The organism is Allocatelliglobosispora scoriae, from assembly GCF_014204945.1.
In the GTDB taxonomy this organism is placed as follows: Bacteria; Actinomycetota; Actinomycetes; order Mycobacteriales; family Micromonosporaceae; genus Allocatelliglobosispora; species Allocatelliglobosispora scoriae.
The window spans coordinates 2,639,018-2,754,360 of the sequence record NZ_JACHMN010000003.1; the positions used below are offsets into that span (position 1 = coordinate 2,639,018).

Consider the following 115,343-nt stretch of genomic DNA (forward strand, 5'->3'; position numbering starts at 1 on the left):
GCGGCAGCGCGTCGATCAACACGGTCGGCAACGTGCTCAACTTCTTCATCTTCAACCAGGGCTACCACAGCGTGCACCACCGCTACCCCGGCATCCACTGGACGGAGATCCCCGACAAGCTCGACTACATGCTGGGGATCGAGCCGGAGGTGATCGTGCCCTACTGGGTCACCCTGCACTCCGCGTGGCGGATCGTGGCGCCGGACCGGTTCCGCAACGCCCCCTTCGGCACCCGCTGGCAGGCGAGGCTCGAACGCCGCCTCGCCGCGGGATCGGCCCGGTCCCGCAGGCTGCCCTGGTTCGCATGGATCTGATCGACGGGCCCCACGATCCGCCGCTGCCGAGGCGGCTGGAGTTCGACTTCGCCCGGCCGTGCCCGCCGGACTGGATGGCGGGCAGCCTGCCCTACTCCTGCCTGCTCAACGCCTACAGCATCGTCTTCCCGGCGCTGGAGACGATCATGGTGCGCCACGTCGCGCGGGCCGCGCGGCGGGTCCCGGCCGACACCGATCTGGCGGCGGTCCGCGGCTTCCTCCAGCAGGAGGGGTCGCACGCCCGCGAGCACCGCCGGTCGATGGAGTGCATCAGCGCGCAGGGCTTCCGCGTGACCAGGACCCACAACCTCACCCATCTCCTGGTACGCCTGACCGACGCCCTCCTGCACCGGGTTCTGCGCCCGCTGTTCGGACACGGCTTCGCCGTCGCGATCTTCGCCGCCGCCGAGCACTGGACCGCGTCGCTCGCCGAGACATCGCTGCGCCCGAGCCCGTGGCTCGCCTCGGTCGGCCGCCTCGACCAGCCGGAGCCGCCGGGCGACCTGTCGGAGATGGAGGTGCTCTTCCTCTGGCACGTGGCGGAGGAGCTGGAGCACAAGACGGTCGTCGCCGACCTCTTCGACACCCTGGGCGGCTCGCAGCTGTCGCGGGTGGGCGGGTTCCTGCTGGCGACGCCGGTCTTCCTGCTGCTGACCGCGATCGGGTTCGCCTCCATGCTGGCGCAGTCGCCCCGGGTGCTGGGGCCGGTCGAGTGGCGGCGGATCGGGCGCTGGCGCGGCCTGCTGCGCCTGGTCCGGACCGACCTGCAGGAGATCCCCGGTACCTACCGCGCCACGATCAGGTCCTACCTGCGCCGGGGGTTCCATCCGTCCGATCACGACACCGAGGCACTGGTCGGTCTGGCCTTTCTCCGTCTGGCCCAGCTGCGAACGGAGCAGGCGTAGATTCCTCCTCGGGGGCCGGCCGGCATGGTGCGGTCGCCGTCCCGGACCCTGCGCTCATGAGCACGACGACTTATGAAACAGGCCGTAGTGCGGTCTCGTGGATGGAGCGGATTCTGCGCCGGGTGTCGGGGCGCAGTCTGCGGCTGATCAGGCTGCTGGCGCAGGCGATCGTCTCCGGTCGGCTGGGCAGGAGCTGTGGTGCGATCTCGTGTGCGGTGAGTAGTCGTTGCGCTGCGTGTTCGGCGTCATCGAGCTGTAGTTGGACGGCGCACATGTTCAGATGCCACAGCGAGGCGCCGAAGGTGTCGTCAGGGCATGGTCCGGCGAGGTCGTGGGCTCTGGCGAACTGCCCGGTGGCATTGGCGATCTTCATGGCCCACAGGCCGACGTCGGCCACCTGGTCGATGCCGGTGTCGAGCAGGTCAGTGCCGCTGCCGTCCAAGCTCAGGAGTGCCGTGGCGTCGCGAACCTGATCGGAGCCGTCGGAGATGCCGATGTGCGCGTGTACCAAGCCCTCGATCAGATGCAGTGCCGCCGAGCCGCACGCGTCGGAACGGGTTGCCGGTCTGATCTTGGGGACGCTGCTGACGATGGCGTGTGCTGCCGCGAGTTCGCCATCCTCCATGGCGAACACGGCTTGCAGGGCCAGCACGGTGTCGAGGAGCGCGCGGGAGCGGGCGTTCGCCGCGGCCGTCTGCGCGATCTTGACGGCGAGCCACGCTTCGCCGTGGTGGCCGAGCATTCGTAACGACAGCGCGAGGTCGTAGCAGACGTGCGCGGTCTCCTGCGGTAGATCAGTGGGGGACATCCTGCGCAGCAGAGCGGGCGCCAGTGCTGCGGTGCGGGCGAAGTCGCAGCGCATGCGGGCCTCGCGGAGCGCGGTGATCTCAGCGTGCAGGCCGTCCGGGTGCACCGCTGGTCGGCCCGGTGCGGCGAGCGCAACGAGGGCGCGGCGCGCCTCGGTGCCGAGTTGCCTCCGCCATGCCTGATCGGGTAGCTCTGCTGCCAGCAGGCTGACCAGATCGTGGTCCAGCGCTGCGGCGACCAGCGTCAGAGCGGTGATGGTGAAATCGCTGTTGGTGCCGTTCTCGATCCGGGAGATGGTCGAATTGCTGACGTTGGCTGCGCTGGCCAGTCTGCGCTGGCTCCATCCACGTCGCCTACGCAGGTAGGCGACCCTTCGTCCCAGATCAGAGGTCATCGCCGTCACCCGTATTCACCGGGAAACCGTAGTGCGCAGGCTGCCGGAAGCCCCGCAACGACACGGCGGTGACCCGCTGATTCGGCCGTCGCGGAGTGGTAGCGCGCCGTTATCGGAAGCGCCGGTCAGGCAGATTTCTGCGGGTGCGGCGGACGATTTCATGCAGCGCGGTGTCCACGGCGCCGGCTACGGTCTCGCGGCTGCAGACCAGGTAGGCGTCGCGACCGTTGTGGCGCCATACCTCGACGACGACCCCGGATCGTCCGGGGAACAGGTAGGCCTGTCTGATCGCATCGCCGATCGAGATTCCGCCCAGGTCGCCATGCTCCTCCAGGACCAGTCGTGCGTCGCCGAGATCGCCGATCGCCGATCGCGCAGCCTGCAGGAGTGTCTGCGAGTTGATGTCCTGTGACATGTTGACTCCCCGGGGACATGAACACGCTGAACTGGAGATCACATTGTGTTTGCCGCATTTCGGGCGAGGCAAGTTATCGGTGGATGAATGATGGATTCATGTCACGTGCGCGGCTGCGGCAAGGCTGTGAACAGCACACATAGATGATTTCGGGCGGATGGAGTGTTCCGCAGATGCAACAGTGTGCAGTCGGGCGGCGCCGGTCGGAACGCACGGTCAACCTCGCTGTCTGGGCGGAGGAGCACCACGCCTGGGCCCGGAACCTTCTTGCGCAGGGGGTCCGGCCGGCAAGTGCTCTGAGGGGACTGCGCCGGCGCGCACCCGCCGTCGGTGACGGTCCACGGAGTCGACGCTCCAGGTTCCATGGAGAACGTCGCGACGCAGGAGGATGACGCGCATCGGGATGACCCGGGGGACCTGGCGGGACCAGCTCCGGCGGACCGGCCCGCGGCGCAGCAGGCGCACCCCGACGATCGTGTAGAGCCACAGGTAGAGGCTGTCGAAGAAGGGCCGGGTCGGGACCGCGCCGTGGACGGCTGCCATCCGGGACTCGATGTCGCGCATCCACTCCAGCAGGAACGTGACCGAGACGCCCCCGTCGGTGCAGGTGGTCCGGAGCCCGCTGCGGCGGTCGTCGGCCGCGTCCTGGTAGTCGTCCACGACCTGCAGCATCGCGCCGAGGTCGTGCAGCAGCTCCTCGTCGGTGGCGGAGAGCCCGGGGACGACGAGGCTGCACAGCACGACCACGCCCCGGCCGCCCTTGGCGAGGGCGAGATCCCACACCTGCTGGTCGGTGAGGTCCGAACCGGCCTGCTTGAGCGACTCCAGCTGGCTGTCGTGCAGTTCGGTCAGCACCCGGTAGGCGGCGGGGTGTGTGGCGCGGGGCGCCCGCTCGGCGAGGGCCCGGTAGACCGCGGCCAGCAGGTGCTCCACTGTGGTACGGGGCTCGAGGTCGCCACCGGCGAAGAGCGCGCTCAGCCGGGCGCCGACGGTGTCGTCGTCGAACTCGTCCAGCGCGTCGTCATAGAGCCGGGTGAAGACGCCGGCGAGGATCGACACGTCCGGCCGGGGCGGGGAGCCGACGAGCCGGACGTAGTTCTCCATCAGGTAACTGCCCTTGATGCCCCAGGAGAGCAGCTGATCGTGCAGATAGGCCCGGTCGGCCGGGTCGGCGGCCTCGGTGATCATCGGAGTGACGACGGACTCGAAGGCGGCTGTCAGGTCCCGGCAGCGGGCGTTGGAGTAGAACATGACGGGCAGGCATCGCCGGGCGCAGCGGGCGAGCGCGACGACGTGCCCCCAGGAGTGCGACATCTGCGGTCCAGCCTCGTGTCGAGCCGGTGGATGATGGCTGCAATATACCGCTGAAATCTACGCAGGAATGTCAATGTGTCATCCGGTGAAGGGTGGCGGCCGCAGAGCGTTCCGCTCATTTAAATAGAGTTCCACTCTATCTAAATGTGGTAGCGTGCCGATCGAGGTTGCCGATCGGTCGCCGTCAGATTCGAGAGAGTGGGCACATGATGGCTTCCAGGGCAGGCTCCGTGCTGTTGGTCGCGGCGGCATTCATGCTGGGCGCGTGCGGCGACAGTGCCGACAGCGGTTCGCCGGGTGCGCCCAGCGGCCCCGCTACGACGGCTGCCGCGGTCAGCGCCGTCGACGCCGCCAAGCTGTGCGACTTCCTGCGTTCGGAGATTCCGCGGCTGAGCGCGGTCGGATCCGAGGTGGGGAGACTGGCTCAGCTCACCGGGCACCTCTACACGTGGGGCGAGGAGCAGAAGGTCGTGGGCAAGATGGACGTCGAGCAGCTCACCAAGCAATCGTGTCCCGACGTGAGGGCCGCCGTGCTCAAGCTTCTCGGCGAGGACAGCTTCTCGAACGTCTTCTGAGTACGGACGCGCGATGCTCACATGCCGGAAAACGGACCGTCACATGCTGCGGGTATCCTCACTGTAGCCGTTTCGGTCCCAATTGTTGACCACTCGGGGCGCGCTCGTCACAAGCACGCCACAAGCTTCGTAACCGATGATGCGCGCATGACGATGAAATCGACGATGCTCCGTGTATTCGTCGCCGGTCTGGCGGTCCTGACGGCCACCATCGGCGTGACGACCGTCGTTGGCCAGCCGGGCGTCGCCACCCCGTGCCAGCGGTCGGTCGCGATCGACCCGCAGGCGACCGCGGCCGAGGCGGCCGGCACGCTGACCTTCACGGTGCACACCGGATCATGCGCCGCGGCCGGTTCCGTCTCCTACACGGTCACCGACGGCTCCGCGCGGCGGCAGGGAGACTTCCAGCTGGCCGCCGGGGTGCTGCAGTGGGCCGCGGGGGACACCTCCAGCCGCGAGATCCGTGCGGTCATCGTCAACGACAACGTCACCGAGGCCCTGCTGGAAGACTTCACGGTCACTCTCGTCAATCCCAGCTCGACCGTTCGGATCCCGTCCGCCGTCGGTCAGGGCCGCATCTTCGACAACGACACCACGACACGCGGGGTGACCCTCGACAGCCGGCTCTGCCTGCTGGGCGGCGAGCCCACCGTGCGGATGCTCGGCTCCACGCCCCGGCCGCTGGTGTCTCCCACGCCGAAGCCGGTGACTCCGTGCACGATCGAGCCCGGCAACATCATCAACGTGCCGTTCAGCACCAACCTGCCCCGGCCGACCGATCAGACGGTGCTCTTCCAGACCTACGACGGCGACCTGTTCGGCTACCTCGACTACGTGCCGGTGAACAAGGTCGTGACGCTGCCGGCGGGATCGGCGACCGTCTACGTCCCCGTGCAACTGCTGCCGCACGCGTTCACGCAGACCGGCAAGTACTTCCAGATCGGGATCTCGAACTACTCGTCCGGCTTCGTGGTGGCGGGTAGCGGCCGGGTGACCGTCTGGCACTAGGTGAGCAGTGCCATGTTGGCCAGGGTCGCTGATTCCAGACCCCGGTCGTTGATCTCGCGGCAGAGCGCGAGCGCCCGGCTGAAATGGTCCAGGGCGCTCGCGTGGTCGCCTCGGGAGACGTGGATGAGGCCGATGGCGTTGGAGGTGTCGGCCTCGCGCCGCTTCTCGCCGATGCGGTGGCGGATCGCCAGGGCGAGGGCGAAGTGGCGCAGGGCGCCGTCCTCGTCACCCGTGGCCAGGTGGGCTTCGCCGATGTTCTGCAGCACCGCGCCTTCGAGGTGGGCGTTGTCGATCTCGCGCGCCAGCCGCAGCGCTCGCTCCAGGGCGGCGAAGGCGCGGTCGGAGTCGCCCATCTGGATGTAGATGTCGGCGATGTTGTTGAGCGCCAGGGTGATCCCGGGCAGGTGGTTGTCGGCGGTGTGCAGGTCGAGGGCCTGCTGGAACGCGTCGGCGGCGGCCGGGAGCCGGCCGAGTTGGGCGTACGCGTGGGCGATGTTGTTCAGGGCCATGCCCTGTCCTCGCTGGTCCCCGCCGTCGCGCATGAGTTCCAGGGCCTGGGTCAGCTGTTCCAGGGCGCTGTCGTGGTGGTGGGTGACGTTGTGCGCGACGCCCAGTCCGCTGCGCATCAGGCGTTCGGCGACGGGATCGTCCAGGCGCAGCGCCGCAGCGAGGCCCTCGCGGCAGATCTCGGTGTAGTCCGACCAGTAGCCCCGGTGGGTGTAGTAGCTGGCGAGCAGGTAGGTCAGCTGCCACGTGGTCTGGAGCTGGCGGTGCTCGGTGGCGTGCCGGGCGATCGGCAGCAGGTTGGGCCGTTCGGTGTCGAGGAAGGACAGGACCCGGGCGGTGTCGGCGAGGAAGGGCATCTCGGGCGGCGGGGTGTCCCAGGAGAGCTTGACCCGGTCCCGGGCGGGCTCCAGCGCATGGTTGGCCCGGTCCGCCATCGCCAGGTACCAGGTGAGGATCGCGTCCAGGGTCTCGGCCTGCTCGTCCGGTGCGCAGCACTCGATCGCGTAGAGCCGGATCAGATCGTGGAACCGGTACCGTCCGCTCGCCACCTCGGTGACCAGGTGCGCGACGGCGAGCTCGTCGAGCGCGTCCTGAACCGGCTGACCGGCGAGCGCGGCGGCGAGGTGGGCGCTGAAGGTGGGGCCGGGCTGGTTGCCGAGCCGTCGGAACAGGGTCGCGGCGAGCGGGCTCAGCGCCTGGTAGGCGGTGGCGAAGACGGCCCGGACGGTCCGCGCGTCGCCGGGCACGCTCAGCGCGCCCAGCCGGTCCTCGCCGGTCAGGTCGGCGACGAGCTCGGCGAGCAGGCGCTGCGGCCGGGCGGCGAGCTTGGCGGTGGCGATGCGCAGGGCCAGCGGCATTCGCCCGCACAGGTCCACGAGCTGGTCGGCGCAGGACTGCTCGCGGTCGACGCGGGCGTCGCCGAGGACCCGTCGCAGCAGGACCGACGCATCTTCGCGGGTGAGGGTGTCGAGATGGACGGCGGTGACCTCGTGATCGAGCGCGAGCGCCGCGAGCTGGTGACGGCTGGTCACGATCAGCATGCTGTCGGAGTTGGGCGGGACCAGCGGCGCGATCTGCCGCGCGGAGCTGGCGTTGTCGAGCAGGATGAGCATCCGCCGCTCCTGCAGCGCCGACCGGTAGAGGCCGAGGTTGGCCGGTGTCGCCTCGCCGCTGATGCCGAGGGCCCGCAGCAGGTGGGTCAGTGCCTCCTCGGTCGGCATCGCGGTCGCCGGGTCGTGTCCGCGCAGGTCGAGGAAGAGCTGGCCGTCGGGGAAGCGGTCGAGGAACTGGCGCGCCCAGTGCACGGCGAGCGCGGTCTTGCCCATGCCGCCGGGTCCGGAGATCACCCCGACCCGGCAGGTCCCGTCGAACATGCCGCGCAGCACGGACTCCTCCTCGGCGCGGCCGGTGAAGTGGCCGACGCCGGGCGGCAGCTGGGCCGGCCGCGGTGTGCTCGCGGCCGCGGATCCCTCCAGCTCGAGCATGGGGTCGCGGCGCAGCACGGCGACGTTGAGACGTTGCAGCTGCGGGCTCGGCTCCACCCCGAGTTCATCCGAGAGGTGGGTACGCAGCCGCTGGTAGGCCTCGATCGCGCTGGCGTGCCGACCGGACCGGCACAGGGCCAGCATGAGCGTTCCGACCAGGCGTTCCCGGACCGGGTTGGCGGCGAGGAGCCGCTCGATCTCGTCGACGGCGGTCGCGTGCTCGCCGAGGCGCAGCCGGGCGTCCCAGAGGTCGTCGAGCGCACTCAGCCGGGCCTCGGCGAGCCGTTCCACCTCGGCCGCCGCCCAGCCCGACGGCTCGCCGTCCTCGAAGGCGGTGCCGCGCCACAGCGCCAGCGCGTCGAGCAGGCAGGTGACCGCCTCGGCGGCCGCACCCCTGGCCAGCGCCTGCCTGCCCTCGGCCACGCGCTCGTCGAAGCGGGTGATGTCCACATCGGTGGTGGGCAGGTTGAGCAGGTAGCCCGAGTCGCGGGTGACGAGGATGCCGGGCAGCCCGCAGTCGTCGAGGGCCTGGCGGACCCGGGCGATGTGCGAGTAGAGGGACTGGGTGGCGGTCCGGGGCGGATCGTCGCCCCAGAGCGCGTCGATCAGCCGGAGGTGGGAGACCGGGCTGCCGGTACGCAGTCCCAGCAGCCCGATGAGGGTGCGCTGCCTGCTGCCGACGAGGTTGGCCGGTCCGCGCGGGCCGATGACCTCGATCGGGCCGAGCAGGCGTACCGTCTCCGCTCCGGGCGCGGCGAGCTGCCGCCGGTCCTCGTCGATGTGGTCGCGCAGCGTGGCGAGCTTGCCCTGCTCGGCGGGGGTGGCGCCGAGCAGGCGGATCAGGGTGTCGAAGCGGTCCGTCGGGGGCAGCGTCTTGCCGGTGAAGTAGTGCGCGATCATCCCCGCCGACCAGCCGGTCCGGGCGGCGAGGGCACGATAGCTCAGCTCCGCGCCGCCTCGGCGCCGGGCATCGCGCCGCTTGAGCTGGCGCAGCAGCCGAGCCAGGTCGGGCAGCGTCCCCCCTTCCACCACGGCCACCTCCATTGATGTATCAGAGTGTGTCATTGTAGATCGTGCGCAGCGGTGTTCAACCGTGTTCGATTTCGGCCCGCCGTGGCACTCTTTCGGCCCACCATGGTTCCCATGAACAGCAGACTGCTTCGCCGGAGCGAACTCGACTGGGGGTTCGCGGCTCTCGCTGTCGTGACCGCGCTGACGGCTGTCCCGTCTACCCGTCCGATCCTCGGCCCGCGCGCGGGGTCGATGACCTTCCAGGAAGCCGGCCTCATCTGAGGTGGTTGGGGGAGCGGTTGACCGGGAGCGGGGACGGGCTCCCGGTCAACCGCGCGCACGGGCGCTATCGCGGCCCTGACGCGGTGACGGTCAGATGGTGTCGGGGTCGGGCAGGTGGACCGGGTTGATGCGCGGGATCGCCGTGAAGGTCATCGTCGCCAGCGGGCTGAGCAGCGTCTTCAGGCGCTCCGTGCGCTGCTCGCCGAAGTGCGCCCACACCCGTACCGCATCGCGGTCCGTGGCCGCCTCGACCGCGGCGTAGGCGGCAGTCCCGGCCTCCGTCGCGGCCCCGTCGGCGCCCAGCCAGCCGCGCTCGGTCAGGGCGGCGATCGCGGCGTCCCACTCCTCGTCGGTCCAGCCGCGGTAGGACTGGTACTCGGCCCGCGCCTCGGGCTCCGTGCGCCAGACCGCCGACTCCACGCCGCTGAAGCCGTGGGCCACCAGTGCCGCCACGTGCCCGTCGCCGCGGTGCTCGCGGATCGTCGTCGCCACCTGCCACAGCCGGGCCAGCGGGTCGGTGGACCGGGGCAGGGCCATGTTGGCCGCGCCGAGTGCGTGCCCGGCCGGGTCGAGCAGGTCGGCGGCGGCCTCGGCCAGGTCGGCCATCTCGTCCAGGGCGCTCAGGTCCACGTCGGCGAGCAGCCGGGTCAGCGCGGCGGTGGCACCGGCGACCCGGGCGGTCAGCGCCGCCGCGGGGGTGGCCCGCGACCACACGTCGGGCAGGGCGCGCTCCACCATGGCCGGTGCGAAACCATAGGCGGTCGCCACGCCCAGGGGCGCGTCGATCGGTCCGAGCGGCGCCATCCGCCCGCCGAAGTAGCCGCGCCAATAACCCCGAAGACCCGCCTCCGCGTACGCCGAGAGGGCTTCCGGGGTGAAGTAGGTGACCGTGTGAATCGGCTCGAACCGGGCCCACATCTGGCGTGCGACGTGCGGATTCATGCGGCTCCTTCACCCATGCGGGCGCGCCTCGTCGCGTACCCGGGACTCATTGTGCCGTGCGAAGCTACCCGGCGGTAGTACGCGTGCGTCACACCGCGGGTCGCCCGCCCTGACGCCGGGGGAGGAGCCGCCACAGTGGATACCGCGTGCGTTGTAGTCGGGCCTCCACCCCAGGTGCGATGCGGTCCGGCGGCGGTTCCCGGAGGATACGGACACCGGCCGAGGCGCAGGCCTCCGAGACAGATGTGAGCTGAGCTGACATGACCGATGGTCTGCTGCTACCGCCGGGTGGCGGCCGCAGGATCCAGAGCATGACCCTCAAGGCCGGTGCCGAGCGGTCGGCGATCTGGTCCGCGTTCGAGGCCGAGGTCGCCCCGGGCTTCGACGTCGGGGCGCACCTGCACCACGAGGCCGAGGAGATCTTCTACATCCTGGAAGGCGAGCTCGACCTGCTCGCCTTCCATCCCGCCTCCCAGGCCGGCGGCGACTGGCGGACGTGGGAGTCCGAGACCGGCGAAACGGTCCTGCGCGGCGGACCCGGCAGCTTCATGCACGTGCCCGTCGGCTGCCCGCACGCCTTCTTCAACCCGACGACGCGACCGGCGAAGATGCTCTTCCTCGTCTCGCCGTCGGGGCACGAGGCCTATCTGCAGGAGCTCACCGACCTGCTCTCCGCCGACGGGCCGCCCGACCCGGCCGCGATCGTGGAGCTGCGCCGCCGCCACGACATCCACCAGCTCACGTCCCTGAACAACCGCGGCTCGCGCTGACTACCGGGTCGGCTCGGGGTCCTGCCGCACGACGTTGAGGGCGTCGGGCAACTCGTCCACGGCCGGTTCGGTGCCCGGCGGCTCGTGGTCGGGGGTGGGTTCGCCGCCGGGGTGCGCCGACATGTAGCGCACCGCCGTGTTGCCCACGGCGAGCAGGGGTACGGCGACCAGCCCGCCCACGATGCCGGCCGTCACGACTCCGGTGGTGATCGCGAGGATGACGGCGAGCGGGTGCAGCGAGACCGCACGGCCCATGATCAGCGGCTGCAGGACGTGGCCTTCGAGCTGCTGGACGGCGATGACGATGCCCAGGACGATCACGGCGCTGAGCGGGCCCTGCGTGACCAGGGCGACCAGGACCGCGACGACCCCGGACAGGGCGGCGCCGATGACCGGGATGAAGGCGCCCAGGAAGATGAGCGCCGCGAGGGGCAGCGCCAGCGGAATGCCCATGATGAGCAGCCCGACGCCGATGCCGACCGCGTCGATGAACGCGACCAGGACGGTGGCGCGGACGTAGGAGCCGAGGGTGTGCCAGGAGTAGTGCCCGGCGCGGGCGACCGGCAGGCGGGCGTTCATCGGCAGCAGCCGGCACAGGAACTGCCAGATCTGCTCGCCGTCGCGCAGGAAGAAGAACAGCGTGAACAGGACGACGAGGAAGCCGGCCAGGATCTCGGCGAGCGTCGCCGCGGTGGTCAGCGCCCCGGAGGTCAGCGTGTCCTGATTGCTGGTCAGGTCCTTCTGCCAGCGGTCGACCCAGCTGTCGAGCTGTGTTTGCGACAGGTGCAGCGGACCCGAAACCAGCCAGTTCTGGATCTCGGTGATGCCCTGGGAGACCTGCTTGGAGAGGTTGTCGAACTCCCCGACGAAGGTCGAGATGATCAGTCCGAGGCCGCCGAACACGGTGACCAGGCCGGTGACGAGGACCAGTGTCGCGGCGATCGATCTGTTGACACCGCGGCGGCGGAGCATCGCGGCCACGGGAGCGAAGAGGGCTGCCAGCAGGAGGGCGACGACGACCGGGATCACCACCACCCGGAGCACGGCGACGAGCCTCAGCACCAGGTAGGCGGCGCCGACGAGCAGGATGAACCGCCAGGCCCAGGCGGCGGCGAGCCGGACACCTCGGGGGATGCCGTCGTCGACCGTCGGGGCCGCGGCGATGACCGCGACGGGCTCGGTCGATCCCTCGACGAAGGGCGGTGGTGCGGCGCGTTGGGCCGCTTCCAGGCGGCGGCGGAGACGCTCGCGAGCTTGCTGAATGCCATTCACTTCGCCCCCGATACCCGTAACCGGGCCGGATAAACCCTGCTCACGCTTGAGATGAGCGGTGTTGGGCTATTCATATACTTAGTGGTTATAACAATAATTTCATACTAAATGGGCGCCGTGTCGGGTGTCGGTCCCCTGAGCCGTGTGTTCCGCGCTGGATGATGCGGAGGAATCGTCGTCTAGATCACGGGGAACACATGAAGCTACGTCCTACGCACCTGGTCATGCTGGCCGCGATCGTCGCCGGGCTGGCCGCGCCGACGGCTGCGAGCGCGGCGACGGACGGCTACGGGCCGCCCACCCGTCGCGGCCACGCGCCGGTCGCAATCGGCCTGACCAGCACCCAGAGCCTGGTGACCTTCCGCGTCGACGAGCCCGCCAGGACGAGGTCGCTCGGTGCCGTCAGCGGGCTCGTCGGCGACACCCGCATCGTCGGCATCGACTACCGGGTGCAGGACCGCAAGCTCTACGGTGTCGGCGAGCAGGGTGGCATCTACACCTTCATCGGAGCGGCGGCCACCAAGGTCAGCCAGCTCACGGCCGCCCTCAGCGGTCAGTTCTTCGGCGTCGACTTCAACCCTGCCGCCGACCGGCTGCGGATCGTCAGCGACACCGGCCAGAACCTGCGCCACGACGTCACTCTCGGCACCACCATCACCGACGCGCCGCTGACCTACCCGCCGGCCGTCGCCGCGGTCGCCGGGGTGTCCGCCGTCGCCTACACCAACAACGACCTGGACCCGACCACCGGCACCACGCTCTACGACCTGGACACCGTCCTGGACCAGGCAGCCGTCCAGTCGCCCGCCAATGCCGGCCTGCTCGCGCTGACCGGCAAGCTGGGTGTGGACGCGGGCGCCGACGCCGGATTCGACATCCGCTCCACCGTCTATCAGGGCAAGGCCACCGCGGCGACCGGGTACGCCGCGCTCTCCGTCGGCGGCCGGTACCGCCTCTACGCCGTCAACCTGATCACCGGTGCCGCCCGCCGCATCGGCACTTTCCCGACGTCGACCCAGGTGAGCGACATCGCCGTCCAGCTCGGCTAGGTCCGTGGCCGGTGGTGGGGCGCCGCGATCCGGCGGCCCCGCCATCGGCCCGTAAACTCCCCCTCATCACGCGCTTCCGGCCGTCCTGGTGCCGGAAGCGTGTCCACGTGTCGAGGAGGCCACGGTGGTTCACGAGGTCCGCGGGGTTGTCGCCCGCGTCAAGCATGGTCCGGTCAGCCTGGAGACGATCCTGGTGCCCGATCCCGGACCGGGCGAGGCGCTGGTCCAGGTGCAGGCGTGCGGGGTGTGCCACACCGACCTGCACTATCGCGAGGGCGGCATCAACGACGACTTCCCGTTCCTGCTCGGCCACGAGGCCGCCGGGATCGTCGAGGCGGTCGGCGCCGGTGTCACCGAGGTCGCGCCGGGGGATTACGTGATCCTCAACTGGCGCGCCGTCTGCGGCAGTTGCCGGGCCTGCCTGCGCGGCAAGCCGTGGTACTGCTTCGCCACCCACAACGCCCAGCAGAAGATGACCCTCGCCGACGGCACCGCGCTCTCGCCCGCCCTCGGCATCGGCGCCTTCGTCGAGAAGACCCTGGTCGCGGCCGGCCAGTGCACCAAGGTCGACCCGGCTGCGGCGCCCGCGGTCGCGGGACTGCTCGGCTGCGGGGTGATGGCCGGGCTCGGCGCGGTGCTCAACACCGGCGCGGTGACCCGCGGCGACAGCGTCGCGGTCATCGGCTGCGGCGGGGTCGGCAACGCGGCGATCGCCGGAGCCAGGCTGGCGGGTGCGACGACGATCATCGGCGTGGACCTCTCCGACCGCAAGCTCGACTGGGCGCGCCAGTTCGGCGCGACGCACACCGTCAACGCCGGTCAGGCCGATGTGGTCGAGGCGATCCGGGAACTCACCGGCGGCTTCGGCGCGGATGTGGTCGTCGAGGCGGTCGGCCGTCCGGAGACCTACCGGCAGGCCTTCTACGCTCGCGACCTCGCCGGGACCGTGGTGCTGGTGGGCGTACCCACTCCGGAGATGCAGCTGGAGCTCCCGCTGCTGGACGTCTTCGGCCGCGGTGGGTCGCTCAAATCCTCCTGGTACGGCGACTGCCTGCCCTCGCGCGACTTCCCGATGCTGATCTCGCTCTACCTGCAGGGACGGCTCGACCTCGACGCGTTCGTGACGGAGCGGATCGGCCTGGGCGACATCGAGGACGCGTTCGCCAAGATGCAGCGCGGCGAAGTCCTGCGCTCGGTGGTGGAGCTGTGACCGGCGCCCGGATCGAACGGGTCGTCACCTCGGGCACCTTCAGCCTCGACGGCGGCACCTGGGACGTCGACAACAACGTCTGGCTGCTCGGTGACGACGACGAGGTGCTCGTCGTGGACGCCGCCCACGACGCACCGGCGATCGCTGCCGCGATCGGCGGCCGGCGGGTCACCGCGATCGTCTGCACCCACGCGCACAACGACCACATCGACGCCGCACCCGCGCTCGCCGAGCTGACCGGTGCCCCGGTCTTCCTGCACGCCGACGACACCGAGCTGTGGCGCCGGACCCACCCGGACCGCGAGCCCGACCAGCTGATCTCCGACGGCGACCTGTTCCCGGTCGCCGGGGTCGTCGCGCGGGTGCTGCACACGCCGGGCCACGCGCCGGGCGCGGTCTGCCTGCACGTGCCGGAGCTGGCGGCGCTCTTCTCCGGGGACACCCTGTTCCAGGGCGGTCCCGGTGCGACCGGACGGTCGTTCAGCTCCTTCCCGACGATCATCGACTCGATCCGCGACCGGCTGCTGGTGCTCCCGCCCGACACCACCGTCTACACCGGACACGGCGACACGACCGCCATCGGCGCGGAGGCACCGCACCTGGAAGAGTGGCTCGCCCGCGGACACTGAGGCCACGCTGAAGCCCGCCGCTGTGACTCCGGCGGCGGGCTTCGGCGACTCAGCGGTAGTGCGCCTGATCGATGCTGAAGCGGATGAACTCCTCGCTCGCGCACCCGTCCGGGCAGTGCCACCAGCCCGCGCGGCCGGTGACGGGAATGGTGTAGCCGTCGAAATCGCGCTCGGGTCCGTCGAGCACGGCGGTGAAGAGGTGCTCGCCGAAGGCGGTGCCGCCGGGCTGTCCCCAGCGCGGAACGTCCACCCTGGTCAATGTGCCCGTGTCGGCGACGGTGATCGTGAGGCGGCTGGTGCTGCCGTCGACCGTCACGGCCGCGGTCGCCCGGTGGTCGTCGACCGGGCTCCAGACCAGCTCGGCGGCGAGCGCGGCGGCGGGGACGAAGCAGAGTTCGGCGGCGAGCCGCCCCAGGGCGCTGCGGGTGACGTCGGGTCCGGTGGCCCGCATGAAGGGGACGAGTCCGAACAGGTCCCAGCGCATCTCGCCGGTGCTCCGGGTGTAGCGGTCGAATCCCCGGATCGTCACCGGACCGAGGCTGGTCCTGGCGGCCCAGATGAACCCGCTCAGCGGGGCGAGCGCCCAATCGGCCCGGTAACGCCACCACCGGCCGAGCTTGATCTGGCCCTGCTGATGCAGGACCGCCGAGCGGCGCAGCGGGGTTCCGGGCGCGATGGCGTGCGTCAGCCAACGGCGTACGGGTTGCGGCAGCCCCGTCAGCATGCCGGGGTCGAACGCCGGCGGTGCCGGGGTTGCCGCGGTCAGGTCGTCCCACTGGCTGCGAAGCGCCGGATCGACGGTGTCGGGGATCGGGGGTGGGGCGTCGTGGTGGCGGATGCCCTCGTGAGTCGTCATGTCTCCTCCAGGGGTCGCGGCTTACCCCCAGGCTGCTCGCATCGTGCCACGCCGGTGAGTGCCGAACGGCCCGCGATCGCGCGGCGAAGGTCCCGGTTCGGCGGACCCGGCGGCCGTGAGCAAACCGTGACCCGCGACGGGTCGCATTGGTGGCCGTCGAAGCGGCATGCTGATGCCCGTCATCGTCCATCATCGACTATGCGGGGTTCACCGAATGAGCAGCGCCGACGACTTCTCTCTGAGCCTGGCGATCGAGGACCTCCTGCCGACGCTGCTCGGCTTCGTGGGGTTCCTGATGCTCGGCATGCTGCGCAAGCCCCGGGCCGGCATCACCGCCGCGGTCATCATGTTCGTCGCCGGGCTCACCCGCTGCCTGTGGAAGATCATCATCTCGACCGGCGGCCCGGACGTCACCTGGCTGGGCAGCGCCCTGTTCCCGCTGCTCATGACCGGGGCGGCCATGCTGCTGTGGTCGCTGCACGGCGAGATGCCGTGGTGGCCCTACGCCGCCGCGCCGGTCATCGCCACCGGGCTCGCCATCGCGCAGGGCAGCATCCAGCCGATCTTCATCCTCGCCTCGGTCGGGGTCATGGGCGTGAGCGTCACCGGGATCGTCCTGGCGGTGCGGATCCGCGCCTACGGTTCCGCGGTGCTGTTCGTCATCGGCATCCTCGCCGTCGCGGGCCTCGTCCCGCTGCGCAGCCACCCGGACGGCACCACCATCGCGTTCCAGTGGATCGAGCAGACCGTCAACACCATGGCGCAGGGCGCCTTCGCGCTCGCGGCCTTCTTCACGCTGCTCGCCTACCGGTCACCCGAGGCGTCCACCCGGCCGGCCAAAGCGGCGGCCTGAGCGGGGCTCTAGCCCCGGGCCCGGCCCAGCAGGCGGGTGGCGAGCACGGCGGCCTGCGTACGCCGTTCCAGCCCCAGCTTGGACAGGATGCTCGAGACGTAGTTCTTGACGGTCTTGTCGGCGAGGAACATCCGCCCGGCGATCTCGTGGTTGGTCAGCCCTTCCGCGACATATTCGAGGATCCGGCGCTCCTGCTCGGTGAGGAGCTGCAGCTCACTGGGCTGCTCGACGCCGTGGCGGATCCGGTCGAGCACCCGGGCGGTGACGATGGGATCCAGCATGGACTGTCCCGCGGCGACCCGGCGGACGGCGTCGACGAGGTCGGTGCCCCGGATCTGCTTGAGCACGTATCCGGCCGCCCCCGCCATGATCGCGGCGAACAGTGCCTCGTCGTCCTCGTAGGAGGTGAGGATGAGGCCCTGGATCGAGGCGTCCACGGCGCGTACGTCCCGGCAGACATCGATGCCGCTGCCGTCGGGCAGGCGGGCGTCGAGGATCGCGACGTGCGGCTTGAGCGCGGGGATCCGGCGGGTGGCCTCCTGTGCGGAGCCGGACTCGCCGACCACCTCGATGTCGCCGTCCTGCTGGAGCAGGTCGATCAGGCCGCGGCGGACCACCTCGTGGTCGTCGAGCAGGAAAACCCGGATCATGCTCTATTTCTACCCCTCCCACCGCGCGTGGCTCAGGGCCGTTCGGCCCTACACGGCGGGCCCGGCGGCCCGAGCGGCCGGATCGATCTCGATCGTGTGGGCGGCGTCGAGTCTCGGCGTCCGCGGGGGACCGACATGGTCGGGATCGGCGATGCCCAGCCGGAGGACGAGGTGGGCGTAGCCGAGGTCGGCGAGCATCCGGCGCAGCAGCTGCCGGGTGGCGTCGACCTCGATGACCTGGCTGAACGGCAGGACCGCGATGCCGAGCTCGGTCGCCCGCAACCATGCCGCCGACATCGCCTGCCCGGCCCGCAGCCAGTCCCGCGGCTCGTCGGTGTCGCTGAAGAGCACCACATAGGCGGCGTGCTTGTCGTGCTCGCCGCCGATGCGCAGCGTCCCCGGCACGGCGAAGTCCCGCTCCCCGACGTCGGTCTGCGGACGCCGGTCGGGGATCACGTCGGCGGGGACGCCGGTGCCGTCCGGCCGGTCACCGCCGGTCCACCGAGTGGTCTCCGCGACCAGGGCCGGATCCGCGGCGGCGACGTCCTCGGCCCGGGAGACGGCGACGGCGAGCTCGGTGGTCTGGTCCGGGGTGAGCCGGTGCAGGTGCACACCCTGCGCGGCGGCGGCCTGTCGCAGCTGCTCGATCTGGTCGGCGGTGAGCTCTTCCTCGATCGTGGGCCGGCGGTCGGTGTGGCGCATCCCGATGGCCTGGACCAGCCGGACCGCCTCCGGGGTGACCGGTGCTGTGCCGGTGATCGTCACCCGGGCGAGGTGGTCGGGCTCCGCCGGTGTCGGCAGCAGCTCCACCGCGGTCAGCAGTCCCTCGGCGGCCAGCGCGACCTGCGCGTGATGCAGGGCCGCCGCACAGCTGGTCAGCAGCATCCGCCCGTCCGGATCGGTCGCCGGCAGCGACCGCGAGCGGTCCGCGTAGAGGTCGAGCGCGTCGGTCCCGACCCGCCAGCGCCACGGCTGCGTGTTGTGGATCGACGGTGCGTGCCCGGCGGTCTCGGCCGCCTCGGCGAGCGCGGCGGCGAGGGGCCTGCCCGGTGTCGGCGCTGATGTGCTGGTCATGGCTCGAGCCTCTCACTACGCGGCGGTCGGCGCCGCCGAATGTGCCGTTGTCCCATTGGACAGCGGGACGGACCGTGGGCGCAGGAGCAGGACGGCACCCCCGGGCGGGCCCTTCGGCCCCCACCGGGGAGCAGCGTCGCCGCCGCGCGACGGCGAGGACGGGCGCGTAGGATCGCGATCGTGGATGAGCAGCGGAAAGTGACATCCGAGGATGTCTGGAGCGCTCCCGCACTGGGGTTGTCGTCCCTGTCCAGCGTGCGCCTCGACGAGCTGCTGCAGGAGATGCTGGTCCGTGTCGGTGAGGTGATGGCCGGGCGGGAGCGCCTCACCGCCCTGCTGGAGGCGGTCGTCGGCATCGGCACCGACCTCGACCTGCGCAGCACCCTGCACCGCATCGTCGTGGCCGCGTGCCGGCTCGCCGACGCCCGCTACGGCGCCCTCGGCGTCATCGGCCCCGACCAGCAGTTGGTGGAGTTCATCACCGACGGGCTCACCGTCGCCGAGCACGAGGCGATCGGCGACCTGCCGCACGGCGCCGGGGTGCTCGGCCTGCTGATCCGGGAGCCGCACCCGGTCCGCCTCCCCGACATCGGCCGGCACCCCCAGTCGGTCGGGTTCCCGCCGCACCACCCGCCGATGCGCAGCTTCCTCGGCGTACCGATCCGCATCCGCGACCAGGTCTTCGGCAACCTCTACCTGACCGAGAAGCGCGGCGCCGCCGAGTTCACCCCGGAGGACCAGGAGATCATGGTCGCGCTCGCCGCCGCCGCGGGCGTCGCGATCGAGAACGCGCGCCTCTACGCGCTGGTCGCCCGCCGGCAGCGCTGGCTGGAGGCGACCGCCGAGATCACCGGGGTGCTGCTGGGCGAGGTCCGGCGGACCGAATCGCTCGCGCTCGTCGCCCGGCGGGCCCGGGAGGTCGCCGACGCCGCGCAGGTGCTGGTGCTGCTGCGCGACGGCGACGCCGACGAGCTAACCATCGAGGTCTGCGATCCCGCCAACGACGAGCTGATCGGCGCGACGATCTCGGTCGTGGCGACGCCCCTGGCCGACCTGCTCGACCGCCGCCACGTCATCGTGGACGATCTGCGGACGGCGGTCACGTGGCCGATCGACCTCGATGTCGGGTCCGCGCTGCTGGCCCCGCTGGCGGTCGGTGGCACCGTGCTGGGCGTTCTCGTGGTCGCGCAGTCGCCGGGCGGACCCACCTTCGATCCGCAGATCGACGCCGCCCTCCTGGCGACCTTCGCCGACCAGGCCGCCCTCGCGCTGGAGCGGGCGCGGGCCACCGAGGAACGCGAGATGCTCGTCGTGCTCGAGGACCGCGAGCGCATCGCGCGTGACCTGCACGACGTCGTCATCCAGCGGCTCTTCGCGACCGGCCTGCAGCTGCAGACCGCCGCGAGGCTCGCGGCGAAGCCCGAGGTGAGTACGCGGATCAGCAACGCCGTCGACGACCTGGACGCCACCATCCGCGACATCCGGTCGGCGATCTTCGAGCTGCGCAGCCCGGTCGACGCCGACCTGCGGGCCGACATCCGCTCGACGGTCCGCCGCCGCCATGACCCTGGGGTTCCGCGCCGGGCTGCGGCTCGACGGCCCCGTCGACAGCGCCGCCTCCGACGAGGTGCGCCCCGAGCTGCTCGCGGTCCTGCGGGAGGCCCTGTCCAATGTGGCCAAACACGCCCGGGCGCAGCGGGTGGACGTGGCCGTCGCCGTCCGGGAGGGCCGGCTGAGCCTGACGGTGACCGATGACGGGGTCGGGATCGGCGCGGCCGACGAGCGGGGCGGCCTCGCCAACATGCGCCGCCGCGCGACCCGCCTGTCCGGCGACTTCACGGTGACACCGACCGCACCCCACGGCACCACGGTCCGCTGGTCGGTGCCGCTCTAGGACCTAGACCTGCGGCAGGCCCCACGGCTGGATCCGCTTCGCCGTCGGGGAGGTCTGCATGCGGATCTGCTGCGGCTTGGCGGCGATGGGCGGTGCCAGCGTCACCGCCAGCTCGACGTTCACGATGCCGACCGGGTCCGCCGAGGGAGCCTGCGCGATGGTGAGGCCGAGCTCCGTCCCGCTGGTCTTGCCGAGCAGGGCGTAGATCGCGGGCGTGGCTGCGGAGCCGAAGCCGCCGGCACCGGGCGCGCCGGGCTTCACCGCACCGCCGGGCGCCGTGCCGGCAAACGTGGCGAAGCTCGGGTAGTAGGCGTTGGTGACCGGGTCGTACTCGTAGACGACGACGGCGATCGACATGACCGTCCTGGTCAACGGCCGGGCGGCCAGCATCCTCAGCTGCCGCGCGTTCGCCGCCGATACCCGGCCGCGCAGCGCGATGTTCTCGGTCGGCAGCGTCGACCAGTCCACATGCGACAGCACTGCGACCGCCTGGCCGGTCGGGGTGACGGGGGAGCCCGGCGGCCTCGGATCGGTCACCGTGATGTCCGGCGCGATGGTGGAGTCGCCGATCGTCCACCCGACGATGCGCCCGTACGGGCGGTGCGTGGCCGGTGTGGAGTCGTAACCCTGCGCGACGTCCAGATCCCGGGCGTATTCGACCGTCATGGTTCCGCTGCCTCTCCTGTCGTGCCTGCCGGGGCGCTCGACCGAGCACACCGCTGCGATGGTCCGGAGATACAGAGCGGCGCCGACGACGCCGTGATACGGCGAGTCCGAGACACGACAGTCCCGGCCGTCGCCCTGGTGGGCGGGGCCGGGATGGCGTGGCGGCGGTCCTACTTCAGGACGGGGTACCGCTGGACGATCGCGAGGTTGCCCCAGAGCCGGCCGAGGCCGAGGGTGTCACCGGCGTTGACCAGGGCGAGCGCGGCCAGCAGGCCGGCGTAGATCAGGTGGTCGTCCATGAAGAGGTTGTTCTCCGGAGGCAGGACGACCGTCCACATCATGACCGTGAGCAGGCCGCCGGCGACCGCGGCGAACCGCATGCCGATGCCGGTGACGAGGGCGGCGCCGACCCCGAGCAGGGCGAGCATGAACAGCCAGTTGGTGACGGGGTGCCCGGCGATGGCGTGGTAGAAGTCGGTGAACGGGCCCGCGGCGCCGTTCTTCAGGAAGCCCATCGTCGGGTTGCCGCCGTTGATCCAGGCACCCTTGGCGGTGGTCTCGTGGCCGAGGCCGAACACCTTGTCCAGAAAGGCCCACAGGAAGACGAAGCCGAGGCCCAGGCGCAGCCCGGCGAAGACGTACCGGGCGGCCTTCTGCGCCGGGGTCTCGATCGATGTGGTCTCGATCGGTGCGGTGGCCGGGCCTGCGGCGTCGAAGCGGTTCGTGACTCCGTGGGCGGCCGGGCGGTGCGTCGTTGCGGTCATGTCCGTGTCCTTTCCGTGCGTCGTTGTCAGCTCCATTCCACTGCCTGCACCGGTCCGGCAGCAGTGCCGCCGTACCCGACTGCGACGGGACCATCGGCCCCCGCCGTGAGGGCCGGTCGGGCGGCACTGCCGACCACGATCGCCGCAAGTCTTCAAGAGTCGGTCCTAAAGACCGCGTAACCGGCGCGCAGCAGCATCTGCGGCGGCCCGGACGGGCACAGGGTCTCGTCGGCGGCGCCGACGAGCCGGTCACCCGAGAGCTCCTCCTCCGGCGGGGGCCGCCACCGTGTGCCCGCCGACCGACACCCTGGCCGGCAGGTCCGGATCGTGGCGGTCGGAACGCCGCCCGCACCGCGTGGCGCAGGTCGGTGGCGGCGGTGACGGGCGTGGTCATGGTTCTACCGTGACCGGCCGCACCCGTCCTGATCAGGGCCGCAAGGCCCGTCCCTGTCGGGACCCCGCCGGCCGGGACCGGAGGCGGCGCCTGACCGCGCGGGTGAGACGATGGGCGCCCCTGCGGGCGAGGAGAGAACGTGCCGGTCAACCAGCAAGTGGCGGGATATTCGTTTCTCGCGGAGATGTACCAGGACGGCTACTACCCCGATCACGTCGTCGATCTGGGCACGGCGATCCTGGTCCGGATGTGTGACCGCATCGAAGCGGAACAGCCCGCCGATCTGACGGCGCTCTACGCGATCACGCATGCGGCGACCGAGGAGTTCAACGACCTCGAGCAGGTTTTCGACGAGGCGGGCAGCGAGATCGAGACCGTGGCCCGGGACGCGATCGGCATGGACTTCCACTTCGTCGCCACCGCCTACGGGTTCGCCGACGCCGACATCGAGGAGCTGATCGCCACCCGCGAATGGTGACCGGGCGGCGGTGAGCCGTCGGTCAGGGGTATGTGCCGATCAGCTCCCCGCCGGACGCTGCGGTAACGCTGATGGGAAGCCGGCAGCGCACGACCGTGCCCCGGGGCGACGCGGCGGTGATGGCCACCTTGCCGCCGAGTTCCAGGCAGCGCTCGCGGATGCTGGTCAGGCCCATCCCGGGCCGGTAGTCCGGTGCCAGGCCCCGGCCGTCGTCGGTGACCTCGATGTGCAGGTCCCCGTCCCGCCAGACCCGGATCGCGCAGGTCTCGGCCGACGCGTGCCGGACCACGTTGGTGAGCGCCTCCGAGACGATGCGGTAGGCGGCCACCTCCACCGCCGCCGCGATCGGGTCGGCGCCGACCGAGCAGTCCAGGTGCGTGCGGAGGCCGCCGCCGAGCCGGTCGACCAGCTCGCGCAGGGCCGCGCTCAGGCCGAGATGGTCGAGCACGGTGGGGCGCAGTCCGTCGACGAGCTGGCGGATGTCCCCGACCACGGCTCGGTGGACCTGCGCGAGGTCGGCGAGGATGCGCTCGGCCGCCGCCGGGTCGGAGCGGATCAGGGAGCGGCCCAGCTCCAGCCGCATCGATGCCGACGCGAGGGTCGGACCGAGGCCGTCGTGGATCTCGCGGCGCAGCCTGCGGCGCTCCTCCTCCAGCACGGTCACGGTGCCCTCCAGCGTCCGCTGCAGCCGGGCGGCGAGCAGCAGGCCGTGCGCGGTGGTGCTGACCTGGCGGGCGAGCCCGCCGAGCAGGCGCCGGTCGGAGGGGCCGAACGGCTCCCGGTCCGGCCCGGGGTCGAGGACCAGTTGGCCGATCGGTTCGCCGTCGTGGCTGAGCACGAGCCTGGTCGCGGTAGGCCCGGCCACGCCGTGGCTGCTGGAGGGCAGCGCCAGGCCCGGCACCTCGATCGCCGCATGGGTCAGCCGCAGGGCTCGCACCAGGGTCGAGACGAGCTGGTGCAGTGCGGTCTCGGCCGAGTGCGCCGACTCCAGCCGCTGGCCGATCTGCCGCAGCACCTCGTAGGGGTCCTCCCGCTCGCCGTAGACCAGGCGGCTCACCGCCCGCCGCAGGGCTGTCCGGGCGGCGGAGAAGGAGAGGGCGACCATGACGGCGAGCAGCACCGGAGCGAACCCGAGGCGGGTGTCGAACGCCTCGCTCAGCAGCGCGGCGATCCCCAGGTAGACACCGATCAGCGTGATGGTGACCAGCCCGTAGACCAGGGAGCGGCGCAGGATGAGCTGGATGTCCCACAGGCGGTGGCGCAGCACCGCCGCGGCGAGCAGCAGCAGGGCCGGGAGCCACACGATGGTGAGGTACTCCCACGGGATCAGCGGGCGCCCGATGATCTGCTCGGGGAGGCGGCCGAGCAGCAGGTACCCGCCGGCGAGCACGACCAGGCCGTAGCTGACCAGGCGCATGCGCTGGCGGGCTGCGGGGTCGCGGGCCAGTACATAGCTGACGATCACGGCGGCGAGGACGAGGAGCGGGAAGAACTCGGCGGCGGGCACCGACACCCCGAGCAGGGTCCAGGTCCGGCGCAGTCCGTGCGCCGTCGGCAGCGCGTGCGCCACCACCATCGCGTACGCGGCGAACGGCAGCACGTAGGCGAGCGCTGTCAGCCAGGGGCGGCGGCGCAGCACCGGCCAGGTCTGCGGGAAGGAGATGGCGAAGTGCAGCAGGCATGCCCACAGCAGACAGTTGACGACCTCGGCCGCCGTGGAGACCCACAGCCGTCCCGTCGCCACCTCGATCGCCTGGGTGCCGTACATGTGGGAGGCGTACCCGATGAACTGCAGGACGGCGACGAGGTAGAGGGTGACCGCGGCCGGGTCGCGCGGGCGCCGGGCGACGACGAGTGCCGGGAGCAGGACCATGAAGAGGATGTAGGGCAGGGTGTGCGCGTTGCGTTCCGCCAGGGCCGGGAACGGGTAGTCGGTCAGCGTGACCGGCACGTCGAGCCGGACGCCCGCGCGGTCCACCGTGTAGACGACGGTGTCGCCGATGACCGGCCGCGGGTCGGCGAGGGAACCCGAGGCGAGGGGGCGGCCGTCGATGGCGACCACCGTGTCGCCGGCCCGTAGCGGTGTGTCCGCACCGACCGCGACGGTCAGCACCACCCCGTCCGCGCGCCAGGTGCGGGAGTCGGTGTTGATGGAGGTCCCGTCGGACGGGTGCCCGGCCCGCGCCGCCCACAGCCAGCCCAGGGCGAGCAGCGCGAGCAGCGCCGCGAGGACCATCCGCACGATCCAGGCGCGGCCGGATCGGCCGCGCGGCTCGACTACGCCTGTCATCGGTCTCCAAGATGGGGCGGTCCCGGGACGGCTGACCCATTGACGTCGGGACGGCGCCGACCGCATGGTGGTGCAGGTCCCAGCGCCGATCCGGAGGGTACCTTGCCCGATCAAGAAACGGCCGAGCCGTCCTTGGGCGTGCTCGTCGCCGACGACCACCCGATCTTCCTCGCCGGGATGCGGCAGCTGCTGGACGCGTACCCCGGACTGACCTGCGTCGGGGCCGTGACCTCGGGTGTCGAGGCGGTGCGGCTGGCGGTGCAGCGGCGCCCGGACGTGGCCGTGCTCGACCTGGACATGCCGGATCTGTCCGGTGTGGAGGTGGTGCGGGCGATCGGCGAGCAGGCGCCCGGCATCGGGGTGCTGATGCTGACGATGCTCGGCGACGACGAGTCGGTCTTCGCCGCGCTGCGCGCGGGCGCCCGGGGCTACCTGCTCAAGGGCGCGACCCCGGACGAGGTGGTGGCGGCGATCCGGTCCGTCGCGTCCGGCGGGGCCGTCTTCGGACCGAGCATCGCCGCCCGCATCGTCGAGTATTTCGCGGCTCGTCCGGCGGCTGCCGCGCCTGCCCTCGCACTGCCGGAGCTCACCGAGCGGGAACGGGAGATCCTCGCGCACCTGGCCGACGGCGAGTCCAACGCGGCCATCGCCGCCCGTCTCTATCTGAGCCCGAAGACGGTGCGCAACCACCTGTCCAACATCTTCACCAAGCTCCACGTGGCCGACCGTCATGCCGCCGCGCGGCGTGCCCGCGAGGCCGGTCTCGGCCGCCCATAGCCCTGAACGCGTCGTGGCCGCCCGGCGAACCGGACGGCCACGACGGCGGTGGTGGTTACGGGGTGGTCTGCAGCCCCGCGGTCAGGCAGTCGACGTTGTCCGGCTCCCACACGTCGTAGACGACCCGCAGGAAGATCCCGCCGGTGCCGATGTGCCACCAGCCCAGGCTCGCCGCGAGATCGCGCGGCTGACCCGGATTGGTACGCGTGATGGTGAACCCGCGGATGCCGTCGTTGTAGACCGTCGCCGACGGCGGTGCGGGCGTGTTGTGCGCGCCCCCGGTGCCCCGCCAGTAGAGCAGTCCGCTGACCCGGTCGACGCTGCACCCCACGGGCATCGACAGGAACGCGTTGAGGACGGTGTTGCCGCGCGCCCCGTCGAAGATCACGGGCCAGTGCGCGAACCCCGACGCGCTGTAGAGGACCCGGCGGTGGACCGGTCCGAGCGGGGTGCGGCACTGCTCGTCGGTGACGCCCGCCGGCTTGTTGTAGGTTTCGACGAGGTCGACGATGATCCGGCTGTCGCCGTCCTGCCAGGGGATGAAGAGCTCGATCACGGCTTCGCGTGCGGTCGGGTTGCTCGACGCCGCCCGCGACACCACCCTCGCGTCCCACTCCCCGGCGAAGCTGATGCTCAGCCCGGCGGCGATGTTCGACGTCAGGACCTGCCCGGTCGACACGTCCCTGGCGACGAGGACCTGGTCGGCGATCGTGCACCCCCGGTAGAGGGTCTGGCCGCCGTAGACGGTGTACCGCAGGGTCCCGATGAACTCGACCCGCCAGCCGATGTCCTCGAACGCGGTGATGCCGACGGAGTCGAACGCCCGGGCGATGTGGTCGCACATGGCCGCCGTGAACGCGATCCCGCCCAGCGGCGATGTCACCGCGTCCTTGCACGTCGCGATGGTCTCGACCCGGTGGTCGAGCAGGGTCGATGTCGGGCCCAGCCGGCCGCTGACGAGGGTGGCGTAGGCGAGCTGCGCCATCGCGGGCCGTCCGATGCCCGGGCTGCCGATCCCCGGGATGCCGCCGTCGGTGATCATGACAGCCGCCCGGTTGGGTACGCCAGCCGTCTGGTGCGTGCACGTCGGGCAGTACGGGTTGATCAGCGCGACGTGGTCCGGATCGCCGAACGCCATCGGGTTCTTCATGTCGCGGACCGCGCCGCCGGGGGAGTCCTCGGCGATGCGCCAGTCGGCGGCGTCGTTCTCGACGAGGTTGCCCATCAGATCGGCGTAGTGCTCGCCGAGGGCGCCGGCCTCACCGGTGGCGAGGAAGCCGGACGTGCTCTCGACGACGCCGTGGGTGAACTCGTGCGCCACGATGTCCTGCGAGACGATCTTGGGGCCGAGGTGCATCCGGATGTCGAGGCAGTCGACGTACCCGAAGAGCGGGTTCGGGTCGGCGGTCTGCCGGGGGAGTCCGGTCTCCTGCGGGGTCCGCCCGCACCACAGTCCGTTCTCCTCGTAGGACAGCCCGACGCGTACCTTCACGGCGGTGCCCTGGTTGTCGAAGCTGTTGCGCCCCAGCGACGTGTAGAACGCGTCGGTCGCGTTGAGGAAGCCCGACACCCGCAGCGAGTCGGGGTGCATGGTGTTGGCGGGGACCAGGGCCGTGCCCGGGGTGAGCGGTGCGGTGCCGGGCGCCTTCGTGATCTCGGGGCGGTCGAGCTGCTGCCCGTTGAGGATCGTGTAGGGCACGGCGGGTGCGTGGGAGCCGAACGCGAACACCTCGGTGCCGCTGCCGCGGGCGTCGACATAGGAGATCCGGCCGGGCAGCGCGATGCGGTAGACGAGCCGCTCCTCGCCCGGGCGCAGGCTGGTGCCGGCGAACAGGTCGGCGGAGAGGACGACCAGCGAGGCCGTGGGCTGGACCGAGGACCACCAGAGGGCGAACTGCGACAGGCAGAGCGCCTGGCCTTGGCAGACCACGGCACGGTACCGGTCGGCCGCGGTCAGGAGGGCCGCGGACGAGGTCACCGTGGCCTGCGGGTAGGCGGTGGGGAAGGTGACGAACCGGCCGCTGATCGACTCGGCGTGACCGTCGGCGGCGAGCGTGACCGTGAGGTGGGAGCCCTCGACCGGGAAGCCCGCGTAATACTCCTGGAAGCGGACGGCGGTCCGGCCGCCGACATCCGTGGACTGCTGCGGGGCCTGCAGCGCCTGGGTGGGCCGCAGGGTGCCGTAGAGCTGCGCGAAGAGCGGCTTCGCCATGAGGTCGCGGGCCCGGGCGAGCGGTGTGGCTCCCTGCGTCGCGATGCCCAGGTGGCCCAGGCCCACCCAGGCGGGAGTGCGGGTCGCGGGGTCGAGGACGACCCGTTGCAGCCAGGCGACCGGGTTGACGAACTGGCATCCGGCGACCGACTTGTCGGTCAGGGTCAGGCCGGGACCGGTGGCGGCCATGGTCGCGGTGCTCTGGTCGACCAGGTGGAAGCCGACCTGGTCGGGCTTGCCCTCCGTCCAGGCGGGGGTGCCGTAGAGCCACGCCAGACGCGGCGCGTGGGCGCCTCCGGTCAGGAAGTACGGGTCGAGGACGACCTGCGTCGGCTGCGGCAGTTCGGTGATGTCCGCGTCCTCGTAGCCCCGGGCGGCCTGGTAGGACCGGACGACCTCGGCGGCCTTGCCGACATCGAGCCTGGTGGTGTTGACGTCGCCCAGCTTCTCGCCGGTCAGCTGGCCCGCGACACCCCGGATCAGGCCGGCGCGGGTGAGCACGACCGAGACGGCGGCGTTGGCGACCGGGAGCCGGTCGGCGGCGACCCGGCTGAAGGTCACCGCGGAGCAGTCGCCGCTGTCGACGACCTTGGTGACGACGGTGTCGCGGATGTCGGCGAGGTTCCACAGCAGCCGGTTCTGGGTCAGGAACGCGGTGGCGTGCTCGGTGATCGACGCCTTCGGGTCCAGGCCGCTGGGGATCTCGAGCTCCAGCCGCCCGACCGTGCGGGCCTGCTGCCAGCTCTCGGCCCGCAGCTGTGTCGTCGACTTGGCGGCGAGCGTATCCAGGAGCTTGATCTGGTCCTTGGAGAGGTAGGGGTCCTTGCGGTAGTCGGTGCCGATGGTGGACTCCTGGCCCGGCTTGCCCTCGGCCTGGGCGGATCCGGCAGCCGTCACCGCCAGGGCCGCCACCAGGACGAGGCCGGCCGCGGCCGCCACGACCTGCCTTGATATACGAAAATGTCTCTGCACGGGGATCTCCTCGACGTCGGAACACGCCGAGGATGGTCGACCGCGATCACCGGGCGCATGGGACACGTGTCCCGAATGGCGTCCCGACTTGCCCGGCCCGTCCCGGGCGGTGGCCCAGGATGATCCGCTCAGATGCCTAATCGGCACCTGTCGCAGTGCCGCTGGGGCTGACCAGCCCGGTCTGGTAGGCGACCACCACCGCCTGCACCCGGTCGCGCAGCCCGAGCTTGCCGAGGATGTGGGCGACGTGCGTCTTCACCGTCGCCTCCGACAGGTGCAGGTGCGCCGCGAGCTCCGCGTTGCTCAACCCCTGGGCCAGCAGCCGCAGCACCTCCAGCTCCCGGGGCGTCAGCGCCGACAGGTCCCGGTGGATCGCCGCGGCGTCGTCGCCGCGCCCCGCGAACCGGGCCACCAGCCGCCGGGTGATCGCCGGTGCCAGCAACGCGTCCCCGGACCGGATCATGCGGACGGCCGCGACGAGGTGCTCCGGCGTGACGTCCTTGAGCAGGAACCCGCTCGCACCGGCCGACAGCGCCGCATAGACGTAGTGGTCCAGGTCGAACGTGGTCAGGATGATCACCTGCGGCTCGCCCGCGGCACCGGTGAGGATCCGCCGGGTCGCCTCCAGCCCGTCCATCTCCGGCATCCGGATGTCCATCAGCACGACATCGGGCCGTGTCCGCCGGACCGCGTCGACGGCCTCGGCACCGTTGGTCGCCTCGGCCACCACATCGATCCCGTCAGCCGTCAGGATCATCCGGAAGCCGGTCCGGACCAGCGCCTGGTCGTCGGCGACGACGACCCGGAGCGCACCGGGAAGGTCGGTCACGGTGCCTCCAGGGGAATGAGCGCGGTGACCCGATAGCCCCCGCTGATACGTCGCCCGGCCTGCAATTCTCCGCCATAGACCGCCAGCCGTTCGCGCAGCCCGATCAGCCCGTGGCCGTTGCCGGTGCCGGCGGACGCGGTCGGCTTTCCCCCGCCGTCGGTGACCTCGACCCGGAGCCGGTCGGAGCGGTAGTCGACGACGACTTCCGCGCTCGCGCCGGCGGCGTGCTTGACCGTGTTCGTCAGCGCTTCCTGGACGACGCGGTAGGCGGTGAGCTCGACGCCGGGCAGCAGCGGCCGCGGCTCGCCGGTGACCGTGAGATCGACGGCGATCCCGGTGTCGCGGACCCGCTGGACCAGCGCTTCGAGGCGGTCCAGACCCGGCTGCGGGGTCAGGTCGCTCGTCGCGGCCGGGTCCGGGCCGTCGCTGTCCATGGTGAGCAGGCCCATGACGTGGCGCAGCTCGGCCATGGCGGCCCGCCCGCCCGCCTCCACCGCCAGCAGCGCCTCGCGGGCCTGGTCGGGGCTGGCCTCCATGACCTTGCGGGCGGCGCCCGCCTGGATGACCATGACGCTGACGTTGTGGGTGACGACATCGTGCAGCTCGCGGGCGATGCGGGCGCGTTCGTGCTCGGCCGCGCGGCGCAGTGCCTCGGCCTGCTCGCGTTCGAGGGCGGAGAGCTGCTCGTGCCGTTCGTCGGCGCGATGCTTCCAGCGGCGCAGGCCCGTCGCGGCGACGGCGATCGGGATCAGGATGAGGAAGGGTACGGCGTCGTCGGGCACCGTGGGCAGCGCCGGTTCCCGGATCTGGGTGTAGATGAGCGCCGCGATCGGCAGGCTGGCCAGGGCGAGGATCCGGTAGGGGCTGTAGACGGCGGCGCTGTAGGCGGCGATGACACAGGCGTAGAACGACAGCCGCAGCGCCGCGTCGTAGGAGTCGTAGTCGCTGACCAGGGGAGCCATGCACAGGACGACCCACAGCATCGCCAGCGGGAAGCGGCGCCGGAACACCAGCGGCAGCACCACCAGGAACATGACCAGCGACCAGCCGGTCTGCTCGTGCTCGATCGGCAGGAACGGCTCGGCCACGCGGTGGATCGGGGGGAGCCCGGGCGGGAAGCCGGGGTCGACTTCGACGGGGCCCCGGTACTCGGCGTCGCCGCTCTCGTCGCCCCCGAGGATCGCGAGGATCAGCAGGCTCAGCGCCAGGACCACGTCGAAGATCTGGTCGCGCCCCGACAGCGGCGGCATCGGCCCGGACGGGCGCAGCAGCCTGATCCCGTCCCGCACCCGCTCGCGTACCGCCGTCAGCTTCACCGGGCCATTCTCGCCGACGGCCCTGGCCTGCGGCGTCCACCCTACTGACCACCTGGACTACTCCGCTGGACTACGTCTCAGGGATGACACCGGGGCGCCTCATCCCTGCGCGGGAGCGGAGATGGCTCCGGTGGCCGACGCCCGCCGACCCGCCGCGGACCTAGCTTCAATCGCGCCAGAAACGGACGACGATGAAGGAGATCCGCCATGACCCTCCCGGTGATCGAGCTGAGCGACGTGAGCCGCAGGTACGACGAGGGGCCGCCCGCACTGGACCGCGTGTCCCTGAAGATCATGGCGGGGGAGGCCGTGGCGATCCTGGGACCGTCCGGCAGCGGCAAGTCCACCCTGCTGAACCTGGTCGCCGGGCTGGACCGGCCCAGCAGCGGCACCGTGACCGTGGACGGCGTCCGCGTCGACGAGCTGGGCGAGGCCGGTTCGGCCCGCTACCGCCGGGCCAAGGTCGGGATGGTGTTCCAGTTCTTCAACCTCCTCGACGACCTGACCGTCGCCGACAACGTGATGCTCCCGGCGCAGCTGGCCGGAATGGCCCGGGGCACCGCGCAGACCCGCGCCGCGGAGCTGCTCGGCACCCTCGGCATCGACCGGCACTCCCGCGCCTACCCCGGCCGCCTGTCCGGCGGCGAACGCCAGCGGGTCGCCGTCGCCCGGGCGCTGATGAACCGGCCGCCGCTGCTGCTCGCCGACGAACCGACCGGTGCCCTGGACACCGCCTCCGGCGACGAGGTCCGGCAACTCCTCAACGACCTGCACGCCGACGGCCAGACGATCGTCCTGGTCACCCACGACCTGGCCCTGGCCGAGTCCTGCGCGACCCGCACCGTCCAGCTCGTCGACGGCCGGGTCGCCGCCGACACCGCGGTGGAGCGGGCCCGATGAGCGCACTGGGCCGGGTGGTCCGCGCCGGGGTCGGCCGGCGCCGGGTGCAGACCGTCGTGATCGCGATGGTGGTGCTGCTCGCGGTGACCGCCGCCGTCCTCGGCGCGACCCTGATGGTCGCCTCCAACGGGCCCTTCGACCGGGCCTTCGACCAGCAGCACGGCGCGCACCTGACCGCCGAGTTCGACGCGACCAAGGCGACCCTGGAGCAGGTCGCGGCATCGGCCGGGGCGGCCGGGGTCACCGCGTCGGCGGGACCGTTCCCGACCACCGCGATCAGCCCCGAGTCCGAGGGCGCCCGCCACCTTCAGCCGATCACCGTGGTCGGCCGGACGGACCCGGGTGGTCGCGTCGACGCCGTCGCCCTCACCAGCGGGCGGTGGGTGAGCGCGCTCGGCGAGATCGTCGTGCAGGGCGACCCGAGGATGCCGCCCAGCATGCAGCCGAAGGTGGGCGACGTGCTGTCGCTGCCGGACCTGCCCGACAAACCCTCCCTCACCGTGGTCGGAGTGGCCCGGTCGGTCAGCGGGACCGCCGGGGGGTGGGTGACGCCCGCGCAGGTCACCGCACTGATCCCGGCGGGTCGGTCCGGTGGATATCAGATGCTCTACCGCTTCGCCTCCGCCGACACCGCGGCGCAGATCGACGCCGACCGGGCCGCGATCGAGGGCACCGTCGCGGCGGGAGCGGTGGCCGGCATGCGGTCCTGGCTCACCACCAAGGCCGTCAGCAGCGGCAACACGATCCTGCTGGTGCCGTTCCTGATCGCGTTCGGGGTGCTCGGCGTCCTGATGGCGGTCCTCATCATCGGCAACGTCATCGCCGGTGCCGTCAGCACCGGAACCCGGCGCATCGGCATCCTCAAGGCACTCGGGTTCACCCCGAACCAGGTGGTACGCGCCTACACGGTCCAGGCGCTCATCCCCGCCTCGGTCGGTGCGGTGCTGGGAGTCGTCACCGGCAACGTGCTCGCCATCCCGATCCTGGCGGAGACGAACTCGATCTACGGCACCGCCGACACCGGCGTCACGCCCTGGGTCGACGCCGTCGTGCTCGCCGGGGCACTCGCCATGGTGGCGGTGACCGCCTGGGCTGCGGCGTCCCGGGCCGGGAGGCTGCGCACGGTCGATGTGCTCGCGGTGGGGCGTACCCCCGGGCCTGGTCGTGGGCAGTGGGCGGCGCGACTGGCGGGACGGTTCCCGCTGCCGCGACCGGTCACCCTGGGGCTGGCCCATCCGTTCGCCCGGCCGTTGCGGACGGCGACGATCGTCATGGCGATCGCCTTCGGTGCGGCCTCCGCGACCTTCGCCGTCGGGCTGAGCGCCTCCCTGAACGAGGTCCAGGCCACCGAACGGCACGGCGACGTCGAGATCACCCCGGGACGGCAGATGTCGGGGCCGCCGCCGGAGGGGACGCCGCCCGGGGGCGAACCGGGAAGGGTGGCCATGGGTCCGCCCGAGGCGCCGGACCCGGTGGCGGTCGTCAAGGCGATCACCGCACAGGCGGGCACCAGCGGATACAGCGGTGTCGCCCGCTCGGAGGTGACCGTCGCCGGGATCACCGAGGAGCTCGACATCGTCGGGTTCACCGGCGACAACTCGGCCTACGGCTACCGGATGATCTCCGGCAGCTGGCTCACCGGGCCCGGGCAGATCGTGGTGGCGAAACCGTTCCTCACCGCCACCCACACCACGATCGGCGACAGCGTCGTCCTCACCGACCACAGCACGCCGATCACCGTCCGGATCGTCGGCGAGGTCTTCAACTCCGAGAACAAGGGCCTGGAGCTCCTCACCGATGCCGCGACCCTCATGGCGGCCGAGCCGGACCTGAGGCCGATGGAGTACAACATCACCCTCAAGCCGGGCACCGACGCGGCCGCCTATGTGGCGTCGCTGAACACCGCGCTCACCGGGGCCGGGGCGACCGCAGAGGTCACCGAGGACGACACGGCCGAGTTCATCGTGATCGTCGACGCCCTGGCGGCCCTGCTCACCCTGCTGCTCGTCACCGTCGCGGCGCTGGGCGTGCTCAACATGGTCGTCCTGGAGACCCGCGAACGCGTCCACGACCTGGGCGTGCACAAGGCACTGGGGATGACGCCGCGGCAGACGATCTCGATGGTCGTGTCGTCGGTCATCGTCACGGGTCTGATCGGCGGTGCCATCGGGGCACCGGCGGGGGTGCTCCTGCAGCGGCTGGTCATCGGGGAGATGGGGCGCGTCACCGGGTTCAGCCTGCCCACCTCGGTCGTGGATGTCTACCGGCCCGCTGAGCTGGTGGTCTTCGGTCTGGGCGGGCTGCTGATCGCGGTGGTCGGCTCGCTCCTGCCCGCCGGGTGGGCGGCCCGGACCCGCACGGCGACGGCTCTGCGCACGGAGTAGCCGTTCGCTCGTTCGGGTGGTGAGCTGCGAAAGAGAACCCATTTGATTGATTCTGATCTATTTGAGCAGGTAAACTGCTAAGAGGTTCTCGACTTTACTGAGACCACCCGCCCGTCCCCCTCTCGGCGCGGTGGGTGGGGCCACGCCGCCTGTTCCCACTCAGTGTCGGAACAGGCGGCGTGGCCGCGGCCGGTCCACGACCGGCAAACCCCTCCGCCGGGTACGCCGCCTCACGCCGCCGCGGACACCCAGACGCGCAGGGGGCCGATCGGGCGGCAGCCGAACCGGCGGGCCACGGCGAGGTCGTCGCCGTGCTCGTACCCGACGAGGGGTGTTGCCGGGAAGCGGCGCGTGAGGTGCCCGATCAGCCCGGGCCACGCCTGCTCGGGCGGTCCGAAGACGTTGCCGACACCGATCACGCCGTCGCTGCGGTGGGCGATGGCGCCCGCGACGACCTCCCCGTCCTGAATCCCCGCCAGGAGCACCACCCCCGGATCGTGCAGCAGTTCGGGGCGGAGGATCTCCTGCGGCTCGCCGCCCGACCAGCCGGTGGTCCACGCGGTGAAGTCGTCGGTCGCCGACCAGTCGAGGTCGCTGCGGAGATCGGCCCCGTCGTGCGTGATCCACTGTGCTTCGAAGAGCACGGTGAAGCCGCGGCCGGACAGGTCGGCATCGGCGAAGCTGTCCTTGACCGAGCAGCCGGCGCCGCGTTCGGTGCCGGTGAGGACCTCGTTGGCTGACAGGCCCGCGACGAGGGAGACCGCGTCGGGGTAGAAGCGCGGGGTGCGCGCCCGACTTGCCCAGGTCCGCTCGCCGAAGGCGGTCGGGAGGCCGTGCGTGCGGCAGACGAGGTCGCACCCAGCGGGCGTTGTTGCGGACGGTACGCGAGATCATGACGCCATCCAAGCATTGACAACGTCATCACCGAAGTGGAATGTGGGAGCGCTTCCATCGAAGCCTCTGAAAACGCCCTACGGAGGCAATCGCATGTATCGATCACCAACGTCCCGATCGGCTGGCGCCGTCCTCGCCGCACTCGCCATGCTGCTCACCTTCACCGTCGCCACACCGGCACAGTCGGCTGCGGCACCCGTCCGGATCATGCCCCTCGGCGACTCCATCACCGGCGGACCGGGGTGCTGGCGGGCGGTGCTCTGGGACCGCCTGCAGCGCAGCGGGTTCACCGACATCGACTTCGTCGGTACGCTGCCCGGCGGCGGCTGCTCCGTCGCCCACGACGGCGACAACGAGGGCCACGGCGGGTTCAAGGCCACCGGCATCGCCGACCAGAACCAGCTCCCGGCATGGCTCGCCGCGACCCGGCCCGACATCGTCCTGATGCACCTGGGCACCAACGACGTCTGGAACAACATTCCCGCCGCGACGATCCTCGCCGCCTTCAGCAAGCTCGTCGACCAGATGCGCGCGAGCAACCCGAACATCAAGATCCTGGCCGCGCAGATCATCCCGATGACACCGAGCGGCTGCACCTGGTGCCCGACCGGGGTCGCCGCGCTCAACGGCGCCATCCCCGGCTGGGCCGCGGGCAAATCCACTGCGCAGTCGCCGATCACCGTGGTCGACCAGTTCACCGGATTCGACACCGTCGCCGACACCAACGGCGACGGCGTCCACCCCGACGACTCGGGCTTCCAGAAGATCTCCGACCGCTGGTATCCGGCGCTGACCCCGCTGCTCGGCGGGCAGACCCCGGTGCCCCCGGGCGCACCCGGCACCCCCGTGGCGTCCGCGATCACGGCGTCGTCGGTCAGCCTGAGCTGGACCGCCTCGTCGGGGACGGTCGGCGGCTATGAGATCGAGCGCTGCCAGGGGTCCGCCTGCACCGCCTTCGCCCAGGTCGGCACCGCCACGACGACGGCGTTCGCCGACTCGGGCCTGACCGCCGCGACCGGCTACCGGTACCGGGTGCGGGCCACCAACACGGCCGGAGCCTCGCCCTACTCGGGGATCACCGCTGTCACCACCGGCGCCGCCGGACAGCTGCCCGGCACGATCAGCGGGGCGGTCACCGCGAGCGGCGTCACCGCCACCTCGCTGACCGTGTCCTGGACCGCCGCGACCGCCGCCACGAGCTACCAGCTCGAACGCTGCACCGGTTCGGCCTGCACCGGCTTCGCCGCGCTCGCCAACCCCACCACCACCTCGTACGCCGACACCGGCCTCAGCGCGGGCACCACCTACCGCTACCGGGTCCGCGGCGCGAACTCGACCGGCACCGGTCCCTATGCCGCGTCCGTCCTCACCGTCACGACCACCGGCGGCGGGGGCGGCGGCTGCTCGGCGACTCTGACCCTGCAGACCGGGTGGGGCGGCGGCTATGTCATGCAGCCCAACACCGTCACCAACACCGGCCCGACCGCGATCAGCGGCTGGACCGTGACCTTCACCCTGCCCGCCGGGCACGCCCTCACCGGCTCCTGGAACGCCACCGTGACGGTCAGCGGCCAGACCGTGACCGCGCGCGGCATCACCGGGCAGAACGCCGCGCTCGGTGCCGGTGCCGCTACCACCTGGGGCTTCCAGGCCAGCCGGCCGGGCAGCGACACGGCGGTGCCCTCCGGCGCCACCTGCACCAGCCCGTAGCGGCGTCCTCGGTCGGCACCACCGTCGTGGTGTCGACCGAGGAGCTAATCCGCTGTGACCTGCCGCGCGGCTGCGGCAGGATGTCGGGATGAGCAGGACCGCACCGAGCCGCCACGGGGCGACAGGCCCGCCCGAGCGTCTGCCTTCGGGGTTCGCCGAGGCCGTCGACGCGGCGGAGCGCCGTGGCTGGGACGAGGTCGCCCGGCTCGCCGAGGTGCTCGCCGAGATCGAGCGCGGGGCCGACATCGACGCGGCCAGGTCGGCGCTGACCCTGCTCGTCGGCACGCCGAAAGCGGTGGCGCGGCTGGACGAGAACGCCCGGCGGCGGCTGTGGTGGTCGCCGAGGAGCAGACCGGCGATAGACGCCGTGATGTCGCATCTGAACAGCTCCGCCATCGGCCCCATCGGGCTGGCGCTGGCGAGCACCCACGCCGACGGACGGGTACGCGAGACCGCGGTGGCCAGGATCGTCGCCGCGCCGGTCGCCGAGCTCATGCCGTTCCTGCTGCTGCGTACCACCGATTGGGTGCAGCAGGTGCGCGACCGCGCCCGGGCCGGGCTCGCGCTGCTGCTCGCCGACGACCTGGCCGCCATGCTGCCCGCGGCCCTCGGGATGGCACTGCTCATCGACGGGCGGCTGCGGGGCGGCTTCGCCCGGACCCAGCTCACGGCTGCGCTGACCACCGCGCCGGTGGCCCTTCGGCAGCGGCTGGCCGCCTCGCCGGACCGCGAGCAACGCCGGCTCGTGTTCGACACCGGCCTCGCGCAGCGCTGGTGGCGCATCGAGCAGCTGCTCGCGTTCGCCGAGTCCGACGCCGACATCCGCATCCGCTCCCGCGCGGCCGAAGCCGCCTGCCGCGAAGCGGTCTGGACCCGGCGGACGGCGACCCTGCAGCGTCTGGCGCGCAGCGCTCACTCCGAGGTCCGGGTGCAGGCGCTGACGGGCCTGAGCCGGGCCGGATACGACGACCAGGTCAGCCCATATCTCGACGACGAGTCGGCCCTGGTCCGCGCGGTGGCGCGGGACGCAGTCCGCCGTGCCGGCGGGGATGCGCTGGCGCACTACCGCCGGGCGGTGGCGCAGGAGGTCCCCGCTCTCGGTGCCGTCGCCGGACTCGCGGAGACCGGTTCCTCCGGCGATGCGGCGTCGATCGAGCTGCTGCTGGCACACCCGGACGCGGAGCTGCGGGCGCAGGCCGTCCTCGGACTGCTCCAGCTCGACGCCGTACCGGCCGGGAAGGTGATCGCGCTGCTGCGCGACCCGTCGGCCGATGTCGTACGCGTGGCCGGTGCGGTACTGCGGCGGCGGAATGTCGCCGTACCGGCGGCCCTGCTCTGGGAGCTGCTCGGCGATGGGCGTGCCGAGCTGCGGCTGGCCGGATACCGGTTCCTCCGGGCCGGGACCGGGGCTACGCAGCTGCGGGCGGCGCTGATCCTGGCTGCCGACGCCGATCCGCGGCTGGCCGGGCGCGGCCGTGCAGATGCGACGCGGCTCGCCCGGGACGTGGCAGTTCGTGATCAGCGGCGGCCGAGCCCACGGGCACTCACCGTGACGGCCGGTGAACTCGCGGATCTGGAAGAGGTCATCGCTCGGGCCGCCGAGTCGCTCGGCGCGGAGACGACCGCCGTGCTGCTCAGCCTGCGAGGAACTCGGTGACCACTGCGTCGATCTCGCGCCGCCGGGCGAAGATGTCAGCCGAGTCGTCGCACATGAGCAGCATGGACTGCGGGAAGTAGTCCGCGATGGCCTGCGCGACCGGTAGGGGATGCACGATGTCGCCCGGTTGTCCCACCACCAGGACTCGCGTCTGCGGCGCGGGAGTAGCCAGGTCGATTCCGGCGGTGGGGACACCGGCGCAGAGCCAGCGGAACACCGCCTGCGTCTCGGGCAGGATGTAACGCTGGGCGCAGGTGAGAGCCCAGGCACGCGCGGCGACCGTGGAGCGGCCGGGCTCGGCGAGCGTGCTCAGGAGCATCTGCTCGATGGTCCCGACCTGTTGCTGTGCGGCGGCCTCGGTGAGCCCGGCCACGAACTCGGTGCCGTCGAGTCGAGGCTGGTCGAACGCGAACGGCACGATGAGGACCACCGCGTCGAACTGGTCGGGCGCGTCCAGGACCGCCCGCAGCAGTGTGCTGGCGCCCCGGCACATCGCCGCAGCTCGGCGGGCGCCGTGTTTCCGGGCGATGGCGAGGACGACGCCGCTCAAGGCCGCGTAGGGGTCGGCGAGGTCGACCTGGGCGGCGTCGATGTCGGCGAAGTGTGTCGTCGAGTCCATGCCGGCCAGATAACCGAGGCGTTCTCTGGTGCCTGCGAGTGGCGGTACCCAGACGGTGTCGGCGAGGGTCACGGGTCGGTCCTTCTCGTTCGTCACGGAGTGTGGAAGACCAGGCTGGCGTTCTGGCCGCCGAAGCCGAAGGAGTTGCTCATCGCGGCGGTGTGGCGCAGCGGGCGCGGGCAGCCGGTGACGACGTCGAGGTCGATCTCCGGATCGAGTCGGTCCAGATTGGCCGTCGGCGGAACCTCCTGGTGCTGGAGCGCGAGGACGGTGCACGCCGCCTCGATGGCGCCCGCGGCGCCGATCGTGTGCCCGACGATGCTCTTCGTCGCGGTCACCGGGGGCACGGTGGTGAAGACCTGCCGCAGCGCGAGGTATTCGGCGAGGTCGCCGGCCTGGGTCGAGGTGCCGTGGGTGTTGACGTGCCCGATTGCCGCCGGGTCCAGCCCGGCGTCGCGAAGGGCGGCCCGCATCGCCTGGGCCGCCCCCCGGCCCTCCGGGTGCGGCGCGGCGAAGTGGTGGGCGTCGCTGGAGGCGGCGTATCCGGTCAGGAGCGCTCTGATCCGGGCGTTGCGGGCCGCAGCGAAGTCGGGGCGTTCGAGTACCAGCAGGCCGGCACCTTCACCCAGGACGAATCCGTCCCGCTCGGCGTCGAACGGACGGCAGGCTCCTGCCGGGTCCCAGGACCGTTTGGAGACCGCGCTGGTCTGGGCGAGGATCGTCGCGGTGAAGGGCGAGAGCACGGACTCGGCGCCGCCCGCCACCACGATGTCGCAGGTGCCGGCCCGGAGCAGGTCCCGGGCCACGCCGATCGCGGTGGCACCGGAGGCGCAGGCGCTGCTGGTCGCGAACGACGGACCCTGGACCTGCAGGTCCATCGCCACCTCTCCGGCCGCCATGTTGGGCACGCTGCGGGAGGTGGTCAACGCCGACACCCTGGCCGCGTCCCCGGCGGCGATCTGGGCGAAGGCGCGGGCGTAGCGGTGGGTGCTGTTCGAACCGGTGCCGATGATGACACCGACCCGCGTCGGGTCCCAGCTCGCGGTGTCGAGTCCGGCATCACGAATCGCTTCGCGGGCTGCGACGATCGCCATCTGTGCGAACGGGTCGAGCCGCCAGGCAAGGTTCCGTCCGAGCTCGCCGATCGGGTCGAACCCCGTGACGGCGCATCCGAACTCGCAGGGCAGCCCGCTGAGGCGGGGATCGACGGCGGCGAGCGACCGACCGGCCCGCAGACCGGCCCACATCGCGGCTGTCCCCGTTCCCGCCGCACAGACGACGCCGAGTCCGGTGACGGCGATGTCCCGGTCGCTCATGCCTGCTCCTCCTGCGCCATGCGCAGCATGTCGACGACCTCACCGACGGTCGATTGCGCGGTCACAGCGCCCAATGCCTTTGGTGGGATGCCGCATTCATCGTCGATCATGATGCCGAGCTCGACCCGCGCCAGGGAGTCCAGGCCCAGTTCCTCAAGGGTTCGACCGGGGTCCACCAGGTCTGCGGATACGTGCAGCCGCTCCCGGAGCAGCTTTTCCACCAGTGCATAGATGTCGGTCACGTCTTCGCCTCTCTCCGCTCGTTGGGTCCGCCGCCAACGGCGTTCGATCCGGCGAATCAGGATCTCCTCGGGGCATTCGCGCAGGCAATGAAAGGTTCCGCGAGGCGGAAAGATGGTCGAAGACGAGGGGTCCTCAGGCTGAGCTGCCACGGAAGAGAACCGCAGCAACCCGAAATCTTCAAGACCTGATGTTTCACTCGACCCTAAAAAGGAAAATCGGACATTGTGACGATAAATGGTCTTTGGGTGTCTGTCGGTGTGCGACGTCTGGCTGTCCGGGTGCTGCTGGTGACCATTGCTACGGCTACCGCTGCGGCACCTTCTCGTACGGCGGCCGCCATGCCCGTACCGGGGACGGAGACTCGGTTCGTGTTCACGGCGGCGACGGGTACGGTCGCCCAGTCCGGCGACGTGTCCCTGCACGTGGTGGCCGTCGGCGGTGGAGCCGTCGCGTTGACCCCCCACGGGTCGGGCAACGCGTTGCTGTTCCCGGACCGGTGCAGATCGCGCCGCAACGCCTGCCGGGTCATCGTGGAGAGCCAGCCGGACCCGGCCGCCCTCAACCCGGGCGGCCGCCCGTTCTCCTTCGGCGCCGCGGTCCGCATCACCGCCGGCCAGGTGCGACGGGGCGCCAACGTGCTCCAGAAGGGCCTGCGCCAGTCACCGGCCCAGTACAAGCTGCAGGTGGACGCCGGCCGGCCCAGTTGCGTACTGATCGGTGTCGGCGACCACCGTGCCTACATCGCCCGCGGTCGGACAGCGGTCGCCGACGGGGCCTGGCACACGGTGGTGTGCCAGCGGCTCGCCGCGGCGCTCGTGCTGACGGTGGACGGGGCTGAGGCCGCCCGCCGGCCCATCCCCCCGGCTCTGACGGTTGCCAACAGCAGCCCGCTGCGGCTGGGCGGCAAGCACACCGCCGTCGGCAACGACCAGTACGTCGGAGACCTGGACAATCCCTTCGTCACCATCCCCGCCGCCCGGTAGTTCCGCGCGAGCTTGTTTAAAAGATGTCGTTTAGGGCATTTCCCCCTGGAGGGCGTCGGTACTCGGTCAGGATGGCAGAACGAGCTCGCCGACGCGTGCCTACGGCGGGCCCTGCTTGCGCGTCTGCCGCTCGGCCACCCTCATCACATCTAGTGAGGAGACGAAGTGCCTACCACGGCCGACGACGTCATAACGGGCCTGCTGGCCCAGCACCAACAGATCAAGCTGCTCTTCGCCCAGATCGCGACCGCCAGCGGCGACCATCGCAAGCAGCTGTTCCAGGAACTGGTCGGGGTGATGGCGGTGCACGAGAGTGTCGAGCAGGCGCTGATCCACCCCGCCGCCGAGACCGTGATCGCCGACGGCGCGACGGTGGTCGGGCAGCGGCTGGCGGAGGAGGAGGAAGCCAAGTCCGCACTCGCCGGCCTCTACGAGCTCGATGTCGACGAAGCGCAGTTCGACGTGCAGCTGGCGGAGCTGCGCGACGCGGTCGCGGCACACGCGCAGGCCGAGGAGGAGCTGGAGTTCCCGCAGCTCCAGGAAGTGGTGGACCCGGTCGAGCTCGCGCGCATGCAGGAGACCCTGCGGGCTGCTCAGACGATGCTGCCGCTGCCGGGTCCACCGAAGGACGTGTTCGACCAGGTGAGCGTCGCGCTGAGGGACGCCATGACGATGACGGATGGGGAGCAGCGGTCATGACCGGCAAGCCGAAGAAGGCAGTAGCCACGGACAAGGCACCGGCGAAGAAGACCGCGCCGGCGAAGAAGGCCGCGGTCAAGGAGCCGGTGGCGGCGGTCGAGCCGCCGTCGGTGGAGACCGACAACCCCAAGGACGTGCAGCTGGACGCCTACCGCGTCGGATCGGCCGACGCGGTGATGACGACCGATCAGGGCATCGGTGTCGAGGACACCGACAACGCGTTGCGGGCGGGTCCGCGGGGCCCGAACCTGCTGGAGGACTTCCACCTGCGCGAGAAGATCACGAGGTTCGACCACGAGCGGATCCCGGAGCGCGTGGTGCACGCCCGCGGGTCCGGGGCGCACGGCTACTTCCAGCCCTACGGCGACGAGATGAGCCGCTACACCGCAGCCGCGTTCCTGACCGACCCGGCGGTGCGTACGCCGGTGTTCGTGCGCTTCTCCACCGTGCAGGGCTCGCGGGGCTCGACCGACACCGCCCGCGACGTACGCGGGTTCGCGGTGAAGTTCTACACCGAGCAGGGCAACTTCGACCTGGTCGGCAACAACATGCCGGTCTTCTTCATCCAGGACGGCATCAAGTTCCCCGACATCATCCACGCCGTCAAACCGGAGCCGCACAACGAGATCCCGCAGGCGGCATCGGCGCATGACACGTTCTGGGACTTCGTGTCGCTGCAGCCCGAGACGATGCACCACCTGATCTGGGTGATGTCGGACCGGGCGCTGCCCCGCAGCTACCGCACCATGCAGGGGTTCGGCGTCCACACGTTCCGGTTCGTCGCCGCGGACGGGACCGCGACGTTCGTGAAGTTCCACTGGAAGCCGCTCGCCGGCGTCCACTCCCTGGTCTGGGACGAGGCGCAGAAGATCTCCGGCAAGGACCCGGACTTCCACCGCCGCGACCTGTGGGAGTCGATCGAGTCCGGCGCCTTCCCCGAGTACGAGCTGGGAGTGCAGCTGATCGCCGAGGCCGACGAGTTCGCCTTCGACGACCTCGACCTGCTCGACCCGACCAAGCTCGTTCCGGAGGAGGTGGTGCCGGTGGTGCCGGTCGGGAAGCTGACCCTCAACCGCAACCCGGACAACTTCTTCGCCGAGACCGAGCAGGTGGCCTTCCTCGTCAGCAACGTCGTGCCGGGCATCGACTTCACCAACGACCCGCTGCTGCAGGCCCGGCTGTTCTCCTATCTCGACACGCAGCTCACCCGTCTGGGCGGGCCGAACTTCGCGCAGCTGCCGATCAACCGGCCGGTCGCGCCGGTGCACAACCACCAGCAGGACGGCTTCCACCAGCACGGCATCCGGGTCGGGCAGGCCAACTACCACCCGAACTCCCTCGGCGGCGGGTTCCCGGCGGTGGCGGGTGCGGGCGGCGGTGCCTTCGTGCACCGTCCGGACCAGGTCGACGGGGTGAAGGCGCGTAAGCGGGCGGAGACGTTCGCCGACCATTACGGCCAGGCCACCCTGTTCTGGAACAGCATGAGCGCCTGGGAGAAGGAGCACATCGTCGCGGCGTACCGCTTCGAGCTGGGCAAGGTCACCGCGATGCACATCCGCACGCTGATGGTCGACCACCTCAACCGGATCGACCACACGCTCGCGGTGTCGGTGGCGGCCGGGATCGGGGTGGCCGCACCGAAGGCGGCGAAACCCGCCCATGCGCGGCTGTCGCCCGCGCTGAGCCAGCTCAGCCAGCCCGGTGCCGGGATCGTGGGACGGAAGGTCGCGATCCTGGTCGCTCCCGGCGTCGACGCGGGGGCTGTCATCGGCGTACGCGACGCGCTGACCGCTCAGGGGGCGGTGGTGGAGCTGCTGGCACCCGTAGACGGAGCAGTCGAAGCCGCCGATGGGAAGGCCCTGCCGGTGGACCGCGCGATGAACACCGTCGCGTCGGTGCTCTACGACGCGGTCGTCGTGGGTGGCGGCGGAGAAGCGGTGGACGTGCTGGTCGCCGACGGTGTCGCCGTGCACTTCGTGGCGGAGGCCTACAAGCACGCCAAACCGCTGGGCGTCCTCGGCGCGGGCGAGCGGCTGGCGCAGGCGGCCCGGCTGCCCGTCTTCGGGGAGTCCGACCGCCAGGGGGCGCCGGCGAGCAAGCCGATCGCGGGTGCGCTCGACGGTGTGGTGTTCCTCGCCGAAGGCGCCAAGAAGGTCAACGCGTTCGTCGGTGACCTCGTCGTCGCGATCGAGGCGCACCGGCACTACGACCGGCCCGTGGACGGCATCGCCGCGTGACATCGGCGCGGTGGCGGGCGGGCGGTTACCGCCCGCCCGCCACCGCCGCCGGTGAGGAAGGGGAGCGCAGGGCTCAGGCGGGTACGGCGGCCGTTCAGAAGCGGTTGTCTGTCCCCAGCTCCAGGGCCCGCCACACCTCGGCGGGAGTGCAGAACCCGGTCACCGGGTCCAGTTGCCGCAGGATGCTCACGACATCGTCATCGGCCTGATGATCGGTGGCCGCCTTGATCAGGTCCTGGCTGGTCGTGGGGAAGACCGCGCCGTAGACGTACGTGCCGAGGTGGGCGCGAATGTCGCCACCGGCGGAGTCGGCGTGCTTAGCAGGCAGCGAGCTGCCGAATCCGGGCTGCACCGTCCAGGCTGACCGTGGAGCCGCTAGACCCCGGTCACCACGCTCGGGCCCAAAGGTATCGATCATGCCGGAGAGGTACCCACCTAGGAGCTGCGGAAAACCTCCTCCGCCACCGGCGGTGTGCCGACTGCTTCAGCAGAGCCGCAATCGGGGCCGGTTCCCACCCTGGAGCGAGTCTGGAGGATTCATGTAGCCCTATTTCTTACGGTGCGCTGCATGAGAATGCTCCTGCGGAACAGGCTCGGCTTCACCGCGGTGGTCATGCTGCTGCTCGCATCGCCGGATACGGCGTACGCGGCCGCCCCGACCCCCGTGTACGCGCCGTCGTACTCGATCGCCGATCCGGGTGTGTACCGCGAGAACGGCGACTTCTACCTCTACTCGACCGGATCGGGCGCCCGGGTCAGCCGGGGCCGGGAAGCGGTCGGGCCCTGGACCAACGAGGGCGCTGCCCTGGACCTCGATGCCCGACCGGCCTGGATGGCGTCCGGCGACGTCTGGGCACCGGACATCTGGCGTACCAGCGCCGGGTTCGTGATGTACTTCTCCGCACCGGCCAAGGACTTCGGCGGGCAGCGGTGCATCGGCGTCGCGGTCGCCACCTCCAACGATCCGGCGGGCGACTTCCTGCCCACCGGCCAGCCCCTGGTCTGCCCGGGCGGCCGTCAGGGCGGCGAGGACCGCGTGCCCGGCCGGCCGATCGCCGACGCCGGGGTGATCGACCCGTCCCCCTTCGTCGACGGCGACGGCAAGCGCTTCCTGCTCTACAAGACCCAGCAGACGCCGTCCACGCTGCGGATGGTCCGGCTGACCGACAACGGCCTGCACTGGTTCGGCAACGACAGCGCCGAGCTCCTGCGGCGTGACGGCATCATCGAGAACCCGGTGATGGTCCAGCGCGGCAACCAGTTCGTCCTGCTCGCCTCCCGCTACGGCTACGACAACTGCAGTTACGCCACGGTGTGGCTGCGCTCGACGGACCGCTGGCACTTCGGCGGCGCGACCGAGCACACCCTCCTGACCACCGCGGGCACCGGCATCTGCGGACCGGGCGGCGGCGACGTCACACCGTCGCTGGACGGCGGCTGGCGGATCTTCCTGCACGGCTGGGTCTGCGGCAGCGGCGTCAAGGCCTGCACCCCGGCCCAGATCGACAACGGCGCCGATCGCCGCCGCGCGCTCTACGCGGCGGTCCTGAACTGGGGCGCCGACAACGCCACCCCCGTCGTCGGCGCCTTCCTGTGACCCACCGAGAGGAAACAGCCATGCACGTACGGCGTATCACCTGTGTCCTGCTCGCCGCCGCGGCGGTGCTGACCGGTCTGGCGGCGCCCGCAGCGGCGGCGCCGGTGACGCTGCGGTTCGTCACCGCCAACGTCGATTTCGGCGTCTCCCAGGCCAACGTCAAGCAGGACTGGCAGAACGTCATCGCCCCCAACGCCGACATCGCCCTGCTCCAGGAGACCAAGTCGATCCGGCTGGCCGACTTCGTCAACACCGACACCTGGCTGGTCCTGCAGGACACCTCCTCGGAGGACCGGGCCGGCAGCGCCCTGGTCATCCGGCGTTCGGTCTTCACCGACCGGGAGAGCTTCGGCCTGGTGAAGGGCGTCGACGCGAGCCCGTGCCCGGACGGCGGCATCATGACCCGCTGGATCGCCAAGACCAACATCAAGCTCGCCAACGGCCGCTGGATCCGGGTCGCCTCCCTGCACATGCCCCCGGCCCGCTGCCAGACCGGCCCGGGTAGCCCGTATGACGACATGGGCTTCAGCATCGTCAACTTCGTCCGCGGCTCCGACCGGCTCACCGTCCTCGGCGCCGACTGGAACAAGATCGTCGACCAGGACCCCAACGACATCGGCGCCCGGGCGAACCTCGAACCCAACGGCCCCAACGACGGTCTGCGCATCGACGGCTTCATGTACAGCAGGTCCCTGGACAACTGCTGCCTGACCAGGCTCGGCGCCATCCACAGCGAGCACCGTCCCATCCAGATCAAGATGACGATTCCCGCCTGACCCGGAACTCCGGAACCCGCCTGCGGCGCCGTTCCGCCGTCAGCTCGGCGGCGGGGCGGTGCTGCCGCGGACCGTGAGGGTGGTCGCCAGTTCAAGACCGATCTGGGGGGTACGCTCCCCGCGCCCCAGGGCGAGCGCCAGCTCGGTGGCGGCGACCGCCATCTCGGTGAGCGGCTGGTGGACGGTGGTCAGCGGTGGTTCGACGAGGGCGGCGATCGGCAGGTCGTCGAAGCCGACCACGCTGAGGTCGGCGGGGATCCGCAGCCCGAGGGCTCGCGCGGCCTGGTAGACGCCGAGCGCCTGCAGGTCGTTGCCGGCGAAGATCGCCGTCGGGCGGTCGGGGCCGGTCAGCAGGGTCAGCGCCGCGGCGTGGCCGTCCTCCCGGGTGAGATCGGTGCGGACGACCAGGTCGGCCGGGAGTCCGGCGGCGGCCATGGCGGAGCGGTAACCGTCCAGCCTGGCCTGGCAGCACAGGATCCGGTCGGGGCCGCTGATCATCGCGATCCGCCGGTGGCCCAGCTCGATCAGGTGGCGGGCGGCGGACCGGCCGCCGGTCCAGTTGGTGGCTCCGACGAACGGGACGTCGTCGGGCAGCTCGGCGGTGGGGTCGACGACGACGAAGGGAATCCCTCTGGAGCGCAGCTGGTTGCGCTGCTCCGGCGACAGCTGTGCCACCGTCACGATGCAGGCGGGCCGCCGCGCCAGGGTGTCGTCGATCCAGTAGCGGATGGCGCTGCGCTGGGGACCGAACTCGGTCAGCACGACTCCCATCCGGTGCTCGCGGGCGACCCGTTCGACCCCGCGGATGATCTCGATGCCCCACAGGTGCTGCAGCTCGTCGAAGACGAGCTCCAGCATGGTGCTGCGGTTCGCCGAGGTGGATTTGCGGTAGCCGAACTGGCTGACCAGGGCCTCGACCCGGGCGCGAGTGTCCGCGGCCACGCCGGAGCGGCCGTTGAGGACCTTGGACACGGTCGGGACCGACACACCCGCGGACTCGGCGATGTAGGAGATGGTCACCGGTCCCGCCGGACCGCCCCCAGCGCGTTCGCCGTCGGCGGTCGGCTCGTCCGACTCGGCGTGCGACAACCCGGCTCCCCTCATTGCTGCTCCTGCTGCGTTGCCCGTCGGCCGGTCGGGCCGGACCCGTTCAGGGCGCAAGGATAGCCCCTGCCCGGGTGCTGGAGCCCTGAGCTGCGCCGTGCTCGGTCGGCTCGTAGTCGAACCAGTCGAAGCGGACGGTGCCGGCCGCGGCGTACATGCCGATCACCCGGCCGGTGAAGCCGCCGGCCACCTCGGTCGACAGGTAGCGGCCGTCGAGCTCGGCCAGCACGTCGAAGACGCCGTCGGCATCCTCGATTCCGAGCCTCAGCGTGTCGGGCTCCTGGCGCGGGTGCCAGTCGCCGCGAGGCGAGGCGAGCACGTCGACCCGGAGCCGGACCGGTCCGGCCTGCGCGGCCCGGGTGGCCACGGCAGCCCGGACGGCGGCGGTCCGGGCGACCACCCGCACCTGGCCGTCACCGACCTCGATCTCGTAGTGATGCGACTCGTCCAGGCGGACAGCGACACCGCCGCGTCCCTCGGCGGCGTCGACCAGTGCCCGTACCCGGCAGGAGGGGTGCTGCTGGCGGCGTCCGACGAACGTCACGGCAGGGTCGTCCAGCGATCCACCGGCCGCGCGCAGGCTCAGCCAGCCCGCCCGGTCCATGGTGGACCAGCTCTCGTCCGGCCGGGAACGGACCGAGACCCAGCGGGGGTGCAACCGGTCGGAGTCGAAGTCGTCGCGCGTCGGTGGCGGGGCCGCGGGGTGGGGCGGCCACGGGGGAGCCGCCATGTCGGGTGCCACGTCGCCGACGACCGGCCACCCGTCGACCCAGGTCACCGGCGCCAGGAACGTCTCCCGGCCCAGCACGTGCCAGCCGGGGGTGCCGCCGCCCGGGCGGACTCCCAGCAGCACCATCCACCAGGAACCGTCGGGCGCCTCGACGAGGTCGGCGTGGCCGGTGTTCTGGATCGGGCGGTTGGTGCCGCGGTGGGTGAGGACGGGGTTGGCCGGGCACGGTTCGAAGGGGCCGCCGGGTGTCGGGCCGCGGGCGACAGACACGGCGTGTCCTCGTTCGGTACCGCCCTCGGCGATCAGCAGGTACCAGTGGTCGCCGACGCGGTAGAGGTGCGGTGCCTCCGGCGCCTGCGCCCCGGGCGCTCCCGACCACAGCCGGCGGGGCGGGCCGAACGTCTGCCCGGTGCCGGGGTCGATGCGGATCTGCTCGATGCCGGCGTAGGTGCACCAGCAGGTGCCGTCGTCGTCCCAGGCGAGGTCGGGGTCGATGCCGGTGACCCCGGGAACGGCGACGGGTTCGGACCAGGGTCCGGCCGGGTCGGTGGCGGTGAACACCGCGGTGCCGCCGCCGGGCGCGACGTTGGTCGTGATCAGCCAGAAGCGGCCGTCGTGGTGGCGCAGCGTGGGTGCGTAGACGCCGCCGGACGACGGCGTCTGCGGCGGCAGGAGCAGCTGGCTCGGACGGTCCAGGGCGTTGCCGATCTGCTGCCAGTGCACCAGGTCCCGGCTGTGGAAGACGGGTACGCCGGGGAAGTACTCGAAGCTGGAGCAGGCGAGGTAGTAGTCGGCACCGACCCGGCAGACACTCGGATCCGGGTGCAGACCGGCGATCACCGGATTGGCGAACATCCCGCCCGGCCATCCGTCCAGAGGTGCCACTCCCACTTCGGGCTCCCCACGCGAGGCCGACCGGCCGGATGGTTTCCAGGACCACCACGACACTTTCTGGCGCGAGCGTAGTGACGTTGGCCGATCCCGTCAACCTCGTTCGTGAGGTGGGTGTCTGTATGGCGCGTCCGCGACCGCTGATGCCGCAGGGAATTCATTGACGTCCATTCCGGAAAGGCGTAGCGTCGCGACTCGAAACTTTCTGGAAATGGTAACGATAGTTTCTCGGTCGAACCGTGCGGCGCCGCAGAGGTTCGACCCCTCCGGGCGGACCTCCCCGCACCATCGCCCGCCAGCCGCTCGGCGGCGAGACGGCTCCACGTCCGTTCCGTGCCCGCACCGACCCGACCCTGAAGGGACCGTCCCCGTGAACCTGCAGAGCATCCGAAGAACCCGATGGCGGGCCGGCGTGGTCGCCGGCGGCTTGGCGGCGCTCCTGGCGACGAGCATGATCACGGCGGTGAGCGCCCAGGCCGCAGCCGGCTGCCGCGTGGCATACGCCGTGTCGTCACAATGGACCGGCGGCTTCACCGCCAACGTGACCGTGACCAACCTCGGCGACCCCCTCACCGGCTGGAACCTGGCCTGGACCTTCCCGTCCGGCCAGCAGGTCACGCAGGCGTGGAACGCCACGGTCACGTCGTCCGGTGCCCAGGTCACCGCGGCGAACATGAGCTACAACGGCGCTGTCGCCACGAACGCGACGGTCTCGTTCGGCTTCAACGGATCGTGGTCGGGCAGCAACGCCACACCGACGGCGTTCACGCTCAACGGCGTCACCTGCACCGGCGGCGTCAGCGGTACGGCGTCGCCGACGGCCGGCCCGTCCCGATCGACGTCGCCGTCCCCCTCGGCGTCGGCGTCGACATCGCCGCAGCCCGGCAACCCGATGGCGACCGTGGCCGCGATGCAGCCCGGCTGGAACCTGGGCAACACCCTCGACGCCATCCCGGACGAGACCGCGTGGGGCAACCCGCTGACGACCCAGGCGATGCTCCACCACGTACGCGCGCAGGGCTACAACAGCATCCGGATCCCGGTGACGTGGAGCAACCACCACGGCTCCGCGCCCGCCTACACCATCGACACCGCCTGGCTGAACCGCGTCCGCCAGATCGTCGACTGGTCCCTGGCCGAGGGCTTCTACGTGTTGATCAACCTGCATCACGACTCCTGGCAGTGGATCAACACCTACCCCACCGACCGCACGAACGTGCTCGCCCGGTTCACCGCAGTGTGGACACAGCTCGCCGCCGCGTTCCGCAGCCACTCGTCCCGGCTCACCTTCGAGAGCATCAACGAGCCGCAGTTCACCGGCGCATCCGGAGACGAGCAGAGCTACCAGCTCCTGCACGAGCTGAACGCCGAGTTCGTCCGGGTCATCCGCCAGTCGGGCGGCGGCAACGCGACCCGGCTGCTGGTGCTGCCCACCCTGTTCACCAACGCCGACCAGGGACGACTGGACAGCCTGGCGGCGACCTTCACGGCGCTGCACGACCCCAACGTCGCCGCGACGGTCCACTTCTACGGGTACTGGCCCTTCAGCACCAACATCGCCGGCGGCACCCGCTACGACTCCGCCGTCGAGCAGGACCTGATCGGCACCTTCGACCGCGTCCACAACACGTTCGTGTCCCGGGGCATCCCGGTGATCATCGGCGAGTGGGCCCTGCTCAACTGGGACCACACCCGGCCGGGCATCATCGAGCGCGGCGAGTTCCTGAAGTTCCTCGAAGCCGTCGGCTACCACGCCCGGACCCGGCGGCTCACGACCATGCTGTGGGACGCCGGCCAGTTCCTCAACCGCGGCGACCTCAGCTGGCGGGACCCCGGCGTGTTCGCGATGATGAAGGCGAGCTGGACCACCCGCTCCGCGACCGCGTCGTCGGACCAGGTGTACGTGCCCCGCACCGGCTCCATCACCAGCAAGGCGCTCACGCTCAACCTCAGCGGCACGTCGTTCCTCGGCCTGCGGCAGGGCACCACGGATCTCGTCAGCGGCACCGACTACACGGTGTCCGGCACCACCCTCACCCTCACCGCGGCGGCCCTCACGCGGCTGGTCGGCAGCCGCGCCTACGGTGTCAACGCCACCATCGCGGCCCGGTTCTCCTCGGGCGAGCCCTGGCCGATCAGCATCATCACCTACGATCCGCCCACCCAGACGGCTGCCTCCGGGACGACGAGCTCGTTCGCCATCCCCACCCAGTTCCGCGGCGACCAGCTCGCCACCATGGAGGCCAGGTACGCCGACGGCACCAACGCCGGACCTGCGAACTGGACCTCGTACAAAGGATTCTGGGACCACTTCCAACCCGACTACAGCGCCAACACCATCCTCCTGAAAACCGCCTTCTTCGCCGAGGTCAACGACGGCGCCCCGGTCACCCTCACCTTCCACTTCTGGAGCGGCACGCGGGTCACCTACCGCATCACGAAGTCCGGCACCTCGGTCACCGGCGGCATCGGCTGACGATCGGCGATGCCGCGGCGGCCGGTCCAGAGCCGCGGCATCGCCGACCACTGCGGTCCGTGGCGACGACTCAGGACCGTGCGAACAGGATCGCCCCGGGGGTCGGATCGTCCGGGCGCAGCAGGTGTTGCGCCTCCACGGTGAACCCCGCCTCCCGGATCCAATCGGCCACCCGGGACGGTGTGCGGTAGTGCGTGTCCGCAGGCGCGGCGGGCCGGTCGGCGCCGACGTGGAAACCCACGGCCAGGACCCCGCCCGGTCGTAGGACCCGGTGGAACTGCCCGATGACGCCGGGCACCGCCTCGTCCGGGATGTGGATCAGCGACCACCAGGCGATCACTCCGGCGAGGGAGCCGTCGGCGAGCTGGAGGTCGGTCATCGATCCGGTCTCGAATCGTGCGCCCGGGTGCCCGCTGCGGGCGATCTCGATCATCGCGGGGGACAGGTCGATGCCGAACGCGTCCGCGCCCAGCTCCCGGAGCAGGGCGGTGGTGTGCCCCGGTCCGCAGCCGATGTCGGCGACGGGTCCGCCGCCGATCGCGTGGACCAGCTCGCTGAACAGCACGACTCCCGCGCGGACGTGGAGCAGCCGGTCGAGCAGGTCGCGAGTCTCGTCGGCGTAACTGGCGGCGATCTTGTCGTACGAGTCGCGGGTGTCGTTCAACCAGGTCATCAGATGACCGTAGCCCTACGACGGGCGTGCCACAGCCTTCGTGGCGGCGGGTCCCGGCAATCCGCACGTCGAGTGGTAGGGGAGTCCGGGTCCGATGTGCTCGTCCCATTCGGCGGCGGTGAGGTCCCGGCCGACGACGCGACAGGCCTCGGCGATCCACGACCGCGGATCCAGCTGCCAGAAGACGACGCCGTTGTCATCGGCTCCCACGAGGACGGTTCCGTCGCCGGGTTCGGTGGTGACCAGGTCGTAGACGCCTCCGGTTTGACCGCTCAGGGGTTGCTGGACGACTTCGCCGCTGGCGGTGCTCCAGATCAGCGTCTGACCGTCCGAGCGTGCGTCGGGTGCCTCCACGGCTCCCACGAGCCGGCTGCCGTCGGGGTTGAAGGCGAGGGTGTCGACTTCGCGCTCGCCCGGAGCGGAGATGACCACCGGCAGCTGCCTCCGGGTGGTCATGTCGGCGATGGCGACCGGGTGCCAGGCGGCGTTCGACGACGACGTGCCGGCGGGTTTGCGCTGGGCGTAGGCGAGGAGGCGGTCGTCGGGGCTGAACGCGAGGTCGTTGAAGGGCTGTCGGGGGACGGCGGTGATGTCGGAACCCTTTCGCCGGTAGCTGTCGGCGTCCCAGAGGGAGATCCTGCCCTCGGCGTCCGCGACGGCGAGGGTCTGGCCGTCGTGGCTGAAAGCGATCCGGCTGATCGGGGCCGGGACGGGAAGCTCCCGCAGCCGTGCGCCGCTGGCGGCGTCGAGGATGACGACGGTTGCGCTGTCGCCGCCGGCCGCCGAGGTGGCGACCGCCACCACGTTCCCGCCGGGCTGGTAGGTCATGCCGACCGCCTGATCGCCGAGATCGAGCAGGGATCCGCGCTGTCGACCGGTCGCGGTGTCGAAGAAGGCCGCGACACCGTGCAGCGAGATGATGACCCCCCAGCTGGTCACCGGCCCGTCCTCGGCGGACACGGCGAGCGTCGAGCCGTCGGGGCTGAACTCGAGACCCGTCGTGCCGTGGGCCGGGCTCCACGGGATGACGGATCGGACGGTGCCGGTCGTCCTGTCCCAGACGACGATCTGTTCCCCGGTCGGGGTGGCGGCGGCGATGAGTCTCCCCGAGGCGTCGGCGGCGACCTTCTCGTACCACTCTCCATCGAGGACGCGGTGTGCCGCGGCTCCCGCGGTGAACCGGTGGCCGGCCAGCCGCCAGACGATGATGCCGCCGCCGGAGTCGCCGGTGGCGAGCAGGTCGCCGGAGGAGCTGAACGCCGCCGTGCCGATGGCGGCGTGGTGCCCGCGCAGCTCCCGGATGGGCGCACCGGTACGCGGGTTCCACAATCGCACGACCGGCGAGTCACCGGCGGTGACGAGAGTTCCGTCCGGGCTCAGCGCGATGTTGAACGCCTGCTCGCCGGATGCCTGGACCGGCAGCTTGACCGGCTGGCCTGTCCGGCGCCGCGTCGCGAGATCCCAGGTCATGGCGGTAGGAGGGGCGAGTTCGTCGGTCGGCTCCGGTGCCGGGGACGCCGTGCCGCTGACCGACGTGAGCGCGCGCCCGTCGGCGGAGAACCGGAGCGCTTCGACGCTGTCGGGATGACGGGTCGCCGGTCCGGTCAGCGCGGTGACCGCGCCGGACGCCACGCTTGCCAGCAGCACCTCTCCCCGGCCGGTGCCGACCGCCAGCGAAGCACCGTCGGGTGCGAAGGCGACGCTGTCGAGCGGGTACTCCGACAGGACGCGGTGCAGGCGCTGCTCGCGTCGGCGGAGGTCGACGACGGCTGCGGCGCCGCCGACGCAGGTGTTGCCCTCCACCTCGCAGCCGGTCAGGGCGACGGAGAGTCCGTCGGGGCTGAAGGCCAGGGCGGTCGGGTGCAGGCCGCCGAGCGTGACCGGCGCTCCCGTGGGGGCGCCCGAGGCCGCGTCGACGAGCGTCAGCCCGTCGCTGCCCGCCAGGGCCAGGGTCTTGCCGTCGGGCGTGTAGCGCATGGTCTCGACGGACCCGACACCGAGTTTCTGCTCGGACCTGCCCGCCGGCGTCGGCTTACCCAGCTGCCAGAAGCGCAGTGTGCTCCGGTCGTCGACCGCCGCGACGGTGGCGCCGTCGGGAGAGAAGGCGATCGCCGACGTCGGCAGTGAGGATCCGCGCAGGAATTGCACGATATCGGTACGCGCCGACAGCGATCCGACGAGCGCATCACGTCCCTGCCGGGTGGGCTCGGTCCGGTACGCCTCTATCCCGAGCAGCAGCGACAGGTCGGGCGAGTCCTGTGTGCTCTCGCGGGCGTCGGCCGACAGGGCACGCGACAATGCGATCTTGCTCAGCTGTTCCGCGCGATCCCGTTCGGTGCGTGCCGTGTCTCGCTGGCGGAGGAACAGCACCCCGGCTCCGGCGACCGCGAGTGTGAGCACGGTCAGCGTCGCGATGACCCCGCGTACCAGCCGCAGCGTGCGCTTGTGCTGGCGGACTTCCTCACCGAACATCTCGTCCTTGGAGCGGCCGTGGATCGGCGCCGCGAGGTCGGCGACGGCGGCCTGGAACCGGGGATCACGTGCCGGATCCCCGGTATGGCTTCGCAGCCAGCGCAGATCGATGTAGAGCGGCTCGACCGGAAACGCCCGCACCGCCGATGGCGGCAGCGCGGTGGTGCGACTCTGGTCGAACCCGCCCGCGGCCTCGTCCCAGACCAGGTCGCCGCCGGTCAGCGCGATGAGGATGGTGTCGGCGGACTTCGTCCGGAGCCAGTGGTCGATCTCCTTGCCGACCCATGCCGATGCCGCCGCTTCCGGCGAGGCCAGCAGCACGAAATACCGCGAAGCGTCCAGGGACGCCTCCAGCGCCGCCCACAGCCGTGGTGCGGCAGCCAGCGCCGTCTCGTCCCGGAAGACGCGAAGGGCGTGCCGCCGGTGCCACGGCTTGCCGAAGGTCCGCAACGCCCGCTGCAGCAGCCGGGCGGCGAGGGCATCGGTGTGCGCGTAGGAGATGAACGCGTCATATCCCTTACCGGGATCGACCGCAGGCACGCGTTCCGTATCCAAGACCCCTCCGATGCCGTGGCGACGACAAGACCTGCGGGGCCGGGAGGGCAGGGCTCCCGGCGCCCGATCGACCATAGACGCACGGCCCCCGGCCATCGCCGGAGGCACGCATCCCTCTATTCAAGTCAACGACTGCGCGCCTGCATCACCGCACGACCAGGCGATCCTCATCTGACGATCGGTCGATGCCGACGGCTGTGCGGGCTCCTCACACCTCGTGGCCGAAGATCGCCGCGACCCGGCGCTGCCAGGCCGGCAGGAACCGGGCGGGGCGGGCCGGCGAGTGGCTCCGCCGCTGGTTCGGCGACGGACGAGGGGTGGTGCGGCCGTGGGCCGCCGTGCCGTGGTGCCCGGCCGGACGCTCGACATGCGCGGGGACTCCGGGGAGGCGATGTGTCGTCAGGTGCAGCAGGGCGCGGAAAGAGTGGTTGCTCGTCATCCCTCATCCTTCTCTCTATCAGTGTTAGAGACTCTAGCACTGATAGAGTGCCGGGAGGAGGTGTCGAGTTGGCATTGGACCGACAGCGGATCGTCGCCGAGGCCGTCGCCCTGCTGGACGCGGAAGGCTTCGACGGCGTGACGATGCGCAGACTCGCCGCGCGGCTCGGTGTGCAGTCACCGACCCTCTACTGGCATCTCCCCAACAAGGCGGCGCTGGTCACCGCGGTCGCCGACGCGATCCTCGACCAGGAGTTCGCCGGGATGTCGCCGCCCGAGCCGGATCACCACTGGCGGGACTGGTTGAGCAATCTCGCCGAGCGGCTGCGCCGAGCGCTGCTCGCCCACCCGGACGGCGCCCGGGTCGTCTCCGCCGCCCAGCTCTCCGACACCATGGCGGCGATCTCGGAACTGGCGATGAGCACCCTGGTCGCGGGCGGCGTCCCGTTGCGGCGGGCCCGGGTGATCGTCCTGACCGTCGAGCGGTTCACGGTCGGCCACGTCCTCGAGGAGCAGGCCCCCCGACCGGACGCCGAGGCGCTGAAGGACTTCGACATGGCGGCGTTCACCGGGCGGCACCCGACCGTGGTGGCCGCGATCACCGACTATTTCCAGCCCGGCCGCACCGTGGACGACCTGTTCCGTGACTGCCTGGAGGTGGTGATCGCGGGCGCTGCGGTCACGGCCGGGGTCACTTCCTGACCGATGGTCAAGGGGACACCGGGATCGGATCCGGGCGAGCGAGACCACTCAGCTTCGTCAAAAGCTACATATACGGGCAGAATTCCGATATCCGACAAAAACGAAGTGTGAGTTTTGTACCCAGGGGAAAACCTTGGCGCAGCCGGAATCCGCTGCCAACCTTGCTGACATGCGTAGTCAACGAGGACTGAACACGAAGCCCCGCACGATCGCTGCCGCCGCCGGCCTCTTCGGATGCCTGGCCGTCGCAGCCCTGGGCGCCATCGCGACTCACGGCCCCGCTGCCGCCGCCGACACGAAGAACACTAGCAGTAATTCCACGGTTACTGCAAGTGACCGTGGCGCTGCGGCCGGTGCCGCCAACCGCTCGGTACAGCGAGTGACCGTCGCGGCGAAGCCCGTAGCCGCCGCCAAGCCTGCGGCGAAGCCCGCCGTGAAGACCGTCGCCGGCCTGGACGAGACCCAGACCAAGAACGCCCGCGCCATCGTCGAGGCCGGCAAGGAGATGGGCCTGCCGAAGAAGGCGATGGTCATCGCGCTGTCGACCGCGATGCAGGAGAGCAATCTCTACAACCTCGGCAGCACGGTGTTGCCGGAGTCGACCACCGTGGCGCACGAGGGGGTCGGCTCCGACCACGACTCGGTCGGCCTCTTCCAGCAGCGGTCCAGCTCCGGCTGGGGCCCGGTGCAGAAGCTGATGCAGCCGAAGTTCGCCGCGACCCAGTTCTACAAGGGCCTGGTCCAGGTGGACGGCTGGCAGAACATGCCGGTGACGGTCGCCGCGCAGACCGTGCAGGTCTCGGCCTATCCCGACGCCTACGCCAAGCACGAGGCGAAGGCGACCCAGGTCGTCAACGGCCTGCGCTGACACCGGCACCGAGGCGTCGCAGCCGACCGCCCGTACGCGTCACGCGTACGGGCGGGTCAGCTGTCCTCGCCGTCGGCGTCCACCGGTTGCAGCCCGGTCGCTTCGGCGACCTTCTCGACATCCTGGGGGCCGTAGGCCGTGCGGGCGCCCGACACGGAGATTCCGGCCGCCCCGGCGAGCTCCCCGTACGTATAGGGGTGGGGGTAGACGAATCGGCGTGCGTAAGCCAGCAGCAGCCGGATCTCCTCCTCGGCCTTCATCCGGCGGGCGTGCGCGTCGGCAAGGGCCGCCAGCACGGGGTCGCTGCTGCTCGCGCTGGACTTGTCCTGCACCGACTGCAGCACGGTCGCCACGTCGGTCTTCACTCGCCGAGTACTCACCCGCCGATTCTCACACGCTCGTTCCATGTTCGCGCGGCTGTGCGCAAACTGTCAGCTTCGGCGATCCGTGCACACCAACGCGAACGGTGATTGGTCGAGCGGGATTCGTGTGCTAGACATGCAGGGTGACCGCTCCGCCTCCCGGCACGTTCAGCGCGACCTCGCAACGCCACGGGCACACCGTGGTCGTCGCCCTGGCTGGCGATATCGACATGACCGCCGCGGGGCGCCTTGCCGACGCGTTGACCGCGGCCGCGGGCCAGCAGCCCGCGTTGGTCGTCGTGGACCTGGCACAGGTGCGGTTCATGGACTCCACCGGCATCCGCTGCCTGCTGACCGCCAAGCAGAGCACCGGGGCGGACGGCATCGGGATGACCATTCGGGGAGCCCACGGCGTCGTCGAGCAGGTCCTCACCGTCACCGGTGTGCTCGACTTCCTGACCACCACCAGCTATACCGAACCGCCGCAGCAGCCGGCCCCGGCCTCCCGGCGCAGACGGTGGTCGTGGCTGTCGCGCCGGCGGAAATCGACGCCGTCAACGACAGCCGGGCCCTGAGATCGGGGAGAGTCGAGACCGACGCGTCCAGCACGGCCGCGGCGGCGTGGCCCTCCCCGTGATGCGGCCCGCCCCGACCGTCCGGACAGGACTCAGGGCTCGCCGTCCCACCAGCGTAGGACCCGCAGCGCCCGCAGGGTGTTCCACCGGCTCGGCTCGCCCACGCCGCCCTCCAGCGCGAAGCACACCCGTCCGGGGTGGACGCGGCCGAGCAACCACCGGCCGTCCGGCTGCTGCTGCGAACGCACCACCGCCACGGCCTCGGCCATGCGGGGATCCCGCGCGGCACCCGAGCGGCGGAAGTAGTCCAGGGCCCGCAGCACGTCGTAATGCCAGTAGTACGGGAACGCGAAGTCCAGGTAGTGCGGGTTCACGACCTCGCCGGTGCTCCTGCGGCGAAACAGGGCTCGTTCGAGCAGGTACTCCTGCCCGCTCCGGCGAGCCTCGCGAACGCCGTCGGACCCGCCGGTCGCCTGCTCGAAGGCGAGCAGTCCGTCGAGCACGTTGACGGTCGTGTCGACGGAGGAGCGGACCGAGCCGTGCTCGGCCTCGCAGTTCCACCCGCCGTCGGCGAGCCGCTCGCCCAGCAGCCGCTGCACGATCGGGGCCACCTCGATGCCGAAGTAGACGCCCGTCTCGACGGTGCGGCCGTTGATGCACGGCTCGACCTCGCCGTCGAAGTAGCGCTGGCCGTCATGCTCCCAGCGGGCGTTCGCGGCGACGAGCGACACTGCCCGCCGCGCGGCGCCGCAGGCCGGGTCGAGCCCGCACAGCTGCAGGGTCTGCAGGACGTGCATCGTCGTCGTCCACGGCTGGCCGGGCTCGTCGCGGGTGTAGTCCGCCGGAAAGAGCGCGCCACCGTCCCACAGCCCGTCGGTGCCCTGGAGCGCCAGCAGGCGGGCTCCCCAGCCCTCGCGCTCGACGCGCGCCCGCTCGGCGCCGACCTCGTCGGCGGGGGCGTCCAGGAGATCGTGCATGACCTGCCAGCGGATCGCCGGGTCACCGTCGAGCAGCCAGTCGATCACGGTCATCACGCAAGTCTAAGCCGCATGCCGACGCTCATCGACGAGATCAGGCGCTCACCGTGACGTTCTGGAAGGTCGCGACACCGTTGAAACCGTTGACTCCCAGGTAACCACTCGCGTAGGTCCCGTCGACGGCGTCGATCACCTTCACCCCGCCCAGGTAGACGGCGATGCCCGTCCCTCGCGCGACCACCTTCAGCCGGTAGGTCCGCCCCTCCAGAACGGCCGTGGGGTAGGTCGCGATGTCGCGGCCCGGCCGCCACAGCTTCACCATCCCGGCGGTGTCGATGTTGGCCGTGTAGTGCTGGCTCGCGTCGGCGGAGGCCCGGAACGTCAGCGCGGCCGCGACCCCGGCGACCACCCGCACGTCGGCCTCAAGGGTGAGGTCGGCGGCGGTGCTGGAGCTCAGGTAGAACGCGTCCCCGGGGGCGCTGACCCGCACCCCGCCCGCCGGGCTGGTCCAGGCGCCGCCGACCGGGCGCCACGGCCCGGCGAGGTTCGTCGTGAACCCGGTTCCGCCGACGTGGAGGTTCGTGGCGGTCGCGGTGCCGTTGAACACGTTGATCCCGAACCGTCCCGACGCGTAGGTCCCGTCGGTCGCGTCGATCACCGGCACGGGGCCGCGGTCCACGTACACCCGGATCCTCGCACCGCTCGCCACGACGGCCAGGTGGTAGACGCGTCCGCGCGTGATCGGGGTCGGATGGCTCGCGATGACCGCGCCGGGGCGCCAGAGCCGGACCAGGCCGGTGGCGTCGATGTTGGCGGTGTAGTGCTGGGTCGCGGCGGCGTTGGCCCGGAAGGTGAGCGCGGCCGCCACACCGGTCCCGACCTGCAGGTCGCCCTCGTAGGTGAAGTCGGTGCCGCTGGCCGCGCTGAGGTAGAACGCGTCGGCCGCGGCCTGCCCCTGCTTGCCGCCGGCGGTGTCGGTCCAGGTGCCGCCCGCGGGTGTCCACGGTCCGGCGAGGTTCGAGGCGAGGGTGGACTCGGCGGTCCCCCAGGCGCGGCCGAGCCGGTGGAACTGCGCCGAGACGAGCGTGACGCTGCCGCCGGTGGCGAAGATCTGGATGCCCTGGCTGGACGCTGCGGAGTTGAAGGAGACGTTGTCGCTGATGGACAGCTGCCCGTCGTTGCCGAACAGCTCCAGCTGGCCCCGATCGACGAGCGCCCGCACGCGCACCCGCCCGTTGGCGGCGGGCAGCGGGCGGCCGTCGAGGGTCTGCGCCGCCCGCGAATAGGTCACCGTCCGGTCGGCGGTGCCGTCCGCACGGGTGTGCAGCCGGAACCCGAACGTGGTCGCGGTCGCGCCGGCCGTGTCGAACTCGGCGGTCAGTTCATAGGTGTCCGCGGCGACTCCGGCCAGCGGGTTGCTCGCGGCCGCGGTGGTGATGACCCTGCTGGTGTACGCCAGCCCGCCGCTGCGCAGGCTGTCGATCTCCCGCACGGGCGTCCGGGTCAGCCGGATCCCCTCGGGGAACGTCTTGAGCGCCAGCTCCACCGGGAACGTCTGGTCGCCCGTCCACGTGCTGCCGTGGTTGCCGGGCTGCCACGCCATCTGCACCACCCGCCCGTCCGGTACGCCGGTGAACGTCTGCGCGGCGTAGAACGTCCCGTCGGGAGTGGTCGTGCCCTGGTCCATCCGCTGCGGCGAGCTCCCGTCGGGGGTGAACGCGACCCCGTCGAAGCGGCCGACGACATACTCCCCGGACGCGTCCGCGAGCACCCACCGCGGATTGGCGGCGTTGCCGTCCACGGGCAGCGGGAACATGTCCGGGCACTCGAAGAACCAGCCGGCGGCGTAGCGGCTGCGGTAGGTCCAGTTCAGCAGGTCGGTCGAGGTGTAGAAGACCGCGCCGTTGCCGCCGCCGTCGGCCCACACCACCATCACCCAGCGGCCGCTCGCCGCGTGCCAGAAGACGTGCGGGTCGCGGCTGGTCCCGCTCGGGACGGCGACCTTGCGCCCGTGGTCGTAGGTCTGGAACGTCTGCGCGCCGTCGAGGCTGTAGTGGACGGTGACGCCGTTGGTCCCGGCGAAGACGATGATCGGGTCGTCCGCGCCGCTCTTGAGGCCGGTGACGTTGGCGGTGTCGACGACCGCGTTGCCGGACCACAGGTCACCGGCGTGCACACCGGGCTCCAGGGCGATCGGCCGCTGCGTCCAGTGGACCATGTCCGGGCTGGTGGCGTGGCCCCAGTGCATCGTGTCCCACGCGAGCCCGTGCGGGTTGTGCTGGAAGAACAGGTGGTAGGCGCCCCGGTAGTAGACCATCCCGTTGGGGTCGTTCATCCACCCGCCGCGCGGGCTGAAGTGGAACTGCCCGCGCAGCGGCTCGTCGTAGGCGGTCGCGGGGTAGGGGAACTCCGGGTAGTCGCTCCCGGTCCCGGCACTCGCCGGGGCAGCCGGGGTGATCGTGACGCCTGCGGCGGCGAGGAGCGCTGCGACCAGAGCGCGGCGGACGAGGTGGCGCGGCATGGCCCCTCCGGACAGGGTGACAACGTTGTCACGCCAGTATGCGCTCGGCCATGACTTCGGTCAATGTCGATATATCGTGGCCGGGTGCCGTGCCCGCGGTGCGGAACGGCGCGATATAGACCTGATGGAGGACGTCACCGCCAACGGCACCATGATCCCGTTCTACGACTGCAACGTCACGGGAGCCACGGATCTGGGTGCGGCATGCGCGCTCTGGCGGGTCGGCGAGCAGAGGGTACGCGTCAGTCGGCGACATCTGCCGGGTTCTTCCTGCGTCGAGCACGAACGACCTCGGCCAGGATCGGGATGAAGGAGACGGCGACGATGCCGACGAAGATGTACTCGATGTTGTTCCTGACGAACGGGGCCTGGCCGAGGAAGTACCCCAGCACGGTGACTCCGGTGCCCCAGGCGATCCCGCCGATGATGTTGTAGGTGAGGAACGTGCGGTAGTGCATGCTGCTCGCACCGGCGATGACGGGTGTGAAGGTCCGCACGAGGGGTACGAATCGGGCCAGGATGATCGAGCGGGCGCCGTGCCGGGCGAAGAACTCCTCCGCTTTGCGGAGGTTCTCCTGTTTGAAGAGCCGTGAGTCGGGGCGGCGGAACAGGGCCGGTCCGACCCGCTTGCCGAAGGCGTAGCCGACCTGGTCCCCGGCGATGGCGGCGACGCTGATGAGCCCGCACACGACCCACAGTGGTTGGTGCAGGTAGGAGCCGTCGGCGATGAGCAGGCCGGTGGTGAACAGGAGCGAGTCGCCGGGCAGGAAGAACCCGATGAGCAGCCCCGACTCGGCGAAGACCATCACGAGGATGCCGATCAGGCCGAAGGTGGAGATGAGCCGGTGCGGGTCGAGGAAGTCCGGCCCGATGGCGGTGGCGGCGAGGTGGGCGATCACGTTTTCTCCGAGGTGGTGGGCTGACACGGGTCAACGGTGTTGCGGGACCGTGACGCTCGCTCTTGCAACGTGGGGGAGCTCCGGTCGTCACGTTCCCGGCGGGCCTGCTCGGTGTGCGGGCCGCCGCGCGGTGGTCCGAACGCGGCGGTGAACCAGGTGATCAGCGCGACCAGGGCGGTCGCGAGCAGCAGCCCGCCGATCACGTCGCTCGGCCAGTGCACCACCAGGGCGACCCGGCTGATCGCCACGGTGATCGCCCATGCGGCGGCGCCGGCGACCACGGCGCCGCGTTGCCAGGCCCGTCGGGTGTACGGCCACACGGCGTACGCCGCCACCAGTGCGGCGACGGCGGCGGTGGTGGTGTGGCCGGAGGGGAACGCCCAGCCATGGGCGGCCGACAGCGGATCCTGCGGACGCGGGCGGTGGAAGGCGACGCTGAGGCCGAGCCTGATGAGGGGGATCAGGATCAGGCTGGCGGCGATGACGACGGCCGAGTGCCGGAGTCGCTTCCAGGCCAGCAGGCCGACGGCGACAGCGGCTACGGGCATGACGATCGCGGCATCACCGGCGCGGGTCGCCGCAGCCATCGCCGTCAACCAGGCTGGATGGGAGTCGGCGAACCGGTGTGCCGCGAGGCTGAGGGCAACGTCCGGCCGGCTCAGGCCCGTGACGTGATGGGCGACAGCGAAGGCGAGGGTGGCGAACGCCGTACCGGCCGCAGCCGTGATCCACAGCGGCCGGGTGCCTGCGGTGGATCGAGGCGACCATCTCACCATGTGCCTCGCCTTCCGCAGGTGCGTTCCGAGAACAGACACTACTCCTACAAGCTGTAGGTGTCGCGGGGTGTGGCGGCTCCACCCCGCCTCGCCACGCTGGGTAAAGTGGTGCGGTGAGCGATGCCGATCGGCGCCGACGTGCGGCAGGGTCTCTGGAAGCGCAGGTGATGGCCGTCCTGTGGGCGGCCAGCGCCCCGATGACACCGGCCGAGGTGAATGCCCAGGTCGGCGCGGACCTCGCCTACAACACCGTGCAGACGATCCTGTCCCGGCTGGCCGACAAGCACCTCGTGCAGCGCGCGCCCCGAGGCCGTGCGCACGTCTACTGGCCCACACGCGACGAAGCGGCGGCGGCGGCGGAGAAGCTGCGGGCGACCCTGTCCGGCGTCGGCGACCGGGAGCAGGTGCTGCAGCAGTTCGCCGCCTCCCTCGACGATCAGGAGGCCGAGCTCCTGCGGAAGATGCTGCGGGACCGCGGGGCCCGGTCGTGAGGACGTGGGTCTACCTCCCGCTGCTGCTGTCGGTCGCACTGCCGTGGGCATCTCGGTGGATGTCGGCACGGGCCGCCCCGTCGCTCGCCGCGCGTACGGTGGCCGCTGCCGCCGTGGTCGCCGGAACGGCGTCGGTCTGCTGCCTCGCCCTGCTGGCGTTGACGCTCTTCGACGATCTGCCGCCGTTGTCGGCCTACGACCATCGGCCCGATCTCGGGTTGCCCAAGCCCGTACCCGGCTGGGTGGCGCTGGCGGCGGCGGTGCTGCTCCTCGCGGGGTCGGTGCGGCTGGGACGCCTGGTCCGGATCCGAATGCGGGTTCTCGGAGACCTGCGGCAGCTGGGTCGGCCCAACGCCGGGCTGGTGATCGCCGACAGTCCGGAGCCGTTCGCGGTGGCGGTTCCCGGACGTCCCGGGCACATCCTGATGACGTCGGGCATGCTCCGCCTGCTCGACGTCGACGAGCGGCGCGTCCTCTTCGCTCACGAGCAGGCCCACCTGGCCCGCGGCCACCATCGGCTGGTGTCGGCGGCGGCCTGGGCGGCCGCGGTGAACCCGTTGCTGCGGCCCATGGCGTCGCTCGTCTCGCACCTGGTGGAACGCTGGGCCGACGAGGACGCCGCGGCGGAGGTGGGCGACCGCGAACTCGTGGCCAGGGCGGTGGCGAAGGCATCCCTTGCCGGTTCCCACCGGCGCTTCGAGCCGGCGATGGGCCTGCACGGCGCGGGCGCGGTCCAGCGGGTCAGCGCCCTGATCGCGCCCCGCCGACAGCACAGCTGGCGTGACCCCATCGCCGTCGTAGGACTGTCGGTGTCGCTGCTCGCGGCGGTGGCGGTGGCGGTCCTGGAGTTCGTGGAAGTCGCCGAGGAGTGGCTCGCCCTGCTGTGACCGGCCCGAACCCGCCGTCATGCGAGCTCAGCGGGCGACCGCCGCTGCGACCTTGCTGACGGGCTCGGCGAGGGCGTTGACGGCGTCGGAGAGCTCGCGCAGCTCGACCTGCGTCAGCTGGGGGTGCAGCTTCCAGCCGTCGCCGACCGCGTGTTCGGCGAGGGTGTCCTGTGCGACGGCGAACCTCTCGTCGAGGGCGACGACGAGGTCGGGCGCGCGGTCCTGCAGCGCGGGGCGCAGCGCCTGGATCGCGGCCCGGGATCCTTCCAGGTTGGCCTGGAAGTCCCACAGATCGGTGTAGGAGTAGCGCTCCTCCTCGCCGGTGATCTTCCCGGTGGCGATCTCGTCGAGCAGGCTCTTGGCACCGTTGGCGAGCTGCAGCGGCGTCAGCTCGAGGCCCTTGACGCGGGCCACGAGTTCGGTCACGTCGGCGACGAGCTGGTCGGCGATCGGTCCGTCGGCGGCGAGGCTCCGGCCGGTCCAGAGGTCGCGCTCCAGCCGGTGGTAGCCGGTGAACGCCATGCCCTCGGCGATGACGTCGGCGCGGCCGTCGATCTTCGGGTCGAGGTCGCCGAAGCTGGACGCGACCGGCTCGATGCGTTCGAAGTAGGTGCGGGACACCGGATAGAGGGCCTTGGCCCGGGCCGTGTCGCCGGCCTTGACCGCTGCGGCGAACTCGGTCGTCCGGGTGAGCAGCGCGTCGCTCTGGCTGATGACATAGCGGTGGTAGGAGTCGGTGGCCGCGGTGAGTTTCGCGTCGTCGTTCACGGGTGGAGCCGACCCGGTCGCGGAGAAGGCGGCGCGGATGCCGGTGCCGGTCATGCCGGGGCGGCATGAGGTCTGGTAGTCGCCTGGCGGCAGGCCGACGGTGAGTTCCCGGGTCAGGCCGGGCGTGATGTTCTCGACCTCGCCCATGACCCGGTCGCCCTCGGCGTAGAGGTAGAACTCGGTGACCTTGGTGCCGGTGTTGGCGATGCGGAAGGTGACGGTGCCTGCCGGCGAGTCGGTGCGCGAGACCTGACAGGCGGTTTCGTTCGCGGTGACGGTGATGACCGCGTCGTCGGCGGCGGGAGCGTCGGGGTCGCTCGTGCAGGCGGTCAGGCCGAGCAGGGCGAAAGCGGTCAGGCACACAACGGTGGAGCGCACGGTCATCCTTCGGTCGGGGCGGGCGCCGGCGTCCGCCGGGGACGCAGGAAGAGCAGCAGGACGGGCAGGGCGTAGGCAAGCCAGGCCACGGTCTCCAGCACGGTCGGTACGGGGGTGACGTTGAACGTGCCGCGCAGGACTTCGGCGTACCAGGTGGTGGGGTCGAGGAGGTGGCTGATGTCGAAGGCGTGCCGGTTGAGGCCGGGCACGATGTCCGCCTCCTGGAGGTCGTGCACGCCGTACTTGAAGATCCCGGCGGCGACGACGATGAGAAACGCCCCTGTCCAGGTGAAGAACTTCGTCAGGTTGATCCTTACCGCGCTGGCGTAGAGGCCGAGGCCGATCGCGGCGGCCGCGGCGAGACCGGTGACGATCGCGATCACGGACCAGCCCGATGTCGCGCTGCGGACGGTGGCGAAGAAGAACAGCGCCGTCTCCAGCCCTTCCCGGGCCACGGCGAGAAACGCGGTCACGACGACCGCGAACGACCCCATCTCCACCGCGTGGCCGAGCTTGCCGCGCAGGTCGCCGCCGATCGACCGGGCCGCTCGGCGCATCCAGAAGACCATCCAGGTCACGAAGGCCACCGCGGTGATCGAGGCGGTCGCCTCGAAGAGCTCCTTGCGGTGCGAGACGAGGTTGGCGCTGGTGAACTCCAGCAGCGCGGCGAATCCCACCGAGAGCGCAACGGCAACCCCCACCCCGAGCCACACGTAGGGCAGCTTGGTGCGCAGGTCGGATTTGACGAGGAAGGCGACGAGGACGGTGACGACCAGAGCGCCTTCCAGCCCCTCCCGCAGGCCGATCAGGAAGGTGGGGACGAACGCGTTCATGATGGCGCTCCGTGGGGCGGACTAATCTCCTACACGTTGTAGGTGAAGTGAGGTTAGCCTAACCGTTCCCGAACCGGCAAGGCGGCTCGGGAACGGGTGGTCACGCTGCGGCTCACCTCTCGCGGGTTCAGCCTTGCGGGTTGAACGGGATCCCGGCGGGCTTGGACGCGGTGAGGAGGGATTCGAACGAGCCGTCCTTGATCTTGATGGTCGCGGATCCGAAGTTGGCGGTCATCAGCCTGTCTCGAAGCTGGGTGCTGGGCCATCCGTTCCAGCCGACGACGGGCGGATAGCGCCAGTTGTGGTAGTGGTTCTCCGGCGGCTCGTCGTTGCCGTTGGCGAGCCGGAAGAAGTGCGTCGACCAGCCGTCCTTGTGATAGACGGTCTTGGGGTGCGTTCCGTCGAAACGCACCTGCGAGCGCGGATAGGTGACCTGGCTGGAGTGCTGCGTGGTGGTCACGAACTCGACCTGGTTGGACGCCTGGTTGACCCAGGAGATGACGTGTTCCCAGTCGTGCCGGTGGCCGCCGAGGCCGCTTCCGGCCACGGCCTGGTCCTTCTCGAAGTAGCTGGCGTAGACGATCGCGCACCAGCCGTTGTTGCACTTCGACCTGGCGTACGTCTGGGATCTGTCCAGATCGGACTGGTCCCGGCAGCTGCCGTTGACAGCGCCGGTGGTGTTCAGCCCGGGGTTGAGCGTGCCGTCGGGGCTGATGGCCGAGACGGCGTAACACCCGTCGCCGTCGTAGTCGTAGGCGGGGGAGAACGACGCTTCGTAACCGTTGGCGTTCTCCGGCAGATTGGGCAGCGAGTCGGCGAAGGCCGCCGTTGCGGGGATCATGACCACGAGTGCCGCCATCGCGGCTGCGGCCCGAGGCAGGGTGCGGCGATGGCGGTCGGCGAACGTGCCGGGGGCCCGGCTCCTGAGGGGTTCCAGTGCTGCAGATGGCCGCGACGATTCGTGTCCCATTCCCCACCTTCCCGGAATCAGCATGCTTCGGTCGGGCAACCATAGATGTGTGATCATCAATATATGACGCACAAATCGGGGAATCAATGCCCATCTGTGAGAAGTATTGCGACGGGGCGAGGGCGCCTCTCGTCGGCGCCGGTGATCACCCTTGACACCGCGAGGCTCCGCCCTTAACGTGCTCGCCACGAGCCGGAAACCCGATCTGAATTGAAACGATTCACAGGCGTGCCCGAGCTGTCGGCGCAGGTCAGTTCGTCGTGTCCGGACGGACCCATGTCGAGGAGGCGCACGTGCACAGATCGGCCATCCAGGTAGGACCGGCGGCAGGGAAGCGGGTGGCGTGGCTGCTCGCGCTCCTGCTGGCCGCCACGTTCGGCGCGTTCGCCGTGCAGGTGCCCGCGAGCGCGGCCTACACCACCACCGTGACCAACTTCAACACCGCCGGCCAGCAGGTGATCCGATTCGACACCGGGGGCAACGCGGTCGACGCGCACGACGGCGAGATCGCGGTCTTCAACGGCGTCTACTACCTCTACGGCACCAGCTATGACTGCGGTTTCCGCTGGCAGGGGCCGGGCGCGGCGTTCTGCGGGTTCAAGTCCTACTCGTCGCCGGACCTGGTGCACTGGACCGACGAGGGCCCGCTGTTCGACGCGGTCACGCCCACCTGGCAGACCAGGTGCAACGGCGCCACCTACGGCTGCTACCGGCCCCATGTCGTGCGCAACGCGAGCACCGGCCTGTATGTGCTGTGGGTCAACACCTACGACAACAGCAACGGATTCCACGTCTTCACCGGCACCGCGCCGACCGGGCCGTTCACCGAGGCGGCCGTCCCCACGCTGGCGGTCAACAACGCAGCGCCCGTCGGCGGGGTCAACAACGGCGACCACGACGTGTTCGTGGACGACGACGGCACCGCGTACCTGGTCTACACCGACTGGCGTACCGGTGGCGACCTGGTGATCGAGCGGCTCAACGCCGCCTACCTGTCGGGCACCGGCAGCTACACGCGGCTGAACCAGGGCTCGACCGAGGCGCCGGCCATGTTCCGGCGCGACGGGTCCTACTACGTGCTCTTCTCCGACCCGAACTGCGGCTACTGCACGACCGGCACCTCCTATCGCCGCGCGTCGTCGCCGCTGGGCACCTGGTCGGCGAAGACGCTGCTGACCCCGAACTCGTGCGGCGGCCAGCCGGCGTTCGTCACGGCGATGCCGGTGACCGGCGGGACCTCGTACCTCTACGGCAGCGACCTGTGGAACAACGCCGCGCCGAACGAGGCCCTCGCCAACTTCTACTGGGGCCCGCTGACCTTCGCCGGGGACGGCTCGATCAACCCGATCGCCTGCCAGAACTCGTTCCCGCTGGCGCTGGTGTCGGGCTCGGCGGGCAGCGACCGGGACCCGGCCGACCTGGACCGGACCGGCGGTGCCGCCGACTTCCGCAGCTACTGTGACATCGGCGGCTCGGTGCAGCGCGCGCAGACCTTCACCGCGTCGCGGACGGGCACCCTGTCCAGCGTCTCCTTCACCAGCTTCCAGGCCGGCACCCCCACCGCCGGGCTCACCCTCGACGTCTACCAGGCCGACGCCTCGTCCCGGCCGACCGGCGCGGTGCTCGCCTCCACCACCGTCGCCGCCGGCTCGGTGGGCTGGTCGCCCCGCAACGTCACCGCCCGCACGTCGGTCGCGGTCACCCAGGGCAGCCGGTACGCGATCGTGGTGCGCTCGGCGACCACGGGCGGCTGCTACGGGCTGGCCTACAACGACTCCGCGCCCTACCCGGGCGGCGGCGGGGCCTACAGCAGCAACGGCGGCGCGACGTTCAGCGCCGAGGCCAACCGGACGCTGAAGTTCCAGACCACGATCGGCACCACCAACCTCGCCCCGGGGTCGGCCGTGTCGGCGAGCAGCTCCTTCGAGGGCTGCTGCGGCTGGGGCCTGGCGAAGCTCACCGACGGCCAGAACACCTCGACGCCGACCTCGGCCGGGTGGAGCAGCACCAACAGCACCGGCGCCAACCACACCGAGTCCGTGCAGCTCGACCTCGGCAGCTCGAAGGTCGTCAGCCGGGTGACGCTCCACCCCCGCAGCGACGCCGGAAACGTCGGCGAGGGCTTCCCCGCCGACTTCCGCATCGAGGTCTCCGCCAACGGCTCGACCTGGACCGCGGTGGCCGTCCGCACCGCCTACCCCAAGCCGGTCAGCGGCACGGCCCAGGCGTTCGACTTCGGTGCGCAGACCGCCCGGTACGTCAGGATCCTCGGCACCAGCCTGCGCAACACCAACCCCAACGACCCCCTCTACCGCATGCAGTTCGCCGAACTCGCCATCTCCTGAGACGGCGGAGCAGGTGTGCTCGTGGCGCCGGACATCCGGCGCCACGGGCACACCGCCACGGCTACCACTCCGATCGGAGTTGAGGGAATACCAGGTGGGCCCGGCCGGGTTGGCTTGATCGTGACGACATTTGGAATCATCGGAGCAGGCAATATCGGCAGCCAGGTCGCCCGGGCGGTGATCGCGCTCGGCCACGACGTGGTGATCGCGAACTCGCGGGACCCGCAATCGCTGTCCGCGCTCATCGACGACCTCGGCCCGTCCGCACGAGCGGCGACGGCGCAGGAAGCGGGAGCCGCAGGCGACGTCGTGGTCGTCACGGTCCCGCTCGGCAGATACCGCGAGGTCCCCGTCGAACCGCTGGCCGGGAAGATCGTCCTGGACACCAACAACTACTACTGGGAGCGCGACGGCAGGATCGACGAGCTCGACAGCGGCAAGGCGACCACCTCGGGCCTGCTGCAGGAGCACCTCCCCACGTCGAAGGTGGTCAAGGCGTTCAACCACATCGGCGCCGCCGACATCACCACCGACGGCTCCCCGTCCGGCACACCGGGCCGGCGCGCGCTGGCGGTCTCGTCGGACCATCCCGAGGCGGTCGCGTTCGTCGAGGACCTCTACGACCAGATCGGGTTCGACGCGGTCGACGTCAGCCCGCTGAGCGAGTCGTGGCGGGTCGAGCGCGACCGGCCGGCCTACGTCGTCAAGCAGGACAAGGCCGAGTTGGCGGCGAACCTCGCGAAGGCACCGCGCACGATCTGACGCTCTCATGCGTCGGCGTGCCGGTCCGATCGTCGGACCGGCACGCCGACCGTGGACTAGCGCACCGCGTACGCCCTGATCACCGTCTCGGTGACCGTGTTGCCCCGGGAGTCGGCGGCCGTGGCCCGGAGCGAGACGAACCCGGCCTGATGCGGCTGCTGGAGCAGGACCCGCCACTGGCCGAGAACCTTCACCGCCGGCACCGACCGCCACGTGGCGCCGTCATCGGTGGAGACCTCCACCGACAGCGACGTGATCGAGCCCGCCCCGGCCAGCCTGCCGACCCGCACCGGGACCACCTCGAAGCGACCCTTCCGCGCGGTGTTGGCGTCGTCGAGGTCCGGTTCGAAGCTCACCGACGACAGCGGCAGGTCGGCCATCTCGGCCGTGGTCGCGGAGTCGAAGGTCCAGACCGCCGACGACCGGGTCGACATCGGCGAGTTCCGCGTGGCCGTCGCCTCCAGCCGGTAGTGCCCCCTGCCTGCGGGGACATCCACGACGGCCCACGGCTCGGAGGTCTGTGCGACCAGTTTCCCGCCGCGGTAGAGCGCGAGCCTCGCGGTGTCGTAGGAGAAGTACCCGGCCCGTCCCGCACCGTCGCCGAAGAGCGCCGGCTGCAGGTACATCGTGTCGCCCTCCCGGACGAGCGGCATCTGCGACGCGAAGTCCTGGCCGACCGCCGGTCCGAAGACCCCCTGGTTGAACCGCTCCGTATAGGTGCGGCCCGGCCGGTAGTCGACCGTCGCGCCGAAGAGCGCGGTGATCGGTTCCCACGCCTCGGGCGAGGCCCACTCCGATGTCCAGGTGCCGACCGGCGCATTGGAGATCAGGTAGTCGGTGCGGGTCACCGGCAGCGGTTGCTCGATGCCGATGTAGGTCTGGAGGAACTCGCCGGGGACCGCCAGCGCGAAGCTCCGGCCACCCCTGGTGCCGGGCTGCGAGGCTCCGACGCCGGTCCGGATCGTCGCCACATCCCTCTGCGCGACGTGCCTGGTCAGGCCCGTCATCGCCGAGCCGCGCTCGATCAGGGCGACCGTATAGGTGAAGGGCGTCTTGTCGAAGGACCCCTCCGCGTCCGGGCGGCCGTAGACGGCCAGGAACTTGGAGGTCAGCTCGGGCAGGTCGCGCGGGCCCAGGTGCGCCGTGAAGTAGCTGCTGATGTTGCGGACGAAATACGTCTGGGACAGCCCGTAGCGCTCGCTGTTGTAGTCCACGATGTACAAGCTGGCCGACGGCTTCGCGGACGGGTCGGGCAGGGTGATGTCGAAGGGCTTGGCGAGCCGGGCGTCGAGCCGGATCGTCTGCGGCCCGCTGATCACCAGCTTCGGATAGCTGAGCACCGTGCGGATCCCGCCGCTCTCCGGGATGTAGGTGCTGGCGATGTAGGTGCCCGGCGGCAGGCGCAGGTCCATCTCGGCGCCGTCCACGTCGTACCACCGAGCGGTTTGGATGTTGACCAGGCTGGTGTAGGCGTTCTCCGCCGGCGCGCCGTCGCGGCCGTTGGCAGACAGGTGGATCGCGTGCTTGAGTTCCTCCCGCACGACGCCGAAGGGCGTCTGGACGCTGATGGCGCCGCCGGTGGCGCTGATCACGCCACCGATCCCGCCGGTGGCGCCGCCGCCCGCGCGGGTGTCCGAGGTCAGGGTCACCGAGGCGGTGCCGCCGGCGGGGATCGTCACCGACGGCGCGCTCAGCGAGAAGATCCCCGCGGGCAGGTCGCCGGTGAGGGCGAGCTGCAGCGTCACCGCAGCCGTTCCCGAGTTGCGGTACGTGACCTCGGTGGTGACCACCGGGTCGTCGGTGTGCGGCCACTCCTGCAGCCCGAGGCTGATCGCGGCGGGGCTGGTGGTGACCTGCTGGGTGATCGCGCGGGCCACGTCGACCCGGCCCGCGCCCGTGCTGAAGACCCCGATCCCGGCGAGCGGTTTCGCCGAGGCCGTCAGCGCGGCCTTGAGCTGCGCGCCCGTCCAGCCCGGGTGGGCCTGGCGGAGGATCGCCGCGGCGCCCACGACGTGCGGTGTCGCCATCGAGGTGCCTGACAGGGTCGTGTAGGGCTCACCGGGCGTACCCAGCTCGCCGTCCTTGCTGTTGGCGGCGGTGATCTCCGCGCCGGGAGCGCCGATCTCCGGCTTGAGCGTCGCGGCATCCGGGCTCGGGCCCCGGCTGGAGAAGTCGGCGAGCTCGTCGGTCTTGGTGGTCGCGGCGACCGCGAGCGCCGCGGCGGCGGTCGCCGGGGAGCCGACCGACTCGTCGGTCCCGTCGTTGCCGGCCGCGACCACGAACAGGGTCCCGAACTGCGCGGACAGGTCGTCGACCGCCTGCTCCACCGGATCGATCTCCGGGGTGTTCGGGCCGCCCAGGCTCATGTTGACCACCTGGGCACCGGACTCCGCGGCCCACTGCATGCCGGCGAGGATCCACGAATCCGCACAGCCGTACAGGGTGCAGATCTTGCCGTCGAGCAGCGTGGAGCCCGGCGCCACACCCCTGTATCTCCCGGCCGAGGCGGCGCCGCTGCCCGCGATGGTCGAGGCGACGTGGGTGCCGTGGCCGACCCGGTCGAGGTCGTCCTCCTCACCCTCGGTGAAGTTGCGGTGGTCGGCGACCTTCCCGACCAGGTCCGGGTGGGTGGCGTCGATGCCGGTGTCGAGCACCGCGACCGTGACGCCGGTGCCGTCGAACCCCGTCGACCACGCGGTCGGTGCCCCGATCAGCGGCACGCTCACGTCGAGGCTGGGCTTGCGCAGGCCGTCCAGCCAGATCTTGCCCGGCGTCGCCGCACCGGCCGCCTTCCCGGCGATCCTCGGTCCGGCCGCCAGCGACGCACGGGTCGCGGGCCAGCGGGCGGCGAGCGTGTCCAGCGGTGCCTTCGCGGCGAAGCCGCGGACAGCGGGCAGTCTCCGCTCGGCCGTGAGCCCCGGCACGGCGGGCGCGCCCGAGACGATCAGCGGCATCACGCCGGGCCGCGCGGCACCGACCGCGAGCAGCTCCGTCACATCGAACAGCCGCTTGTCGAGCCTGCCCGCGCGGACCAGGGGCAGCGCATCGCTGGGGATGACGAAGCGGTGCCCGGCATCGGCGGACCCGATGAAGTCGACGCCCGACCGGGGCGCGACCGTCACCTGTCCGTCCGGCCCGACGGTCACCCGGTCGCCGGTGATCAGCGTGACGACCTGCGTCGTCGCACCGACCCGCGGACCGGGCTGCACCGCCGGCCCGGCCGGCACCGCCGCCGCGGTCGCGCCGGGGAGACCCGCCAGGACCAGTCCGCCGACGAGCGCGGCGGACAACCATCTTCTGGATCGCATGTGTTCCTCCCGTCAACGCGTCCACCCCGTAGTGGATGCGTTGACGGAGGAACATCGATCCCTCACCCCGGCGTTGTCCCAGCTGAATATTCCGATCCGTTCGGTCCGTGACCGCTCGCCACTCGGACTTTTCTCCCTCCGGGTGACAACCGGCTCGCGATCGCCCAAAACCGCAGCACCCCGGCGGAGATCCCGGCTGAACTCGCCCGAACCCGTGCCGGCGCCCATCCCGCCCTATCGGTCGAGGTCAGCTCGGACCTCCTCGGGCGCACCGGGGTGCTGCCGCTCGGTGTCTGAACGCTCGGTGTCTGAAAAGGACCACGCTCCGGCCTTCGCGTCGGCCAGGCCGCCGGCGACCAGCCCACCCAGCAGCGCCGGGCCGTGCAGATCCGCGGTCACGGCCAGGCCGATGCCGACCCCGCCAACCACCAGTGGGTACGCCCACCGCGGCACCCGGTGCCGCAGGGCGATGATCAGGCCCGACGCGGCGACTGCGGCCGCATAGGACCACACGGCGTCGACGGCTGCCCCGACGAGCAGGAAGGCGTAAAGGGCGCCGATCGCGGCGGGCAGCGGATCGCGACCGCGCCACGCGGCCACGGCCATGCCGCCGACCAGGCCGCACAGCCCGATCGAGCTCCCGGCGCCGACGGTGTCGAACAGCAGCCCCCCGACCTGGCCGAGGGCGACCCCGCTGAGGAAGAACAGCACCCATCTGCCGGGGCCGACGACGCGCTCCGCCAGGCACCCCAGTACGAGGAGGAAGAGCAGGTTGCTGATGGTGCCCGGCACTCCGCTGTCCTGGACGAGCGAGGAGGTGGCGAGCCGCCAGAGCTGTCCGTCGGCGATGAGGGCGGGATCGCGCCGCAGGTTCGTCTCCAGGGCGGGGTAGGCGATCTGCAGCAGGCTCGGTACCGCGGTCAGCACGAACACGATCGCGGTGATGCGGGGGAATGGACGCATGGGCGGAATCCTATGGGGACCGGACGTGACGGATCCTCCGTCACCGGGGACCGGCCGTGTCGCGTTCGCGGGCCTGCGGAAGCCGAGCGGCGAACACGGCGCCGGCTACCGCAGCTGGAGCCGAGGGTCTGCGAGCCAGTCGTGGTCCGGGTGCACGCGGGCGAGGAGCTCCGCCAGCGTCTGGCGCTGCGCAGCGGACATGTGCGGGAGGACCGCGTCGAAGTCCGCCCGATCCTTCGGCCGGATGTGCTTGGCCTTGAACAGCAGGACGAACTCGGGTGCGAGATAGGGGACGCCGTCGCGGGACCGGTGGATGATCTCGCGGTAGGGGAGCCGGATCGACTCGTCGCGCCGGCAGATCCACGTGTCGCCATGGTGCGGTTCCCGGAAGACATCCACCAGGTAGCCGCCGGTCTCCGGATCGCGGAGCCAGGTCTGGTGGGTGGCGGCCAGCACCTCGGGCGAGGGGCTCTCCCAGATTCGGCCGCTGCCGACCGCGTCGAAGGCGTAGTGGGAGAGGCGGTTGCGGATCTCGGGGAACCCGGCTGCGGGAACCGCGATCTCGAGATCGCCGTGCTGGCGTGTCTGCGCCCCGAGGAACAGGTCCAGCGCCCAGCCCGCGGCCACGTACCAGGGTGTGGTGACGCCGGCCAGTTGGCGCGCAACCTCGTTCGGGGTCCAGCAGCCCGACCACCTGGCGGGGAGGGCGTCGATGTCGGCGGGCGACAGCTCTTCGCCGCCACCGGGCAGGTGCTCGCTCACCGCCGGAACCTACCAGTCCGTGGAGGCTTGGTGCGTCCGATCGAGACAGCTGTAGGAACGGGCGACATCCTGGTCCGACCAGCATGAGCAGGCCATTCTCAGAGGCGTTCAGCTGGGGATCACCCCCGCCTACGCGGGGAACGTGCGGACAAGCGGCACTACTCGTTCACGCTGCTCGGATCACCCCCGCCTACGCGGGGAACGCGTCAACTACCAGCACCACACTCCGTGGGACAACGGATCACCCCCGCCTACGCGGGGAACGCCCGTGCATGCGCGCCGAGTACGCCAGCGCACAGGGATCACCCCCGCCTACGCGGGGAACGCGCTGCCACCGCGAACCAGGGTCTCGCGAAGGGCGGATCACCCCCGCCTACGCGGGGAACGCGGATGGCAGGGTGCGGCGAAGGAAGCCGACGGTGGATCACCCCGCCTACGCGGGGAACGCCTGCACCGCGTGAGGCAGGGATCATCACGTCTCGGATCACCCCCGCCTACGCGGGGAACGCCCGGAGGTGCTCGGCTGTCTGCCGTAGCGCGACGGATCACCCCCGCCTAGCGGGGAACGCGTGTGGATCACAGCCCATCCGTGGCCGTCGTTGGGATCACCCCCGCCTACGCGGGGAACGCTCCGTGGAGGGCACCACCACGACCAGCCGGGTGGGATCACCCCCGCCTACGCGGGGAACGCGTGTGGCGCCGGGTCGCGGCCGCAGCCCGCCGGGGATCACCCCCGCCTACGCGGGAAACGCTCTGCCGGCTACCGGCTGCCGTGGGGCGACATCGGATCACCCCCGCCTACGCGGGGAACGTCCAAATGCAACCGTCACCACCAGGCCTCCGGCGGGATCACCCCCGCCTACGCGGGGAACGAGCTGGAGGCGCGCCGTGGAGTGGCATTCCGGCCGAATCACCCCCGCCTACGCGGGGAACGCTCAAGGACAGCGAAGCCGACATCGTCCGTACCGGGATCACCCCCGCCTACGCGGGGAACGCGAGACCGTCACCGTGTCGGATGAGCCGCCGCCGGGATCACCCCCGCCTACGCGGGGAACGCAGCACGGGCCACTGGGGCTCGTTCGGACGGAGCGGATCACCCCCGCCTACGCGGGGAACGCAGCCGACCGGGCGCTGGAGGTCGCGGAGGCCGGGGATCACCCCCGCCTACGCGGGGAACGCCAGTCCCGGCACGCACAGGGCACCACGCCCCCGGGATCACCCCCGCCTACGCGGGGAACGCCCGAAGTACGTGGCGAACGCGTCGTTGAGGGTGGGATCACCCCCGCCTACGCGGGGAACGCCCGCCGCCCGCCGTGCGCAGGATGAGCTCCACCGGATCACCCCCGCCTACGCGGGGAACGCGAGGACACCGTGCAGTACTGGGCCAAGAACGCGGGATCACCCCCGCCTACGCGGGGAACGCCCCGGGCTCAGTGGGCCCGGACACGCTCGCGCGGGATCACCCCCGCCTACGCGGGGAACGCGAGGCGTGGCTCAAGGCGCAGATGCCCGACTGGGGATCACCCCCGCCTACGCGGGGAACGCGCTTTCGAGCTGCTCGATCGAGTCGAGCACGGGGGATCACCCCCGCCTACGCGGGGAACGCCCAGAGGCACGCGGCTGCAAGACCTGCGTGCACGGATCACCCCCGCCTACGCGGGGAACGCACGTTAATGGGTTGCCAGTGACGGTTCCACCAGGGATCACCCCCGCCTACGCGGGGAACGCATACCTGAGAAGGCGGCTAGTTGCTTGAGGTCAGGATCACCCCCGCCTACGCGGGGAACGCTCGGTGGCGTATTGGTGACCGGTTTCTCTTCCCGGATCACCCCCGCCTACGCGGGGAACGCATCCGAGTGAGGTCTTACCTGTGAAGTCGAGCAGGATCACCCCCGCCTACGCGGGGAACGCGCGTCGACGCTGAGGAGTTCCCGCTGGTAACGCGGATCACCCCCGCCTACGCGGGGAACGCGCCACCGCGAACTACAAGCTCAAGGACTCCGCAGGATCACCCCCGCCTACGCGGGGAACGCGCTTTGGCGATGGCCGCGTCGAGACCGGGCGTGGGATCACCCCCGCCTACGCGGGGAACGCTCCAGCACGCACATGCGGATCGTGATGTTCGAGGGATCACCCCCGCCTACGCGGGGAACGCTTCCCCATGGCCTTCATGAACACCTTGCGGAACGGATCACCCCCGCCTACGCGGGGAACGCCGGATCCACGCGGCATCGTCGTCAGCCATCCACGGATCACCCCCGCCTACGCGGGGAACGCCCGCGTTTTCTTCGGCCCGTAGATACCAGTGCCGGATCACCCCCGCCTACGCGGGGAACGCAACTTCGCGATCCCGTCCAGCGCCTCAGCGACCGGATCACCCCCGCCTACGCGGGGAACGCTGGTCCCGGACCGACTCGATGATCTCCTGTTGCGGATCACCCCCGCCTACGCGGGGAACGCCCATGTCACAACCGCCTCTCCTGCCGCAGTCAGGGATCACCCCCGCCTACGCGGGGAACGCACCACTCCCGGGAACCAGCGCATGGCTTCCTTTGGATCACCCCCGCCTACGCGGGGAACGCGGGGTCCAGACGGGCCTCATCGCCTCCGCCGACGGATCACCCCCGCCTACGCGGGGAACGCGGATCGTCGTCACCATCTGCGGGTTCGGGTTCGGATCACCCCCGCCTACGCGGGGAACGCGGGTACTCCGGGCAGTACTGGTCCAACGGGGTCGGATCACCCCCGCCTACGCGGGGAACGCGCACTGATCACGTTCTTACCGGCATCCAAGAACGGATCACCCCCGCCTACGCGGGGAACGCGCCTTCTGGGAGTTCTGGGATCCCGCGAAGGGGGGATCACCCCCGCCTACGCGGGGAACGCCAGCTCGGTGACATCGCGAGCATGCGGGTGTGGGGATCACCCCCGCCTACGCGGGGAACGCCCATTCGCTGGTGTTGACGCCCCGGGTGGCGCCGGATCACCCCCGCCTACGCGGGGAACGCACGGGCACGGTGTCCAGCAGACGCGCGGGCAGTGGATCACCCCCGCCTACGCGGGGAACGCGTACCCCTCGGATTATCAGAAAGCCGGTAGGACTGGATCACCCCCGCCTACGCGGGGAACGCCGCCGGAACTCGTCTCCAGCGCCACGGCCCTCGGGATCACCCCCGCCTACGCGGGGAACGCACGCCAGTAGGGCTATCGGTATGGCTCACCGCGGGATCACCCCCGCCTACGCGGGGAACGCGTCGTGTAACTGCTATTCATGAATAGGAGCTGAGGATCACCCCCGCCTACGCGGGGAACGCTCGTTCATTCCCTCCGCTTCCTCCAGGATCTGCGGATCACCCCCGCCTACGCGGGGAACGCGTACGGACCTCCTCAGAGGCCAGGAACCGCTGCGGATCACCCCCGCCTACGCGGGGAACGCAACACGTCCTGGGCGGAGAACATGGTGTGCTCGGGATCACCCCCGCCTACGCGGGGAACGCACCTCTCAGCGATACGACGGAGCTCTTCGTCGGGGATCACCCCCGCCTACGCGGGGAACGCACCATTGCCCAGGCCGCCGGAACGGTCAACGGGGGATCACCCCCGCCTACGCGGGGAACGCGATCCACCGAACGGACCATCCGCAGCCCGCATAGGATCACCCCCGCCTACGCGGGGAACGCAAGCTCCGTGTCCTCGTCGCCGAGGATGTGGGCGGATCACCCCCGCCTACGCGGGGAACGCGAGGCTGCAATCGCCGGTTGGCTTTCGCAGCCCGGATCACCCCCGCCTACGCGGGGAACGCGGGTAGTCCCCGCCGCAGCAGATCCACTTCCCGGGATCACCCCCGCCTACGCGGGGAACGCCTGTGCGCTCGCTGCCGGATGGTGAGCTGTGAGGGATCACCCCCGCCTACGCGGGGAACGCACTGTTTTACCAGGGCCGCAGCGGCGCCAGCACCGCTATTTCGTTCACTAGCAGTTCGTAGATCATTTATCTATTCCCTAGAACGGCCCGAACAACCTATCTGCAACTGACGACTCCCACGAGCAATTCCACAATAGTCCCGAAGCCCGCGTCACCTCACAACTGCTTCAGCCCTTCGATCTCCTGCCGTAGCTCTGCCAGGCTCGGGTCCCCAGCCCCATGGATCCGCAACCGATCATCGAGCACCTCCTTGAGCTGCTGCAGCGCCCGCAGCGGCTCGCCAACCATCGCGTGTGCCCTCGCCACGTGCAGCCGACAGTCGAGGACCTCCTCGCTGTCCAGCCCATTCAGCGCCGCCATGTCGTCGATGAGCAGCCGAAACTGCCGAGCAGCCTCCCGATATTCGCCTGCTCCGAACAGCGCCTTCGCGTGAACCGCACGCACCTCGAGCACATCAGAATCGATGTCGCCAAAGGCTCGGATAGCCGGCTCAATGATCACACTGAGGAGCCTGGCCGCGCTGGCGGGCTCGGACCCGTGTATCAACGCCTGCGCGTGTCGGCGAACCTTGTCGAGTTCGGCCCGGCTGACCGCAGGCATGGCGAGCACGGGGCGTAGCGGGGTCCGACGACCACTCGGAGTGCGGCTGGCGATGGCGGTGTAGGCACGCACGGCTTCGGTCTCAGGCGCGGGCAGCCCGGCAAGTTCAGGAAGGTCGTCCGCGAACGGCGCGAGTCTGTTGTAGACGGTGACGGCGTCGCTCGGCCGGTCCTCGGGGCACTTCTCCAGCATCGCCAGGACGAGCTCCTCCAGCTCGACGGGGATTGCGCCGCGGAGCGTGTTCGGCCGGGTGGGCTGCCGGGTGAGGTGGTGGTCCAGCACGACCTTGCTGTTCGCGTCGTTGAACGGTGGTTGGCCGGTGAGCAGGTCGTAGATCGTGCAGCCGAGACCGTAGATGTCGGTGGCCGGAGTGCATTCCGCGCTGTTGATCTGCTCTGGTGCCATGTAGCAGGCGGTGCCGAGGACCTGTCCGGTGAGGGTGAGCCGGGAGGTGTCGCTGCCCGAGAACGCCGCGGCCAGTCCGAAGTCGAGGACCTTGACGGCACCCTCCCTGTCCAGGATGAGGTTGTCGGGTTTGAGATCGCGGTGGATGAGACCCAGGTGATGAGCGGCGATGAGGACGCCACTGACCTGCGCCCCGATGGCGGCGACCCAGCCGATGGGGAGCGGTGAACCTTGGGTGATGAGGTCGTCGACGTTAATGCCGTCGATGTACTGCATGACGATGTATGGGCGTCCCTTGTGCACGCCGACGTCGTAGATCGCAGGCACGCCGGGGTGGTCGAGGCGTGCGGTGTGGCGTGCTTCCCGCTTGAACCGGTGAACAAGGTCGGCGTCCGGTTCGTCGTTCGGAAAGCGGATCAGCTTGATGATGACCGTGCGTCTGAGCGTGAGGTCGCGCGCTTTCCAGATCTCGCCCATGCCGCCGACGGCGAGCGTCGCCCGTCCCAGCTGGTACCGCTCGTTGATGAGCTCAAGCGCGGCCACGGCTCCTCCAGCTGCGTGCGCGCGGCAAGGCCGCGCGGGAAGCGACAAACGCAAATCTTAATCACCTCACCGGTACGCGATGGCAAGCCTGTGTCGAGCAAACCGTCCACAGTGGATGACCCCCCGCCGAAGCCACCCGATTGTGGTCCGCCGAACGTACTACTTGGCCAAGCGTAAACGATAGTTAGCGGAATTTTCTTGTAAATAGTGTTCACGGTGTGGTTAGGTGTTCCGGCGGCCGAGGGGTCGAGACCGAGTCGGGAGGGGACGCATGGCGGAGTTGGCGCTCGATTGCGGATTTCTGGCTGCATACGGGAGGTTGCCGAAGGATGTGCAGCGTGCCGTCGTGTCGGCGATCAGCAAGTTCGCCGAGCATACGCATGCGGGCATCCACCTGGAGACACTCGAAGGGGCGCGAGACCCTAACGTTCGGACCATTCGAATCAACCTGGCCTACCGAGGGGTGGTACTCGCGGCGGGCGGCGCGAAATATGTGCTCCTCACGGTCATGCACCACGACGACGCCATCGCCTACGCGGTCAGCAGACGGTTCACCGTCAACCGTGTCTTCGGCCTGCTGGAGATGCGGGATCAGCAGCGGATCGAGGAGATCGAGCAGGCCCTGCCACCGACGCCTGCCGTCGGCCTCTTCAGCTGGGTCTCCGACAATGACCTGCGGCGGCTCGGCATCGAGGACGTGCTCATCCCGCTGATCCGGGCCGTCACGACCGACGAGCAGCTCGCTTCGTTCCGAGCGGTCCTGCCGACCGCCCAGTTCGACGTGCTGACCGGACTCTCGATGCGGATGACCGTCAACGAGATCTTCGACGAGCTCGCTCAGCGGATCGTCGCCGACATCGACACCTCGGACCTGTTCACCGCCGCCGGGCGTACACCCGAGCGGGTGAAGCTTGTCAGCGGGCCGCACGAGCTCGCATCGATCCTCGCCCACCCCTTCGACGTGTGGCGGGTCTTCCTGCACCCGACGCAGCATGACATCGCCTACCGCCCGAGCTATGCCGGTCCGGCCCTCATCACCGGCAGTGCGGGAACGGGCAAGACCGTCACCGCGGTGCACCGGGCGGTCTTCCTCGCGGGTCGCCTGCCCGCCGACGGCTCGAAGATCCTGATGACGACATACACCAGGACGCTCGCCGACACCCTGCGGCGCCAGATCGACCTGCTCACCGACGACAAGGTGATCCGCAGCCGCATCGATGTCCTCGGTGCCGACCAGCTCGCGCACCAGATCGTGAAGGGCCGCCGCGAGCCCAAGGTGATCGAGCCCGAGCCGTTGCGAGCGCTCTGGCAGGCGGTGGCGGCGGACGCACCGTCGTACTTCAGCCGCACCGGCACTCTCGCCACGTTCAGCCCGGCTTTCCTGCAGCGGGAATGGGAGCAGGTCATCCTCGCGCAGCAGATCACCACGGCGGACGGTTACCGCACCGCCGTCCGCCGTGGCCGGGGCGACGCACTGCGCGCAGACCAGCGCGACCAGGTCTGGGCGGCGGTCAACGGAGCGGTCGCCAGGCTGGCGAAGCAGCGGCAGAGCACCTACCTCCAGCTCGCGGACGAGGCGGTGGGCATCCTCGCGACGAGCGGTCCGATCTACCGGCACGTCATCGTGGACGAGGGCCAGGACCTGCACCCGTCGCAGTGGCGCCTGCTGCGTGCCGCCGTCGCGCCAGGGCCGGACGACCTGTTCCTGATGGCCGATCCCTACCAGCGGATCTATGACAACCACGTCTCGCTCAAGTCGCTCGGCATCGAGGTGAGCGGCCGCAGCCGCAGGCTCACCCTCAACTACCGCACCACGCACGAGATCCTCGCCTGGTCGATTCGGGTGCTCAACGGGGACTCGGCGGTGAGCCTGGACGACACCGTGGACACCCTCGCCGGCTACCGGTCGCTCACCCACGGCCGACCGCCCGCGCTGACCGTGCACCGCGACCGGGCCGGAGAGCTCAGCAAGCTGATCGAGCGGGTCGGCACCTGGATGGACGACGACGAGGTCGAGCCGGAGGCGATCGGTGTCGCGGCCCGCAACGGCCAGCTCGTGAAGGCGATCATCAAGGCGCTGACCGATGCGCACATCCCGGTCGCCGACGAGAAGACCGGCGGTGCCGGGGTCCGGGTCGCCTCCATGCACCGGCTGAAAGGACTGGAGTTCCAGTGCCTCGCCGTGGTCGGCCTGGACGCAGGTGTCCTGCCCTCCGCCCAGGCGGTCACCGACCCGGCTGAGGACCCGCTGTCGCACCGCCAGGACATGCAGCGCGAGCGATGCCTGCTCTTCGTCGCGATGACCAGGGCACGGGATGCGCTCTACCTCTCGCACACCGGCACGCGCAGCTCGCTCCTGCCCGCCTGATCCCTTGTCGATGAGGAGATGTCGATGACTCCGCCGCTGACCGACGCCGCCGCATCGGTGTGGGGCAAGACCGACCGGACGGGCACGTCCTTGATCGGCTGGCTGCCGCTGTGGCGCCACCTCGCCGACACGGCAGCCGTCGCCGGGCGGCTCTGGGACGGCTGGCTGAGTCCGTCGGTCGCGCAGCGGATCAGCTCCGAGCTGCCCGGCGGTGCCGAGGACGGCCGCACCCTGTTGACCTGGCTCGCCGGTATCCACGACATCGGCAAGGCCACGCCCGCTTTCGCCAGCCAGGCTAGGCCATTTGCCGACCGGATGCGCGCGAACGGACTCGACTACCACGAGGAGCGGATCAAGCAGGACCGGAAGCTGGCGCCGCACGCCACCGCCGGCCAGGTGATCCTCGCCGACTGGCTCGCCGATGGGCACGGCTGGGAGGACAACATCCATGCGTACGCCGTCGTCGTCGGCGGCCACCACGGCACTCCGCCCACCGACGAGAACATCACCCAGGTCAACTTCCACCGGCACCTGCTCGGCGACAGCTCATGGATCGAGGTCCAGCACGAATTGCTCGCCTGGATGACCGAGCGAACCGGAGCAGCGGACCGCCTCGCGGACTGGGGCGAAGCCAGGCTCTCCCAGCCCGTCCAGGCAGCACTGACCGGACTCGTGATCGTCGCCGACTGGATAGCGAGCAATGAGGAGTTCTTCCCCTACGAACTCACTACAGCCGAGAGCGAGCGAATCGAGTCGGCCTGGCGGACTCTGGATCTCCCGGCGCCTTGGACGCCGGTGCCGCACCTGTCCACGGTGGATCAACTCTTCGCCGCCCGGTTCGAGCTCCCACCTGGCGCCTCCCCGCGACCGGTCCAGCGAACAGTCGCCGAACTCGCCGCTGAGATGCCTGTGCCCGGGATGCTGATCGTCGAGGCGGCGATGGGGGAGGGCAAGACCGAGGCCGCGCTCGCCGCCGTGGAGATCCTCGCGGGGCGCTCCGGTGCGAGCGGATGCCTGATCGCGCTGCCTACGCGCGCCACGAGCGATGCGATGTTCGGGCGAGTGCTGTCGTGGCTACGCCGCCTGCCGGACGCCGACGTGGGCCGGGGTGCCAGGGACATCAAGCTCGCGCACGGCAAGGCCGCGTTCAACTCCGACTTCTCCGGCCTGATATACCGCAACGCGATGCCGAGCGGGATCTCCATCGAGGAGGGCGGCTCGGCGGTCGGGGTGCACCAGTGGCTCGCGGGGCGGAAGCGGTCGATGCTCTCCAGCTTCGTCATCGGCACCATCGACCAGCTGCTTTTCGCCGCCCTGCGCTCCCGGCATCTCGTGCTGCGCCACCTGGGCCTCGCCGGGAAGATTGTGGTCATCGACGAGGCACACGCCTACGACGTCTTCATGAGCTGCTTCCTCGACCGTGCGCTGGAGTGGCTGGCCGCTTATGGCGTACCGGTCATCGTCCTGTCGGCGACGCTGCCCGCGCACCGGCGCGCGGAGATGATGGCCGCCTACGACCGGGGTCGGCTCGGAGCGCTGCCTCGACCCACCTGGCGCAATCCCGGACCGCCGCCCGACCACTACGCCGGCCAGCGCAACGACCTGCGCTACCCCCTGGTCACGGTCTCCACCGCGGACCGGGGAGCTGCCTCGCACGAGTGCGCCGACTCCGGCCGGGGGATCACTGTTCGCCTCGAACCGCTCGACGACTCACCCGAGCACCTCGCCGCGCTGCTGCGGGCCGCGCTCGCTGACGGTGGCTGTGCGCTTGTGGTGCGCAACACGGTGGCGCGGGTCCAGCAGACCGCCGAGGAGTTGCGGGAGGTGCTCGGCACCGACTACCCGGTCTCGGTGGCGCACTCCCGCTTCATGGCGCCGGACCGGGCGGCCAAGGACCGGTGGCTGCGCGAGGCGTTCGGCCCGCCCGGAAGCGGCGAGCGCCCGGCCCGGCACATCGTGGTCGCCAGTCAGGTGGCGGAGCAGTCGCTCGACATCGACTTCGACCTGCTCGTGACCGACCTGGCCCCGGTCGACCTGATGCTTCAGCGCATCGGGCGGCTGCACCGCCACGACCGTCCGGATCGCCCGCCGCACCTCGCTGAGGCGACCTGCCACGTCACCGGGGCCGACTGGACGGCGGTGCCGCCGAAGCCGGTGGCCGGTTCGCGTCGGGTCTATCAGGAGTCCGCCCTGCTGCGCTCGGCGGCTGTGCTGTGGCCGATGCTCACCGAGGACATCTCGCTGCGCCTGCCTGCCGACATCTCGATCCTCACCCAGGCCGCATACGGACAGGAGCAGGTCGGGGATGAGGGCTGGCAGCCTGCGATGGCCGAAGCGTTCGAGACCGCGGAGAAGCAGCGGGCCGACAAGGAGAGCCGGGCCGGCGGGTTCCGGCTCGACAACGTCGCCGAGCCGGGGACACCGCTGATCGGGTGGCTCACCGGCGGTGTCGGCAACACCGACGACCGCGCGGGTCAAGGTCACGTCCGGGACGACGACGCCGAGTCGCTCGAGGTCATCGTCCTGGTACGCACACCCGACGGCCTAGTCGTCCCCCCATGGGTCGACCGGAGTGCGGGTGTCGAAGTCTCCACCGAAGCGGTCCCGCCACGGCAGCTCGTGCGGGACATCGCTCGCTGCACCCTGCCCCTGCCGAGGCTGATGACCGCCCCCGACGTCATCGACGGTGTCATCGCCGCGCTGGAGGGCTCTCTTGACCTGCGTGCCTGGCAGGACGACCGCTGGCTCGGCGGAGAGCTCGTCCTCGTGCTCGATGAGGACGGCAGGGCAGCTGTCGCGGAGTTCGATCTCGCCTACAACAACGACGAAGGACTTCGTGTCTCCAAAGTGGAGTAATAAATGTCATCAATAGGAGGTGATGTGTGAACGAGCAAGGATTTTCGCTGATGGATGAGCCCTGGATACCGGTGCTGGATCTGAGTGGGCGGCTGCGTGAGGTGTCGCTGCGCGGGCTGTTCGCCGACGCGGGCGAGCTTCGGATGCTCGCGTGCGAACTGCCGACCCAGTCGTTCGCGATCCTGCGGCTGGCACTGGCGATCCTGCACCGGGCGACTGACGGCCCACCGGGCGAGACGGCCTGGCGAGAGCTGTGGAAGCAGCCCGGCCTGCCACTATCCGATGTGGAGGATTACCTCGCCGCTTTCCGGGACAGGTTCGATCTGCTCCACCCGGAGCGACCGTTCTACCAGGTGGCCGACCTGCAGACGGCGAAAGGCGAGGTCTTCGGGCTGGAGCGGCTCATCGCCGACGTGCCCAACGGCTTTCCCTTCCTCACGACGCGAGCCGGCACCGGGATGGACCGGATCTCCGCGGCCGAGGCGGCGCGCTGGCTGCTGCACTGCCAGGCCTTCGACCCGTCGGGGATCAAGTCCGGCGCGGTCGGTGACGCCCGGGTCAAGGGCGGTCGGGGCTACCCGATCGGTGTCGGCTCGGCGGGTTCGCTCGGGGGTGTCTACCTGGAGGGGGCGACTCTGCGGGAGACCCTGCTGCTCAACCTGGTCCCGACCGGTCCCGGACTGCTCGCATCCGACGCGCGGGACCTGCCGGTCTGGGAGCGCGAGCCGCACGGACCCAGCGAGGAACCGGCGACGGCGAGGGGCCCGTTCGGAGTGCTCAGCCTCTACACCTGGCAGTCGCGGCGCATCCGGCTCAACGGCGATCGCCACGGCATCACCGGCGCGATGGTCGCCAACGGCGACAAGATCGAGTGGCAGGACCGGCAGCTCATGGAGCCGCTCAGCGTCTTCGGCCGCAGCGGACCCCGGGAACGCGAGGCCAAGCGCGTCCCGATCTACCTGCCCCGCCCGCACGATCACACCCGGGCACTGTGGCGCGGGCTGGAGACCCTCCTTCCACCGCCGGCATCGGGTGGCAGCGAGCCGCCTCAGCGCTTGTCGCCGCTGGTCATGCAGTGGCTGGCCCGGCTCCGGGTCCATCGCGTGCTCGGTGACGACTTCACCGTCACGTCCCGGGCGGTGAGCATCACCTACGGCGTGCAGCAGGCCACCACGAGCGAGGTGTTCGGTGACTCCCTGACGATGAACGTCCAGGTCGTCAGCGGCGAGGCTGAGCTGCGTACCACCGTGGTGGACAGCGCGGGCGACGCGGAGGAGGCGGTGAAGGTGCTGCGCTCGCTCGCGGCGGACCTGGTGCGTGCCGCGGCCGGGCAGGGGACCGACAACGGTGCCGCGGACCGGGCCGCGGCTGCCGCCTACGCGGAGCTGGACCGGCACTTCCGCCGCTGGCTGGCCAGGCTGGGAACCGGCTCGGATGCCCTGGCGGAACGGCGGGCGTGGCAGCGGACGGTGCTGAAGGTCGTCGTGCGGCTCGGGCGGGACATGATCGCCGCCGCCGGTCCGGCCGCCGCGGTCGGCCGGGTCGAGCGCGACAACGGCAAGGACGTCCACTACTGCAGCGCGCAGGCCGAAGCCTGGTTCCGGAGAAAGATCTACAAGGCACTGGAGCTGGCGTTCGACACATCAGCCAAGGAGGAGGTACCCGCATGACCACCGCTGTCGCAGAGGAGAAACCGTCGGCCGAAGACGGCCGTCGACGTTACTCGCGCCGACGCGGACCGCTGGGCGACGATGTCGCCAAGACGGTCTTCGCGCTCCAGAACAACTTCCTGAGGGAGCGCCAGGAAGCCATCGGCGCGCTGGCCAGACTCCGCCGGGGGATCGGTCGTGAACCCGGCTTCGACTACACCCTCGACGGCTACCTCGCGGTCCCTGACGACCTGCTCGGCGACTGGCTGCCCGATGACGGGGCAGCCTCCGACGCTGAGCACGCCAAGCACGCCGCCGTGACCCTCTACGCACTGCACCAGCAGTCCCGCCGGGAGCGGATGCACGTCGACCAGCGAGGGCTCGGTACGGCGATCGCCGAACTCAGCCGGGTGGTCGGCTCGACGGACGGGGTCCGGCGCCGGTTCTCGACCCTGGGTACGGCAGCCACCTTCGGCGAAGCCCTCTATCACCTGCGGAGCCTTGTCGTGATGCTCCGCGAGCACCGCATCGCGCTCGACTACGGACTGCTCGCCGACGATCTCAGGACGATGCGCCGACCGGGCGGCCGAGCCCAGGTCCAAGCCGTGTGGGGCCGCGAGTTCTTCCGCAGCAAGCCGACCAGATCCGCTGACGAGACCACCGAGACCGAATCGACCGAGGAGAACCAGCCATGACGACGGCCCAGGACACGCGCACGATCATCGACATTCACATCCTGCAGACCGTGCCGCCGAGCAACATCAACCGCGACGACACCGGCTCGCCGAAGACCGCCTACTACGGCGGCGTACGCCGGGCACGGGTCTCCAGCCAGGCGTGGAAGCGGGCTGTGCGGCTCGCCTTCGCCGACCTGCTCGACGACTCCCAGCTCGGCGAGCGCACCAAGCGGGTGGGGGAGTCGCTCGCCGAACGGATCGCGGCACTGGACCCGTCGCTCGCCGATCGGAAATCCGAGCTGGCGGCTGCGGTCTTCGCCGCGTCGGGCCTGAAGACCGAGAAGAAGAAGGCCGACAAGAAGGACGCCGAGGAGAGCGGCGACGTGGAGTCCGGCTACCTGCTCTTCCTCAGCCACCGCCAGCTCGACAACCTCGCGGCCGTCGCGGTGGAGTCGGCCAACAACGACAAGCCCCTCGACGGCAAGGTCGTGCGGGCGTTGGCCAACACCGAGCACAGCATCGACATCGCCCTGTTCGGCCGGATGGTCGCCGACCTCCCCGACATCAACGTCGACGCCGCCTGCCAGGTGTCGCACGCGATCAGCGTGCACGCCGTCGACAACGAGTTCGACTACTTCACCGCGGTCGACGACCGCAAGCAGGACAACAATGAGACCGGTGCGGGAATGATCGGCACGGTCGAGTTCAACTCCTCGACGCTCTACCGGTACGCCACCGTCGACGTGAACCTCCTGCAGCAGACGCTGGGCGACGATGCCGCGACGCGGGCGGCGGTGGAGGCGTTCGTGACGGCGTTCGTGCGCAGCATGCCCACCGGCAAGCAGAACACCTTCGCCCACCGCACGCTGCCCGACGCCGTGGTGGTGCGGGTCCGCGAGACGCAGTCGATCAACCTGGTCGGTGCGTTCGAGACACCGGTCACCGAGAGCCAGAGCAGCGGCCGGATCAAGCTCGCGGCGGACGCGCTCGCCGACCACACCAAGCAGGTGGAGAACGCCTTCGGCGAGCAGCCGGTCCAAAGCTGGGTCACCCTCGCCGGGACGCAGGCCGACGCGCTCGCCGGCCTCGGCGAGTCGGTGCCGTTCAACGCGCTCGTCGTCGGCGTGGGGGAGCTGGTCGCGGCGCGGCTCGGGCAGTCCGCATGAGCGTGCTGCTGCTGCGGCTGGCAGCGCCCCTGCAGTCCTGGGGGGCGTCCAGCCGCTTCGCCCACCGCAACACCGAGATCGCACCGACCAAGAGCGGCGTACTCGGCCTGCTCGCCGCAGCCCGGGGCATCCGCCGGACCGAGCCGCTCACCGAGCTGCTGGAGCTGCGGTTCGGCGTGCGGCTGGACCAGCCCGGACAGATCATCCGGGACTTCCAGACCGCGCGAAGCCTCGACGGCCGCGACAGCATGCCGCTGACCTACCGCTACTACCTCGCCGACGCGATCTTCCTCGCGGGGGTCAGCGGCGACGCGGAACTGCTGCACGGTCTGCACGACGCGCTGCGCAGGCCGAAGTTCCCGCTCTACCTCGGCCGACGGTCCTGCCCACCGGCCGGGCCGGTCAGCCTGGGCGTTCACGACGGCGAGCTGGAGGATCGGCTCGACACGTTCGACTGGCTCGCGACAGAGCAATTCAAGAAGAAGTCCTACCAGTCGGTCCGACTCGAGATCATCCGAGATGCCAGGCCGGGCGAGCGCGTATCAGAAACCGTGCTGGACGAGCCGGTCAGCTTCGATCCGGCACACCGGCAGTACGCATGGCGGCCCGTCGTCCGCAGCCACACCGACCGGATCGCCAACGCTGTCGGCGTCGCAGACGACCACGACCCGATGACCCTGGTAGGGGGATGAGCGTGTACCTGACCAGGTTCCGGATCAACACCGCCCGCCGCGGGGCGCGCAAGCTCCTCGGCTCCCCGCACACGATGCACGCCGCGGTCCGTGCGGCTTTCGCCAACCCCGAAGACCACGAGCGCGAGGGTACGCGGACCCTCTGGCGCCTCGACGCACCCGCACCGGCCACCGTGCACCTCTACGTGGTCAGCCCCGGCAAGCCGGATCTGACCCACCTCGTCGAGCAGGCCGGCTGGCCCACCACGGACACCTGGGACACCCGGGACTACGACGGGCTGCTCGGCTCGCTGAGGAACGGCCAGCGATGGGCCTTCCGGCTCACCGCCAATCCCGTCCACAACGGGCGCCTGACGAAGGACGCGAAGGAGACGCAGCGGTTCGGCTACCTCCGCGAGGCCGAGCAGGCCGACTGGCTCGTCAATCGCGCCGCCCGACACGGGTTCACCGTCGCGGATCAGGATGACGGCGGCCCCAACCTCATGCTTCACCGACGGCAGAACGTCACCTTCCGGCGCGGCAACGGCTCGGTCACCCTCGTCACCGCGACCTACGACGGGATCCTGGACATCACCGATGTCGAGGCGTTCCGGCGTACGCTCACCGGCGGCCTCGGCCACGCCAAGGCGTACGGGTGCGGACTGCTCACCCTGGCACCGGTGCGGTAGGGATGAAGATTCCCGGCGTGCCGCCGGCGGAGATCCCCGACCTCGTCCGGGCAGAGGACCGGATCAGCTTCCTCTACCTCGAACGAAGCGTCATCCACCGCGACAGCAACGCCATCACCGCCGCCGACGACCGAGGCGTCATGCACATCCCGGCTGCCTCGATCGGCGTACTGATGCTGGGACCCGGCACCAGCATCACCCACCAGGCCATCGCCCTGCTCGCCGACCACGGTGCCACCGCCATCTGGGTCGGCGAGCGGGGCGTCCGCTACTACGCCCACGGCCGGTCGCTCGCCTCGTCGACCCGGCTGCTCATCGCCCAGGCCGCAGCGGTCTCGCACCGGGACCGTCGGCTCAGCGTCGCCCGAGCGATGTATGGCATGCGTTTCCCCGGGGAAAGCACCGCCGACCTCACCATGCAGCAGTTGCGGGGCAAGGAAGGCGCCCGGGTCCGCCGCTCCTACCGAGAGCACGCCGAGCGGACCGGTGTCACCTGGCGCAGCCGCGATTACAACCCGGAACAGTTCGAGGACGGCGACGCCATCAACCAGGCGCTCTCCGCCGCGCACGCCTGCCTCTACGGCATCGTGCACGCGGTCATCGTGGCGGTCGGCGCTTCGCCGGGGCTCGGATTCGTCCACACGGGACACGAGCGGGCCTTCGTCTATGACATCGCCGACCTCTACAAGGCGGAGGTGACGATTCCGGTCGCGTTTGACATCGTCGCGAGTGGAGAGGCGGACATCGGGAGTCGGGCGCGCAGGGCGGTGCGGGACCGCGTACACGATGGGTCGATTTTGACCAGGTGTGTGCGTGACATTCGCGCGTTGCTGCTGGGCGGCGAGGCCGGGCCCATCGACGAAGGTTGGGCGGAGCCCGACCTGGTCAAGCTCTGGGACGAGACAGGGATCGAGCTTGCGGGTGGGCGCAACCACGGAGATTTCATCGACTGGGACGATGTATGACGGTCATCGTTCTGACCGCTTGTCCGGCAGGTTTGCGCGGGAATCTGACGCAATGGCTGCTGGAGCTGTCGGCAGGTGTCTATGTTGGACATATCAGTGCGAGGGTGCGTCAGCGGCTCTGGAGCCGGGTGGTGGAGATGGCCGGACCCGGCCGCGCGCTGATGGTCTTCCAGGTGCGCGGCGAGCAGCGGCTTTCGTTTCTTGTGCACGATCATCATTGGGTACCGGTCGATGTCGACGGGGTCGTGCTGATGCGTCGGCCGGTGGAGAGTGTCCTGCGGAACGCTGCGCTGCCAGAAGGGTGGAGCAAGGCGGCGAAGAGGCGGAAGTTCGGCCGGAGGAACCGTGGCGGGGGTTCCGGGGATGCCAGTTATAGTGATGAAAATTAGCCGGGTTGATCTCCGGCGCCCCAGGTAGACAAGTGTGCTCCCCGCGCATGCGGGGGTGATCCTCCTGATGATGCAACGTCGATGGAACCCGTTCCGTGCTCCCCGCGCATGCGGGGGTGATCCCGGTTTCAACAGTGCGGCGACCGGTGTCCGTGGGTGCTCCCCGCGCATGCGGGGTGATCCGCACGGCATCCGGGTGCTGGGCGTCACCCCGGGGTGCTCCCCGCGCATGCGGGGGTGATCCGCACAACCAGACCACCCCGTTGCCGCCGAAGGCGTGCTCCCCGCGCATGCGGGGGTGATCCGTACGCGTCCACCAAGGATGGCGACATCTTCGCGTGCTCCCCGCGCATGCGGGGGTGATCCGCGCGCCGAGGACCGACCACATCGCGGGCCGGAGTGCTCCCCGCGCATGCGGGGGTGATCCGTCAGGACCGAGGCGGGCCCAGCGATGGGACCTGTGCTCCCCGCGCATGCGGGGGTGATCCCTCACCGCCGCCGAGCGCGAGCGGTTCAGCAACGTGCTCCCCGCGCATGCGGGGGTGATCCGTTGCGCATCGGGGTGACCGCGACGATCTCCACGTGCTCCCCGCGCATGCGGGGGTGATCCGGCGCGAGTCTGGTCGATGAGACGCATGGTCTGGTGCTCCCCGCGCATGCGGGGGTGATCCGTGCCTCACGACCACGCCAGCGGCGGCGGCGGCGTGCTCCCCGCGCATGCGGGGGTGATCCTGTGGATCGTGATGTTCCTGAGGTAGCCATAGCGTGCTCCCCGCGCATGCGGGGGTGATCCCAACGTGAAGCTGCTAAGCAGGAAGGGCGCAGAGTGCTCCCCGCGCATGCGGGGGTGATCCGGGAGATAGCGAATGTCTATCCGTGCAGGCGTGGTGCTCCCCGCGCATGCGGGGGTGATCCCATCGTCCGCAGGAACGCGTGCACGGTGTCCACGTGCTCCCCGCGCATGCGGGGGTGATCCGACCTGGGAGTCGCTGGGCTGGGAGCCCTCCGCGTGCTCCCCGCGCATGCGGGGGTGATCCCCATTCTGCGGTACAGGGCGGGGACCACGGACCCGTGCTCCCCGCGCATGCGGGGGTGATCCGTAAGTCGCCACAGGAGGGCCCGGAGCTTCGGCGTGCTCCCCGCGCATGCGGGGGTGATCCCGCCACGCCGCACCCCATCGCCATCTGGCCGGCGGACGCCCCCGATGTGCTCCCCGCGCATGCGGGGGTGATCCCGCCGTGCACGCGTCGCTGCGGGCGCACGGATGGTGCTCCCCGCGCATGCGGGGGTGATCCGCGGAGAACGACGAGGACCTTGCGGCGGTCCTCGTGCTCCCCGCGCATGCGGGGGTGATCCCGGGGGGCATGGGGGCGAACCCGGGCACGGGATGTGCTCCCCGCGCATGCGGGGGTGATCCCGGCGGCCGCCTACGGGGCAGGCGCACCGGGCCGTGCTCCCCGCGCATGCGGGGGTGATCCGGCCTGCGGCTGACGGGTCGACGCACCACCACTGTGCTCCCCGCGCATGCGGGGGTGATCCCCCGCATCCTCGGCCTGCTCCACGAGGACACCCGTGCTCGCCGCGCATGCGGGGGTGATCCCGCCACGTGCCACCACGGGTAGTCCCGGTGCGCGTGCTCCCCGCGCATGCGGGGGTGATCCCTGGAGGTTCGGGCGATGGCTGTAGCTGTGGATGTGCTCCCCGCGCATGCGGGGGTGATCCCCACGATTTCGGTCTCGCCCCGGGCGCTGAGCTGTGCTCCCCGGCGCATCCGGGGTGATCCGTAAATCGAGACGAACCCAGTGGCCGACATGGTCGGCTCCCGCACTTGCGGGGGTGATCCGGGGCAGAACACCCCCACCGGGTCGACCTGTTGTGCTCCCTGCGCTTGCGGGGGTGATCCAGAGCTGTTCAGTGAAGCAGAGCGAGAACCACAGGCTTCCTCGACAGGCGCGATCCGATGATAGGAAAGCCCGGCCGCTCCCGCCTGCCGCGCGCTGCCACGGTCCCGAACGCGTCCGAATCGTGGCAGCCGCAGACCGTACGTTGATCGCCGTGAATCACGCGAATGCGGGCTCCCCTCCCAACCGCACGGAGCTCGGATCGCTGAAGTTCTTCGGCAGGAGCACGACCTTCTGCTCAGGAAAGCAATGCCCTCCATAGTGGAATGACTGCGCACAGCTCTGTCCGCGAGTCTCCGTGGTCAGAGCCCGCCGGGCGAGCGCCGAATACATGAAGCAGTGCTTCAACCACGCGGCCTCCTCGCCGTCCCGGCTGAATCCTCGGCCACTCGCCGCATGCCCGAATGCGTCATGAACGGCGCGGAACATGTCGTTCTCCCGGTCGGTCAGGAGCGGATGCGGGTTGCCGGCTCCCCTGGTGGAGAAGACCTTCAGCCGCCGCTCCGACAGGTCGTGCGTCATGGATTCCGCGTCGCTGTAGGGATCTGTCTCCGTGAACTCGACGGTGACCCCGAGGCTGCCGACCTTCGTGCTGCCGACGAGGAAGCCGAACTGCTGGATGGTCTCCCGGCGGAAAGCCTCGTAGGCGGCGAACGCGGATTCGTCCCAGGTGGGGGCTGCCATGTATGCGTTCGAGATGAGCTGGCCGAGGGCCGGGTCCAGGCTCACGCGCCGGTAGTCGATGCGCAGTGGCGTGACGCCGATCGTCCTAGAGTAGAGCTGAGAACCCTCGGCCAGATAGGCGACGGGCGGGAACTGATCGAGCTGCGCAGTCGCTGTCGAGGTTGGCAGAGCGGACAACGGTGTTCATGGTCCTCCTTCGGGTCACGGGATCGGTGGTGGCGGCAAGGCGATCAGGCAGAAGCGCTGACCGGTTCGAGAGGCTGGTTCACCTGCTCTTTGCGAATGATTTCACCGAGGACGCGGATCTCGGAGACGCGGCGGTCCCGTTCGATTTTGGCGATCTTTCCGATCGTGGTGCTGTGCCCTCGGCGTCCCATCGGATCTCCCTTGTCGACTGCCCGGTGTTTCCCGGGCTCCACCAGCAAAGCACCCGCAAGCGGCGGGCGTCAAGGGGAAATCGCTTGTGAACTTAATACACAAGAATTGACTAACGTGAACCGCATACACAAGCGTACCCAACGTTGTAGGATTCACGAATGGACCGCGACCAGGCCGACAGCTCGAGCCGCCAGGCGACCGTGACCGCGAGCGGCATCGCGAAGATGGCGGCCGTCGGCCGGGCGGCCGTGAGCAACTGGCGCCGCCGCTACGCGGACTTCCCGCTCCCGGTCGGCGGCACGGCGGCGAGCCCGGTCTTCGACGCTGCCGCGATCGAGAGCTGGCTGACCCAGCAGGGGAAGCTGCGCGCCACGTCGACCGGGGAGCTGGTCTGGCGGCACATCGAGAGCTTGACGCAGGCCGCCCACATGGGCGACACACTGTGTCTGGTCGGTGCCTACCTGCTGGCTCAGTCCGGCCAACCGGCACCGGGTCCCCGTGCGCGGCTGCTCTCACCGGAGCGGCTTCTCGCCCGGCTCCGCTCGCGCAACGCCGCACTGGCGGACCTGGTCGGAGAGGTCGCCCCGGCTGCGTGGTCACCGCAGCTGGAGACGATTCTGACGGCGGCCGTGCAGCTCGGCCAGGAGCAGGATCCTGGCGCGGCCTTCGAATATCTCCACACGCAGTACGTCACGTCGACCCGATCGCTGACCGGCCCCGACGCCACCCCGGACGATGTCGCCGAGATCATGGTGATGCTCGCCAGCTCCGGGCCGCGGATCTTCGATTTCTCCAGCGGCACCGGCTCGGTCATGCGGGCAGCGGCCGAGCGGGCACTGCATGCCGGGGTGGGGTTCCAGTGCTTCGCGCAGGAGATCAAGCGGCAGCACGCGTTGACGACGCTGCTGCGGGTGTGGTTCGTCTACGAGGAAGCGGTCAGGGCCGGCCTTCCGGCCGAACCGCCGGTCGTCTCGGTGGGGGACAGCCTGCTCGCCGACGGCTTCCCGGAGCTGCTCGCCGATGCCGTCGTCGCAAACGCACCGTTCGGCATCCACGACTGGGGCCACGAGAAGCTGGCCTACGATCCACGATGGACATTCGGTCTGCCCCCGCGCACGGAACCCGAGCTCGCCTGGGTCCAGCACGCCCTCGCTCATCTCCTTCCGGGCAAGCGCGCGGTGCTGCTCATGCCCCCTGCGGCCGCAGCGCGGCCGGCCGGTCGGCGTATCCGCAGCGAGCTCGTCCGGCGAGGCGCGCTGCAGGCGGTCATCGCGCTCCCGGCCGGACTCATGCCGCCGGCCGCGATCGGCCTGCATCTGTGGGTTCTGGTCCGGCCGGAGCCCGGGTCGGTTCCCGACCCGAGGCTCCTGTTCGTCGACAGCGCGCAGTCCGCGCCGGGCAAGGCGCCGTCCAGAGCCGAAAACATCGCGTTTGTACGGGAGGTCGTCGAGCGTGCCTGGACGGCCTACGGGAGCGGGGGACCGGATCACGAGTCCGGCATCTACCGGATCGTGCCCGCGGTCGATGTCATCGACGACGAGGTCGACCTGACGCCTCGGCGATATCTGCCGCTGGCGAGCCGCCCGTCGCTCAACGCCGGTGACCTTCGCTCGCAGCTGAAGAGCTTCCGCGATCTGCTCGACGAGATCCGGGACGGGCTGCCGTCGGCCAGGGTCACCGATGCCGAGCCGATGGCGGATGCACCATCCGCGGACATCGCCGACCTCGTCCGATCCGGCAGCCTCTCCGTGCACCGCGCGATCGTCCGCACCCGCGACGAGCAGCCGGAGAACGGACCGCAGGTGCCTGCGGTCACCGGTCCCGATGTCGTCGCGGGCGGTCCACCCACCGGGATCGCTTCGCAGGGGGCGGATCAGCCCGGCGAGACTCGGATCCGGCCGGATGACGTGCTCATTCCGGTGGTGGCTCGCGAACTGGTCGCCCGGGTCGCGACCCCGGAGCAGGTCGGTGCGGAGCTCGGTCCGGGCGTGCACGCCGTACGCGTCGACCCTGATGTTCTTGATCCTTGGTTTCTCGCCGGGGTGCTGTCGCGCACCGACAACGCGCGGCTCGGCGGCCGGGTCTCGACGACGGCGGCGGGCATGCTGCGCATCGACGTGCGGCGGCTCGCGATCCCGGTGCTCCCCATCGCGACCCAGCGGACATACGGGGCCGCCTTCCGCGACCTCGCCGCCTTTCAGATCGCGCTCGCCACGGCGGTGCGGCAGGGCCGCGACCTGACACGGGACCTGACCGACGGGCTGGCGGGCGGTCTGATCTCGGTGGAGTTCGGCGGCGAACCCGGCTGAGGCTGGGGAAAACGTGACGGGCGGGCCGGATTGCTCCGACCCGCCCGCGTTGACATCCCGCCGCCGACGTTACGGCGTCGGGTAGTCGGTGATGTAGACCGGCACACCGATGCCGGTGGTGTCGGCCGGACCGCCGAACCCGTTGACCACGTGGTCGATGATGCCCGCGCTCAGGTTCACCGTCATGATGTGGTGCAGCTGGACGCCGGGCCGGTTCGGCACCTCGAACCCGTTCTCCGTGTGGATCGACGGGTTGTTCTGGTTGAACACGTAGACGCCCGCGCCGTAGAGGTTGTGGGTGCGTACGTGGCTGCCGACCTTGTAACCGGCGTACCCCTCGACCGAGCCGTTCATCCAATCCGCCTGCGTCGGCGGGTCGTAGGGCAGCTCGTTCTGGTAGAGGATGGTGGTGCCGTGCTCGCCGTTCCAGACGGTGTTGTATTTCTGGAAGTGCTCGACGAACAGGCCGGTCGCGGTGACGTTGTCACCGTTGATGACCGCGCCGTAGCGTCCGGTGTTGGTGTTCCAGCGCTGCGTGTCGGTGAAGCCTTCCACGCCGTGGTCGCCACGCCATACCCAGGCGTGGTCGATGATCACGTTGTCGCTGTTGACCTGCAGTGCCGTGTCGGCCTTGCCGATGTGCGGACCGCCGACCCGGAAGTAGAGGTCGGACAGCGTGGTCGGGTTCGATGCCGAGCCCGAGTGGCCGTGGCCGTTCTTCTTGCCGACCCGCACCAGGACCGGCGACTCCTTGAGGCCCGCGTCGACGGTGACTCCGGCGATGACGATGCCGTCCTCGTCGGCGATGTCGAGCGGGGTGGAGCCCTTGACGGCGGTGAGGGTGGCGTGACCGAGGCCGAGGACGACGGTGTTGCGCTGCTTGACCTCGATGCTGCGGTCGATGTCGTAGACACCGGGGGTCAGGATCAGGTTCTTGCCGTGGGCGAGTTCCTTGTTGATCTCCTTGATGGAGTCGCCCGGCTTGGCGATGTAGAAGTCGCGCAGCGGCACTGTCCGGCCGGGGGTGAGCCCGGCGCCCCAGCTGATGCCGCTGCTGTTGGTCTGCGCCGACGGCACCCGGACGGCGAGCTTGCCGTCGGCGTCGGTGAAGAGGTACGGCTTCTCCCGGCTGACCGGTGTCGTCGCCAGCGTGGTGTAGGGCGAGGTCGGGAAGTCGGCCTCGCTGGGTGCGCCGACCACACCGGAGAACACCTGGTTCCACACGCCGTTGGACCAGCCGGCGACCTCGCTGTTGCGCACCAGCCACTGCTGCTGCGATCCGTTGATCGTGAACGGCAGCTTGGAGTCGGCGATGAAGCCACCGCTGGCGTACTGCGGTCCGGCGGTGCAGTAGTCCATCAGCGACAGGTTGGCGCCGGTGATGTTGAGCCGGCGCATCGACACCGCCTGGGACACCGCCCAGAAGTTGGCCGAGGCGCGGCAGCCGTCCTGGCCAGCCGAGTTGACGTTGAGCGTCAGGTTGGACAGGGTACGCCAGAAGTTCACCAGCGCCAGGCAGTTGCTGGTCCCACCGTCGCCGAGGCAGCGGTTGTAGACCTCGAACTTGCCGTTGATCACCACGTCGGTGGGGGAGGCCCCCAGACCGGCGATCTCGGTGTAGTAGCCCACCTTGATCTGCAGCGGCTGCTCCGCAGTGCCGTAGGTGCCCGGCTTGAAGTAGAACGCCAACCGGTTCGTGCCCATCTCGGCATCGATCTGGGCGGCGTTCGCGGCGTCCAGGGCGGCCTGGATCTCGCTGACCGGCGTGGTCGGATCGAAGATGGTGACGTTCGATCCGAGGTCCGGCGCGCCGTGCGAGGGAGGCGTTGCGCTGGCGCTGCTGGCGACGGCGGTCGAGCCGATGGTGGCCAGCGCCACCAGGCCGATGGCGAGCCTCAACCGCGGTGACCGCCGACCGGCCGGGAGCGCTGTGGTGCCCCTGGGACGTGTGCTCATGGTTGTGTGGGTCCTCTCTGCTGCCCGCTCGCTCGCTGGTCGGGCAGCGCTCTCAATAGGGACGGTGCATGTGGACAGGCTGCTCGGTACGATCGAGGAGAGCGCTCTCTCGACATGCCGAACGCCTGCCCGGGTGTGAGCGAGGGGTGCGCATATTTCTACCCCGAGCGCCTACTGTGCCGCTACGGGTAATCAAGACTTAATTTAAGGCGCTGTGGTCAGCTGTACCGGGGGAGCGCGAAGTCACCCGCGGGCGGCGCCAGCATGGGTCGCAGCAGCCGCGCCACCGGCCGGGTCGATGCCAGGCGCAGCACCGTGTTGAGGCAGCTGATTCCGAAGGCGGTCCGCGGATTGGCGACCCCGGGAGTGCCCGGCGGGAGCTTCTGGGCCTTGGCGGCGTACGGGCGCATGATCTGCTCGTAATCGGCGAACGCCTGCTCGTGCGAGGGCTGCCGACCGAGCTCGCCGGCGAGCACGTACGCGCCGACAAGCGCGAGGCTGGTGCCCATGCCGCTGATCGGGGAGGCGCAGTAGGCGGCGTCGCCGACGACCGCCACCCGCCCGCTCGACCAGCGGTCCATCCGGATCTGGGCGATCGACTCGAAGTAGAAGTCCGGCGAGCCGTCCAGGTGTCGCAGAGCTCGGGGCACCTCCCAGCCGCCGTCGCGGTAGACCCGCCGCAGCAGGTCGCGCTGCGCCGCCGGGTCGAGGTGCTCCTGTCCGTCGGGCGCGGACATGAACGACATCAGCACCCGGGTGGTGCCGAGGTTGTCGGGCCGGAGCATGACGGAGCGGCCGCCGGGCAGGTTGTGCCAGCGCGCCCAGCGGGTGTCGGTGTCGGCGCGCGGGATCGTGAAGTAGCCCATGCTCAGCCCGAGCGGCGTCACCCGCTTCGCGTCCGCGAGGACCAGGTCGCGGGTCGACGACCGCTTCCCGTCGGCGGCGATCACCAGGTCCACGTCGCGGGCGGCACCGTGCTTGAAGCCGACCCGGACCCGGTCACCGGTGTCGTCGATGGCGGTGATCTCGTCGCCGAAGATGTACTCCACATCGTCGCGGGTGCGTTCGTGCAGGATGCGTGCGAGCTCGCCGCGCAGGATCTCCAGGTCCGCGACCGGGCCCTCACCGCCGAACGCTTCGGCGCCGAACGCCGCCTTCACCGCACCCGTCGCGTCGACGAACTGGATGCCGATCTCGCCGGTCGACGCCGCCCGGACGGCGTCCTCGATCCCCATCAGCCGGGCGACCTCGCGGCCCGCCCCGCGCACGTCCACGGTCTGCCCGCCGCCGCGCAGCTGCGGGGCGCGTTCGACGACGATGACCCGCAGGCCGGCCCGGTGCAGCCAGAACGCCAGCGTGGGGCCGGCGATGCTGGCCCCTGAGATGAGGACTGTCCGACGGGCCATCGGCCCAGTTTTGCCTATCGATGGCCGAATCGGCCTATCGGATCGCCGATGGCCCTAGAAATTGTCGAGGGACGTGATCTGGGGGAGATCCCGTCCGGGGAAGCGCCGCAGATATTCGCTCTGCAGCTCCACCAGCTCGTTGAGGAGCTGGCTGTCGACGCTGCTCAGGGCAAGCGCCCGCTTGTACGCGTCGAACGCCATCGCTGTCTGTCTGACGAGCTCTCCGTCGTCGAGGGTCGATGCCGAGGGTTGATCGGCGTCGGGCACGGGAAGAAAGGCAACACTCATCGTCAGTCCTCTCGGGGGGCCGAAGCGCTCTCATACCCCCTTTTCCCGCTCCTAATCCTCCGCCGGCATGACAATTTTCAGGGCCGCGCCCGGCCGCACGCCTGCGCGGCGAGGACTACCTGCCAGGGAACGAGGTAGGGATCTGCTCCGGAGTAGGTGTAGGAGGTGGGCGCCGCGGCGGACGTGGTCCCGAGCGGGTGGACCCACACCCGCTGCGCGCCGATGAACCGATCCACCCAGACCGGCACCGGCCAGTCGAGGGTGGGCACGTCGTCGCAGCCTGTTACCTGGTAGGCGACGGTCATCTCGATCCTCTCGCCGGGCACGAGGACGAACGGCACGGCCGGGGTGGTGCGGGTGAGCAGCAGTCCGGGTCCGCTGCGCCCGATGTCGGCCACGATCACCGACTGGATTCCTTCGTTGGCGACCTCGAGCGAGAGTTCGAACGTGTGCGCCGCGCTGTCGGCGCTCGAGCCCTGCCCGCCGACGAGGACGAGGCGGGGCCAGACGACGCCGGTCGTCCATCCGGCGACCGCGAGCAGGCAGAGCACCAGCGCGGCGGCTCCGGCAGCCGCAAGTCGCCGACTGGTACGCCGGGGGAGCCGCCCGGCATGGTGATCGAGGCTCTGCCACACGCTGTCGCTGACGAGGGTCATGCGAGCCAATGTAGCAAACAACTGATACATTGAAAGGGTGGAGATGACGACGTTCCGGATCGCGGTCACCGGTGGGCTCATGGCCCTCGCCGTCCTGCTCGCCTGGTGGTGGGCGCACGGTCCGATGTCGAGAGCCCGGCTGGCGGGATTCTCCCGGCAGCACGGCCTGCCGATCACGACGGGCAACGGCGACCGGGTCATCGCCTACCTGGCGATCACGCGCCGGTGGCGCTGCGCGGGTGCCGCCACGGGGGCGGTCACCTCCGCGGCGCTGCGGCTGTTCACCGGCGAGCCCGGCATCGACGTCATCTCGGTCTTCGCCGGGTGGTTCGCCGGAGCGCTCGTCGCCGAGCTGCTCCTAGCCCCCACGCCGACGGGGGTGCGCCGCTCGGCGTCGCTCGCCGTGCGCCGGGCCGGTGACTACGTGCACCCCGTCGTCTGGGCGCTGCCGCTCGTCGCGGCGGCGGGGTGGGCGGTCGCGACGGCATGGACGCTGTTCGCCGGGCGCCCGTCGGCCTGGGCCCTCGCCGCGCTGGCCGTGCTCGTGCCGGTCCTGCTGGTCCGGCATCGGGTCCTGCTGCGCCCGCAGCCGGCCGGTCCCGCCGATGTGACGGACGCCGAGACGGCGATCAGGTCCAGGTCGCTGCGGGTGCTCTGCTCCGCCGGGTTCGCGCTGGCGTCCTACTGTGCGCTCGTCGCGCTGCCGACCGACGATTCCGTCGCGGTGACCGTGGCGGCGCTGCTGGTGCTGGTCGTCGCCCGGTTCGCCGGGGCGGTCGTGCCGAGCCGCTACCGGATCCGCCCCGCGTGATCATCGAGGTCGACACGGCCGGTCCGGTTCCGCCCTATGAGCAGATCCGGCAGCAGGTCACCGTCCTGATCGAGACTGGCGTACTGGTGCCGGGGACGAGGTTGCCGCCGGTCCGCCAGCTCGCCGCCGACCTCGGCCTCGCGGTGGGCACGGTCGCCCGGTCCTATCGCGAGCTGGAGGCGGCCGGGCTCGTCACGGCCCGCGTGCGCACCGGCACCGTCGTCGCCGACCGGCCGCGCCTGACGCCCGCCCAGTCGCGAAGCCTCCTGGTCACAGCAGCCGATGAGTACGCCGCACTCGCCCGCCGCCTCGGCATCGGCCCGCAGGAGGCCCATGACATCGCCGGGACCGCCCTGTCCGCCGACGGATCCTGATCGGGCCGGCAAGATCGGCGCAACTCTTGAAGAGTTGCGCCGATCTTGCAGCTCGCTAGGCGACGGTGAATCCGACGCGCAGCAGGTCCTCGTCGCGGGACGACGCGCCGACGAGCAGCTCGAAGGCGCCCGCCTCGACGACGCGCTCGCCGGCCGCGTTGACGAAGGTGCAGTCGGCGACGGGCAGGTCGATCTCGAGGACCCGGGTCTCGCCGGGCGCCAGCGGCACCTGCCGGTAGGCCTTGAGCTCCTTCTCCGCCCACGTCGCCGAGGTGACCGTGTCGCTGACGTAGACCTGGACGGTCTCGACGGCGGGGCGGGTGCCGGTGTTGCGCAGGGTGACCTGGGCGGACACCGTGTCGCCGGTGGCGAGCGCGGCGGTGGCGAGGCGCAGGTCGGCGTACTCGATGGTGGTGTAGCTCTTGCCCTCGCCGAAGGCGAAGGCCGGGACCTGGGTGAGGTCGGCATACCGCGTGCCGTGCTGGCCGCGGATCTGGTTGTAGTAGGTGGGCTGCTGGCCGGCGTGGCGGGCGAAGGAGATCGGCAGGCGGCCGACGGGCTCGATGAGGCCGAGCGCGAGCTCGGCGATGGCCCGGCCGCCGCGCATGCCCGGGTTGGCGGCGTAGACGATCGCGGCGGCACCGTGGGTGGACGGCGGCAGGACCAGCGGCTTGGAGCTGATCAGGACCACGACCAGGGGCTTGCCGGTCGCCGCGAGCGCGTCGAGCAGCGCGACCTGGCCGCCGATGAGCTCCAGGGTGGCGGTGGACTTGCCCTCGCCGACGAGCTCGATGCAGTCGCCGACGACCGCGACGACGTAGTCGGCGGCGAGCGCCGTCGTCACGGCGTTGGCGATCAGGCCCTGGTCGGGCTGGGCGGGCTGGATGACGTGCGGGCGGGGCTGGCCGTCGGGGAAGAACTCGCCCTCGGGGTCGGGTCCGGTGCTGAGGATGTCGGCGCCGCGCGCGTGGGTGACGGTCCACCCGGCCGGAACGTGGTCGCGGAAGCCGTCGAGGACGGTCTGGATCATGTGGCGGGGGTGGCCCTCGGGCAGCCACTCGGCCTGGCCGGAAGCGCCCGCCCAGTCGCCGAGCTGGGTGTGCGGGTCATCGGCGTTGGGTCCGATGATCGCGATCGTGCGCGGGGCGGCGTCGCCGCCGGTGCCCCGGCCGTCGGGGCCCGCGGTGAAACCGCCGGACAGGGGCAGGGTGCCGTCGTTGCGGAGCAGGACGAGCGACTGCCGGGCGACCTCGAGGTTGATGGCGGCGTGCTCGGCGCTGCCGATCACCTCGGCCTGGCGGGCCCGGTCGGGGCGGCGCGGGTTCTCGAAGAGGCCGAGCTCGAACTTGAGGGTGAGGATGCGCCGGACCGCGCCGTCGATCTCCTTCTCCTCCAGCAGGCCCTTGGCGACGGCGTCCAGCGCGCCCTCGAAGAAGCCGGGCGTCGTCATCACCATGTCGTTGCCCGCCTTGACGGCTGCCGTCGCGGCCTCGGTGTAGTCGGCGCAGACGTGCTGCTCCCAGACCATCCTGCCAACGTTGTCCCAGTCGGTGACGAGCGTCCCGGTGTAGCCCCACTCGCCGCGCAGGACCTCGCCGAGCAGCCAGTTGTTGATGGTGATCGGAACGCCGTCCATCGACTGGTAGCCGAGCATGAAGGTGCGGCAGCCCTCGCGGGCGACACGCTCGAACGGCGGCAGGAACCACGAGCGCAGCTTGCGGCGGGAGATGTCGGCCTCGCTGGCGTCGCGGCCGCCCTGCGTCTCGGAGTAGCCGGCGAAGTGCTTGGCGCAGGCGAGGATCGCGGTCGGATCGGCGAGGCCGTCGCCCTGGTAGCCGCGGACCATCGCCGAGGCGAGCTCGCCGATGAGGAAGGGGTCCTCGCCGAAGGTCTCGCTGATCCGGCCCCAGCGCAGGTCGCGACCGATGCACAGGACGGGGGAGAAGGTCCAGTGGATGCCGGTCGCGGCGACCTCGACGGCGGTGGCGCGGGCGACGCGCTCGACGAGTTCGGCGTTCCAGGTCGCGGCCATGCCGAGCTGGGTGGGGTAGATCGTGGCGCCCTCGAAGAAGGAGTGGCCGTGGATGCAGTCCTCGGCGACGAGCAGCGGGATGCCCAGCCGGGTCTGTCCGGCGAGCTCGGCCGCCTCGACGACCCGGTCGGGCGATGCGTGCAGGATCGACCCCACATGCATCTCCTCGATCAGAGGGCTGACGCCGTAACGTGCCGTGAGCTGGAGCATCTGCCCCACCTTCTCGGGCAGCGTCATTCGTCCGATGAGGTCGGTGACCCGCTCGGCGATCGCCAGGGAGGGGTCGAGGTAGGGCAGCGGGGTGTTCACGAGGAGTTCCTTTCACGCCTGCGGCGGACCAGCGGCACGATTGTCGGGCTGTGCCGGGGAAATGATCAAGGGGTGGCCTGGCTGCGATGCGTCGTCGGCACGTCCGCCGTGTGGTGGACGCGCTGATGGTCGGACGCGCCCGACGTCGTCGGCGGGCTGCCGGCTGGGCCGTCGCCTGGTCGCGGAGGTGAACACGCTGGCGGTCGGAGTCCTGGCACCCCGTATCCTGCCACCCCCGCGTCCTTGACCACGTCTTAGTTAAACATCTGACAAAAGTCTCTACTGCCCCGAGGGGCCGGTCTTGACGAAATTGATATCCCTGAATTGCATCTGGGCTGGACGACTATGACTCGGGTTGCTCGCGCAGCAGATCGCGCAGGATCTCCTCGTCACGCCGGTCGAGACCGCCGACGAAGCGGCGCAGCACCGACGTGTGGTCGGACTCCGCGGCCAGGATCCGCGACATCCGCTCCGCGACGAGACCGGCCGCGTCCTGCACCGCGCCGTAGCGGTAGGCCCGCCCGACGCGCTCGCGGCGTACGGCGCCCTTGTCGTGCAGGCGGGTCAGCGTGGTCACCACGGTGCTGTAGGCGAGGGACGCGGGTTCCAGCCGGTCGCGTACCTCGCCGGGGGTCAGCGCCGTCCCCGCCTCGATGAGGACGGTGACGATCTGGGATTCGAGCTGACCGGAGCGTCGCCGACCGCCCGGATCGGCATCGGCGGGTGGCGGTGAGGTGCTCATCGCCGCCGACTCTATCCGTGGCAGACTCGACCGGTCGGCAGGGGAGGCGGGCATGTTCGATCACTTCGTCTGGTCGGTACTCGTGGTCCCGCCGCTGATCGTGGTCGCGGTCCGGCTCGTCGCCGACCGCCTGCGCCCGGCCACCGCCGCCGTCGTCGTGGCCTGGTCCGCAGCCGTCGCCGCCGTCGCCAGCCTGTTCAACCTGGCGCTGCTCACCGCCAAGGCGATCGCGCAGACGCCCGCGGTCGCCGCCGCGTTCGGCCTGTCGCCGCACCTCGTCGCCCACGACACCGCCCACGTCGCCTGGGTGCCGCCGGTCAGCGCCGGGCTGCTCGTCGCCTCCGTGTCGTCGGTGCTCTGGAGCCGGCACCGGCGCCGCCGCGTCCTCGCCGCGGCCGCGGAGCTGCTCCCGGGTGGCGGCGGCCCGGTCGTCGAGATCCACGATGCCCGCGCGCAGGCCTTCGCCGTCCCCGGCGATCCCGGCCGGATCGTCGTCACCACCGGGATGCGCGGGCTGCTCACCGGGCCGCAGTTCGAGGCGCTGCTCGCTCACGAGCACGCCCACCTCGACGGCCGCCATCATCGGCTCGTCGCGCTCGCCGACTTCGCCGCATCGGCCCACCCCGCACTGCGCTGGGTCGCCCGGCACGTCGGCTACCTGGTGGAGCGGGCCGCCGACGAGCGCGCGGCCGAGACGGTCGGCAGTCGGCGTACGGTCGCGCACGCCATCGGGGTCGCCGCCCTCGCCGGGCACGCCCCCGTCTCGGCCGGGCTGAACGCCGCCTCGTCCGGCGGGGTCACGCCGCGCCGGGTCACCCACCTGCTGCAGCCGCGCCGCCTCGCCCCGCCCGCCTGGCGGCTCCTGCCGGTGCTGCTCGCCGCCGCGTCGGTCGTCTGGACCGGCGAGGCCGCCATCGACCTGGTCCAGCTCCTCACCGCCGCCCGCCTGGTCTGACCCAACCCCGCGGGGTACGCCGCCCCGCCCCCACGTCACGTTGTGCAGCAAAGCGTGGCCATTCTCGCGTCGCAGGCCACGCTTTGCTGCACAACGTGACCGGCGAACGCAGCGGCGGAACCGGCAGTTTGGGCGGCAGTTCAGCGGCACGGATCTGCCCGCCCGACCGGGATCCGGCGAACCTGGTTCCAGGCGAGGCAACCGGCCTCGCAGGAATGAGGAGAACGATGTACCGCAGGATCGGCATCCTTGCCGCAATCATCGCCACCGCCGTCTTCGGGGTCGTGAGCAGCTCGTCCGCTCAACCGCAGCCCACCACCGCCGCCGTCGTGCAGGCCACGTTCCCCCTCGTCGGCGAGGCGGCGAACGGTTTCCGAGATTCGCAGAGCCTCACCGGCACCGGGAAGAAGACGATGGGCCTGGACCTGCCGGCGGGTGCCTACAGCATCACCGCGAAGCTGACCGTCCTCAACAACAACAGCGAGGACATCACGGTCGCCTGCCGGCTGGAGCTCGGCACCAACTTCGACGACAGCTTCACCACGCTGACCGCGGTGAACGAGCGCCGCGTGCTCGCGCTCAACGTCGTCGGCAACCTCGCCGCCTCCGGCGGGACGGCGCTGCGCTGCAACACCAGCTCCGCGACGGCGAACACGACGCTGCTGTTCGTCAAGGTCACCGCGACCCGGCTGAACCAGACCTACGTCAGCGGCCTGATCGGCTGAACGCCCATTGACTGACCGCCGACAGCACCGCAAGATCGTCACAACTCTTGAAGAGTTGTGACGATCTTGCGGTGACGGGTGTTCTCCATCTCGCCGCGCATGATCTGCGCGGCGGCGAGCAGACCGGAAGCGGGATCGCCTGCGTAGAGGGCGATCCCGCTTCCATACCTGTCCACAGGGGAGGGCGGCGTGGTGGCGGTGCGGCCGCGCATCGCGGTGGCGAGACCGAGCAGGAGCGCCGCCGTCTCTGGGTCGGCGGGGGCGATCAGCTCGGCGTGCGACTCGATGACGGGCGCGACCTGGTAGGGCAGGCATCCGCCGCGCAGCGACTCGGCGGCGCCGGTGAGCTCCTCGATCGCCCGGGTGACCTCGCCCGCGCCGCGCAGGACCACGCTGAACCGGGCCCGGACGAGCCCCCGCATCGACCGGTCCTCACCGATCCGGTCCAGCAGCTCGACCGCCCTGGTGGCGAGCGCGACGAGGGCGCCGGTGTCGCCCGACGGCGATTCGCGCAGACGGGCGACGGCGACGATCGACAGCGCGTATGCCTGCAGGCGCGGGTCCTCGGCCCGCCCCAGCACGGTCGCCGCCTCACTGCCGTGGGTGGCCGACGCGAGCCAGCGGCCGTCGGCGAGTGCCAGCTCCGCGAGGTTCATCAGGGTACGGCCGGTGTCCACATCGGATGCACCGGCGCGGCGTTTCGCCTGGAGCGCCTCCCGCATGAGCCGCTGAGCCTCGGGCAGGTCGCCGGTGTTGGCGGTGGCCGCGGCGAGGTTGTTGAGGGCCCGGCCGATCAGGCCGTCCTCACCGTGGGCCTTCGCGGCACCGAGTGCCTGGGTGAGGATCGGCTGGGCCTGCGCGGGGTCGAGCTCGATCGCGAGGCTGCCGAGCAGCATCCCGGCGAGCGCCTGCCCCTCGTGGTCGTCGCACTCGGCCGCCTGCTGCGCCTGCAGGCCCAGGTCGCGAGCGGTCTCCAGGTCGCCGACGTGGTGGCTGAGCCGCCCGGCCCGCACGAGCGCCCGGGACCGGGCCGGAACGGCGGCATCGGCGAGCGCGGTGAGGGTGGCACGGCCCTCGGCGAACCGGCCCCGCAGCTCGAAGAGGCGGTAGAGGGCGTCGACCGTGGCCAGGTCGAACACCGCCGGGTGGTGGTGGCGGGACCAGGTCACGGCGGCACGGACGTTGTCGCGGTCGGGTTCGAGGTCGGCGTACCCGGAGCCGTCCGGGCGTTGGGCCGCGGCCCGCACCCGGCCGAGGTAGTGACCGGAGACGTGCCCGCGCAGGGTGACCGCGTCGGGGTGGAGCGCGAGCTGTTCGGCGGCGAGCTCGCGCATCGCGTCCGGCAGCGTGTAGCGGGTGCCGCCGGGCTCGGCGCGCAGGCGGATGAGGCTCGCGTCGGCGAGATCGGCGAGCGCGCCCAGGACGAGGCCCGGATCGGTGCCGTCGCGGGCGGTGATCTCCTCCAGGTCGGCGAGGCGGACCCCGGCGGGGAAGGCACCGAGCGAGGTGAAGAGGTGTCGGGAGGGTCCGCCGAGCACGTCGAGGCTGGACTCGATCGCCGCGCGCAGGGACCGGTGCCGCGGCGGCGCGTCGCGGGTGTTGCCGCTGAGCACCGCGAGCGGCTGGGCGAGCCGGTCCAGCAGCTCCTGCGGGGAGAGCACCCGCAGCCGTGCCGCCGCCAGCTCCAATCCCAGCGGGAGGCCCTCCACCGCGCGGCAGATCGCCGCGACCGCGCCCGCGTTCTGCGGCGTGAGCGTGAAATCGTGACGGGTCCGCGCGAGGAGCAGCCGCACCGACGGCATCTCGGCGATATCGGGCTCGTCGGGGCCGGGCACGGGCAGCGGATCCAGCCGGAATTCGCGTTCCGAGGCCACCCGCAGCGGCAGCCTGCTGGTGACGACGACGCTGAGCGCCGGGCAGGCGGCGACGAGCCGCGCCACCACCGTGGCGGCGTCGAGCAGGCGTTCGAAGCCGTCCAGGACGAGCACCAGGCGGCTCCCGCGCAGCTCGGCGGCGATCCGGGACACCGGGTCGAGCCGCGACCGCCCACCGGCCCGCACGGACTCGGCGACCACCTCGCCGACGAGCGCCGGATCGTCCAGTGCGGACAGATCGACGAACGCGACCTCGGTGCCGACGCGGCGCAGGTGTGCCGCGAGCTCGGCGGCGAGCCGCGACTTGCCCATGCCACCGGCGCCGGTGAGGGTGACCAGGCGGTGCCGGCGCCCCTGGACGAGGTCGGCGAGGCGCGCCAGCTCGGCCGAGCGTCCCACCATCGGATCGCCGTCCTCGAACGGCTGGGGCACTGCCGGGGGGCGTTCGGCGGCGGCGTCGAGCAGCGCCTGACGGGCCCGGTCGTCGAGGCCCAGCGCGTCGGCGATCGCCCGCAGCGACCAGGCGTGCGGGCGGGTCGTGACGCCTTTCTCCAGGTCGCGGATGGCCCGCTCGCTCAGCCCGGTGCGCTCGGCGAGGGCCCGCTGGCTCAGCCTGGCCGCCCGCCGCAGCCGCACCAGCGACTCCGCCAGCGGCGGCAGCGATCCGGGTACGGGTGTCGACGGCACGCATCGAAACTACCGCGAGGGTCGAAATCCGTGACCCGGATTCCCTGTCCATAGATCGATAGATCGAGCAGAATCGACGCATGGAGCTGACTGAAGCCGAGCTGACCGCGCGCCCGCATGAACTGCTCGCCGAGCTGCGCGCTGCCGCGGCGGCCCACCGGTTCGCAGTCGGCCCCGGCATGGAGGGCTGGATGATCACCGGGTACGACGACGCCCGGCAGGCCCTCGCCGACCCGCGCCTGACCAAGAAGGCCTTCGCGACCAACTCGCCGTTCCCGGTGCTGGTCGACAAGGCGGTCAGCCAGCACATGCTCAACGCCGACCCGCCCGACCACATGCGGCTGCGCAAACTCGCCTCGGCCGCCTTCACCGCCCGCCGCGTCGACGGGCTGCGCCCGAGGGTCCAGGAGATCACCGACGAACTGCTCGATGCGCTCGCCGGTCGGGAGACGGCCGACATCATCGACGACTTCGCCTTCCCGCTGCCGTTCACGGTGATCTGCGAGCTTCTCGGCGTACCGCAGGTGGACCGGGCCAGCTTCCGCGGCTGGTCCAACGCCATCGTCACCAGCAGCCAGGCCGACCCGGGGGCGATGGGCGACGCGGTCACCTCGATCGCGGCCTACTCCCGCGAACTCATCGCCGACAAGCGCCGCAAGCCGGATGATGCCCTGCTCAGCGCCCTCATCGACGCCACCGACAGCGGCGACCGGCTCACCGAGGACGAGCTCACCTCGCTCGTCTTCCTGCTGCTGGTCGCGGGGCACGAGACGACGGTCAACCTCATCGGCAACGCGCTCTACCTCCTGTTGCAGCGCCCCGAGACCGCGGCCGCGCTCGCCGCCGACGCCACGCTCATGCCGGCGGCGATCGAGGAGGTCCTGCGGTTCGAGAGCCCGGTCAAGACCTCCACCTTCCGGATGACCGAGGAGCCGGTGACCTACGGCGGCCAGACCATCCCGGCCGGGCAGATCGTCGCCATCTCGCTGCTCTCGGCGAACCACGACGGCGCGGTCTTCGCCGAAGCGGAGGCCTTCGACCCGGCTCGCGCCAGGACGCAGCAGAACCTCGCCTTCGGCTACGGCATCCACTACTGCCTGGGCGCGCCGCTGGCCCGGCTGGAGGGTGAGATCGCCGTCGGCTCGCTGCTGCGCCGGTTCCCGGGGATGCGGTTGGAGGGGTCGCTCGACGGGCTCCAGTGGCGGCCGGGCATCCTGCTCCGCGGCCTGGAGCACCTGCCGGTCCGGCTCTCCTAGAAGCGGGAGGGCCGAGCCGCAGCCGGTAGTACCCAGGCCGCGCTCTACTCCATCGCGGCCTGCTGCAGGAACTCATGCCTGGCCTTGGCGATCAACGCTCTCGCGTTGCGACCCAGCGCTGCAGCCTGTCGCATTCTCTCGAAGGCCACCAGATACGACTCGATCTCTTCGGGCCGAGTGATGTCCAGCCCTGCCGTCAGCGTCTCGACCTGTACGAGTGTGTCGTCGAACATCCAGAACGAGTTCTGCGTGTGCGCGCCCATCCCGCAGGTCGCCGGGATGATCCCCAGGGATACGCGCGGCAGTCCCATGACCTCCACCATGCGATCGAGCTGCTCGACCATCCCGCTCGCGGATGGAACCTGGCTATAGAGCACCTGCTCTGCCAGCAGGAAGACGAACCGGCGGTCGCCCTCGTACAGCACGCGCTGCCGTTGCATCCTGATGGCGTTGGCGGTTTCGACGTCGTCCTCGGGCAGCGCCTGGCAGTTGCAGGTGGCGTAGGCCGCGGCGGGCGTCATGGCGGTAGTCGCGATAGAGGGTGTCGACGGCACGCATCTGCGCGATGAGGTCGGGTGCCTGCAGGTCCGCGCCACACGCGGCACACCAGGCTCGGATGTCGGCGTCCGAGAGGCTTTGCCCGCCGTGCTCGACGCGAGACACCTTCGTAGGGTGGAATCCGGTCGCGTCAGCGAGTTGCCGCCCCGAAAGACCCGCGTCAAGGCGGATCTCCCGGAGACGGTTGCCGAATGCTTCTCTCGCTCGCTGTTCTTTGCCAGACACTTCAGCCGGGCTTGTACTCGCGGTGTGGCACACCGAGCTGCCATACGGCCTCGAACGCTGTGGTGCACAGCTCGATGTCATGGGGGTCCGTGCTGGTCGTGAAGTCGATGTTGCGGCCGTTGCCGGCGTAGTGATGGAAGATCACCACTCGGTGATCAAGCATCCAGAAGTCGTTTCCGGGGAACGCGATCGAGGAGACCAGCCGGCGCGGCACCCAGCGGTGGTCCTCGCCTGCGTCCTGGATCGGCCCGGAGACTTCATAGGCCCAGCGCTGGTAATCCGATAATGGCTCGGAAATGACGCGGGCACGCCGCAGCGACTTGCCCGCAGCGACGAAATCTCGCACGTCATCGCACCACGGCTGCAGCCATGCCAGATCATCGGGCTCGCCTGCAGCCCAGGCAGCCATGTGCGGCAGTTCGACCTCGGTTCCGTACGCGTCGCGCATCTCCAGGTGCACTGACTCGCGGTCGAAGCGTCGGATCGTCGCCTCGAACTCGGCTACGGTCAGGCTCGCCATTCAGTCTCCTTGCGTGAAGAACTGGATCATTCGATCCGGGATCTCGACACAGCTCTCGCCGGCCGGGATGTTTTCTCGCCCGAGCTTCGGTCAGTTGACCAGACGCCCATAGCGGCACCCCGTGCCAGGCTTGGACGAGCGCCCAGGCCGGGTCAGAGCCGGGGGCGCCGCGACCAGAGGACCAGGCCGATGACGATCATCAGCGCTCCGCCGCCGGCGTAGAGCAGACCCGTGTAGCGGTCCGCGTAGGCGACGACGGTCCCGCCCTTCACGGAGATCTTCTGCTCGGTACGCGAGAGGTCCTTGCCGCCGTCGAAGGTGACCTTGGCCTGGTGCTTCGTGCCGCCCGCCGTCCAGGTGACCGTGCAGTCCTGGTGCGACGTGTACTGCGAGCTGCCGCTCTTGTTGCTGCTGCGGGTGCTGCGCGTGACGCAGGAGTCCACCGACCCGGTCTCCGTGTCCCAGGTCAGGGCGCGCAGGTTGTAGGCCCCGAACCCGAGCGCGATCACGCCGATCAGCATCAGCGCCGACCCGATCTTTCCCCGCCGACTGCCTGCCTGTGCCATCGCCGTCTCCGCCCGTGTCCGCCCGCTCGCCGTGGCAGCATGATCGCATTGGCGGGGGAGCGGGTGATGTCGGCTTTTCGGCCTGTGTGGATCACCGAGAAGCCAGCGAGCGGTTACGCCCGGGAGCGCCGACGCCAGAGGATCACGCCGCCGACCAGCATCGCGGCACCGATACCGGTGAAGACCAGGCTCATGTAGCGCGTCGTGTAGGAGACGGCGGTGTCGCCGTTGACGGCGAGCTTCTGCTCGGTGCCGGCGTTGCTCTCGCTGAAGTTGACATCGGCCCGGTGCGTGGCGCCGTCCGCGGTCCAGGTGACGGCGCACCAGTGCTCCGTGCGGTATTTGCCGTTGGCGGTCGGGACGGAGCGCGTGGCGCAGGACTCCACCAGCCCCGTCGCGGTGTCCCAGGTCCAGGTGCGCAGGTTGTAGGCGCCGAAGCCGAGCGCCACGACGCCGAACAGCATCAGTGCCGCGGCGACGATCCGCCACCGGTCCGCCAGCAGTGCCATCGCCGTCTCCGTTCGTCCGCCTCCGTGGCAGCATGATCGCACCGGGCAGGCGGTCGGCGGCGTCGGCTGTTCGGCCTGTGTGGACGGACGACAGGTCGACCGGAGCTTGTGGTGATTGCGTGAAGACCGGACCGCAGGCCGGGAACCGTTATTAGCTTCTGCCCGGTGAGAATCGTCAAGAACGCCTTCTACCGGCTCTATGCCCGGCGGCTCCGGTCGCAGCTCGCCCGGGGTCCCATCCCGCGCCACGTCGCGATGGTGATGGACGGCAACCGCCGATGGGCGCGCCAGCAGGGTTTCGACAAC

At 70.7% G+C, this 115,343-nt stretch carries 95 protein-coding genes, 2 pseudogenes and 3 CRISPR repeat arrays (2 of these 100 running past the window's edge); of the genes and pseudogenes, 46 read left to right on the plus strand and 51 right to left on the minus strand.

Features of this window, described 5'->3' with window-relative positions; all coding sequences use genetic code 11:
• Both F4553_RS38005 and F4553_RS38010 read left to right on the plus strand, forming a co-directional pair.
• Positions 1-314 carry the 3' end of a fatty acid desaturase family protein gene (locus tag F4553_RS38005; protein ID WP_184846267.1) on the plus strand. Its footprint begins 703 nt before the window's first position, so only the last 314 of its 1,017 coding nucleotides appear in the window; the start codon falls outside the window, past its left edge; its stop codon occupies positions 312-314.
• Entirely contained in the window at positions 305-1,219 is a 915-nt protein-coding gene (locus F4553_RS38010) for a metal-dependent hydrolase (RefSeq protein WP_184846269.1), read from the plus strand. Before F4553_RS38005 ends, F4553_RS38010 begins: the two co-directional genes overlap by 10 nt.
• A gap of 70 nt (positions 1,220-1,289) precedes the next feature.
• Here F4553_RS38010 and F4553_RS38015 read toward each other — a convergent pair whose 3' ends face one another.
• The 3 genes from F4553_RS38015 to F4553_RS38025 all read right to left on the minus strand — a co-directional run bounded on the left by F4553_RS38015 (position 1,290) and on the right by F4553_RS38025 (position 4,149).
• Entirely contained in the window at positions 1,290-2,420 is a 1,131-nt protein-coding gene (locus F4553_RS38015) for a helix-turn-helix domain-containing protein (protein WP_246468004.1), read from the minus strand.
• A 109-nt stretch (positions 2,421-2,529) separates the two neighbouring features.
• Positions 2,530-2,835: a hypothetical protein gene (locus F4553_RS38020; protein ID WP_184846273.1), complete on the minus strand. Its 306-nt coding sequence runs from the start codon at positions 2,833-2,835 to the stop codon at positions 2,530-2,532.
• 216 nt (positions 2,836-3,051) lie between these two features.
• Positions 3,052-4,149 carry a class 1 isoprenoid biosynthesis enzyme gene (locus F4553_RS38025; protein WP_184846275.1) on the minus strand — a complete coding sequence of 366 codons (1,098 nt, stop codon included), beginning with the start codon at positions 4,147-4,149 and terminating at the stop codon, positions 3,052-3,054.
• Positions 4,150-4,355: 206 nt separating this feature from the next.
• Here F4553_RS38025 and F4553_RS38030 point away from each other — a divergent pair, with 206 nt between their 5' ends.
• The gene (locus tag F4553_RS38030; protein WP_221470643.1) at positions 4,356-4,724 is read left to right on the plus strand and encodes a hypothetical protein; all 369 of its coding nucleotides are present in this window, start codon (positions 4,356-4,358) and stop codon (positions 4,722-4,724) included.
• Between the two features lie 147 nt (positions 4,725-4,871).
• Complete coding sequence (locus F4553_RS38035) at positions 4,872-5,732, plus strand: Calx-beta domain-containing protein (protein WP_184846279.1); 861 nt, start codon at positions 4,872-4,874, stop codon at positions 5,730-5,732.
• Here the strand turns inward: F4553_RS38035 and F4553_RS38040 are convergent.
• Positions 5,729-8,755 (minus strand): BTAD domain-containing putative transcriptional regulator, encoded by a 3,027-nt coding sequence (locus F4553_RS38040; RefSeq protein WP_184846281.1) that lies wholly within the window; start codon positions 8,753-8,755, stop codon positions 5,729-5,731. The two genes, F4553_RS38035 and F4553_RS38040, sit on opposite strands and share 4 nt — an antisense overlap.
• 111 nt (positions 8,756-8,866) lie before the next feature.
• Between F4553_RS38040 and F4553_RS38045 the strand changes: the two genes are divergently transcribed.
• On the plus strand, positions 8,867-9,016 hold the full coding sequence (locus F4553_RS38045) for a hypothetical protein (RefSeq protein WP_184846283.1): 150 nt from the start codon (positions 8,867-8,869) through the stop codon (positions 9,014-9,016).
• Positions 9,017-9,106: 90 nt separating this feature from the next.
• On the opposite strand, the gene F4553_RS38050 is transcribed toward F4553_RS38045, so the two are convergent.
• Positions 9,107-9,958, minus strand: a complete 852-nt coding sequence (locus F4553_RS38050; RefSeq protein WP_184846285.1) for an SCO6745 family protein — start codon at positions 9,956-9,958, stop codon at positions 9,107-9,109.
• Between the two features lie 260 nt (positions 9,959-10,218).
• Here F4553_RS38050 and F4553_RS38055 point away from each other — a divergent pair, with 260 nt between their 5' ends.
• Positions 10,219-10,728: a cupin domain-containing protein gene (locus F4553_RS38055; protein ID WP_184846287.1), complete on the plus strand. Its 510-nt coding sequence runs from the start codon at positions 10,219-10,221 to the stop codon at positions 10,726-10,728.
• On the opposite strand, the gene F4553_RS38060 is transcribed toward F4553_RS38055, so the two are convergent.
• Complete coding sequence (locus F4553_RS38060) at positions 10,729-12,000, minus strand: AI-2E family transporter (protein WP_184846289.1); 1,272 nt, start codon at positions 11,998-12,000, stop codon at positions 10,729-10,731.
• Positions 12,001-12,197: 197 nt separating this feature from the next.
• On the opposite strand from F4553_RS38060, the gene F4553_RS38065 reads away from it, so the two are divergent.
• The 3 genes from F4553_RS38065 (at position 12,198) to F4553_RS38075 (ending at position 14,888) form a co-directional block, all read left to right on the plus strand.
• A complete protein-coding gene (locus F4553_RS38065; protein ID WP_184846291.1) occupies positions 12,198-13,049 on the plus strand; it encodes a DUF4394 domain-containing protein in 852 nt (283 codons plus the stop codon).
• Positions 13,050-13,173: 124 nt separating this feature from the next.
• On the plus strand, positions 13,174-14,259 hold the full coding sequence (locus F4553_RS38070; RefSeq protein ID WP_184846293.1) for an S-(hydroxymethyl)mycothiol dehydrogenase: 1,086 nt from the start codon (positions 13,174-13,176) through the stop codon (positions 14,257-14,259).
• Positions 14,256-14,888, plus strand: coding sequence for an MBL fold metallo-hydrolase (locus F4553_RS38075; RefSeq protein WP_184846295.1), 633 nt, complete (start codon positions 14,256-14,258; stop codon positions 14,886-14,888). Before F4553_RS38070 ends, F4553_RS38075 begins: the two co-directional genes overlap by 4 nt.
• Positions 14,889-14,937: 49 nt before the next feature.
• On the opposite strand, the gene F4553_RS38080 is transcribed toward F4553_RS38075, so the two are convergent.
• Positions 14,938-15,744 carry a DUF6544 family protein gene (locus F4553_RS38080; protein ID WP_184846297.1) on the minus strand — a complete coding sequence of 269 codons (807 nt, stop codon included), beginning with the start codon at positions 15,742-15,744 and terminating at the stop codon, positions 14,938-14,940.
• 214 nt (positions 15,745-15,958) lie between these two features.
• Between F4553_RS38080 and F4553_RS38085 the strand changes: the two genes are divergently transcribed.
• Positions 15,959-16,597: a hypothetical protein gene (locus F4553_RS38085; protein ID WP_184846299.1), complete on the plus strand. Its 639-nt coding sequence runs from the start codon at positions 15,959-15,961 to the stop codon at positions 16,595-16,597.
• A gap of 8 nt (positions 16,598-16,605) precedes the next feature.
• On the opposite strand, the gene F4553_RS38090 is transcribed toward F4553_RS38085, so the two are convergent.
• Both F4553_RS38090 and F4553_RS38095 read right to left on the minus strand, forming a co-directional pair.
• Positions 16,606-17,247 (minus strand): response regulator, encoded by a 642-nt coding sequence (locus F4553_RS38090; RefSeq protein ID WP_184846302.1) that lies wholly within the window; start codon positions 17,245-17,247, stop codon positions 16,606-16,608.
• A gap of 48 nt (positions 17,248-17,295) precedes the next feature.
• Positions 17,296-18,321 (minus strand): Acg family FMN-binding oxidoreductase, encoded by a 1,026-nt coding sequence (locus F4553_RS38095; RefSeq protein ID WP_184846304.1) that lies wholly within the window; start codon positions 18,319-18,321, stop codon positions 17,296-17,298.
• A 237-nt stretch (positions 18,322-18,558) separates the two neighbouring features.
• Between F4553_RS38095 and F4553_RS38100 the strand changes: the two are divergent.
• Positions 18,559-20,215, plus strand: a pseudogene (locus F4553_RS38100) (sensor histidine kinase).
• 3 nt (positions 20,216-20,218) lie between these two features.
• On the opposite strand, the gene F4553_RS38105 reads toward F4553_RS38100, so the two are convergent.
• Together F4553_RS38105 and F4553_RS38110 are read right to left on the minus strand one after the other, a co-directional pair.
• Complete coding sequence (locus tag F4553_RS38105; RefSeq protein WP_184846306.1) at positions 20,219-20,881, minus strand: hypothetical protein; 663 nt, start codon at positions 20,879-20,881, stop codon at positions 20,219-20,221.
• 170 nt (positions 20,882-21,051) lie between these two features.
• Positions 21,052-21,645, minus strand: a complete 594-nt coding sequence (locus F4553_RS38110) for a hypothetical protein (RefSeq protein ID WP_246467599.1) — start codon at positions 21,643-21,645, stop codon at positions 21,052-21,054.
• Between the two features lie 533 nt (positions 21,646-22,178).
• Here F4553_RS38110 and F4553_RS38115 point away from each other — a divergent pair.
• On the plus strand, positions 22,179-22,517 hold the full coding sequence (locus tag F4553_RS38115; RefSeq protein ID WP_184846308.1) for a DUF5713 family protein: 339 nt from the start codon (positions 22,179-22,181) through the stop codon (positions 22,515-22,517).
• A gap of 22 nt (positions 22,518-22,539) precedes the next feature.
• On the opposite strand, the gene F4553_RS38120 is transcribed toward F4553_RS38115, so the two are convergent.
• Complete coding sequence (locus tag F4553_RS38120; RefSeq protein ID WP_184846310.1) at positions 22,540-24,807, minus strand: ATP-binding protein; 2,268 nt, start codon at positions 24,805-24,807, stop codon at positions 22,540-22,542.
• Between the two features lie 102 nt (positions 24,808-24,909).
• Here F4553_RS38120 and F4553_RS38125 point away from each other — a divergent pair, with 102 nt between their 5' ends.
• Entirely contained in the window at positions 24,910-25,584 is a 675-nt protein-coding gene (locus F4553_RS38125) for a response regulator transcription factor (protein ID WP_246467600.1), read from the plus strand.
• A 55-nt stretch (positions 25,585-25,639) separates the two neighbouring features.
• Here the strand turns inward: F4553_RS38125 and F4553_RS38130 are convergent, their stop codons facing one another.
• The 3 genes from F4553_RS38130 to F4553_RS38140 all read right to left on the minus strand — a co-directional run bounded on the left by F4553_RS38130 (position 25,640) and on the right by F4553_RS38140 (position 30,913).
• A complete protein-coding gene (locus F4553_RS38130; RefSeq protein ID WP_184846312.1) occupies positions 25,640-28,735 on the minus strand; it encodes a M4 family metallopeptidase in 3,096 nt (1,031 codons plus the stop codon).
• A 169-nt stretch (positions 28,736-28,904) separates the two neighbouring features.
• Positions 28,905-29,597: a response regulator gene (locus tag F4553_RS38135; RefSeq protein ID WP_184846314.1), complete on the minus strand. Its 693-nt coding sequence runs from the start codon at positions 29,595-29,597 to the stop codon at positions 28,905-28,907.
• The gene (locus F4553_RS38140) at positions 29,594-30,913 is read right to left on the minus strand and encodes a sensor histidine kinase (RefSeq protein ID WP_312875546.1); all 1,320 of its coding nucleotides are present in this window, start codon (positions 30,911-30,913) and stop codon (positions 29,594-29,596) included. The genes F4553_RS38135 and F4553_RS38140 overlap by 4 nt, the downstream gene beginning before the upstream one ends.
• 207 nt (positions 30,914-31,120) lie before the next feature.
• Between F4553_RS38140 and F4553_RS38145 the strand changes: the two genes are divergently transcribed.
• Both F4553_RS38145 and F4553_RS38150 read left to right on the plus strand, forming a co-directional pair.
• Complete coding sequence (locus F4553_RS38145) at positions 31,121-31,813, plus strand: ABC transporter ATP-binding protein (RefSeq protein ID WP_184846316.1); 693 nt, start codon at positions 31,121-31,123, stop codon at positions 31,811-31,813.
• Positions 31,810-34,197, plus strand: coding sequence for an ABC transporter permease (locus F4553_RS38150; protein ID WP_184846318.1), 2,388 nt, complete (start codon positions 31,810-31,812; stop codon positions 34,195-34,197). The genes F4553_RS38145 and F4553_RS38150 overlap by 4 nt, the downstream gene beginning before the upstream one ends.
• Before the next feature lie 230 nt (positions 34,198-34,427).
• Here the strand turns inward: F4553_RS38150 and F4553_RS40380 are convergent, their stop codons facing one another.
• The gene (locus F4553_RS40380; protein WP_221470646.1) at positions 34,428-34,841 is read right to left on the minus strand and encodes a hypothetical protein; all 414 of its coding nucleotides are present in this window, start codon (positions 34,839-34,841) and stop codon (positions 34,428-34,430) included.
• A 343-nt stretch (positions 34,842-35,184) separates the two neighbouring features.
• Between F4553_RS40380 and F4553_RS38160 the strand changes: the two genes are divergently transcribed.
• On the plus strand, positions 35,185-36,801 hold the full coding sequence (locus tag F4553_RS38160) for a fibronectin type III domain-containing protein (RefSeq protein WP_184846320.1): 1,617 nt from the start codon (positions 35,185-35,187) through the stop codon (positions 36,799-36,801).
• Between the two features lie 88 nt (positions 36,802-36,889).
• Positions 36,890-38,458, plus strand: a complete 1,569-nt coding sequence (locus tag F4553_RS38165) for a hypothetical protein (RefSeq protein ID WP_184846322.1) — start codon at positions 36,890-36,892, stop codon at positions 38,456-38,458.
• Here the strand turns inward: F4553_RS38165 and F4553_RS38170 are convergent.
• The 3 genes from F4553_RS38170 to F4553_RS42710 are packed head-to-tail and all read right to left on the minus strand — an operon-like array spanning position 38,436 to position 40,635.
• Entirely contained in the window at positions 38,436-39,149 is a 714-nt protein-coding gene (locus F4553_RS38170; RefSeq protein WP_184846324.1) for a hypothetical protein, read from the minus strand. The genes F4553_RS38165 and F4553_RS38170 overlap by 23 nt on opposite strands.
• 20 nt (positions 39,150-39,169) lie before the next feature.
• Positions 39,170-40,393: a beta-ketoacyl-[acyl-carrier-protein] synthase family protein gene (locus F4553_RS38175; RefSeq protein WP_184846326.1), complete on the minus strand. Its 1,224-nt coding sequence runs from the start codon at positions 40,391-40,393 to the stop codon at positions 39,170-39,172.
• Complete coding sequence (locus tag F4553_RS42710; protein ID WP_184846328.1) at positions 40,390-40,635, minus strand: acyl carrier protein; 246 nt, start codon at positions 40,633-40,635, stop codon at positions 40,390-40,392. The genes F4553_RS38175 and F4553_RS42710 overlap by 4 nt, the downstream gene beginning before the upstream one ends.
• Positions 40,636-41,004: 369 nt before the next feature.
• Here F4553_RS42710 and F4553_RS38185 point away from each other — a divergent pair, with 369 nt between their 5' ends.
• The 3 genes from F4553_RS38185 to F4553_RS38195 all read left to right on the plus strand — a co-directional run bounded on the left by F4553_RS38185 (position 41,005) and on the right by F4553_RS38195 (position 44,555).
• Positions 41,005-41,619 (plus strand): LamG-like jellyroll fold domain-containing protein, encoded by a 615-nt coding sequence (locus F4553_RS38185; protein ID WP_184846330.1) that lies wholly within the window; start codon positions 41,005-41,007, stop codon positions 41,617-41,619.
• A gap of 165 nt (positions 41,620-41,784) precedes the next feature.
• Entirely contained in the window at positions 41,785-42,318 is a 534-nt protein-coding gene (locus F4553_RS38190; RefSeq protein WP_184846332.1) for a hemerythrin domain-containing protein, read from the plus strand.
• The gene (locus tag F4553_RS38195) at positions 42,315-44,555 is read left to right on the plus strand and encodes a catalase (RefSeq protein ID WP_184846334.1); all 2,241 of its coding nucleotides are present in this window, start codon (positions 42,315-42,317) and stop codon (positions 44,553-44,555) included. Before F4553_RS38190 ends, F4553_RS38195 begins: the two co-directional genes overlap by 4 nt.
• 94 nt (positions 44,556-44,649) lie before the next feature.
• Here the strand turns inward: F4553_RS38195 and F4553_RS38200 are convergent, their stop codons facing one another.
• Positions 44,650-44,907: a DUF2795 domain-containing protein gene (locus tag F4553_RS38200; protein WP_184846336.1), complete on the minus strand. Its 258-nt coding sequence runs from the start codon at positions 44,905-44,907 to the stop codon at positions 44,650-44,652.
• A gap of 216 nt (positions 44,908-45,123) precedes the next feature.
• Between F4553_RS38200 and F4553_RS38205 the strand changes: the two genes are divergently transcribed.
• Both F4553_RS38205 and F4553_RS38210 read left to right on the plus strand, forming a co-directional pair.
• Complete coding sequence (locus tag F4553_RS38205) at positions 45,124-46,152, plus strand: family 43 glycosylhydrolase (RefSeq protein ID WP_184846338.1); 1,029 nt, start codon at positions 45,124-45,126, stop codon at positions 46,150-46,152.
• Positions 46,153-46,172: 20 nt separating this feature from the next.
• Positions 46,173-46,928 carry an endonuclease/exonuclease/phosphatase family protein gene (locus F4553_RS38210; protein ID WP_184846340.1) on the plus strand — a complete coding sequence of 252 codons (756 nt, stop codon included), beginning with the start codon at positions 46,173-46,175 and terminating at the stop codon, positions 46,926-46,928.
• 39 nt (positions 46,929-46,967) lie between these two features.
• Here the strand turns inward: F4553_RS38210 and F4553_RS38215 are convergent, their stop codons facing one another.
• Both F4553_RS38215 and F4553_RS38220 read right to left on the minus strand, forming a co-directional pair.
• Complete coding sequence (locus F4553_RS38215; protein WP_184846342.1) at positions 46,968-48,032, minus strand: LacI family DNA-binding transcriptional regulator; 1,065 nt, start codon at positions 48,030-48,032, stop codon at positions 46,968-46,970.
• 46 nt (positions 48,033-48,078) lie between these two features.
• Entirely contained in the window at positions 48,079-49,653 is a 1,575-nt protein-coding gene (locus F4553_RS38220) for a glycoside hydrolase family 43 protein (protein ID WP_312875547.1), read from the minus strand.
• A gap of 370 nt (positions 49,654-50,023) precedes the next feature.
• Between F4553_RS38220 and F4553_RS38225 the strand changes: the two genes are divergently transcribed.
• The gene (locus F4553_RS38225) at positions 50,024-52,129 is read left to right on the plus strand and encodes a cellulase family glycosylhydrolase (protein WP_376776340.1); all 2,106 of its coding nucleotides are present in this window, start codon (positions 50,024-50,026) and stop codon (positions 52,127-52,129) included.
• A gap of 70 nt (positions 52,130-52,199) precedes the next feature.
• Here F4553_RS38225 and F4553_RS38230 read toward each other — a convergent pair whose 3' ends face one another.
• The 3 genes from F4553_RS38230 to F4553_RS38240 all read right to left on the minus strand — a co-directional run bounded on the left by F4553_RS38230 (position 52,200) and on the right by F4553_RS38240 (position 56,268).
• Entirely contained in the window at positions 52,200-52,802 is a 603-nt protein-coding gene (locus F4553_RS38230) for a class I SAM-dependent methyltransferase (protein ID WP_184846344.1), read from the minus strand.
• Between the two features lie 15 nt (positions 52,803-52,817).
• Positions 52,818-55,829, minus strand: a complete 3,012-nt coding sequence (locus F4553_RS38235; protein WP_184846346.1) for a TIR domain-containing protein — start codon at positions 55,827-55,829, stop codon at positions 52,818-52,820.
• Between the two features lie 208 nt (positions 55,830-56,037).
• Entirely contained in the window at positions 56,038-56,268 is a 231-nt protein-coding gene (locus F4553_RS38240; RefSeq protein ID WP_184846348.1) for a hypothetical protein, read from the minus strand.
• A 68-nt stretch (positions 56,269-56,336) separates the two neighbouring features.
• Between F4553_RS38240 and F4553_RS38245 the strand changes: the two genes are divergently transcribed.
• Both F4553_RS38245 and F4553_RS38250 read left to right on the plus strand, forming a co-directional pair.
• Positions 56,337-56,969 (plus strand): TetR/AcrR family transcriptional regulator C-terminal domain-containing protein, encoded by a 633-nt coding sequence (locus F4553_RS38245; protein WP_184846349.1) that lies wholly within the window; start codon positions 56,337-56,339, stop codon positions 56,967-56,969.
• Between the two features lie 379 nt (positions 56,970-57,348).
• Entirely contained in the window at positions 57,349-57,837 is a 489-nt protein-coding gene (locus F4553_RS38250) for a hypothetical protein (RefSeq protein WP_184846351.1), read from the plus strand.
• A 56-nt stretch (positions 57,838-57,893) separates the two neighbouring features.
• Here F4553_RS38250 and F4553_RS38255 read toward each other — a convergent pair whose 3' ends face one another.
• Positions 57,894-58,217 (minus strand): hypothetical protein, encoded by a 324-nt coding sequence (locus F4553_RS38255; RefSeq protein ID WP_184846353.1) that lies wholly within the window; start codon positions 58,215-58,217, stop codon positions 57,894-57,896.
• A gap of 125 nt (positions 58,218-58,342) precedes the next feature.
• Between F4553_RS38255 and F4553_RS38260 the strand changes: the two genes are divergently transcribed.
• On the plus strand, positions 58,343-58,774 hold the full coding sequence (locus F4553_RS38260; protein ID WP_184846355.1) for an STAS domain-containing protein: 432 nt from the start codon (positions 58,343-58,345) through the stop codon (positions 58,772-58,774).
• Positions 58,775-58,866: 92 nt separating this feature from the next.
• Here F4553_RS38260 and F4553_RS38265 read toward each other — a convergent pair whose 3' ends face one another.
• From F4553_RS38265 to F4553_RS38280, 4 genes are all read right to left on the minus strand, one after another.
• Entirely contained in the window at positions 58,867-59,805 is a 939-nt protein-coding gene (locus F4553_RS38265; RefSeq protein WP_184846357.1) for a prenyltransferase/squalene oxidase repeat-containing protein, read from the minus strand.
• A 40-nt stretch (positions 59,806-59,845) separates the two neighbouring features.
• Positions 59,846-62,272 (minus strand): glycoside hydrolase family 32 protein, encoded by a 2,427-nt coding sequence (locus F4553_RS38270; protein ID WP_184846359.1) that lies wholly within the window; start codon positions 62,270-62,272, stop codon positions 59,846-59,848.
• Between the two features lie 242 nt (positions 62,273-62,514).
• The gene (locus tag F4553_RS38275) at positions 62,515-63,171 is read right to left on the minus strand and encodes a DedA family protein (RefSeq protein ID WP_312875575.1); all 657 of its coding nucleotides are present in this window, start codon (positions 63,169-63,171) and stop codon (positions 62,515-62,517) included.
• A complete protein-coding gene (locus tag F4553_RS38280; RefSeq protein ID WP_184846361.1) occupies positions 63,168-63,947 on the minus strand; it encodes a phosphatase PAP2 family protein in 780 nt (259 codons plus the stop codon). Before F4553_RS38280 ends, F4553_RS38275 begins: the two co-directional genes overlap by 4 nt.
• Before the next feature lie 113 nt (positions 63,948-64,060).
• On the opposite strand from F4553_RS38280, the gene F4553_RS38285 reads away from it, so the two are divergent.
• Both F4553_RS38285 and F4553_RS38290 read left to right on the plus strand, forming a co-directional pair.
• Entirely contained in the window at positions 64,061-64,438 is a 378-nt protein-coding gene (locus F4553_RS38285; protein ID WP_312875548.1) for a BlaI/MecI/CopY family transcriptional regulator, read from the plus strand.
• A complete protein-coding gene (locus F4553_RS38290) occupies positions 64,435-65,325 on the plus strand; it encodes a M56 family metallopeptidase (RefSeq protein ID WP_184846363.1) in 891 nt (296 codons plus the stop codon). Before F4553_RS38285 ends, F4553_RS38290 begins: the two co-directional genes overlap by 4 nt.
• Positions 65,326-65,352: 27 nt before the next feature.
• Here F4553_RS38290 and efeO read toward each other — a convergent pair whose 3' ends face one another.
• From efeO to F4553_RS38305, 3 genes are all read right to left on the minus strand, one after another.
• The gene (efeO, locus tag F4553_RS38295) at positions 65,353-66,471 is read right to left on the minus strand and encodes an iron uptake system protein EfeO (protein WP_446680438.1); all 1,119 of its coding nucleotides are present in this window, start codon (positions 66,469-66,471) and stop codon (positions 65,353-65,355) included.
• 2 nt (positions 66,472-66,473) lie between these two features.
• Positions 66,474-67,304 carry an iron uptake transporter permease EfeU gene (efeU, locus tag F4553_RS38300; RefSeq protein WP_184846367.1) on the minus strand — a complete coding sequence of 277 codons (831 nt, stop codon included), beginning with the start codon at positions 67,302-67,304 and terminating at the stop codon, positions 66,474-66,476.
• Positions 67,305-67,431: 127 nt separating this feature from the next.
• Positions 67,432-68,163: an NPP1 family protein gene (locus F4553_RS38305; RefSeq protein WP_221470647.1), complete on the minus strand. Its 732-nt coding sequence runs from the start codon at positions 68,161-68,163 to the stop codon at positions 67,432-67,434.
• A gap of 404 nt (positions 68,164-68,567) precedes the next feature.
• On the opposite strand from F4553_RS38305, the gene F4553_RS38310 reads away from it, so the two are divergent.
• On the plus strand, positions 68,568-70,619 hold the full coding sequence (locus F4553_RS38310; RefSeq protein ID WP_184846371.1) for a family 43 glycosylhydrolase: 2,052 nt from the start codon (positions 68,568-68,570) through the stop codon (positions 70,617-70,619).
• 120 nt (positions 70,620-70,739) lie between these two features.
• Positions 70,740-71,381 (plus strand): NADPH-dependent F420 reductase, encoded by a 642-nt coding sequence (locus tag F4553_RS38315; protein ID WP_184846374.1) that lies wholly within the window; start codon positions 70,740-70,742, stop codon positions 71,379-71,381.
• Positions 71,382-71,437: 56 nt separating this feature from the next.
• On the opposite strand, the gene F4553_RS38320 is transcribed toward F4553_RS38315, so the two are convergent.
• The 4 genes from F4553_RS38320 to F4553_RS38335 all read right to left on the minus strand — a co-directional run bounded on the left by F4553_RS38320 (position 71,438) and on the right by F4553_RS38335 (position 81,886).
• On the minus strand, positions 71,438-74,689 hold the full coding sequence (locus tag F4553_RS38320; RefSeq protein WP_184846376.1) for a S8 family serine peptidase: 3,252 nt from the start codon (positions 74,687-74,689) through the stop codon (positions 71,438-71,440).
• Between the two features lie 234 nt (positions 74,690-74,923).
• A complete protein-coding gene (locus F4553_RS38325; RefSeq protein WP_184846378.1) occupies positions 74,924-75,652 on the minus strand; it encodes a rhomboid family intramembrane serine protease in 729 nt (242 codons plus the stop codon).
• Between the two features lie 105 nt (positions 75,653-75,757).
• Positions 75,758-76,414 (minus strand): nucleotidyltransferase domain-containing protein, encoded by a 657-nt coding sequence (locus F4553_RS38330; protein WP_184846380.1) that lies wholly within the window; start codon positions 76,412-76,414, stop codon positions 75,758-75,760.
• A 116-nt stretch (positions 76,415-76,530) separates the two neighbouring features.
• A CRISPR array of direct repeats spans positions 76,531-76,803; the repeat unit is 28 nt; unit sequence GGATCACCCCCGCCTACGCGGGGAACGC.
• A gap of 213 nt (positions 76,804-77,016) precedes the next feature.
• A CRISPR array of direct repeats spans positions 77,017-80,338; the repeat unit is 28 nt; unit sequence GGATCACCCCCGCCTACGCGGGGAACGC.
• 156 nt (positions 80,339-80,494) lie between these two features.
• Positions 80,495-81,886: a serine/threonine-protein kinase gene (locus F4553_RS38335; RefSeq protein WP_184846382.1), complete on the minus strand. Its 1,392-nt coding sequence runs from the start codon at positions 81,884-81,886 to the stop codon at positions 80,495-80,497.
• 346 nt (positions 81,887-82,232) lie between these two features.
• On the opposite strand from F4553_RS38335, the gene F4553_RS38340 reads away from it, so the two are divergent.
• Genes F4553_RS38340 through cas2e form a run of 9 tightly spaced genes read left to right on the plus strand, consistent with a single transcriptional unit; the run spans position 82,233 to position 93,316 of the window.
• Positions 82,233-84,254, plus strand: a complete 2,022-nt coding sequence (locus F4553_RS38340; RefSeq protein ID WP_184846384.1) for a UvrD-helicase domain-containing protein — start codon at positions 82,233-82,235, stop codon at positions 84,252-84,254.
• A 24-nt stretch (positions 84,255-84,278) separates the two neighbouring features.
• Positions 84,279-87,110, plus strand: coding sequence for a CRISPR-associated helicase Cas3' (cas3, locus tag F4553_RS38345; RefSeq protein WP_246467604.1), 2,832 nt, complete (start codon positions 84,279-84,281; stop codon positions 87,108-87,110).
• Between the two features lie 50 nt (positions 87,111-87,160).
• Complete coding sequence (gene casA / locus F4553_RS38350; protein ID WP_184846387.1) at positions 87,161-88,780, plus strand: type I-E CRISPR-associated protein Cse1/CasA; 1,620 nt, start codon at positions 87,161-87,163, stop codon at positions 88,778-88,780.
• Positions 88,777-89,454, plus strand: coding sequence for a type I-E CRISPR-associated protein Cse2/CasB (gene casB, locus F4553_RS38355; RefSeq protein ID WP_184846389.1), 678 nt, complete (start codon positions 88,777-88,779; stop codon positions 89,452-89,454). The genes casA and casB overlap by 4 nt, the downstream gene beginning before the upstream one ends.
• On the plus strand, positions 89,451-90,602 hold the full coding sequence (gene cas7e / locus F4553_RS38360) for a type I-E CRISPR-associated protein Cas7/Cse4/CasC (RefSeq protein ID WP_184846391.1): 1,152 nt from the start codon (positions 89,451-89,453) through the stop codon (positions 90,600-90,602). Before casB ends, cas7e begins: the two co-directional genes overlap by 4 nt.
• The gene (cas5e, locus tag F4553_RS38365; protein ID WP_184846393.1) at positions 90,599-91,294 is read left to right on the plus strand and encodes a type I-E CRISPR-associated protein Cas5/CasD; all 696 of its coding nucleotides are present in this window, start codon (positions 90,599-90,601) and stop codon (positions 91,292-91,294) included. Before cas7e ends, cas5e begins: the two co-directional genes overlap by 4 nt.
• Entirely contained in the window at positions 91,291-91,962 is a 672-nt protein-coding gene (cas6e, locus tag F4553_RS38370) for a type I-E CRISPR-associated protein Cas6/Cse3/CasE (RefSeq protein ID WP_221470649.1), read from the plus strand. The genes cas5e and cas6e overlap by 4 nt, the downstream gene beginning before the upstream one ends.
• A 2-nt stretch (positions 91,963-91,964) precedes the next feature.
• Complete coding sequence (cas1e, locus tag F4553_RS38375; protein ID WP_184846396.1) at positions 91,965-92,927, plus strand: type I-E CRISPR-associated endonuclease Cas1e; 963 nt, start codon at positions 91,965-91,967, stop codon at positions 92,925-92,927.
• The gene (cas2e, locus tag F4553_RS38380; RefSeq protein ID WP_184846398.1) at positions 92,924-93,316 is read left to right on the plus strand and encodes a type I-E CRISPR-associated endoribonuclease Cas2e; all 393 of its coding nucleotides are present in this window, start codon (positions 92,924-92,926) and stop codon (positions 93,314-93,316) included. The genes cas1e and cas2e overlap by 4 nt, the downstream gene beginning before the upstream one ends.
• A 216-nt stretch (positions 93,317-93,532) precedes the next feature.
• A CRISPR array of direct repeats spans positions 93,533-95,038; the repeat unit is 28 nt; unit sequence GTGCTCCCCGCGCATGCGGGGGTGATCC.
• A gap of 338 nt (positions 95,039-95,376) precedes the next feature.
• Here cas2e and F4553_RS38385 read toward each other — a convergent pair.
• Both F4553_RS38385 and F4553_RS38390 read right to left on the minus strand, forming a co-directional pair.
• A complete protein-coding gene (locus F4553_RS38385) occupies positions 95,377-96,078 on the minus strand; it encodes a hypothetical protein (protein ID WP_246467605.1) in 702 nt (233 codons plus the stop codon).
• A 53-nt stretch (positions 96,079-96,131) separates the two neighbouring features.
• Positions 96,132-96,278: a hypothetical protein gene (locus tag F4553_RS38390; protein WP_184846400.1), complete on the minus strand. Its 147-nt coding sequence runs from the start codon at positions 96,276-96,278 to the stop codon at positions 96,132-96,134.
• 159 nt (positions 96,279-96,437) lie between these two features.
• Here F4553_RS38390 and F4553_RS38395 point away from each other — a divergent pair, with 159 nt between their 5' ends.
• Entirely contained in the window at positions 96,438-98,588 is a 2,151-nt protein-coding gene (locus tag F4553_RS38395; RefSeq protein WP_184846402.1) for an N-6 DNA methylase, read from the plus strand.
• A gap of 69 nt (positions 98,589-98,657) precedes the next feature.
• Here the strand turns inward: F4553_RS38395 and F4553_RS38400 are convergent, their stop codons facing one another.
• The 4 genes from F4553_RS38400 to F4553_RS38415 all read right to left on the minus strand — a co-directional run bounded on the left by F4553_RS38400 (position 98,658) and on the right by F4553_RS38415 (position 102,894).
• Positions 98,658-100,544 (minus strand): pectate lyase-like domain-containing protein, encoded by a 1,887-nt coding sequence (locus F4553_RS38400; protein ID WP_184846404.1) that lies wholly within the window; start codon positions 100,542-100,544, stop codon positions 98,658-98,660.
• A gap of 218 nt (positions 100,545-100,762) precedes the next feature.
• On the minus strand, positions 100,763-101,950 hold the full coding sequence (locus F4553_RS38405) for an FAD-dependent monooxygenase (protein ID WP_184846407.1): 1,188 nt from the start codon (positions 101,948-101,950) through the stop codon (positions 100,763-100,765).
• A gap of 54 nt (positions 101,951-102,004) precedes the next feature.
• Positions 102,005-102,238: a hypothetical protein gene (locus tag F4553_RS38410; protein WP_184846409.1), complete on the minus strand. Its 234-nt coding sequence runs from the start codon at positions 102,236-102,238 to the stop codon at positions 102,005-102,007.
• Positions 102,239-102,315: 77 nt separating this feature from the next.
• Positions 102,316-102,894 carry a hypothetical protein gene (locus F4553_RS38415; protein ID WP_184846411.1) on the minus strand — a complete coding sequence of 193 codons (579 nt, stop codon included), beginning with the start codon at positions 102,892-102,894 and terminating at the stop codon, positions 102,316-102,318.
• Between the two features lie 37 nt (positions 102,895-102,931).
• Here F4553_RS38415 and F4553_RS41545 point away from each other — a divergent pair, with 37 nt between their 5' ends.
• Positions 102,932-103,705, plus strand: a complete 774-nt coding sequence (locus F4553_RS41545; RefSeq protein ID WP_246467607.1) for a hypothetical protein — start codon at positions 102,932-102,934, stop codon at positions 103,703-103,705.
• Positions 103,702-104,079 (plus strand): GntR family transcriptional regulator, encoded by a 378-nt coding sequence (locus F4553_RS41550; protein WP_312875549.1) that lies wholly within the window; start codon positions 103,702-103,704, stop codon positions 104,077-104,079. Before F4553_RS41545 ends, F4553_RS41550 begins: the two co-directional genes overlap by 4 nt.
• A gap of 55 nt (positions 104,080-104,134) precedes the next feature.
• Here the strand turns inward: F4553_RS41550 and F4553_RS38425 are convergent, their stop codons facing one another.
• Positions 104,135-106,420, minus strand: a complete 2,286-nt coding sequence (locus F4553_RS38425; RefSeq protein ID WP_184846413.1) for an exo-beta-d-1,3/1,6-glucosidase — start codon at positions 106,418-106,420, stop codon at positions 104,135-104,137.
• 343 nt (positions 106,421-106,763) lie between these two features.
• The gene (locus tag F4553_RS38430) at positions 106,764-107,162 is read right to left on the minus strand and encodes a BlaI/MecI/CopY family transcriptional regulator (protein WP_184846415.1); all 399 of its coding nucleotides are present in this window, start codon (positions 107,160-107,162) and stop codon (positions 106,764-106,766) included.
• A 52-nt stretch (positions 107,163-107,214) separates the two neighbouring features.
• Between F4553_RS38430 and F4553_RS38435 the strand changes: the two genes are divergently transcribed.
• Together F4553_RS38435 and F4553_RS38440 are read left to right on the plus strand one after the other, a co-directional pair.
• Complete coding sequence (locus tag F4553_RS38435; protein ID WP_184846417.1) at positions 107,215-108,117, plus strand: M56 family metallopeptidase; 903 nt, start codon at positions 107,215-107,217, stop codon at positions 108,115-108,117.
• Between the two features lie 227 nt (positions 108,118-108,344).
• Positions 108,345-108,842 (plus strand): hypothetical protein, encoded by a 498-nt coding sequence (locus tag F4553_RS38440; protein ID WP_184846419.1) that lies wholly within the window; start codon positions 108,345-108,347, stop codon positions 108,840-108,842.
• 38 nt (positions 108,843-108,880) lie between these two features.
• Here F4553_RS38440 and F4553_RS38445 read toward each other — a convergent pair whose 3' ends face one another.
• Positions 108,881-111,403, minus strand: a complete 2,523-nt coding sequence (locus F4553_RS38445) for an ATP-binding protein (RefSeq protein ID WP_184846421.1) — start codon at positions 111,401-111,403, stop codon at positions 108,881-108,883.
• 80 nt (positions 111,404-111,483) lie between these two features.
• Here F4553_RS38445 and F4553_RS38450 point away from each other — a divergent pair, with 80 nt between their 5' ends.
• Positions 111,484-112,659, plus strand: a complete 1,176-nt coding sequence (locus tag F4553_RS38450; RefSeq protein WP_184846423.1) for a cytochrome P450 family protein — start codon at positions 111,484-111,486, stop codon at positions 112,657-112,659.
• 44 nt (positions 112,660-112,703) lie between these two features.
• Here F4553_RS38450 and F4553_RS41560 read toward each other — a convergent pair whose 3' ends face one another.
• The 5 genes and pseudogenes from F4553_RS41560 to F4553_RS38470 form a co-directional block, all read right to left on the minus strand.
• Positions 112,704-113,180, minus strand: a complete 477-nt coding sequence (locus F4553_RS41560; RefSeq protein ID WP_246468024.1) for a DUF5753 domain-containing protein — start codon at positions 113,178-113,180, stop codon at positions 112,704-112,706.
• 121 nt (positions 113,181-113,301) lie between these two features.
• Positions 113,302-113,523, minus strand: a pseudogene (locus F4553_RS41565) (helix-turn-helix domain-containing protein); the annotation flags it as partial.
• On the minus strand, positions 113,444-113,962 hold the full coding sequence (locus F4553_RS38460; protein WP_184846425.1) for a DUF6879 family protein: 519 nt from the start codon (positions 113,960-113,962) through the stop codon (positions 113,444-113,446). The pseudogene F4553_RS41565 and the gene F4553_RS38460, both read right to left, overlap by 80 nt.
• Before the next feature lie 152 nt (positions 113,963-114,114).
• Positions 114,115-114,528 carry a hypothetical protein gene (locus F4553_RS38465; protein WP_184846427.1) on the minus strand — a complete coding sequence of 138 codons (414 nt, stop codon included), beginning with the start codon at positions 114,526-114,528 and terminating at the stop codon, positions 114,115-114,117.
• 113 nt (positions 114,529-114,641) lie between these two features.
• Complete coding sequence (locus F4553_RS38470) at positions 114,642-115,037, minus strand: hypothetical protein (RefSeq protein ID WP_184846429.1); 396 nt, start codon at positions 115,035-115,037, stop codon at positions 114,642-114,644.
• A 165-nt stretch (positions 115,038-115,202) separates the two neighbouring features.
• Between F4553_RS38470 and uppS the strand changes: the two genes are divergently transcribed.
• Positions 115,203-115,343, plus strand: partial view of a polyprenyl diphosphate synthase gene (gene uppS, locus F4553_RS38475; RefSeq protein WP_184846431.1) — the 5' portion only. The gene runs 639 nt beyond the window's last position; the window shows 141 of its 780 coding nt (coding positions 1-141); it begins with the start codon at positions 115,203-115,205; its stop codon lies beyond the right edge, outside the window.

Excerpts from the sequence above, each read along its gene's own strand:
- F4553_RS38240 (WP_184846348.1), bottom strand. The coding sequence starts at position 56,268 with ATGACGAGCAACCACTCTTTCCGCGCCCTGCTGCACCTGACGACACAT.
- F4553_RS38080 (WP_184846297.1), bottom strand. The coding sequence starts at position 15,744 with ATGACGACTCACGAGGGCATCCGCCACCACGACGCCCCACCCCCGATC.
- F4553_RS38390 (WP_184846400.1), bottom strand. The coding sequence starts at position 96,278 with ATGGGACGCCGAGGGCACAGCACCACGATCGGAAAGATCGCCAAAATC.
- F4553_RS38210 (WP_184846340.1), top strand. The coding sequence starts at position 46,173 with ATGCACGTACGGCGTATCACCTGTGTCCTGCTCGCCGCCGCGGCGGTG.
- F4553_RS38410 (WP_184846409.1), bottom strand. The coding sequence starts at position 102,238 with ATGAGTGTTGCCTTTCTTCCCGTGCCCGACGCCGATCAACCCTCGGCA.
- F4553_RS38010 (WP_184846269.1), top strand. The coding sequence starts at position 305 with ATGGATCTGATCGACGGGCCCCACGATCCGCCGCTGCCGAGGCGGCTG.
- F4553_RS38055 (WP_184846287.1), top strand. The coding sequence starts at position 10,219 with ATGACCGATGGTCTGCTGCTACCGCCGGGTGGCGGCCGCAGGATCCAG.
- F4553_RS38205 (WP_184846338.1), top strand. The coding sequence starts at position 45,124 with ATGAGAATGCTCCTGCGGAACAGGCTCGGCTTCACCGCGGTGGTCATG.
- F4553_RS38065 (WP_184846291.1), top strand. The coding sequence starts at position 12,198 with ATGAAGCTACGTCCTACGCACCTGGTCATGCTGGCCGCGATCGTCGCC.
- F4553_RS38105 (WP_184846306.1), bottom strand. The coding sequence starts at position 20,881 with ATGACGGTCGAATACGCCCGGGATCTGGACGTCGCGCAGGGTTACGAC.
- F4553_RS38145 (WP_184846316.1), top strand. The coding sequence starts at position 31,121 with ATGACCCTCCCGGTGATCGAGCTGAGCGACGTGAGCCGCAGGTACGAC.
- F4553_RS38465 (WP_184846427.1), bottom strand. The coding sequence starts at position 114,528 with ATGGCACAGGCAGGCAGTCGGCGGGGAAAGATCGGGTCGGCGCTGATG.
- F4553_RS38400 (WP_184846404.1), bottom strand. The coding sequence starts at position 100,544 with ATGAGCACACGTCCCAGGGGCACCACAGCGCTCCCGGCCGGTCGGCGG.
- F4553_RS38090 (WP_184846302.1), bottom strand. The coding sequence starts at position 17,247 with ATGATCCGGGTTTTCCTGCTCGACGACCACGAGGTGGTCCGCCGCGGC.
- cas3 (WP_246467604.1), top strand. The coding sequence starts at position 84,279 with ATGACTCCGCCGCTGACCGACGCCGCCGCATCGGTGTGGGGCAAGACC.
- F4553_RS38160 (WP_184846320.1), top strand. The coding sequence starts at position 35,185 with ATGTATCGATCACCAACGTCCCGATCGGCTGGCGCCGTCCTCGCCGCA.
- F4553_RS38230 (WP_184846344.1), bottom strand. The coding sequence starts at position 52,802 with ATGACCTGGTTGAACGACACCCGCGACTCGTACGACAAGATCGCCGCC.
- F4553_RS38305 (WP_221470647.1), bottom strand. The coding sequence starts at position 68,163 with ATGGCGGCACTCGTGGTCATGATCCCCGCAACGGCGGCCTTCGCCGAC.
- F4553_RS38395 (WP_184846402.1), top strand. The coding sequence starts at position 96,438 with ATGGACCGCGACCAGGCCGACAGCTCGAGCCGCCAGGCGACCGTGACC.
- F4553_RS38085 (WP_184846299.1), top strand. The coding sequence starts at position 15,959 with ATGAGCAGCGCCGACGACTTCTCTCTGAGCCTGGCGATCGAGGACCTC.
- F4553_RS38430 (WP_184846415.1), bottom strand. The coding sequence starts at position 107,162 with ATGAGCACCTCACCGCCACCCGCCGATGCCGATCCGGGCGGTCGGCGA.
- F4553_RS41560 (WP_246468024.1), bottom strand. The coding sequence starts at position 113,180 with ATGACGCCCGCCGCGGCCTACGCCACCTGCAACTGCCAGGCGCTGCCC.
- F4553_RS38470 (WP_184846429.1), bottom strand. The coding sequence starts at position 115,037 with ATGGCACTGCTGGCGGACCGGTGGCGGATCGTCGCCGCGGCACTGATG.
- F4553_RS38045 (WP_184846283.1), top strand. The coding sequence starts at position 8,867 with ATGAACAGCAGACTGCTTCGCCGGAGCGAACTCGACTGGGGGTTCGCG.
- F4553_RS38450 (WP_184846423.1), top strand. The coding sequence starts at position 111,484 with ATGGAGCTGACTGAAGCCGAGCTGACCGCGCGCCCGCATGAACTGCTC.
- efeU (WP_184846367.1), bottom strand. The coding sequence starts at position 67,304 with ATGAACGCGTTCGTCCCCACCTTCCTGATCGGCCTGCGGGAGGGGCTG.
- F4553_RS38280 (WP_184846361.1), bottom strand. The coding sequence starts at position 63,947 with ATGGTGAGATGGTCGCCTCGATCCACCGCAGGCACCCGGCCGCTGTGG.
- F4553_RS38110 (WP_246467599.1), bottom strand. The coding sequence starts at position 21,645 with ATGACCGCAACGACGCACCGCCCGGCCGCCCACGGAGTCACGAACCGC.
- F4553_RS38325 (WP_184846378.1), bottom strand. The coding sequence starts at position 75,652 with ATGCGTCCATTCCCCCGCATCACCGCGATCGTGTTCGTGCTGACCGCG.
- F4553_RS38435 (WP_184846417.1), top strand. The coding sequence starts at position 107,215 with ATGTTCGATCACTTCGTCTGGTCGGTACTCGTGGTCCCGCCGCTGATC.
- F4553_RS38150 (WP_184846318.1), top strand. The coding sequence starts at position 31,810 with ATGAGCGCACTGGGCCGGGTGGTCCGCGCCGGGGTCGGCCGGCGCCGG.
- F4553_RS38460 (WP_184846425.1), bottom strand. The coding sequence starts at position 113,962 with ATGGCGAGCCTGACCGTAGCCGAGTTCGAGGCGACGATCCGACGCTTC.
- F4553_RS38120 (WP_184846310.1), bottom strand. The coding sequence starts at position 24,807 with ATGACAGGCGTAGTCGAGCCGCGCGGCCGATCCGGCCGCGCCTGGATC.
- cas2e (WP_184846398.1), top strand. The coding sequence starts at position 92,924 with ATGACGGTCATCGTTCTGACCGCTTGTCCGGCAGGTTTGCGCGGGAAT.
- casA (WP_184846387.1), top strand. The coding sequence starts at position 87,161 with ATGGATGAGCCCTGGATACCGGTGCTGGATCTGAGTGGGCGGCTGCGT.
- F4553_RS38415 (WP_184846411.1), bottom strand. The coding sequence starts at position 102,894 with ATGACCCTCGTCAGCGACAGCGTGTGGCAGAGCCTCGATCACCATGCC.
- F4553_RS38175 (WP_184846326.1), bottom strand. The coding sequence starts at position 40,393 with ATGAGCGACCGGGACATCGCCGTCACCGGACTCGGCGTCGTCTGTGCG.
- casB (WP_184846389.1), top strand. The coding sequence starts at position 88,777 with ATGACCACCGCTGTCGCAGAGGAGAAACCGTCGGCCGAAGACGGCCGT.
- F4553_RS38440 (WP_184846419.1), top strand. The coding sequence starts at position 108,345 with ATGTACCGCAGGATCGGCATCCTTGCCGCAATCATCGCCACCGCCGTC.
- F4553_RS38035 (WP_184846279.1), top strand. The coding sequence starts at position 4,872 with ATGACGATGAAATCGACGATGCTCCGTGTATTCGTCGCCGGTCTGGCG.
- F4553_RS38015 (WP_246468004.1), bottom strand. The coding sequence starts at position 2,420 with ATGACCTCTGATCTGGGACGAAGGGTCGCCTACCTGCGTAGGCGACGT.
- cas6e (WP_221470649.1), top strand. The coding sequence starts at position 91,291 with ATGAGCGTGTACCTGACCAGGTTCCGGATCAACACCGCCCGCCGCGGG.
- F4553_RS38020 (WP_184846273.1), bottom strand. The coding sequence starts at position 2,835 with ATGTCACAGGACATCAACTCGCAGACACTCCTGCAGGCTGCGCGATCG.
- F4553_RS38405 (WP_184846407.1), bottom strand. The coding sequence starts at position 101,950 with ATGGCCCGTCGGACAGTCCTCATCTCAGGGGCCAGCATCGCCGGCCCC.
- F4553_RS38165 (WP_184846322.1), top strand. The coding sequence starts at position 36,890 with ATGAGCAGGACCGCACCGAGCCGCCACGGGGCGACAGGCCCGCCCGAG.
- F4553_RS38265 (WP_184846357.1), bottom strand. The coding sequence starts at position 59,805 with ATGACCGTGATCGACTGGCTGCTCGACGGTGACCCGGCGATCCGCTGG.
- cas7e (WP_184846391.1), top strand. The coding sequence starts at position 89,451 with ATGACGACGGCCCAGGACACGCGCACGATCATCGACATTCACATCCTG.
- F4553_RS38195 (WP_184846334.1), top strand. The coding sequence starts at position 42,315 with ATGACCGGCAAGCCGAAGAAGGCAGTAGCCACGGACAAGGCACCGGCG.
- F4553_RS38270 (WP_184846359.1), bottom strand. The coding sequence starts at position 62,272 with ATGCCGCGCCACCTCGTCCGCCGCGCTCTGGTCGCAGCGCTCCTCGCC.
- cas1e (WP_184846396.1), top strand. The coding sequence starts at position 91,965 with ATGAAGATTCCCGGCGTGCCGCCGGCGGAGATCCCCGACCTCGTCCGG.
- F4553_RS38215 (WP_184846342.1), bottom strand. The coding sequence starts at position 48,032 with ATGAGGGGAGCCGGGTTGTCGCACGCCGAGTCGGACGAGCCGACCGCC.
- F4553_RS38095 (WP_184846304.1), bottom strand. The coding sequence starts at position 18,321 with ATGACCAGCACATCAGCGCCGACACCGGGCAGGCCCCTCGCCGCCGCG.
- F4553_RS38320 (WP_184846376.1), bottom strand. The coding sequence starts at position 74,689 with ATGCGATCCAGAAGATGGTTGTCCGCCGCGCTCGTCGGCGGACTGGTC.
- cas5e (WP_184846393.1), top strand. The coding sequence starts at position 90,599 with ATGAGCGTGCTGCTGCTGCGGCTGGCAGCGCCCCTGCAGTCCTGGGGG.
- F4553_RS38025 (WP_184846275.1), bottom strand. The coding sequence starts at position 4,149 with ATGTCGCACTCCTGGGGGCACGTCGTCGCGCTCGCCCGCTGCGCCCGG.
- F4553_RS38030 (WP_221470643.1), top strand. The coding sequence starts at position 4,356 with ATGATGGCTTCCAGGGCAGGCTCCGTGCTGTTGGTCGCGGCGGCATTC.
- F4553_RS38050 (WP_184846285.1), bottom strand. The coding sequence starts at position 9,958 with ATGAATCCGCACGTCGCACGCCAGATGTGGGCCCGGTTCGAGCCGATT.